Raw genomic sequence first — 115343 nt, forward strand, 5'->3', positions numbered from 1 at the left:
GAAGCAAGCTGGGGCTACTGGCATAGTTTCGGCTTTGCATCATATCCCACATGGTGAAGTATGGCCGTTGGAGGACATACAGGAAAGGAAAAAGATAATTGAAGAAGCAGGATTGTCATGGTCGGTTGTAGAATCCGTTCCTGTACACGAAGCTATCAAAACAAGATCTGCCGAGGCTGACCAATATATTGAGCGTTATAAGCAATCGTTGCAGAATTTAGCAGCTTGTGGTATCAAGACGATCTGCTATAATTTTATGCCAGTTCTGGATTGGACTAGGACCCAGTTGGACCTGATCATGAAGGATGGTTCCAAAGCGCTCTATTTTGATTGGATCGACCTTGCTATCTTTGATATTTATATCCTAAAGAGAGAAGCAGCTGCGCAGGACTATTCCCAAGAAATTCAACAGCTAGCTGAGGAGAAGTACAACAAGATGTCTGCGGAAGAGAAAACAGATCTTCAATTCAATATCCTGATGGGCATTCCAGGTGAAGGTGATATTACCTTGGAATCTCTACAAAATAGCATCAATATCTATAAAAGTATTGGAAGGGAAGGATTAAAACAGAACTTGCTTTATTTCTTGGGGGCCATTGCTGACACCTGTGAGGTCAATGGAATCAAGATGACTATTCACCCTGACGACCCTCCGTATGCAATCTTAGGGCTTCCTAGGGTGGTTAGCAACGAAGAAGATTTAGTGTACATTATTTCAGAACAGCCTAGGGAATTCAACGGAATCTGTTTCTGTACCGGTTCTTTAGGCGCTGGTCCAAAAAACAACCTTCCTCAGATCTTGGACAAAGTGAAACATCGTGTTCATTTTGCGCATCTGCGAAATGTAAAACGTGATGCCATTGGAAGCTTCTATGAGGCAGACCATTTGGATGGGGATGTGGATATGTATGCCATCGTAAAGGGCTTGAGTGAAGAAAACCAACGCAGAGCATTGGCCATTCCATTTAGACCTGACCATGGGCATCAAATGCTCGATGATATCAATAAAGTGACCAATCCTGGTTATTCTGCCATTGGAAGACTTCGTGGTCTGGCTGAATTGAGGGGTTTGGAATTAGGAATTTTGAGATCTTAACCAAGGATCTACCAACATAAACAACAAATTATGGATACGAGTAAACCTACGAAATATAGGTGGACGGTTTGTGCACTGATATTTTTCGCAACGACCATCAATTACCTGGATCGGCAAGTCCTTTCCTTAACCTGGAAAGATTTTATTGCCCCAGAATTCCATTGGACCAACAATGACTATGGTAATGTTGCGGCCATATTCTCTATTGTCTATGCCATTTCCATGTTGTTATCTGGTCGTTTTATCGACAAGCTAGGAACAAAAAAAGGCTATTTATGGGCAATTGCGATCTGGTCGGTAGGCGCTATCCTGCATGCTTTCTGTGGCATGATCACATCAGGTGTTCTCGCGGGCGAATGGTTGGTCAGTTTTGGTCAGGCCAAGGAAATTATTGCCGGTATTGAAGATGTAACCAAGGTGGTTAATATTTCTGTCACCGTCTTTATTTTTGCACGTATCATCTTGGCGTTGGGAGAGGGTGGAAACTTTCCGGCAGCCATGAAAGCCTGTGTAGAATACTTTCCAAAGAAGGACAGGGCATTTTCTACTTCAATCTTTAACTCAGGAACGACCATTGGAGCACTTTTAGCGCCATTGATTATTCCCGTGATTGCAGCCAAATACGGTTGGGAAATGTCGTTCATTATTATTGGGGCCTTAGGTTTCATCTGGATGGGATTTTGGCAGTTTATGTACAAGAAGCCAGAAGAAAACCCGCATGTGAATGCAGCTGAACTCGCCTATATCAAGCAGGATGTGGATCATGGAGAGGTTGCTGAGGCCGATAAAACGGTGAAAGCAAAAGTCTCCATCCGTGAATGCTTAAAATTCAAACAGACCTGGGCCTTGATCTTCGGGAAGTTCCTGACCGATGGGGTATGGTGGTTTCTCTTGTTTTGGTTCCCAGCCTATTTAAGTTCAGTATATGATATTAAATCCTCGGATATAGAGGGGCAGGTTGCTATATTTGTTCTTTATGCCATTACTATGTTATCCATCATCGGTGGCTGGTTACCGACCTATTTTGTAGAAAAGAAAGGTATGGAGGTTTATGCAGGTCGAATGAGAGCCATGCTGATCTTTGCGTTCTTCCCTTTGTTGATCCTCTTTGCACAGCCTTTGGGTGAATATTCGTATTGGTTTCCGGTTATCCTGATCGGTATAAGTGCAGCGGCGCACCAATCATGGTCTGCCAATATATTCTCGGCCGTAGGTGATATGTTTCCAAAGAAGGCGATTGCGACAGTGACCGGTATAAGTGGTCTTGCTGGTGGGGTTGGCTCTTTCTTGATCAATAAAGTTTCGGGTGTCCTGTTTGACTACGCCGAACAAACCAATATGAAAGTGTTTGGATTTGAAGGAATTGAATCTGGATACTTTATCATCTTTGCCGTGTGTTCGATAGCCTACCTTTTGGCTTGGACCATCATGAGAATATTGGTTCCAAAAATGAAACTAATTCATCTATCATAATTGCCTTTTTCGATTGACCTTATTCAAATGAAACTGCTATAATTATCTGCGAAATTCAATGGTTCAGTGCCGTTGTTTTAGAAGTATTTCAACAGGTCCATAACTATGATCTTGGTCCATTCTCTCATCCATTTAATCCTGGTTCATACGGAGGAATGGAAAGGGGGTGCATCTTAAAATAGTTTAGAATGCCATGATCAATATGATAAGATACCACTAATTCTTTTTGAACAAACCTGGCAAGGCTGGTTTTTTACCTGCTTTGATGGCTTTGATAAAAGGTAAAAATTCATTCTTATACCAAGGGATATTTTCCCGAAAACGATCTGTCAATCGACCTTCCATGGTATCATAGATTTTCAGGGCTTCTTTTTCTTTACCTTGATGAATGAGGTTATGGATGAATATCTGACTAATGGAATACAGATCATTGAACAATAAAAAATCGTTTATCGGATCCATGGATTCAAATATTTTGATATACGAAGAAAAGGACTTAGCGAAGAAAGGTTTAGGAAACTCTTTATTGATTCTGTCCAAATAACTTGTTCCCAGACCATCGAGGTATTGCAAGAAATGCTCGGTTGATGTAGCGATTCTTTTTCCAGAAGATTTTAACGGAAGAACCCATAATCCTAAAAAGTTGAGATTCTTTTCGACTTCATCATTGTCAATAAGTTCGAAAGGATTGGTTTTAAACTGAGCGTCTTCCAAGTTCTTGCTCAGCGACTTCTCCTGCCATTCCAAAAGCAATCCATGCTGTACATATTGGATGGCGAAAATAGAACTTAAATCTACATCTAAGCTTATTTCCGTGAAGAGACGATTTGTTCTATTACCATCTGATACATCTTTGTACCATACCCAATTGCATTTATCCGATGGTTGTTCAACCTTTTCCTCCAAGAATGTCCATGAACTTTTTTCCATCTTCTCCTTGACCATGCTTGAAATCATCTCGATATGCTGAGGTAATTCCAGGGCAGCCTTTTTTTCCTTGAGGTAGCTAGCGTATATTTTTTCGATAGATTTTTTGGGGTCCATCAAAAAGCTGAGCTTGGCTCTTTCATCAGGATCTGTCAGCCCGGACAATTCATCTGAAAGTCTAGGGACTTCAAAATCTGTCTCCTTCTTCTTGATCTTTAGTAAATCATGTTGGCTGAGGAGTTCATGTAGCTTGATCAAATCAGGATTATTGATCCACTGCTCAAAATCTTTTGTAAAACCTTCCTCTGCACCAATATCTGCTTCTAGATAGGCATTGACGAAAGCAAGATAAAAATTATGCATCAGCTGCTTGTTGCCTTGTTTTTCCGATAGTTCAATCATTTCAGTGATCAAATGTGGAATGGGAATATGGGCCACTTCTTCGGGAGCTTCTTTCCATTGTCCATTGTCCAGCAATCTTTTCCAGGCATCAGAACCATACTCAGGGAAAAAATTGCCGTCTTCCTGATAGACAACATCAGCCTCCTCATTGTTGACATCACCGAGGAGCCAGTCGGAATCTTCTAGGTTTTTGAAATAATCGGGGTTCTTTTTATAGTCAGGATGTTGATCAATGGGAAGCTTCTTGATAAATCCAATTTTTTCCAAATACGGGAAACAACGTAAAACAGTATAGCTCGTATCAAATCGATTTTGGAATTGATAGAGATTGAAAATGATTTTACGTTGTTCCGCGACAGGAAGAGCAGATCTTTCCAGAAGGTGAACTGCATCTTCAACCAAATTTTCTATAGCATGATATGACATAATAGCGCAGTATTTGTATGAATTAAAGATGCAAAAGATTATCCTCTTGATCTTTAACAAAACATATGCAGACTATTTACATATTATCTACATTTATTGAGAAACAACAGTTTCCTGCACTTTTTTATCTACAAAAATCTTGTTTAGGAGTATTTGCTTGATGGATGTCGGTTCTACATTTTCATCCAATCCATCAAAATCACCAATTAAAATAGGGTAGTATTCAGGGTCTACATCTACAATGCCATGTGAACCTTTCACCAATGATGCATCTAATGGAGTAATATCCAGAACAGCTGCAAAACCTATTTTCTTTAAGATGAGTTTGCCGATTGCCCTAGACTTCGAGGTCATAAACATTTCCACCGGATCGTAACCCGGTTTCTTGTGTATATCTACCATTCTGGCATAGTCCGGTGCAACAGCATCATCTTCCCAGAAGTAATAGGTAAACCAAGCATTAGGATTTGCTAGCAGCACCAAATCTCCAGAACGCTCATGGTCGATTTTATAGGCCTTCTGTTCCTCCTTGTCCAACACCTTGGCTACACCAGCGACCTTGGACAACAAGGTTTTAAGTTTATCTCGGGTTTCCGGAGTTTTGGTATATACATGTGCAATCTGGTGATCAGAAACCGCAAATGCCTCTGAAGCTCCAGCATCCAATAGTTCCAAACCTCTTTCAATCCGGATATCGATCAGGCCTTCTTTACGTAGGATCCTGTTGATATGGATAGGTTGATCGACTGGTCCAATGCCGTATTCCGATAAAAGGACAACTTCCACATTTCTTTTTTGGAAGAAGGTCGTAAGTTTTTCAACCAGTTGATCGATTTGTTTCAATTCCGCTGCGACACTTTCTCCTTTTGGACCGTATTTCTGTAAGCAATAATCCAAATGTGGAAGATATATCAGATTTAGGGTCGGTTGATGTTTCTCCTCCACATACATGGCCGAATCGGCTATCCAATTGGAAGAGGTGATATTGGCATTGGGCCCCCAGAAGTTAAATAGAGGAAATTTTCCGAATTTTTCTGTCAATTCATCGCGAAGGCTGCTGGGGTAAGCATAGCAATCCGGCATCTTTCTGCCATCGGCCAAGTAATTTGGTCTCGGTGTGGCCGAGAAATCTGCATCATTGTACATGTTGTACCACCAGAACATCTGTGCACAGGTAAAGGCAGGATTCTGTTTCTTTCCGGTCACCCAGATGTTTTCGCCTTGGACCAATTTGTTGGATTGTTTCCAGAATTTAATTTCAGAATCGGTATGGTCATACCATCCGTTGCCAACGATTCCATGTTCATTCGGAGCGACCCCAGTTAAATAGGTAGTCTGTGCAGAGGTGGTCAATGCTGGCAAAACCGGTTTGATCTTACGCAATTTATTCTCTTTTATGAATTTCTCAATGAACGGGGTATGTTCTCCAATTACGGAACTTGAAAGCCCAACAATATCTATTACAGCAATTCTCTTCATATTTAATTCCTTAATTTATTCAATAACCAATTCAATTCCCTTGCGATCGACTCTTCAATAGGAGCCTGCAAGGATTTTGGCAATACGCCCCAGGTATATGTCTCTACCTCGATATGATTTGTTCTTTGCTTTTCCTTATGCAGGTCAATGACCTTTAAGATATCGCCTTGGGTAGAATCCAGCTCACCATAACTTTCCAAAAAGATAGGGACATGAAAATGGCTTCTCCATTCCACATGATTTGCATCATTGCTGTCATTTAATGCATCAGGAAGGTCCTTATATTTGATCAGGTTTCCCTCGCTATCTTTTGCAATGACCTGATGCAAATAGATCGGTTCATTAAATTCTTTCAGCTTGTTTTTTTGGATTGCCCTTTTATCTGGATCCTCAGCAAGCGCTACTTTTAAGGCCGAACTGACTTGGAATTTGCCAATTTTGATGTTCAGTTTTTCCAATTCATCCATGCTCTGTTGATGATCTTCATATTCCAGTGCAAAATGGCAGACATCATAGCATAGGCAGATATATCTGTTGATGATTGCCTTGGCTTGATCATCATCCAGTTTATATTTTTCCTTAAAATACTCGGTAGCCATTGGGATCAACTCTTGGCTGTACCAAGCGATAAATTCCCTTGAGTCTTCCAACATACCATCCGGTTCAGGTTCAATATCAAGGTGCATATAAACAGAGCTGTTCACCTCTTTTTGGTACAGGTGCTCAGCAACCAAGAGAATATGTTTTGTACAGATATCCCGCTTTTGTTGCCATTCCGCGGTGTGCTGCTCATGCCAAAAACGGTAGGATAGAGGAGAAGTGGAGATTCCACCTTCCTGGCCCTCCGGTAATAATTGCGCTAAGATGTCGAAAAGGTTCTTGGTATATTCATAGCGTTCTGTGCTTGTCCAATCCGGTGCATGCACTTTGTCCTTGACCTCTTTGATATGGAAATCACCATAAGGGAAACCATTCATAGTGAAGACGTAGATATGGTTCTGTTTCAACCAATCCTGAAAATCTTTTAAAGCTTGCGGCTGACTTAGTTCTTTGGCTGCTTGAGCGGAAAGTCGCAATCCCAATCCAAAGTCCTGTTCGGCTGAAACGGCCGCTTTTATCTTCGGTAGATTGTTTTTTAGCTCTTGAAAATGGTCTTTCCAGGCTTCGCCAGGATGGATATTGCTACAATAAGAAAGATGTGAATTAGCTAGCTTCATAGAAAGGGTTTTGATTTTTGCTAAAGTTCTTTAGGAAATCGATAGCTTGGATAATCAGGTCATAATCTAATTGGTGGTAATCTTTTCCTTTTCCCATTTTTTCCAAAAGGACCACGGTCAATTTTCCGCCAAGATGCTCTTGAAAATCAAGCAAACCTGATAGTAAAATAAACCTCGCCTCTTCGGAATCTAGGATGGAGTGATAAATCGGAAGTCCAAGATTGCGGATCAAGCTGACCACTCGAGTAGCCTCTTCTTCTGAAATATTGCCGATTAAATAAGAATATAAAACGTCCATGGCGATTCCAATGGCAACAGCTTCGCCATGCAACACTTGGAAGTCGGTCATCTGTTCCAATTTATGGGCACTCCAATGGCCAAAATCCAATGGTCTTGAAGAACCTAATTCGAATGGATCTCCATTACGGATATGTTCTAGGTGCTTATCGGCACAACGATAGATCAGATCTTCCATTTCTTCGGAATTCCTTTCCTTGATCTTGCTGGCATTTTTTTCTATCCATTCATAGAAAGATAAATCCTTGATCAGGGCCACTTTTATAGCCTCGGATACCCCCGCAACCCAAGATCTTTCGTCTAGAGTTTGCAAGAATTCATAATCATTGAAAACAGCCTTTGCTGGTGTAAAAGTTCCTAAAAAGTTCTTTTTCCCTTTATAGTTTACGGAGTTTTTAACACCAACTCCGGAGTCATTTTGAGATAGGACCGTAGTTGGAATACGGATATGTTTGATCCCACGGTGTGAGATCGCAGCGGCATAGCCAACAAGGTCCAAAATAGCTCCACCGCCAATGCCGATCACATAGGAATGTCTATCTATACCGTATTGGTCCACTGCCTGGATAATGGCGTCTAAGCAGCTTGTGTCATTCTTGCAGATTTCACCACCGGGAATGACCAAAGGTTCACTCGCCAGGAAAAAATCTTCCATTTCCATAAAATAGATAAAGATCTGTTCTGTCAGACCGGGATGTTTATCCATAAATCCAGCATCAATGACAAACAGGATCTTCTGTTTGAAACCGGGATTGCTGTTCTTGGCTAGAAAGTCCTTTAATAGGTTATTTCCTAAAGTGAAAAGACCTTTGGTGAAAAAGATGTTATATTGATATTCAATAGTGAATTTTTGTTCTAATACACGTTCCATTCTTAATAGGGTTTAGGTTACGGCAAATTTCTTGGCTAAGAAGATCGAAACCGGTAATATGGCACATACGGCCAATGCTAACAACCAATGGCCAGAAATGGCAATCCAGCTGGCATTCATTAATATCAGTGCGAGCACTCCAAATTTCACGGCTTTCCTGACATCCTGTGGCTGTAAGGTTTTCAAGGCCTTGGAAACCGGCGAACCGATCATAAGACTGAAAAGCAAGATAAAGACCAATGCCAGGTAATTTTTGCTGCTATAGGTGAAATAAAGGAGTGTTAAGATAACAATAGAATATAGACCAATGGATACCAGTAAGGCAGTTTTATTGCTGCCATATACTTCTCCACGGCTTATGTTTGTTACTGAAGCGATATAGATAATCGGAATGATGGCAATGTACCAGTAGCTCAATGAATCTGGTAAAACGGCCATTCCCAATAATAGGTTCAATCCTCTACAGCCTCCCATGACGATTGGGCCAGCTAAAAAATGATGTTTTGCTTGGCCATTGTACAGTAGGCACATCAGGACGATGGCCAATGAAATATAGAATGCCGCCATATTCACCTGAAAGGCTAAAAAGCATCCAATTGCAAAGGCTAATGTACCCAAGATACTGGCAGCGGATTTTTTGATCCTGCCCGAAGGAATAGGTCGTTCCGGACGCTCCACTTTATCCAGTGCAGCATCAAACACATCATTGAAGACTATGCCCCCAGTATATAAACACATACTGGAAATGGTAATCCAGATCAATGGATTGACCTGTGGCAAATCTTGTTGCAGAAACAAGCAGGCTAAAGCGACACCAGCTAAAACATCAGATATGGCTGTTAAAACATTGGACGGCCTGATGATTTGGATCCATGGTTTCAACATACGCAATGGTATTAAGAAATAATAATAGAATCCTTATTTAACCTAGGTTGTTGACCACCACGAAGGATTGTATTACCTTCAAATTTTTCATTCGGATCTGCAAATAATGTCTTGTCCAAAGTGCTAAGGTCAAGATGCTTGCTGACTTGGAAGGCATCCAATGCATTCTGATAGGTCACCTTTTCCACATCTTCTTTGGAAACACCATATTGGAGCATCAGGGCAGCAGTTTTGGGCACAGCCAAGGGGTCTGAAATTCCCCAATCTGCTGCTGAATTGACCATGATCCTTTCCGAGCCGTATTCCTTTACGATTTCCACCATGCGTTCATTTCCCATCTTGGTAAATGGATAAATGGTAAAGCCGGCGTAAAAACCACGGTCCAATACTTCTTTTACCGTTTCTTCGGAGTTATGGTCAATGATTACCGTTTGAGGATCGAGGCCATGTTCAATGGCAATATCCATACTTCGTGTCGTACCACGAGTTTTATCGCGGTGTGGGGTATGAACCTGAACGGGAAGTCCAGCTTCTTTAGCAAGCTCAAGTTGAGCTCTATAATATTTATCTTCAGCAGGAGTCTGGTCATCGAAACCAATTTCTCCAATGCCGAGAACTCCTTCCTTGTAAATGAAATGAGGAAGTAATTCCATGACTTGTTCTGCTAAAGCTTCATTGTTAGCTTCTCTAGAATTAAGCCCAATGGTACAGAAGTGTCTTATACCAAATTGGGAAGCTCTAAATCTTTCCCAACCAATCAGGCTACTATAATAATCTTTAAAGGTATCTATTCCAGTTCTAGGCTGTCCAACCCAAAAAGCGGGTTCGATCAGTAATAGGACGCCCGCATCAAACAGCGCTTGGTAATCATCCGTCGTTCGTGAAACCATATGAATATGTGGGTCCACAAATTTCATCCCTTTAATTAATTCAAAGTCTAGCGGCATTGGTTTCCCCATGCTTGCTAGGTCTCTATTTAATTCTGTGCACATTCCTGTCTGTTTTTAATTTTTCTCTAATAATTCTGGGCTATTGTTTTGCTGCTTCAAGATTTCTTTAGCGCGAGGAGGTAAGTGATCCTTCGCCAAAACCCATAACATGGGATGTATCTCTCGATTGGCAGAATCGCGTTCATAAATATAGTCGACAATGGAGTTTGCAAGATGGATATTGTTGCGGTCGTACAGACCGTAGATCTTCTTGATGTCCTTGCCGGTAAAAAAGCTTTTTAAAATCATTTGGTTCCAGGCCTCTTCATTTAAATAGGTAGCAGGAAACTTATTCTGCTCCATGATAGCGCCTTGCACCAGCCCAATATTATTCCGAATACCCTCTTGGCAACGGTCGATCCAGATTCTTGGGAACTGGAAGATGTTCAAAGCCGAATACAGGGCTTCTAGCTCCTGCATGTCTGCATAGTTGAACAACTTCTCGATAAAGGTAAAATAGGGTTCTTGTTGATCTTCGATCAAACCCAATAGGTAAACTCTCGCAAGTCTAAGTACGGTCCAATGGTCAACAATCAGCGGATTGCTATCCTCTTGGACCATACTTACTGTTTTATCCTTGCTGGTATTTAATTTCCTGCTCAATGAGGAAAATATCCTTACAAAACTTGTAGAATAATTATCTGCAATATTTCTTTCACACTCCTCTAAATAGCTTTTCTCCTCTGCGGTCAGCAGTTCGAATAAGGTATTTCTCACTTGTTCTTTCCATTCCATATTGCGGTTTATATTATAATTACTTTAAAATTTTTATCTGCATGTCTTTGTACTCTACTTTCATTGGTGGACCAACATGCACTTGAACACCAATCAATCCTTTTTCCTTGCGGTTTTCAGGATCATTGTCAATCACCTCGGCGATTACCTTTCCATTGATAAAATGTGTTAATTTATTGCCTTCAGCAACGATTTCCAGATCATTCCAATCATTGGGTTTTACTATGGTCTTTAATTCTTCATCGGTAGCTACTGAATCGATTACCTTCATATTTGTCCAGGCATTGCCTTTCGACTCGCCTTTATTTCCATCTGCAGGGTTCAATATTTCAGTTCGCTGACCACGGTATGCTAAGGTTGTTCGCTTTCGTTCCTCATAGTTTTGACCAGTGTAATTATTCTTTCCATCAATGTCTGCCTGATAACCTCGTAGGGCATTGGGCACCTCTGTGAAACGATCGCTTCTGTAATTTACACCACTATTTCCATTTTCGGAAATTTTAAATTTAGTTTTCAGCGAAAAGTCAGCAACATCACCACCGTTCCAGATCAAAAATGTATTGTTTTTCAATGGTTCTTGATCCTCACGGATCTCGCCTGAAAGGATCCCGTTTTCCATTTTCCAATAGGTCGTGTCACCTTCCCAACCGGATAGGGAATTGGGCTCAAACATCGCGATATAACCGTCTTCTAATCCTATGGTATCCGTAACTGCACTGTCCTGTTTATTGTTTTGTTCTGCATTGCTTCCGTTGCAAGAACCTAGTAAAATAGTAGCACTGAGGCAGATACAGCTATATTTGAATATTTTTTTCATAATGGATTTCTCTAATGCTTATTTGTTCTTCCACTCTACATGGGTATCTTCCCATTTTCTGTTTTTTGCAGAGTTGATAACCGCTTCGCAGACCTTCTGTGTTTCCAGGGCATCCCTAAAAGTTGGGTGGCATTCTTCGCCTGTTTCCAAGGTTTGTAAAAAATCTGCTACTTGGTGTACGAAGGAATGCTCGTATCCCAAAGATAGACCCGGAACCCACCATTTATCCATGTAAGGTTGGTCACCATCTGTAACATGGATTGAGCGCCATCCTTTGACGATGGAATCATCAGCATTGTTGAAATATTCCAGTCGGTTCATATCATGTAGATCCCATTTCAAGGAACCCTTTTCACCATTGATCTCAAAGGTAAATAAGGCTTTGTGACCACGGGCATAGCGCGTCGATTCAAACAGACCTAAAGACTCATTATCAAAATGACAATGGAATATACAGGCATCATCGATCTTGACATCTTCCATTTTACCGGTCTCTTCATGCATACGCTGTTTCACGAAGATTTCAGTCATGGCCGATACATCCTTGATACCTCCATTGATCCACATCGCTAAATCAATACAGTGTGCCAATAGGTCACCGGTAACTCCAGAACCTGCAGCATCTGCATCCATTCTCCAAAATGCGGCACCTCCCTGTGGAAGGTTCTCGTTGATGGTCCAATCCTGAAGGAAGTTACTGCGATAGTGGAAGATCTTGCCCAGTTTGCCGCTGTCGACGATCTGTTTAGCCAATGTAACGGCAGGTAAACGGCGGTAATTGTACCAAATGGTGTTTTTCACCTTATTAGATTCAACGGCTTCTACCATTTTCTCGCCTTCTTCCAAAGTTCTGGAAAGCGGTTTTTCGCAGAGCACCATTTTACCGGCTGCCGCTGCAGCAACAGCGATTTCCATATGCATGTTGTTTGGGGTACAGATGTCTACCGCATCGATATCATCCCTAGCGATCAGTTTCTTCCAGTCGGTCTCGTAGGACTCATAGCCCCACTGCTCCGCAAAGGCTTTCACTTTGTCTTCACTGCGTGAACATACAGCCTTTAGGACAGGTGTATATTCCAGATCAGGAAAGAAATTAGGTACGCGTTTATATCCATTAGAATGGGTTCTTCCCATGAATCCACATCCTATTAATCCAATTCTTAATTCTTTTTTGCTCATGATTTTTTCTTTTGAAGATTACTCGGACCATCCATTTACCTCGCGAACCTCGATCAAGGTTTTCAAGATCGAATCCCAGGTTTCTTGTTTGTGCATGACCTCATTTGGGAACATACATCCATCCCAACAGATATGGTTGAAGGCTTTGGTCGGATTGCCATTTTCATCCTTCATCCAGAAGCCAGCATCCTTAGCGATATCCAAACGACCGTTAGGGTCTGTCGGTAAACAGTGTCTTCCGGTTTTATCGTGTGATCCTGATCCAAATACGGTTCCATCATTTTGGGCAACGTGGAAGTCTATGGTCCAAGGGCGTAGTTTTGAAGTCAGGAACTTAAGTCCTCGTTCCAATTCTTCACGGTCATCCCATTGGAAATCAGGTTTTAAGATGCGGTCTTCAGGTGCGTTATAGCCCAATAGATAAAGGAAAGTGTGGGACATATCTGCCTGGAAGCCCATATTATCACGATCTACCATCTCTAGGGTTTCCAGCATGGTTTTCCAGCTTTGCATACCACCCCAGCAGATTTCACCTTCAGCCGCTAAACGCTCGCCATATTCTGCCGCAGCATCGCAAGCCCTACGGAAAGTGTCTGCAATTAATTTGGTGTTTTCCGTAGGGTTCTTCGCCCATTCCTCTACACTGCTCGCTGAGTCCACACGGATTACATTATTGGTTCGGATTCCTTCTTTTCTTAGTTTATATCCAAACTCAGCAGCTTTTCTTACCACTTCTACAAAGCGGTCTCTGTCTGCTTGTGAGCCCATTGCTGAACCACCATCGGGAGGCCAGATAGGGGCAACTAGCGTACCTATAGCTAGGCCATAGGTTCCTCCAATCTTGTCTACCACTGATTTTATATGGTCGTCCGAAGTGTCCAACTTAACATGTGGATCAAATAATCCTAAGTCAACACCATCGAATTTTACGCCGTTTACTTCTGCTTTTGCTGTTTTTTCCAATAACTCATCCAAAGAAATGATGGGTTCATGGTCTCCTTTTCCAACAATGCCTGGCCATGTAGCATTGTGTAATTTTGGGAAATTGTTCTTGCTCATAACTACGTTTATTTATTCATTAATTAACCTTTTACTACCAAATCCGGATTGTCTGGACCGAAATGCTTTAACATCACGATCGGATCTGTTGTAGAATGGTTCTGAATGGTTACTCCTCTTTTTGCCGCTTCTTCAGATACAAAGTATTCATCAAAAGTCAGTTGTCCATAACGGATCAAGGCTGGTGTTTCGATGGTCCAATCATTCATCTTGCCATATCCCTGCATCATGATCAATCCATAGGCTGCTCCATCTGTAATGGTTACGGTTTGTCCAGGGAATACCGTTAATTCTTTGGCACTGAAAGCGGTTGATTTATAGCATACCCATTTCTCTGAATAGCCTAGGCTTTCCATTTCTTTTTCATCCTTCACTGGAAGTGGAGCCATAAATCTATTTTTCATCATGTCCGGGTCAACGTTCAGATCCCAGTCAATGATATCCATCAAGGCGTCATAATCGCCTTTCATGTTTTCAGGTACACCTTTCCATAATAACTCTTCAGGGATGATCGCTTCATTCACCAAGGATTGGTACATCGCAAAAACATCTGAAGCCTTTTGCGGTTCATAGGTACATAAGCTACCTGGAGCATGCAATAAGCCAGGAGGAACATCCCATCCGGTACCCGGTTCCAAGCGGTATGCTTGAGAATAATTGGTGATCTTATTGTCACCTTTGGCAAAGTTCTCCAGACATTCTTTGATAGTCTCTTTCGGAGTTCCAGGAGCAATTCCCATAAAGGTATATGGGAAATCACCGCCATGGTTGTTCAACTGTGGTGGGAAATAATACGCCTCTGGTTTTCCTTGTTGTTCGATCAGCGCCGCTTTTTCATCATTGTGGTGGATGTGGTGGGGTAGTGGTCCCATGTTGTCAAAGAACTTGGAATACATAGGCCAGCTTTGATATTCATCCCAAAGACGGTCACCAATTAATTTTCCTTTTAAATGGTCAACGCAGTCAGCTAATAATACCTGTTCTGTTTTACCATTTTCTTCATATACTACAAAACTCAATCCTTCAAATTCACCCGTCAAAGGACCGTTCTTAGCAGGAGTAGTCGATGAAAACCAACGTTCATCAATACCACCACGTTCACCGCCTAATACATAGTAATCATCGGGGTGAAGTTTTATCCTTCTGCCTGGTACACAAAAAGATCTCGGCACCCAGTTAGGTGCTAATCTCAATATTCCTTTGCCTTGTTCGAATGCCTTTTCAATGATTTCCATTCTAATTATTTTTATAGGTTTATATACTTGTTTACAAATTCCGTAATGGAGTCGGGGTTATTCAATATACTGATTTCTAAGTTATATTTCCGCTTTTCTCCAGGTTTCAATTGGATTAATTCCCCTCGTTCGCGCATCAGTTTCTGTCCGAGTGGAGGGTTGGTGCCAGGTTCCAGACCTGTTACATATTCACCTCTGCCCCAATGTTGCCAATTGGTCAACCAAGGCAGCTGCTTCTTATTGAAGCTTAATTTTAAGGCAAAGCCTAATTTTTCATTGAAGATTCCACAGTCTACTTGGCCTTGCTCATTACTATCCACATCTATCAATGCTGCTTCTTCCCCTGAACCACTGTGGTCCTCCCTTGGTTCTTGACAGGTTCGGAAGTCTTGTCCTTCTTTAAAAATCTTGTTGTCTGCGCCGGTTTCGCGAGATTGCCAAGCTCCTTTCCAGAGCAGTTTGGTTCCCGCATCAATGAAAGGCCACCCAAAGTTGAAATGGTATAAAATCATATGGGAAGAATAGATATTACCGATATTCTGTATCTCATCATCCAAATAAATGGTTGGATGACCTAGATTGCATCGTATTGTGCGCGTAATCTCGATGTTATCTCCTAGGGGATGGCCTTGAAATATTTTTCCAGTAATGGACATTTCGTAATCGCCGTTGGCTAGATCGGGCTGCTTGATGGATATGAGTTCTGCAGGGCTGTTGCTGAATTGATCATGCAAGCCGCGTTGTCCATGTTCATCTTGTTCCGGTCCTCCAACATGGGTGACTCCACAGGTCGTCAGTAATCCACCTCCAAAGGTTCTTAACCAATCGATTCCCTGGTCTGAGAAGGGTTGCGGAGCAGTGACCCCCAAGCGACTTAGCCAACTCAAGTTAAACTGATTGAACGAAGCGTCCGCTATATCCATACCGCGGTCGATGACTACCTTGAATCGTAGTCCTGCCCCTGTATTGATCCAAGCTATACGTGTTCCTTTCCCCCTTCCATTATCCAAAATGGAAGTTTCTATGCCTCCAACTTGGGCCACATGGGAGACTTTGTTCAACCAGTCTTGCTTTGAGTTTTCCAATGCCTTACTTATTTTTTGTTATAAACTTCACTTTTTTCATTACCACCGGACATCAGGTAGGCCATGATATCTTTAACTTCATCAGGACTCATTACATTCAATGTTCCTGGAGGCATGATCGAGACCTCGGAACGGTTCATGGATTTAACTGTGTTTTTCGCAATGGTCTTGGTCACTTGAGGAGCGTATGGATTCTGTGAAATCACATAATTGTGTTCATCCTCACTCATCAAACGGCCTAATACATTCGTTCCATCTTTCAGATTGAATACTTTGGATTCATACTGATCAGAAATCACCTTACTAGGTTCGATGATCGCCTCTAACATATCGCGTTTAGAAAAACGGGTGCCTAATTGGGTTAAATCAGGACCTACGGAACCCCCTTCACCTTTGATGGTATGGCAGGAACCACACTTAACAGCAAGGAACAGTTCTCTTCCGCGGTTGAAATTGCGGACACCGGTGTTTTCATCCACAACTTTCAGTGCCGAATCAATTTCCCATGCTCTACCTGGACCCTTCGGACCCTCTACTTTCTCAGCCAATCTATTTCCTTGAGCATTGATCAAAGAGTCTCCTGACATCTTACCGTACATGGCAAGTTGGTCTTGCGGTACGTTTTTCAATGCCATTTTACGTGCATTGTCAATAAAACCGATGTAACTGTTACCGCCTTTATAGCCGAATGCTTTGTAGAACCAATTGAAATATTGCTCACGTAGCTCCGGGGTCCAACCCACACTGGTATTGCTCAATGCAGTAACCATGAAGATCTGTTGTGCAGGTGGAATATTGGCCAACATATCAGCAATGTCCAATCCATACTGTGGATTTCTCAGGATTAAATCCGAAGAGTTCATAAAGCTGGTTTGGGTGGTGTCATCTTTTGCATTGGCTAGAATGTCAAGTGTCTTCTTAACTGCCGGTTCACTGTTTAGGGCAAGTAAGATTTTGGACAGTTCCCTATTGGTATAGTTGGATTTGGCAGGGTAGAAAGGTTCTAACCTTTGGGCCAAAGCAGCTGCATCAGCATCATTGACCTTACCCATGCGGGCAATGACAATCTCGTAAACCCTTAGCAGGTTTTCCAACATCTTAGGTGTAATCTTTTCTACTGGAATAGTAGCCAGTTTTTTCATGATCTGAGGCTGAAGGGAAGGATCAGCAACATGAGCCATCGCTACCATCGCTTCAGTCAATCGAACCACGTTGCGTTCTGCAAAAACTTTGTCTTTCCAGGTCTCAAACGGTTGGTGTTCTACTGCTAAACGTGCAGCATAACGGATGAATCTATCCTCATGACCTAAATATTCCCAAACTTTATCAACAGTTCCTGCCGCAGATGGTCTGTGGTATTGCTCAATCTCTCTACGCAATTTCACCAATTCATTAGGCTCAGCTTTTTTGACCTCATTATTGATCTTATCACGATCTTTATGGTATACACGGTATAAGTCAGATTCCAAACGTCTACCACCCGTAAGGAAGTAAAGACTTCCATCTGGACCAATGGTTCCATCGGTCAAAGGTAGTGGAGATCCTGAGATAAATTCTTCCGCTTTCGCTGTATAGCTAGCTCCATTTGGTTGTAATTGGATGGCATAGATGATACCGAAACTCCAATCAAATGCGAACAGGCTGTTTCTATATTTATCAGGAAACTTAGCTTGGCTAGGGTTGATGAAGTTAGTAGGAGATCCTTGACCAATATTTAAAGTCGCAGGAAGGTTGTCTAAGAATCTTTCATCCCATTTCGCATCACCTTTTCTCCAACCATATTCACCACCACTAGGAACATGTAAAATCCTTGTCGGACGGTACCAAGGCATACCGAAATCCCATTCCATATCAGAGTCGTAGGTAAATAACTCACCTTCATTATTGAAGGCTAAGTCAAATCCATTACGCATTCCAGATGCAATTAGATCCCAAGATTTACCTTCTGAATCTGTTTTTGCAATCCATCCACCATTCAGGTGAGAATCCGCATCGTGTCCATGGGTATCTAAGATATAAGGAATCAAATTATCCACTTTATCATTAGGTAAAGAACGATAATTGTCCATTTTAGGGATTTTAGTAAAGTTACCGGCAATAACATAGATCATAGAATCTGGTCCTAACACAATGCTGTGCGGTCCATGTTCACCCTCTCCCTCTAATTCCATCAACTGTGTGATTTTATCTAATTTATCATCATTGTTGGTGTCTTGAAGTCTGTATAGACCAGAGCCTTTAGAAAGGTTCTCATTAGGACGGTGGTTGATCATAACATATAAGCTGTTATATGCCCATAGCAAACCTTGCGCAAAGCCCATCCCTACTTTATTGCTAGTCGTATCTTTAGGGTCACGGCCTTCGATAGGGAAGTCTAATGCTTCAATTTTCGGCTTAACAGTCGAATCTGAACCAAGAGGAGGCAATTCAACGCGGAATAGACCACCAAATTGATCCGATGTTATCATGCGACCTTTGTCATCAAAAGTCATGGAAACCCAAGATCCTTTTTTGTCATCAGAAGGACTATAGATATGCTCGATTTCAAAGCCATCGGGCAATGTTATTTTATCCGTTTTTGGATTAGGTTCTTTTACCTCCTCCTTTTCCTTCTCTTGTTTACAAGCCCCTGCGAATATGAACAGGAACAAGGCAAACAAATACAATTGTGCTCTTTTCGTTTTTATCATTTGGTTTTTATGTTGATATAGTTTATAACAGCTTAAAAATACCTACCAGCCCTCATTCTGCTTAATACCATTGATCTGAACCTCACGCTGAGGGATCGGATATAATAGTTTGAACGGTTGGATATTATATGAAGCACTGCTTAGTCGAGTCAATCTTTTCTTTTCCTCGGCACCATGAGCAGTCATCACTTCAATGGCTTTTCCAGTTCTTAGAAGTTGATACCACCTATGGTTTTCAAAGGCAACTTCAACTCTTATTTCATTTGCAATGGCCGTTCTCAAAGCATCTTTGGCCAGTCCTGACAAAGGTTTCAATCCGGCTCTTTTTCTCACGATATTCAGGTTTGCCAAAGGATCTCCTGATCCAACCTCGTTCTGCGCCTCTGCCAACATCAATAGAACATGGGCATAGCGATAGATTGGCCAGTTTTCATTCGATCTTCCATCCTCGATATAAGGCGCATGATAGTATTTCTTGATAAATGGCATACTACCTCCAAAAGCCTTCGACTCTTGAAATGCTGCATTTGAAGGGTCGTTGAACATTTGAATAGACTTGTCTCTACGCGCATCTCCTTGTTCATAGGCATTGTATATGCTCGGTGTAGGAATGTTGCTTCCGCCTAAGTTTCCGGAGAAACCGACCAATTGCATCTTTGCATTCCTTGGGCCGAACATGAAAATGAAGTTACTGTTTTCACCTTCTACTGATTGATCAAACTGTACTTCAAAAACTGACTCTGCATTATTCTTTGAATTAGGACTAAAACAGGATGCGTAATCTGGCATCAATGAATAGCCTAATTTGGTTACTTCTTGAAAATTGGTTACTGCCTCAGCATATTGCTTTCTTGTTAGGTAGACCTCACCCAATAGCGTATAGGCTGCTCCTTTGGTCGCTCTTCCTACGCTTCCTTTGTCATAGCTTGGAAGTAAGTTTGCAATGGCATCCTTAGCATCTTGGATAATGACTGCATAAATTTCGTCTACTGTACCTTTTTTGCCATCCGAGAATGCATCCGAAGGATTTGCAACCTCTTTCGTCAGCAAAGGAACTTCACCAAAAAGTCTTACTAAATGAAAGTACGAAAATGCTCTCAAAAACTTGGCCTCTCCCAGGTATTGTAACTTTAATTTTTCATCCGAGAACTGTACTTGATCAATCCTGCTGATGATGGCGTTGGATTGTTGAATCGCAACATACAGGTTTACCCAAGTGGTATTCACGTAGTTATTGGAAGAGGTGATCAAGAATTCATCAATTTCTTCCCGCTGCTGCACGCCACGGTCCGTTTCATCATATTGATAATTGGTATTGTCCGATCTCATCTCTGTCATTGCATTGAAATCACTCGTATAGAGTACCTGCAATCTGCTGTATGCACCATTTACTGCCCGAAGGATCTGTCCTTCGTTTTCATAATAGTTCTCTCCACTGGAAAAGGTATAGGGCTTTACATCCAATAATTTATTGCAGGAGCTCATGCTCAATAACCCTAGACCTAATAGAATATATCTTAGTTTCATAATCCTTGTCTTAAAAATTGAAATTCAACCCTAATGTGTAAATCTTTGGAACAGGGTAAGCCGAATAGTCGATCCCTGGTACCAATGGACTTATATCCCCTCTGTTTATGTTAGTTCCTTCTGGGTTTCCATCATAATTGGTAAATAAGAATGGATTCTGAAGGTTAGCATAAATCCTAAGGTTGTTTAACACTCCACCAATGCTCTTAGGGAGGGAGTAGCCTATTGTAATGTTCTTGATCCATAGGTAATCTGTCTTTTGGACAAATAGGGAATGGGTATCACGATACATTACACGGCCTCTACCAGTACCGTTGGTTGTTGGTACCAGACCACTACCTGGATTAGATTCTGATCTCCAACGATCAGCAACCTCCTTACGCACATTAAATACCCCGTCGATGTTGTCCGTATAGAACCTGGTTGCATGCAACATTTCTTGTCCCATGGAACCCACCATCATCACTCGGAAATCAAATGCTTTATAAGTCAAGGTATTGGTCATACCAAAGTTGAAGTCAGGATAAGGATTACCGATTACCGCAAAGTCATCGTTCGGTGTAATCTGGCCATCTCCGTTCACATCCTTCATTTTTAAGTTCCCTGGGATAGCTCCTGGGAATGCTGGATTATTGTCTACATCTGCTTGATTTTGATAAATTCCTTCCACTACATAACCGATGATCATACCTACCGGTTGACCAATCTCGGTGATATTGGTAAAGTTTCCTTCCGAACTCTGTCCTGAGAAGATAGGGTCTGTACTACGGCCAAGGGCAATGACTTTGTTGCGGTTGAATGAAATATTGAAGTCGGTATTCCAGGTAAAGTTTTCACGGGCAATATTTGCTGAACTGATTGAGAACTCGAAACCTTTATTTTCGACATCACCACGATTTTCTACGACGGAGCCGAATCCTGATGAGTTAGGAATTGGGGTATTCAATAATAGATCTAAGGTGTTACGTTTATAATAGTTGGCGGTTAAAGTCAAACGGTTATTCCATGTAGTGAAATCCAAACCAATGTTCAACTCCTTCATCCTTTCCCAACCTAGGAAGCTGTTTCCAAGACTGTTCATAACACGACCTGGTGCCAATCCGCCTCCAAAAATATAGTTGGAAGCACCGATGCTGCTTAATGAAGCATAATTGGCAATATTGAAGTTACCTGAACGTCCATAAGAAGCCCTCAGTTTTAACTCATCAATCCACTCTTTATCTTTCAGGAAAGCTTCTTCGGATAATCGCCAACCGACTGCAACCGATGGGAAAGAACCCCAGCGATTGTCCTTACCAAATCTTGAGGAGCCATCCGCACGGAAAGACCCTGTCAAGATATATCGATCTAGGTAGGAGTAGTTAACCCTAGCTAAATAGGATATCAATCCCCAGTCTTCAATTCCTGTGCCTCCGGTTATTCTTGCTGCAGCATTCAAGGTCTGAATGTCGTCATCTGGGAATTGGGCACCGTTGAAGTTGGCATTCTTGTTCTTTTGCATTTGGATGGAATAACCTGCCAATGCAGAAATCGAATGTCCGTTATCTGAAGAGTAATCGTAGTTTAAGGTGTTTTCATTTGCCCAGTTGATGTATTGGCCTCTTCCATAACTTCCGCTAGGAATAGATGCACCAGGGGCATTTTGATTAGGTAGAGTGGAAGGTCTAAAGGTCTCGCCACTTTCATCTTGATAGTCTACGTTGAAGGTAGTCTTGAACTTTAGGTTGTCCAAAAAGCTATATTCTGCATAGGTACTCATCAATAGCTTTAACTTGGAGCTCTTGTTGGTCCGCTCATTTAAGAACATCACAGGATTGGGGTTCCCAAAAGTTCCAGCAGATTGAATATACGGAACATAGGAGCCATCATCGTTATATATTTTGGCGACAGGAGTCGTGATCTCAAAGAATTCATCCCGTCCTTGTCCATTGATTCCACCTTCAATGTAGGATAGGGTAGGGTTGATGTTCATCCCTAATTTTAATTTCTTTGCAAAATTCCCTTCCACATTCGCACGGATGGAGAAACGGTCAAAGCCCGAGTTCAACATCACGCCCTTCTGGTTCAAATATCCTGCAGACACAAAAGAACGAATGCTTTCATTACCACCAGAGAAATTCACGTTGATATCCGACATCGGAGCGATTCGGGTAACTGCATCATACCAATCCACACCTTCACCCAATGCAGCAGGGTTTCTATATTCTTCAGGGATATCATTTATTGTGGGTTCCCTTCCTTCTTCAAACCTGATTTTATCTTCGATGGCCTCTTTCCTGAATTGTGCAAATTCTTCAGCATTCATCAGGTTAGGTCTACCTTTCTGAGGGACTTGTTGTAAGCCGGAACTTGCCGCTACATCGATTCTCATCTTACCATCCGTACCACGTTTGGTATTGATCAAGATTACCCCATTAGAGCCTCTAGAACCATAAATTGCCGTGGCAGAAGCATCCTTCAATACGGTCATCGACTCAATATCGTTGGGGTTGATGGTTGCCAAAGGATTTCCCCTTTCACTGGATGATCCAGGAACTGGAAATCCATCAATAACATAGAGTGGCTGGCTACCAGCACCAATTGCCCCAATTCCCCTGATCTGAATCCTTGGTCCACCACCTGGAGTACCATTGGAATTACTGACCTGTACTCCCGAAAGTTGTCCGGTTAATGCTTGGTCAGGACTAGCGATAGCCTGTCCTTTTACATTTTTCATAGACACAGCGGCAATCGATCCAGTAACGTCTTTTTTCTGCTGACTACCATAACCAACGACTACCACTTCGGTAATGTCCTCACTGCTACTGTCCAATGCAATGTTTTGTGTACCAGCAGCATTGACAACGATTTCCTTCGAAGTGAAACCAATATTGTCAAAGGTCAGGGTTTGGCCTTTGTTCAATTCGATTTCATAATTTCCGTTTTCATCGGTTGCAGTCGCCGAGTTCGTGCCTTTTACGCGAACAGAAACACCAGCAATAGGAACCCCATTGGCATCACTAACCGTTCCTGTGACCTTGATTTTCTCTTGGCCAAACAAGTTTAAGTTGCTGATGCCCGTGTTATGTTCCACGGAGATGTTGTGTGTTTCTTTATTCATAGTAGAATAATTGTTGACCTCGGAATAGCCGGCCTGCGATAGAATCAAAGCAGGAAAGATCAACGATAATTGCAGGAATCTTTTCTTGGGTTCATTTCCGAATGTGAACCCTAAAACCCTCCTAAATGTTACGATAGGCGCAATTGATCGATGGTTTTTAGTTTTGTTTAATTGGTCATATTGCATACCTTTGCAAAGTTAAATGGTTAAACAATAAAGAGTTTCGACCCTCTTGGTTAGTTTAAAAAGACCATTGATATTGAACCGATAGTGCGGGAACACTGTCGGTTTTTTTATTGGTCTTTTTCAATGTTATTGTTCAATAACAGATCATCCTTTTTCTAAGTAATACATGTTTTCGTTTTTCATTTGGTTTATTGGCAGTCTAGGTTGAAGAGCTACCGGAATTAGTTATTAGTTATAGGTTGCCAATACTTTGGCTGTAATCCAAATATAGCTATCCACTTTAGGTTGAGCATCCTGCACCGTCCTGTAGAATGGTTTTGAATGAGGATTGGAGGGGAGAAAAGGAGGGGAGATTTGAGAGGTGTTTTAGTCGTGTCACCCTGATGCAAGAAGGGTCTCGGAGTACGATTTTGACTTGAGTTCCATAAAGTTCCGAGATGTTTCGTGCCTCAACATGACACACCGATGGGTTGTATTTTAGTCGTGTCACCCTGATGCAAGAAGGGTCTCGGAGTACGGTTTTGACTTGAGTTCCATAAAGTTCCGAGATCTTTCGTGCCTCAACATGACAAAATAAAAGAAACTCACAAAAACACTTTTTCACTCACTAATCAGGAATTGGTTTAGGATCTAGTGTAATTCTTCTGCTTCATCGTTAAGAAACTTCCATTCTGGATTAAAATCATTTATTAATGCTTCCTTTTTCGCTCTGGTCCATCCCTTAATTTCTTTTTCTTTATTAATAGCCGCACGTATATTCACGAAAATCTCATAAAACAAGAGGTGTTTTATCTTATATTTTTTTGTAAAACTATTCATTCCATAATTTTGAAACTCATGTTGATATAATCGATATCTCAAATTATTGGTAACTCCAGTGTAAAGGACAGTCCTTGATAGATTTGGAATTATATAGACAAAATATAATTTTTTGATTGGCTTCATGTCAATAAGGTAGGGGTTCTGTATTACTTAGAACTTTACTTTTTATTAATTAATCCCCCCACCTGATAGGACAGGATAGTCTTTCCCTGACCCATTCCTATCTTTAATCAATCCCGCTTTTCTTCCAAAACTTATCCACTTAATAAAACTATTGCATAAAAAGGATGAAAATGGAAAGGTAATTTCCGAAATTGAAGTACCTAAAATATTATACCTGATTAAATCATAACGAATGGGGACCCTAAGGATAGTATGCTGTATTTGTCTAGGCTTGTTGTTAAACCTTGCAGCTTCGTATGCAAGCATACAGCCTAAATATCTGCGTACAGAATATAAGATCAATCCCTATGTAGAAGAAAGTAAACCGCGATTGAGTTGGGAGCTTGAAGGCAAGGGATTCAACCAATCTCAATTAGCTTATCAGGTTATGGTAGCCAGTTCGGAAGCCTTGCTTAGAAAGAACCAAGCAGACCTTTGGGACAGCAAAAAGGTAAATGGCAACCAAACCAATCAGATTGAATATGCTGGAAAGTTACTTCAGTCGGGACAACGGGTTTATTGGAAGGTCCGCTCCTGGGATGAAAAGGATAGAGTTGGCAAATGGTCGGAAATCCAATATTGGGAATTGGCGAAACCTAACCCACAGGATTGGAAAGCAAAGTGGATCGGGGTTGATTTAAACCACTTAGCTCCTAAAGGAGAATATCATTTACCACCTTCGCCATATTTACGAAAAGAGGTCTCTCTAAAGAAGAAAATTAAATCCGCGCGATTATACATTAGCTCCCTTGGACTCCATAATTTTTATGTCAATGGAGAAAAGATAGGGCGCGATTATTTTGCATCAGGTTGGACTGACTATAATAAGCGTGTATATTACAATGTATATGATGTCACAGATCAATTGAGCGATGGGAACAATGTGTTTGGCGCCATATTATCCAGTGGCTGGTATGCCGGTTATTTAGGCTATGCCTTGTTGGTCGGTTCCCCGCAGGTAAACCAGTTCTATGGAAAATTCCCTCTTTTGAAGGCACAGATCGATGTAACCTACGAGGATGGGAGCAAAGAGCATATTGCCTCCGATTCAAGTTGGAAATACAGTACTGGTGCCATACTGGAATCAGATTTCTTGGAAGGTGAAAAGCATGATGCCAGAAAGGAACCACAGGGATGGAATAGGGTTGGTTTCGATGCAAGTGCGTGGACCGATATCCAAGAGTTTCCAGACCAAGAAGGGCAGGAACTTGAAATCTATCCAAGTAATCCAGTTCGGGTATTGCAGGAGTTATCCGCCAAGTCCATTAAGAAAATTGCTGATGGTCAATATATCGTGGATTTTGGCCAAAACTTCGCTGGTAATATCCGGTTAAAGATCAATGGCAGCAAAGGAGATTCCCTGGTCTTTCGATATGGAGAAATGCTGTTTCCTGATGGTAAGCTGATGACGGATAACCTGCGAAAAGCAAGAGCTACGGATACATACATCCTAAACGGGTCAAAGAATGAGGAGTGGAGTCCTAGCTTCACCTTTCATGGCTTCCAGTTCGTGGAAGTTACCGGATTGGAAGTGGAACCTAGCCTTGATTTCTTGACAGGCTTGGTGATGAGTTCGGATCTCGACCAGGTAGGAAGTTTTGAATCCGACAATCCCATGCTAAATCAGCTTTACAGTAATATCCTTTGGACCCAGAAAGCTAATTATCTAGATATACCGACCGACTGTCCGCAAAGGGATGAAAGGTTGGGCTGGACGGGCGATGCCCAAGTATATATGCGTTCGGCGATCTTCAATGCCGATGTTGCGCCATTCCACAAGAAATGGATCAAAGACCTGAATGATTCCCAATGGCCGAATGGTGCCTATCCCATCTATGCCCCTATGCCAGTTAATGCAGAAGGGGTAGCTGCAATCAGAGCATCCGATTCTTTCTCACCGGGCTGGTCTGAGGCGGGGATTATCTGCACGTATGAATATTTTAAAGCCTATAATGACCTTCGCATTGTTCGGGAGTCACTTCCATTTATGAGGAAATTTATGGCTTTCCTAAAGTCCAGGACGAAAGGCAATGTGTTGCAGGAAGGAGCTTTTGAAGATGTAAACCCAAAAGGTGGATTTGGAGATTGGTTGTCGGTAGGAGAAAAGACAAGTCCTAATCTATTGGCCACAACCTACTATTTCTACTGCAATAAATTGATGGCTGAGATGTGTCGTGCAATTGGAGATATGCAACTAGCTACGGATTATGAAAAAGAGTCTTTTGCCGTTAAGATGGGGTTCAAACAACATTATATGGACGAACATGGAAAACTGAAAACCAATTCCGCGTTCTATGGAAAGGGTGAAGGCTATGTGGAAGGTCAAAACGGCTTTTCTGGCCATACCCAAACCGCCTATGCCAATGCATTGTATTCAGGAATATTGGATGAGCAGGATGAAGCCTTGGCAGGTAAATATCTCCGAGAGCTTTTGGAAGCCAATGGCAATAAGTTGAGTACCGGTTTCTTGGGTTTCAAACCGCTTTTGCCAGCATTGACTGCTTCTGGTTCAACTGATAAGGCTTACATGCTCTTACAAAGTACTGAATACCCATCCTTAGGCTACGAGGTGGTAAATGGAGCGACTTCCATTTGGGAACGTTGGGATAGCTATAGCAAGGAAAAGGGATTTATCCATAATGCAGCCATGAATTCCTTCTCGCATTATGCTTTCGGTTCGGTAAATGAATGGATGTTTGAGCATATACTGGGCATAAAGTTGAAAGAAAATGGTTTCCAGGAGGTCTATATACAGCCTGAAATTGGTGATTTTGGAATCAATGAGGTAGCGGGATCCTATCGTTCCATAGCTGGCAACATCAAAAGTGCATGGAGCAGATCGGAAAAGGAAGTCATACAGGAAATCCAGATTCCAGTCAATGTGGTCGCTTATTGCAGTATAAATACGGAGGATCTAAAGGATGTAAAAATAAATGGAGAACCCATTGATCGAAACAACCTCGTACGTTCCTTAAAGAAACTAGATGGGAAAATCTTGGTCGAACTTGGCTCGGGTAAGTATACAATCAGAACAGCTCTTTAATCAAAATAGATTTATGAAACAGGTAGCTTTTAAAATGAAACTTCTGCCGGGCAATGAAGCGGAATATCTTCGTCGGCATCAGGAGATATGGCCGAAATTGGCAAAACTCTTAAAAGAGAATGGAATCTCTGATTATTCCATTTTTTTAGATCCGGAGACCTTGGATCTCTTTGCGGTGCAGACCTTGGCTGAGGGATTTGTAGAACAAAAATTAAAGGCAGATCCCATTATGAAGGAATGGTGGGCCTATATGAAGGATCTGATGGAAACCAATGCAGATTATTCACCAAAAACTTTTCCCTTAAAACAAGTATTTTACTTACCTTAGGATGTATACAAAGTAAACCTATATTGTAATACATATCTTATGACTTCCAAGGTAACTGATTTCTTAAAGACCATCCAGATTAGTGACTTTTCTGCTACCCCAAAATACAAGCAGCTAGCCAGTGCTATTATCGATGCGGTCAAGAACGGTGCATTGGAAAAAGAGGATATGCTACCCTCCATCAATGAACTTTCGGTGTATGTGGATATTTCCCGGGATACCGTGGAAAAAGCATATAAGTTCCTTAAAAATGCGGAAGTCATCGCCTCCATTCCGGGTAAAGGATATTACATTGCGACCACAGATGTCAAACAGAGACAGAAGATCGCGATCCTCCTTAATAAGCTCAGTGCCCATAAAAAGTTGGTTTATGATTCCTTTGCAAGAGAATTGGAAGATGATGCCGCCCTCGATCTTTTTGTATATAACTCAGATATCACCTATCTGCGGACCCTTTTAGGTGGATTGACGAAGACCTATGATTATTATGTGCTCTTCCCTCACTTTAAGGAAGGAAGGGATCAAGCTCCTGATATTATCAATAAATTGATTCCACCTGAAAAGTTGATCCTATTGGGTAAGTATATAGATGATATACAAGGGGATTTTGCAGCGGTATATGAGAATTATGAGAAGGATATCTATGGGGCATTGGAAGAGGCCCTTCCTTCCCTGAGTAAGTACCATACCCTGAACCTGATCTTTCCGGACAATAGTGACTATCCCAAAGCGATTATCAAGGGATTCTATAAATTTGCCCAGCAATATGCGTTCAACCATTCTCTAGTCAGTGAATTGGAGAAGGAAAAAATAGAATTGGGTAGCTGTTATATCAATATCGCAGAAGATGACCTGGTTAAGCTATTGGACAAGATCATTAAAAAGAACCTCAAGATAGGGCAGGATGTAGGCGTAATCTCCTACAATGAAACCCCTTTAAAGAAATTTATCCTCAATGGGATCACCACGATTTCCACTGATTTTGAAATGATGGGTAAGATGGCGGCAGAGCTTATCAAGAACAAATCGAAAGATCATGTAGAAGTTCCTTTTTACCTGAAGCAAAGGTCATCAATTTAATGAGTTAATAAATTTAGTAAGTAAGGATCATCAAAAATCGTTTCCGTTCATAAACAATTTGTTCTGTAATCTGTTCAATATCAGGTTACAAAAGCAATAACCTTATGAAAATCGTAAAGACTGTTATTTTTACCCTATTCGGCTTGGCCTTTATCTTCTTTGGAACAGCCAAGTTCATCAATATCATTCCGACACCTGAATTGACAGAGGCACAATTATCCATTACAGCAGCATTAGTGAAATTGAAATGGCTTATCCCCTTGGTCGGTACGATGGAGATTATCGGAGGTCTTTTGGTCGCTATCCCCAAAACTCGGGCATTAGGGGCTATAATCCTGTTGCCTATCTTGATAGGAGTATTCCTTCATCATGCTACCTTAGATCCTTCAGGAGCGCCGATGGCTGCCGTATTGGGATTGATTGATATTTGGATCATAGTCGACAACTGGAAGAGATACCTGCCTATGATAAAATAGCACCTTCCGGATCCCTTTTCCATTCCTTCGTTTGAACCAGGATTAAAGGGATGGGAGGATAGACCAAGATTTAAACTGCATCAAACAAATAATTGACCGATGGTTCTTTAGCACATTTCCAATTCTGAACGAGGAGTGAAGAATCTGTACGGTTCTTATAAAAATGGCCTGTCATCTTCAATCGAAGATTGAAGAACTGTACACCAATGCTATCATTTTTGATTATCAGTATTTATAATTCCGAGATGTTTCGTTCCTCAACATGACAGGCTGAGGGAATTAAAGGGTATAGCTCTGAGATGTTTCGTTCCTCAACATGACAAAAAAAGCTAAAAAGATAGCCGCTTTCCACTCTCTCACATCTCATATCTCACATCTCAAATCCAAAAACAAAAAAAGCGAGCATCGCTCGCTTTTTTTGTTTTTCCTATTTCACTGGATATTCCTTAAAAATTCCTTCTACCACTTTCGGTAAATTGTTGATTGATTTTTCAGGGGTTTGAATTTCACCTGATCCTCTCGCTTGCCATAACACCGAATTTGATTTTCGGTCCAAGGCTTCGATGATCAAGTGGGAGTAGCGGACTTTTTCTTTTCCTACCGGATAAGATCTTCCGCCCCAGCCGTAGCCCCACCAAGGACTGAAGCCCCAAGGACCACCCCAGCCCCAGCCTGTATTCCCGTACACCATTCTGCTTTTGTTGTTCACAATCGTGATATATCGGAACAGGATGTCTGGATTTTCTTTGCTGTAGCGCATTCCTCTAGCCTCTAATTCACGGTTTGCAGTCGACAGAATATTATTTCTGGCGATATCGTTCGTAAAGTAGTTCTTGGAAAGGGAATCTACAGGAGGTAACCAACCATATGTTTTATATTGTGCGAAGTCCAAAGTCTGGACTCTCGTGGTATTATATTTATAGGAGCTACAGGAGCCTAAAATGAAGACTACCCCAAGTAGCATGATTGACCAAAACTTTTTCATAAATCTCAATTTATTTTATTAGACGTGTTTTACCTTAAAAAGTTTAACCCCCAAACGAATATTTTGCAACCAATGGCATGGACCTGCCTGGGCCAAATGCTTTAGGGCTAACGCGCAGAATAGGAGGGGCTTGGAATCTTTTGAATTCTGCATTGCAAAGCAGTTTATAGATCCTGTTTACCAAGCTTTCCTCGAAGCCTAAATTGATCACATCTTCCTTGGATTTTTCCATTTCGATCAATTGGAAAAGGACAGCATCCAAAAGATCATAATCAGGTAGGGAATCCGAATCCTTTTGATCAGGTCTTAACTCTGCCGATGGCGGTTTAACGATTGTATTGATAGGGATAATTTCCCGTTCACGGTTTATGTATTTTGCCAGCTCGTATGCCTGTGTTTTATAAACATCGCCAATGACACTGATTGAACCAGCCATGTCGCCATATAAGGTGCCATACCCAACAGCAGCTTCACTTTTGTTGGAGGTGTTCAAAAGGATGTTTCCAAATTTATTGGAAATCGCCATCAGCAAGGTGCCACGGGTTCTCGCCTGAATGTTTTCTTCGGTGGTGTCTTTCTCACGGCCAGTAAAGGTTTCTTCAAGAGTAGACTCAAAGGCAGCTGCAATATCTTTAATCGGAATAATCTGATGTTGGCATCCGGTATTCTCCACCAGGTCCAAGGCATCTTTTAGCGAGTGGTCCGTAGAATAAACCGAAGGCATCAGGATCGAAAGAACATTTTCAGGACCTAAGGCTTCGCAGGCTAATGCAGCAACCAATGCCGAATCCAGACCTCCTGAAAGCCCAAGTATCGCAGACTTAAACCCTGATTTTTGAAAATAATCTCTTAGTCCCAAGATCAAGGCATCATGGATCAAAGATATTTCCGAGGTTTTGCGTGGATTATACTCCACAGTCGATTTCAGTTCATTGTTGATCAATTCCACAAACTGTAGGTCTTCCTCAAAAGCCTTTAATTCCAAAATTACCTCAGCTTTTTTGTTCAATGCCAAGGAACGACCATCAAAAATGATATCCGTCTGGGCACCGATTTGATTCACATAGATTAAAGGAGCGCTTGCTTTAATCACATTGCGTTTCAATACATTTTTTCGGCTTTCAAAATGGGTATATGAAAACGGTGAGGCAGCAATATTGATGATCAGGTCGGGGTTCTCTTTGGACAACTCCAACATGATGTCGCCAACATAAGAATTCGGTCCATCATCATCCCATAGATCTTCACAGATAGTCAACGCAATGGTTTTCTCTTTGAATTTGATGCAGCTTACCTGTGCATTAGGTTCAAAATAGCGGTACTCATCAAAAACATCGTAATCTGGGAGCAAGCTCTTTTTGGTAATTTGCTTAACTTGTCCTTGTTCGATCAAAACAGCGGCATTGTAAAGGGATTTTCCTTCTCCGTCTTGATTCGGAACTGGAGCGCCAATGATACAGGCGATGTCCTGACAGTGTTCAGCAATGTTCTCTATGCTATGATAGCATTGCTGTAAAAAGGCAGTGTTTCGCAAAAGGTCCTTAGCAGGATAGCCTCCATTAGCCAATTCTGCAAATACGATCAGTTCAGCGCCTTCATTCTTTGCTTTCAGGATGCTGTCGATAATTTTTTGATTGTTCTTTTCGAAATTTCCTATATGGTAGTTGAGCTGTGATAAAGCAATCTTCATGTGTTGACTTTTATTGTAAAAATAGTAATTTAATTTAGTTATCGCCTAAAGCCTTTACGCCATAAAATAACAAATACCAGAAAATTTCAGGACGAATTTAGAAGTCACTCTTTTCTTTTGACCTTATTCGAGACACATTCGGAATTTTTGCAAAATGAATTGAAAACTTTGAAAGGATTTCCCGAATGTGTCTCGAATGAGTCTCGAATGAAACCCAAATTTCTATCTAGGTTTTTAGGTGGAGATCCAACAGAAAAAGGCAACCTTTCGATTGCCTTTTTGTAAATATTATTTGATTTTTTGCGCTTAGTTTGCGTTTCTGATATCCGTTACTTCAATAGTAAAGATCAGTGGTGAATCCGCAGGGATATTTTCTTGTGCTTGGTTATCATAACACAAAGGAGAAGGAGCGATAAATCTCACTTTATTTCCTTTTAATAATCCATGAGGTAAAACACCAGAATAACCTGATGAAGCTTTAGGGTAGAACATCACCATCCAAGAAGTGATTAATCTGTTGATGGTCATTTGAGTAGCGGTTGTTTTTTCTTCAAAAACTTTTCCATCCATTAATTCACCTTTATATTTTACGTTTGCAATTACTGGTACCCAACCATTTCCTGCAGAAACATATTCGAATGCAGCACTATCAACTGTTGTAGGCAATACTTCGTACCAAATACCATAAGCTGAATCTATGTTATCACCGAAATGCTCTCTTGCATAAGCTTCAATAAGTGGAGCCTGTTTTTTCAAAGTTGAATCGATTCTTCTTTGATTTGCTTCATAATCAAAATCATTAGTTTCCGTCTTCATACAAGAAGAAACACTTACCACAGCCAAAAGAGCAACTAAGAATAATTTTAAGTTTTTCATATTTGTTTTTAGTATCATTAATAATGCTTCTGATAACGCATGAATTTTTTAATACGCTACAGTTGCGGGTATAAATTTATAAAATATTTAATAGTTGCTTAATACTTAAGTAATTAAATTTTTTGAATTTCATGGAAAAATCGGTGTCTAAGATAATGGTAGTAGGGAAAACAGCCCTGTTTTTGCTGCCCATTAAAATACTTGCCAAGGGGTGATATTTTCCAGTCCTTTTGGATTTTAATTCGCTCGCGTAGACCTCTCCGTCGAATCTCACGGTATCTACGGATTCTGCGTCAAACTCTACGGCATAATATCCTGAATTGAGCTTTTCGATCACTTGTGGGTCTTTAAAGGTCTCTCCTAGCATCTTTTTGCAATAGGAACACCAATCAGTATGAAAGAAAATCAATACGGGTTTGGGCCTAACCGTCAAAGAATCACTCAATTGCTCAAAGGAAAGCCAGTTGACGGCAGGTTCGTTCCGCTCTTGAGCTTGGAGCGAACCTGCCGTCAATAGGATGGCTATGGATATGAATTGTAACAACTTCATTAGTGAAAATGTCCTACCTTGATACCGAAGGTAACTGTCCTTGGTCTTGATGGTCCATAGATATAATTGGAGTCACGCAAAGCGCCTTTGTCAAAATCTTTTTGGAAAGCATTGAAGACGTTTTGCATTCCACCGAACACTTCAATGCTGAAGTCTTTCTTCAGGGAGAAAGTGTAACCTAAACGGAAGTTTGCTTCCACAAAATTTGGAGAGTTTTTCAAGATCATCTCTTCGCCTTCCAAGACATGCGGCACGATCATACTACCGGTGTAAACACCAGTAATGTCAACGTTAAATGGTTCCAATGGTTTCCAGTTGGCATTAAAGTAACCGTAAACGTTTGGTGTACGAACAAACTTTTTGCTGCTTATATTCTCTGCAGGAGTTTTACCTTCATACAAGAGCTGCTCATCGGTATATTCAGAGCGTTGAACCGTTCCGCCCATCTGGAAACTATATTTTGAAGATGGAGCAATATTCAATTCCACGTTGGAACCATATACCTTTGCTCCAGATCCATTGCGCATTTCCTGGATGATCAAGTTTTCATCTTGGGAGGTCATGATATTGGTGAATGGATTTTGGAGATCGGTATAGAAACCTTCCAATAGTAAACTGGTCTGTACAGAACCAAAGTTTTTGGTAATGTTAAATGAACCTGTATAGGCATTGGAATATTCGGTCTTTAGGTTTTCGCCGATCAATACGAACACTTGTTGCCCTCCGATGGAAGTGACGTGCATATCCTCGTTGAAAGCTTGTGGAGCACGGAATCCTCGGGCATATCCACCCCTGAATTGCAGGTAATCTGTAATGTCATATAGTAAGGTAAACCTAGGGCTGAATGTGCCAAAGTTTTGGGCAGAATTTCTATTGTATCCGGCCAATTTATAGTTTCCATCCACATAAGTGTAATCATAACGGGCACCAATCAAGGTTTTAAGGTTCTCGAGGATATTCCACTCGTACTGCGCATAAGAACCCACTCCATGGGTCTTTTGATCGATCAGTCGGTCGTATCCAGGGATATTGTCCTTAGTTCTATTGTTGTTGTATTCCACCCCAGCTGTTATGACATCGCGTTCGAAGGTATAGGTATATTGCGCTCCTACAACCATGGCAAAATCATCGGTATCACCGTATGCATTGGAAGCCAATACGCTGTCTTGAGCAGTTCTGCCACCTCCTAGACCACCATAGAAGCTTTCTCTATCGGTGATCTGGCCGGAGCCATAGATGGACAGTTTATGTTTGTAATCTTTAGAATACTGATCATAGGTCAAACCTCCGATGAAGGTGTTAGTCCTTAACTGTTCAGTTACATCGGTAAAGTGTGGAGCTTTGTCCAGATTGTCACCACCTCTTCGGAATTCATTCAAGGCACTTAAGTCTAAAGTAATCTTATTGAATTCAGAAGGCTTATAGAAGGCTTTTGTACCAAAAGTGATGTTCTTCAATTTGGTCATTTCCGAAAAACCGTCGCCATTTGCGTCATAGGCTTGACGGTTACGGTGCATTCCGTAGAAAGTAGCACCTGCTTTAAGATCATTGTCTACATAGGAGGTGTTGAAATCAATGGTGTTGTCCCAAGCTTGTCCATCGATGATGGAGTTGGTCGATTTAATCTGCCAATCGTTTTCAACAGGGTCTTTGGTAATGATATTGATCGTTCCGGCAATGGCATTTGCACCAAATAGGGCAGAACCACCTGAACGTACCACCTCGATGCGGTCTATCATGGATGTTGGAATCTGGTCCAAGCCATACACACTGTTTAAGGCTGAGAAAACAGAGCGCGAGTTGATCAAGATCTGTGAATATGCCCCTTCCATTCCATTTAATCGCACTTGGGTAAAGCCACAGTTTTGGCAATTGTTTTCCACCCGAACCCCAGGTTGGTAGTTCAAGGTTTCAGACATGGCCACAGACTGTGTTGCGGTAAATAGTTTAGGACTCAATACATTCACGATTACCGGCGCCTTTTTTCTTTCCATACCGTAACGGGAAGCACTGACCACCACTTCGTTCAGGTTTAAGTTGTCTTCATGCAGGACGATGTTCAATCCTGATTCGTTTGCACTGAACTGTTTTTTAGCATTTTGGTAGCCTACCGCCCTTACGGAAAGGCTTTTGCTGTTTTGGCCTTTGGTATCCAGTTCGAAATATCCTAGGCTATCGGTTGAAGTTCCCACTTTGGTGCCATCCAATAGAATGGTTGCATTTGGGACAGCTTGTTGTTTGTCATTGATTACGCGACCTGAAATTTGGGCATAGACTGCCTGATTGCCTAGGCCAAGGCATATAATGATCAGGAAATTCCTGAGTAGAAATAATTTCATATATAATTTTAACTGTTCAATTACACTTGAATCCCTGAAAGAACAGGTATCCAAATAGGGTAGGGCATCATTCGCGCCACTACGTAAATTAATGAATTGCGAACCTGATTGAGCAGTATAATCCCATAGCATATAGGATTGGAGCCAATAGGTTCAAAAAGAAAAATATTGATTAAGCTAAAATTGAAGGGGGGCCACGTCCAGCACGGATATCGTGGATTTGGAAAACAATATTAAAGGTCTTGAATCCGAATTTATAGACATTGAATTCAGGTAAGATCGGTGCTTCAAATACAAATGGGGACCAATGTAAGTAAGAACCTTGGTAGACAATATCCAAGAATCGGATTTCAGCATCGGAATGGTGATGGTGGTGATTCTTTTCGCCAAGGTTATAGGGGTGGATGTGCGTGACGATCTCCCCGGTTGAGGTGACCTCTTTGTGCATGAAGACCACGCCAGAGACGATGATGCCACACATCCATACAAGAAGGAAATGGGCAACGAATTGGCGGTATGAGGTTAGTCTATGCATACACTGGTCAAATATCTGCTAAAATTAGCAATTAAATTGCTAAGATCAGTGTTTAAACGATTTTATTGTGTTCATCTGGGAACACAAGCAATGGTTTGTGGTTTCTTGCTTCCTCACGTTCCATTAAGGCGTAAGAAATAATGATTACGATATCGCCAACCTGTACCAGGCGGGCAGCAGCTCCGTTCAAGCAGATTGTTCCAGTACCGCGTTCACCTGGAATGACGTAGGTTTCAAGCCTTGCGCCATTATTATTGTTGACAATCTGTACTTTTTCATTGGCAATAATATCCGCAGCATCCATTAGGTCTTGATCAATGGTTATGCTTCCCACATAATTCAATTCAGCTTGCGTAACGCGAGCTCTATGAATTTTTGATTTCATTACTTCTATCATCATGATGCAAAGTTACTCTTTTAATATAAAACAGCTTAAAAATTATTCTAACGGGAAAGTAATATGTTGTCGATCAAACGTACCTTTTCTACCCATGCAGCGATCAGTGCAACGTAGTCTTTGCCTGATTCGATATTGTCGACAGGGGCCAAGGTGCTGGTTTCACATATACTTAGGTATTCCAATTCCACAGCAGGGTTGGAGGCAATAATTGTTTTTGCTCCATCCAATAGTTCAGCAATGGACTTCTGCTCCAGGTTGTCCTGGATAAAGCGAAGGGCAGTAATTATAGTTAGGGCATTTTCTTTACCTTCTTCAGAAAGGCGTGCATTTCTAGAACTCAATGCCAAACCTGCCTCACTTCTGATAATAGGGCAGATCAGGAGTTTGATGTCCAGGTTTTTGATGTCAATCATGCGTTGGATGACCATGACCTGTTGGAAGTCTTTTTGGCCGAAGCAAGCTTGGTTCGGTTTTACCAGATCAAATAGCTTAAAAACGATCTGTGTAACACCTTGGAAGTGCCCAGGGCGGTGTTCACCTTCCCAGATTTGATCTAGGTTTCCTAGGTCGATATGCCATTCTGGGTCGTTTTCAGGGTACATCTCCTCAACGGTCGGCATAAAGAGGATATCACAGCCTACCGCCTCCAATAGGGCGATATCATTTTCAATAGGGCGTGGGTATTTCTCCAGGTCCTTAGGGTCATTAAATTGAGTTGGATTGACAAAAATGCTACATACCGTGATGTCGGTAAGGGGTTTGGCATAGTTGATCAAGGAGAGGTGACCTTCATGCAGCGCACCCATGGTTGGTACCAGGGTGATGACTTGATTTTGTTGGCGGATTCCAGCAAGTTCATGTTGGAGTTCCTGTTTAGTGCGAAAAATTTTCACGGTCAAAAATTAGAAATAAGGTGCAAAAATGGGGAATAAAGTTTAAATTATAAAATGATGATTTTTAATCAATTGTAAAATTGATAAATTAATTGTATCTTTGTAGACCGATTTTACTATTCAATAATATAAAAAACAGTTGGAGATGGCAAAAACGAAAATCTTGTTTATAACCCATGAAATGTCGCCTTTCCTTGAACTAAGTAAAATTTCTGAAATAACACGCCAGTTACCACATGCTATGCAAGAAAAAGGGTTCGAAATCCGAATTCTGATGCCGCGTTTTGGTAATATTAATGAGCGCAGAAATCGTCTTCATGAAGTGATAAGGTTGTCGGGAATGAACATAGTGGTGGACAATAATGATAATCCGCTAATTATTAAGGTAGCATCATTGCCAGCGGCAAGGATGCAGGTGTACTTCTTGGACAATGAAGAGTACTTTCAGCGGAAAAAAGTTTTTCGTGATGAGCATGGTAAGGGCTTTGCAGACAATAATGAGCGTTCATTATTCTTCTGTAAAGGCGCTTTGGAAACCGTTAAGAAACTAGGATGGTCGCCAGATGTGGTTCACTGTCATGGATGGTTTACCGCGATGGTACCTGCTTACTTGAAAACAGTTTATCAGGATGATCCTACATTCAAAGATTCCAAAGTGTTCTTCTCCTTGTACAATGAAGAATTCGGAAACGATTCTTTAGGAAGCAAGTATGCTGAGATGGCTGCGCAGTCAGACATTGATGCGAGCAAATTGAAGGATTATGGGTCTGGCAGTTATGTTGATATCTATAAAGGTGCTCTATCCTTTACAGACGTTGTCGTGAAAGCCGACGCAGACATCAATCCGGAAATTCTTTCTTACATCCAAGAAAATAACATCCGTACCTTCGAACCATCGTCAGATGAGGACTATGAAGCCTTTTCTGAACTATATGATGAGTTCGTAAACGAAGAAGTTTCAGCCTAAGCTGAGGATAAAAAGAGACCAAAAAAGGGCAGAGATCAATTCTCTGCCCTTTTTTGGTTTTTGATTTTGAACCATGATATGGCGAGCGAAGCCGAGCCATATCATGGTTCAATAATATTCCTTATCTTCGTTACATGAAAATTAAAGTAGGATTTGGCTTTGATGTCCATCAGATGAAGGCGGGACATCCATTTGTTGTTGGCGGTGTTACCTTAGATCATCATACGGGGGCTTTTGGGCATTCGGATGCGGATGTTTTGGCGCATGCGATCTGCGATGCGATTTTGGGTGCTGCGAATCTGGAAGATATCGGATACCATTTTCCGAATACGGATGATCGCTGGAAGGGAGCCAATAGTTTGGACCTGTTGAGACATTGTATCAAGTTGATCAAGGATAAGGGCTTTGAGTTGGGAAATATTGATGGGATGCTTTGTTTAGAGGCACCAAAGATCAAACCTTATATTCCGCAGATGAAAGCGAATATTGCGGAGGCTGCCGGAATTTCTGTTGAAGATGTTTCCATTAAAGCGACGACAAATGAGCAGATGGGCTTTATAGGTAGGGAAGAAGGTGTGGTAGCATATGCAGTCTGTTTGTTGGAGAAAACAAATTATTGATTAAATCGTCTAAAGTAATTGATGGCAATAACAGTTGCCGTCAAAGCTAAAAGACTTCCAAGATAAAATGGTGCGCTCGGTAGATATATCGGGCCATTTTTTTTGGTGAAATAGGAGAATAAGGTTGTCATGAGTAAAGGTCCGATGATGGCCGTCAGACTGATAATACTGGCCAAACCGCCTTGAATCTGTCCTTGTTCGTTGGCTGGGGTATGATTGGAGATGGAACTCTGCATGGCAGGTCCAGCGATTCCGGCAAATACATAAAAAATACTGGAGACAAATAGGGCTAAGGTTCCTCCCGCCAATCCAAAACCAAGTAAGGAAATACAATTCAGCAATAGCCCAAAAATTATACTCTTTGGTATGCCAATCTTAGGGATGATGACTCGGATCAGTCCAGCTTGCACAATGGTAAGTAGGACGCCAATGATCCCTAAGGAATAGCCCACCATCCGTTCATCCCAGTGGAACTTTTCCATGGTAAAGTAGGACCATGTACTCTGCACGGCATGTGCGGCAATATTGATCAAGAAAATACAGATGACCAAGGGCATGATCACGGGGTATTTTCTGATATGGCGGAAGCTTCCTACCGGATTAGCATTGATCCAGCGGAAATTCCTGCGGTGTTCTTTAGGCAATGATTCGGGAACCACAAAATAACCATATAGGAAATTGAGAAAGGTAAGCCCTGCAGCGGCAAAGAATGGGTATCGAGGGCCATAATGCCCTAAAACTCCACCGATTACTGGTCCGATTATAAATCCAAGACCAAAGGCGGCACCGAGCAGGCCAAAATTCTGAGCTTTATTTTCCTTGGTTGAGACATCGGCAATATAGGCTGCTGCCACGGTATGGCTTGCTCCGGTGATTCCAGCGACCAATCTTCCGACGAAGAGCCAGAAAATACTGGGTGCAAAGCCTATCAGGAGGTAGTTGATGGTAAATCCAAAAAGGGAGCAGAGCAGGACAGGTCTTCGCCCATAATGGTCACTTAAATTCCCAAGGATGGCTGCGAAGAAGAACTGGGTAAAAGCATAGCAGAAAGTCAACCAGCCCCCATAAGCAGAAGCTTGGCTGAGGTTGCCGTGGATCAGTTCCTTGATCAGGGCAGGCATTACAGGGATAATAATTCCTAAACCAATGGAGTCTAAAACTACAGTAATAAATATAAAAAGTAACCCGGCTTGAGATTTTATTTTCGGCATATGCTACTCTAAATATACTGTTTTTTTTGCCCCTGAAAATGGAATCAGGAAAGAAATTTGGAGCTTAGACCACATTTTTTGGAACTATAAGGGTCAAGATTTATTTACATCGGGAAAAATATGGTATTTTTGTTGTTGCCAAATGAGATTTGGCACACTTACTGTTTATAGGGAAATGGACTTAAAGTAGTAAGGATAAGTTCGTTGTTTCATTAATTTATCAAATGAAGAGAGAATCAAAAAGTAGTAAACTTACAGAAGAGGATGTAAAACGATATACAGGGGTCTTTTGGAAGGTATTGTTGGGTTTGGTGGCTTTTGCGTGTTTATTCCTCCTGAGTGTTAGAATTGGTATTTTTGGTAAGTTGCCTACCTTCAAGGATCTTGAAAATCCAAAAAGTAATTTAGCTTCAGAAATTTTGACCGATGACAATAGGGTCTTAGGAACCTATTTCGTTCACAACCGTTCAAACGTAAAATATACCGAATTGGCTCCATCCTTGGTTCAAGCCTTGATCTCGACAGAGGACAAGCGTTTTTATGAACACTCTGGAATCGACTATTCACGTACCATGTCAACTGTACTGTTGACCTTGGCTGGGAACAAGCAAGGTGGTAGTACCATTACACAGCAGTTGGCCCTGAATCTTTTCGCTGAGAAAAGGGAAAAGAACTCCTTAAAACGGATCATGCAGAAATTCCAGGAATGGATTACCTCCGTTCGTTTGGAAAGAAACTATACCAAGGAAGAGATTGTGATGATGTATTTCAACACGGTTGATTTCGGAGCGTACAATACTTTTGGGATAAAATCAGCAGCAAGGACTTTCTTTAATTCCACCCCGGACAAATTAACACCGGATCAATCAGCGCTATTGGTCGGAATGTTGAAGGGACCTGGTTATTATTCTCCGGTTCGTTACCCAGAAAGAGCGATTGCGAGAAGAAATTTGGTGCTTCAGAACATGAGGGACCAGAACTATATCACCAATGAAGAATTCGATAAGTATAAAGCGCAGCCTTTGGGCTTGAAATTGACGATATCGAATTATGGTGAAGGATTGGCGCCTTATTTCCGTGCGGTATTAAAAGAAGAGATCAAGAAAGAATTCCAGCGTTTGGCGATTACCAAACCTGATGGAACCCCATACGACCTAGATCGTGATGGATTAAAAGTATATACGCCAATCAACTACAAGATGCAACAATATGCAGAAGAAGCTCAAAAAGAGTGGATGCGTCGTTTGCAGAATGAATTTGACAAGCAATGGAGAAGAAGGAATGCCTTTACTGGAAAGAATGCCAATCTATTGGTAACGGGAATGAAACGTTCAGACCGTTATAGAGTCTTGAAAGCGGAGGGGCTATCGGAGGATCAGATCAAGAAAGATTTTGAGAAGAAAGTTCCGATGAACCTGTTTACCTGGAAGGGTGCTGTGGATACGGTAATGTCTCCGATGGACTCCATCAAGTACACCAAGTTGTTCTTGCGTAATGCGATGATATCCATGGAACCTCAAACGGGATATATCCGTGCATGGGTTGGTGGTGTTGATTTTGAGCATTTCAAATATGACCAAGTAAAATTAGGTACCCGTCAGGTAGGTTCGACTGCGAAACCATTTGTCTATGCATACGCCATCGATAATGGATATGGACCATGTGTTTCGGTTCCGAACCATATGCGTACCTATGGCGATTGGACTCCAAGAGGAACAACCCAGGGTGGTGATCCTATTACCTTGAAAAATGCGATCAAATATTCCCAAAACTTTGCATCAGCTTATCTGATCAGTGAAGTTGGGGCAGCCAATGTTGCAGACCTGACCAAACGTATGGGTGTGAACTCGAATATTCCGAGCAACCTATCCATAGCATTGGGATCCTATGATGCATCATTATTTGATATGGTTGGAGCGTATTCTGCATTTGTAAACCAAGGAACTTGGGTAGAGCCGACGATGATCTTGAGAATTGAAGATAAAAACGGTTCTCCTATCTATGAAAAGGCACCTAAAGTATTGAAAGCCTTGAACAGTGAGACAGCTTATGCGATGGTAGATATGCTGAAAGGTGTTGTGGACGGGGGTACTGGTTCCCGATTGAGATGGGACCCTAACTTTGGTGGATTGAAAAATCCAATTGGAGGAAAAACAGGTACAACCAACGATAACTCTGATGCCTGGTTTATCGGTATTACACCGGAACTGGTTACTGGGGTTTGGACGGGTGCGGAGGATCGCGGAATCAGCTTTAGTAGTATGCAATATGGACAAGGTGCCGCTGCAGCGATGCCAGTGTTTGGTCTGTATATGAATAAGGTGTACAAGGATAAGGACCTGAATTATACGCAGGAGGATTTTCCTCAGCCGCCTGGAGGAATCACGAGGTTCGAGATGAACTGTTCCAACTTCTCGCAATTCTATGGAAATGATCCTTCGAAGAGCGATTCACAAATATTGGAAGACGATAGGTTAGGATTTTAACCGTTTCTTTAATAAATTAGACCAGACCTTTATTCTTCAGAAATAAAGGTCTGTTTTTTTTGCTACGATGGAATTTGACTATAAGAAAGAATTGACCAAGATTCCCCATAAACCTGGGGTTTATCAGTATTTTGATAAGGATGATACGCTGATCTATGTAGGGAAGGCGAAGAACCTGCGGAATAGGGTTGGCTCTTATTTTGTCAACGAAAACCAACTCAACAGCAAAACTAGGGTATTGGTCCGGAAGATCAGACGGATTGCCTTTACCATTGTCGATACCGAAATTGATGCCTGGTTATTGGAAAATAACCTGATCAAAAAGCATCAGCCTCGATATAACGTCATGCTCAAGGATGACAAGACCTATCCTTGGATCGTCATCAAGAACGAACCCTTTCCGAGAATATTCTGGACCCGTAAGTACATCAAGGACGGTTCCAAATATTACGGCCCCTATGCTTCTGTAGGGATGATGCATATCATCCTGGACATGATCAGGGAGTTATTCCCATTGCGAACCTGTAACCTGAGCCTGACCCAGGAGAATATTTCGAAAGGGAAGTTTAAGGTCTGTTTGGAATATCAGTTAGGCAACTGTTTAGGTCCTTGTGAAGGGTATCAATCGGAGGCTAGCTATGATGAGAACCTTTCTGACATCAAGGATATCCTGAATGGTAAGATCGCGGTAGTGACCAATCGGATCAAGGAACAGATGAACGAAGCCGTTCAGCAAATGGATTTTGAGGGGGCGCATAAACTGAAGGTCAAGTTGGATAAGCTATCCAACTATCAAAGTAAGTCCACCGTAGTTAGTTCTTCCATTACGAATGTTGACGTATTCAGTATAGCATCTGAAGATAATTATGCCTTTGTAAACTTCCTGAAGGTAGTAAACGGCGTCGTGATCCAGACCCAGACCGTCGAATTGAAAAAACGGTTGGATGAAACCAATGAGGAATTACTGGCCATTGCCATTCCGCAGTTGAGATCGCGATTCAGAAGCCATTCCAGGGAGATCATCGTTCCTTTTGAATTGGATATTGAAGGCAATGAGGATATCAAGTTCCATGTGCCTAAGCTAGGTGATAAAAAGAAATTATTGGAGCTTTCGCAAAAGAACGTGGCCTACTTTAAGAAGGAGCGCCTATTGCAATATGAGAAGCTCAACCCCGAGGTGAAGACGGACAGGATCTTGAAGCAAATGCAAAAGGACCTTCGCTTGCCGCAATTGCCAAAACATATAGAATGTTTTGATAACTCGAATATACAGGGAAACTATCCTGTTTCAGCGGTCGTGGTTTTCAAGGATTCCAAACCTTCGAAAAAAGACTATAGGCATTTCAATGTAAAGACAGTTGAAGGACCGAATGATTTTGCGACGATGGAGGAGGCTGTTTTTAGGCGGTATAGAAGGCTATTGGATGAAGACCAGACGTTGCCTCAACTGATCATCATTGATGGTGGTAAAGGGCAATTAGGGGCTGCTTTGAAGAGTTTGAAGTTGTTGGGGATAGAAAAGCAGGTCACTGTAATCGGTATTGCCAAACGATTGGAAGAACTCTATTATCCGGGAGATCAGTATCCATTATATCTAGATAAAAAATCGGAAACCTTAAAGATCATTCAGCACCTGCGGGATGAAGCGCATCGATTCGGTATCACCTTCCACAGAAACCAGCGGAGTCGGAAAACCTTTGTTTCGGAGCTGGACAATATTCCAGGTATTGGTAAGGTGACGGTCGAGAAGCTATTGAAGACTTTTAAATCGGTGAAGAAGGTTCGGGAAGCTTCAGAAGAAGAATTAAAAAAAGTGCTTAATCTAAAACAGATGCAAGCACTTAAAACGTATTTTGCTGAAAAGAGCTAGATTTTTACATAAATCCTAATTCCAGTTTAGCTTCTTCAGACATCATGTCTTTCGTCCAAGGCGGATCGAAGGTAAGTTCAACGACAGCCTCTTCGATACCCTCGATTGCAGCAACTTTTTGTTGCACCTCATCCATGATCTGTCCGGCCACAGGACATGCAGGAGCAGTCAATGTCATGACGATTTTCGCTTTTTTATTTTCCTTGGTAATGATTTCATAGATCAATCCTAGGTCCAATATGTTAGCGGGTTTTAATTCGGGGTCGTAAATTGTAGCAAGGGCTTCTTGAATTTGAGGAGCAAGGCCCAACCTATCCATGATGATTATATTCATATCTTAATTTTTTGAATCAGCCAGAACCTCTGCATAGATTCTTTCAAGTTCATCCATTACAATGGGTTGGCTGTATTTATCTAAATATTCTTTTTGGCAGTTTGCTTTGATTTCCAGGATCTTCTCTTTGGGGAGTGCTATCCATTCTGCCAATGTCTGAACCATATTGATATGGTTGTGGGGGTCAAACAATAACCCGGTATACAAAGGTACAACCATTTCATTTAAAATGCCAATACTACTGGCAATGACTGGGGTACCGAGCGCATAAGCTTCCAGAACGGCTAAGGGCATGGATTCGTAGCATACCGATGGTACGATGACAGCGGAGGCAGATGCGATTTGATTGCTCAAGGTCTGTTTGTCCTGGAAACCCATGTACTGCATGTTTGAGCTATGGCTACAGATCAATTCCACCTCTTTCTGTAAAGGCCCAGTTCCATAGATCTTAATCTGATGATCGGTTGCTTTCCAAGCGTGTAATAAAGGAATTATGCCCTTTTCTTCCGATAATCGACCAACATAGATAAAATAATCAGATGGGTACTCCTTGTTCACGTTTGCCACTTTTACGAAGTTTGGTCTGACGGTGAATTTATCCATTGGAACATTGAACTTGGACTTTGCAAAGATGGATTTGGAAAATTCAGAGAGTACGATGTAGCGGTCTATTGCCTTAAAGGCGCCTCTTTTTCTATGGATCCAATAGGTGAAAGCTGTCCAGAAGGTTTTGATAAGGGAGTTTTCCAATACTTTCTTCTTAACGGCATCCCATGGGAAGTCTGCATTGATGGACTTTAAGTAAATGTTTCCATCATAAAACAAGGTTGCCGAAGGGCAGATCAACCTGAAATTATGCAGGGTCATGACCATCGGAATTTTCATTTTTTTGATATGAAGGATAAACAGAGGACCTAAAGCATAATGCATATTGTGGATATGAACAATATCCGGTTTGAAGGTTTCGATGCGTTCCTTGATTTTTTTTACCTCGGGCCAATTTATGGGGTAAAGCAGGTATTGTAGGTATCCTTTTGCCCCTTTGACATTGCGTACGGTATAAAGATCTACTTCATGGTTCTTTCTTAAAGCTTCCATTTCTTGACCCATGACAAAATCCTCGCCGCCTATATGTTGGTATTGATTGTGAATGATGAGTATGCGCATGAGTAGATCCTTAAAAGTTCCCTGCAATTTACATGTTAAAAGGCTAAAATCAAATCCTAAGGCTTCAGCTATTCCGTCTCAAATTGTTATCTTCGTCCTAATTTTACAAGATTATGTTCGAACAGCATCCCTATGGCAAGTTGATTGCTGGATATATTCAAAATGCTGAGTTTCCAAAACAACCTGCCGACTTATATGATCCAATAGCTTATATCCTTTCCTTGGCTGGCAAGCGCATCCGACCGATGTTGGTCCTGATGGGAGCAAAGTTGTTTGGTAAGGAAAATTTGGAGGAGGTCCTTCCTGCAAGTATCGCCATTGAATATTTCCATAATTTCTCGTTGATACATGATGATATTATGGATCGGGCACCTTTGAGAAGGGGCAAGGAGACGGTTCATCAGAAATGGAACGATAATGTTGCGATCCTATCTGGAGATGCCTTATTGGTGAAAGCCTACCAAGAATTGGGAAAAAGTCCTGCTGACCGTATCCCAAGCTTATTGCATGTGTTCAGTAAGATCGCTTTGGAAGTATGCGAAGGGCAGCAGTTGGATATGGATTTCGAGAAAATGGCAGATGTTTCCGAGGATGATTATCTGAATATGATCCGTTTGAAAACATCGGTTTTACTTGGTGGAGCACTGCAAATGGGAGCGATATTGGCGCATGCTGATAAGCAACAGCAACAATTGATCTATGATTTTGGAGTGAACCTAGGGATAGCCTTTCAGCTTCAAGATGATTACCTAGATGTTTACGGAGATCCAAAGACTTTTGGAAAGCAGGTAGGCGGTGATATCCTATGCAACAAGAAGACGTATTTACGGATAAAGACAGAGCATTTGATTGATGATTCCGCTAGGGCTGAGTTTGTGGAACTGATCAATTCGGAGGATATAAAAGATACAGAGAAAGTAAGCCGAATGAAAAATCTATATGCGAGATTTAATATCGACAGGCATGCTGAGGAAATTAAGTTGCGATTTATGGATCTGGCTTACAATAAATTGGAAGAAATTGCCGTTCCTGAATCGCAGAAGGTGGAATTGAAGAATTTAGCAGATACTTTGATGCACCGTACACGCTAATTATGAAAATTGCCAAGATTTTTATAATTTGGTGAAAACAGAAAACGAATTAATAGAGCTAAGGACATTAATGGAGCCACTAAAAATCACCATATTTCAAGCATACCTTTTTTGGGAGAATGTAGATAAGAACCTTCAGAATTTAGGTTTAAGGTTGTCTTCATTGCGTGAGAAAACGGATCTGATTATATTGCCAGAGATGTTCAATACAGGCTTTACCACGAATGTGGAAAAATGTGCAGAGACCATGAATGGCAAGACCATGCATTGGTTGTATGAGACAGCGAAGAAGTTTGAATGTGTAGTTGCAGGTACCTTAATCATTGAGGAAGACAGTAAGTATTTCAATCGATTTGTGTGGATGTCGCCAGATGGCAGCTTTGTACATTATGATAAGAGGCATTTATTTTCAATGGCAGGCGAGGATAAAGTCTTCACTGCGGGACAATCGCGTATTATCTTCCAGTTGAAAGGTTGGAGGATCTGTCCGATGATCTGTTATGACCTTCGGTTTCCGACTTGGTCGAGGAATCAGAATGGGGCATATGATCTGATGGTCTATACGGCGAGTTGGCCAGACAAGCGATCATCGCATTGGCGAGCCTTGATACCGGCACGTGCAATTGAAAATCAGGCATTTGTAATCGGTGTGAACCGAGTAGGCCATGATGGGAAAGAAGTATATTATTCAGGTGGATCGATGTGTATCTCGCCGAATGGGGATGTAGTTTACTATAAGCCAGAGGATGAAGACCTGTATACCTTTACCCTGAACCCTAAAGATCTGGAGGAAAGTAGAGAGCAATTTCCTTTCCTGAAGGACCAAGACCAATTTAAATTCTTATAGTTCTTAGGAACGGATAAGAGTTAGGCCAATTTGAAATTCAATTTATTTCTGATTCAGTGGATCAAGAGGGTTTATCAATCCTTATACGGTCTTTCTAAGACTGCTTGTTGGATGATGGCTTGACGTAGGTTAAAGTGCTGAGGCTCTAAGTCTATGACTTCCATTGGTTTTCTTTCGGATTTCAATTTCTCTTCTTTGAGTCTTTTTTCAGCAGCCAATCTTTTCTGTTCTATTTTTCTTTGCCTTGCTATTTCCACTTCATCGTAAGATGGAATCTCGCTATAGGTTTCTACCTGTTTGGGTTTTTGGAACACGACAGGTTTTGGGGCCGGTTTAGTGGTCTGTACGGGGGCAGGGGCTGGTTTAGTTTGTTGAAATGGATTTTGGTTTGGAAGCTTCTTTTTGAGCTCTTCCAATCTTTTTTTAGCTTTTTCTTGCTCTTCTTGGTAGCCTTGGTAAATCTTGTAGATTACACTTCCGATAACGATAAGAATGATTAAAATAGGATTATCCATATCTATAAAAATAGCTAAATTTTTCATTGAAATTATTTAACATAGATAAATAATTTGCATTTACAGCAATTAATCATTTAATTGCATCAACAACTTTATTACCAAATTAACCTGATATGATCACAAATGAGACTTATTATGCCAATGAATTCTATTCATTCTTAACGGGGAGAGTTTCGACAGCAATCGGCAGACGGTTGCAAAGGAACTTTAAGGATAGTGGACTTCATATTACAGCGGAGCAATGGAGCGTCCTTTATTTCCTATGGGAATCGGAGGGATTGAGCCAACAGGAGATTGCCAAGCTGACCTTTCGCGACAAGCCCAGTGTATCGCGTTTGATTTCCAATCTAGAAAAACAGAAGTTATTGGTGCGGGTGAGCAGTTCTGGGGACAAACGGGCAAACCAGATCTATCTAACGGCACAGGGCCATAAAATCAAGGATAAGTGTATGCAACAAGCAGAAAAAACTATCTCTGAAGCTATGGCGGGTGTTGATAGAAACTCTATGAAACAGGCCCAACAGCTTTTAGAGATAGTTTTTAATAACTTGAAGTAAGATTGGCTTAATCAAATACTTCCGGAGCGAAGTCGCTGCGGTTGTTTACCAATTTACCTGTATTCTTAAAGTATATATCTTGGAAGCTTAGGGTATTCTGACTATCGACCTTGCGGAAGAATTTGTCGGCATTGACCTCATCGAGGCTATTGAAACCACAGGCTTCCATGATTTCTACGGTAGCACGTAATGTGTTACGGTGGAACTGTGCTACACGCACATATTTATCTTCTACGTCCAATCCTTTGTAAAGGTGTGGCTGTTGAGTTGCAACACCTACCGGACATACGTCTTCATTACATTTCAGGGCTTGGATACAGCCTAATGCGAACATCATTCCACGTGCGCTATAGCATGCATCTGCACCTAAAGCGATCACTTTCAGGATATCAAACCCCGTAACGATTCTACTTGAAACGATGATCTTGATATGTTTCTTTAATCCGAAGTTGATCAAGGTCGTAGTTACGAAAGCCAAGGCATCGTAAAGCGGCATACCCAAGTTGTCCGTGAATTCCAAAGGAGCAGCACCGGTACCACCTTCTGATCCATCGATAGAGATGAAGTCAGGCATGATCTGGGTTTCTTGCATCGCCTGGCAGATTTCGATGAACTCTTGTTTATCACCGATACAAAGTTTGAACCCTACAGGTTTGTAATCAGAAAGTTCACGCAGCTTTTGGACGAAGTTCATCATCTCTACTGGAGTTTTGAATGAACTGTGTGCCGGAGGAGACATAACATCGGTACCCGGAACAACGTGACGGATTGCAGCAACCTCAGGGGTGTTTTTTGCAGCCGGAAGGATACCTCCATGACCAGGCTTAGCACCTTGAGATAGTTTCAATTCGATCATTTTCACATAAGGGCGTGTCGATTTTTCACGGAACAGGTTTGGTTCAAAGTAACCATTTTCATCCCTACAGCCGAAGTAACCGGTACCCACTTGCCAAATCAGGTCACCACCATTGATATGGTATTGTGAAATACCACCTTCACCGGTATTGTGGGCAAAGTTTTGCAAAGCAGCACCTTTATTTAACGCAGTAATCGCAGTGCGGCTCAATGCACCGTAACTCATTGCGGAGATGTTGAACACACTTAAGCTATAAGGTTGCTTACAGGCAGCATTACCTACTGTAGTACGCAAATTATGATCCTCGATATGAACAGGGAAGATACTGTGGGCAGCCCATTCGTTTCCTACAGCCTGCGGGTCGCTTTGCATACCGAAGGCAACCGTTTCACGTTGGTTTTTCGCACGTTGATAAACGATTGAACGCTGACGTCTGTTGAAAGGTCTACCATCTGTATCAGACTCCCAGAAGTACTGTCTTAATTCTGGGCGGATGGACTCCAAGAAATAACGGAAGTATCCAACCACGGGATAGTTTCTTAAGATCGCATGTTTCGTTTGGAAACTGTGATATAGGGCGATGATTAAGAGCGGGAATGGAATCAGTAACAACCAAAACCATTTTGGAGTAAAGATGACACCAAAAGAGATAATTATTAGGTTTACTAAAATAATGATCCCTAGGATGAGTTTTCTTACCTGCATGATGAAATTATTATGCTAAACTTATTATAATTTATTACCACAGTCTAGGTTCCGCCATAAATGTGCCATAAACGGAACGAGAACCCTATAACCGGTTATTTGCATGCAAAATTAGCAAGTTCAGAGGGTATTATGAAAAAATTAGTAAGAAGTTTAAAGATTTATTGAATTGTTAATTTTCTGAATTATTCTCTCTTGTTTTAATAATAAGGTCCGATATTTTTTGGTAAATAAGTTGCCAATCAGGATGGGGGCTAAGAAAGTTGAAATGCGTAACCATGGTTGTTTTGTCATTTCTTGCTGCAGGTCCTGTCTGAACCTGTCTAGGTTCGTGATTTTGCACTTTTTCTGCCGTTGCCTGGATGATCGGGCGGATGAGATCGAAGGGTAAATTATGCTCTTTGAGCAGATCAAAGGAAAGCTGGAAAAGAGCGTTGCTGAAGTTATTGGCAAAAACAGCGGAGACATGCAGGGCAAGTCTCTGTTGTGAATTGCAAGCGAATGTATTATCTGAAATCTCTCTGGCTAGTTGCAAGAGTACTTGATCGGATTTTTCATTGTTTCCTTCAATGCCGATGGGGGTATGGTTCAGGGCTAATTCCTTGTGCTTAGAAAAACTTTGAACAGGGTAGATCACTCCGTGGTTTTTAAAGTCCTTGAGGACTTCAACATCAGTGGCACCAGAGCAATGGGCAATGATGCCTTCCAGATCATTCGGAAGGTTTTGAGCAAGCTCAGCGATTGCTGAATCAGAAACGGCCAAAAGATAGAGGTCGGCCTTTGGATCCAGTTGAGCTAAGTTATCGATGGCTTGAGCGGATAAAACATTAGCCAATGCATTGGCATTGGCTAATGTTCTAGAATATACTTGAGCAACATGATGTCCAGCATCAGTGAATGCTTTCCCTAGGTGGGTCGCAATATTTCCACTGCCGATGAGGACGATATTCATTATGCTGCTTGTTTAGCTTCTTTAATTTTATTGTCTTTTAACCTACGATAAATGGCCATCCCAAAACCAATGGTCATGACGATAGTACCACACCAGAAGAAGTTGATATAAGGGAATTTGATGGCTTTGAATACCACCCATTTCTTTTCAGGAAGAGGTTTTTGGTAAGCCATTAATTCCAGTTTGTTCTTCTCCGGCATAATCTTCGTAAATCTGAATCTTAGGCCTTGTTCTGGGACATCTTTATAGAAATCGAAGGTATTGCCACCTTTGATCAAAAAGATTGGTTCTACTGGGAATTCTTTGCCATCTGAAGCAATGACCTTGATCTTTAATCCAACCAAAATGTCATCATCAGCTTTTGGCATGTTTTCCAATTTAGCATCCTTGTTGATACCTTGGATTACATAGAATCCATTTCTATAACGAAGGGTATCACCAACATTGACCTCATAGGTTGCAGGTTCTTCATACTCTTCAAAACCAGCGCTTCCTTCCTGAGCATCCTGTTCAGCTGGTTTCTGGGAATCAGAAGCTGCTGCGGTGATAACCGTATAGATGTCATGGGTAAGGAAATGTTTAGTTCCTGGAGTTCCGATCAATCCACCCATTTGCGGGTTGTTCTGCGCAAAAGGCTTTAAGACAAAGGAGTTTTTGATGTTTCCAGTCTCTTCGTCTATTTCATCGTATTTGATTTTGTAAAAAACGTTCGGTTTGGCAACAGAGTCACCGATGTAAGTGATCTTGTATTTTCCCATATCTACAGGTTCACCTTCTGTTAAGAAAAGGTTGTCTCCTGGTTTTTCAACTTGGTCAAATCCTGCTACGGCGATATAGTTACTGCTGTTTACAGAAACCACTTCGTTGGTAGCTGCAGCGATCAAAGCTCCAATCAGCAAAAGACCAAAACCAATATGGGATACAGCTGATCCTGCCAGTCGCCATTTACCTTTGAACGAATCACCCAATACCCTTAAGTTCACCAAGATTGCGAACACCGAAGTAAAGGTGATCAGGATGAACATGATGTTGGTGTAAATGTTTGTGAAGTAAACGATAGCTGCTGAAATGACCAAAGCGAAGATAAAGGATGCCAAAGTAGCTGCCCAGAACTTCTTGCTATCGGTACGTTTGTATTTTAGGAATTGTGTAAATGCAGTTAATAGCATAACGACAACTGCAAATGCACCTTGCCATTTGTTATAGTGAGGAATTGGGTCTACCGGAGGGGCTACCTTTGTTCCAAACAAAGCATTGAATACGGGAATGGAGGTCGTTGCGATCATCTGAACACAGGCAACGGTTAGGACCAATGCACCAATGAATAACCAAAATTCGCGTGAATATATTTCTTCTTCTTTCTTGGTGCTTGGCATTTCTTTTCTTCTTGCAACCAATAACACGATCATAATGATCAGGAAAATCAGGTTGAAGATGATAAGCTGCCCGGACATCCCTAAACTGGTGAAGGAGTGTACCGATGTTTCGCCCAAGATGCCGCTACGTGTCAGATACGAAGCATAGATTACAAGGACAAAGCTGATCATTGCCAAGAATACGGCAGTGAAGTAAGCATGTCCGGTATTTTTATAAGCTACCATGACGTGAACGGCAGCAATCAAGGTCAACCAAGGAATGATCGATACGTTTTCAACAGGGTCCCAAGCCCAGAAGCCACCAAAGTTCAGTGCTTCATATGCCCAGAAAGATCCCATGATGATACCTGCGCCCAGGATCATTACTGCGAATAATGCCCAAGGCAATCCTGGATTGATCCATTCTTTATAGCGTTTTTGCCAAAGTCCAGCAGCTGCGTAAGCAAAAGGAACGATCATAGATGCAAAGCCTAAGAATAAGGTAGGAGGGTGGATAACCATCCAATAGTTCTGTAACAATGGGTTTAATCCACGGCCATCCTTGATCATGCTTAGGTAATTCGGATCCTTTAAGATAGGCCAGTTCATGGCATCCCTAAGCAAAATAAATGGTGAACTACCAATGCGGGAACCGAAGACCTCTACACCTAAAAGCATGGACGCCAAGAAAAGTTGACATAGCATAACGAAGGTCATTACCGGGCTTTCCCAGCTTTTCGCCTTGAATACTAGGATTGATCCCATGACCACTTGCCAGAACATCCATAACCAGAAACTTCCCTCTTGTCCTTCCCAGAATGATGAAATGATATAATGGGTAGGCAGGGTCATCGACGAATGCGCGTAGGCATAGTGATATACGAAAAGGTGATTGTAAATGATATAAAAAAGGGTGGCACCAATGACAACGATTGACAGGGCATTTAGCCAAAAGCCAATACGCCCTAATTGTTTCCAAGATTTTTCTTCAGGGTATTTGGTTGCAAAGAAATAGGAAATGAAGGATAATAATGCTGCTCCAAAAGAAAGGACTACGAAAAACTGTCCAATTTGACCTGGAAGTAGATTTTCTCCAACGTAATTTACGTCCATAGAATATTGAGGTATTGAATTGTTAATTGACTGATGCTGTTGCTGGGGTAGATGATGTTTCAATCACCTCCATTTGATCCTGATTGTATTTCGAAGGACATTTCATCAAAATCTTGCTGGCATGGAAAACATTACCTTCCATTTTACCGGTCAAAACAATTTGTTCAGATCGCTCGATATCCTGAGGTTTAGAACCATTGAATACTACCTGACACTCTGTACTGTCATTGTCAAACATGTAAAAAGAGAAATGGTTTGCATCCTTCACAGGATCATAATGCAGATCTTTTTGTTTATTCAAAACACCTACTACATAGATCTCTGTCTTCTTTTCCCTCGCCTCAGTAAATGTTGAATATGTACTAGAATCGGTATAGATCACAAGTATCATCGCAATAGCTATAGCTATAATTACAATTAAAATGATCGAACTTTTCTTCATCTCTATATGAATATAATATTAACCAACTGCAAAATTACGAAATAGTAGTGCAAGGAATGAATTTAGCAATGAAATTGGGTTATTTAGAATGTTTCTATTTAAGTTACATTATTTTTTGTAAGTATCTTAAATGTAAGTACTTGCGGATGTGTTGGGAGTATTAGATTCTTGATTTCCAGTAAAATCTAATTTCAGGCTTTTGTAATAAAAGTGATTCAAATAAGAAAGCTCAGTCAAATTAATGTTTTTGAATGAGCTTTCTTATATTCTTTTATCCTTATTTATTAAGCTTCAGCTTGTTCTGGGTTAAATTTTTCTCCTGAGAATCTGGTGACTAACATCGCGGCGACGGTGTCACCTGTTGCATTCAGGACGGTAGCTAATGGGTCCACCAAAGCGCCGATGATCAAAATAGATGGTACTGCTTCATTTGGTATTCCATAGATGGAGATCATTAGCATTTCTCCGATAAATCCTCCATTGGGAATCCCACCAGCAACCATAGATACCAAGACGGTGATGCCTACTGCGGTAATCAAAGTGGTTGGCTCAAAGAAATTCCATCCTAAGATGGAGAAAGCAACATAGATCTTTAGGATAGATGAAATGGCGGATCCGTTTTTGTAAAGGGTGTTTCCCAAAGGTACCACGATACTAGATATTTCTTTTGGAATCCCAATCCTGTTGGAAGCAATCAAGTTTGCAGGCAAAGTTGCCAAGCTACTACAGGTACTGATGGCTGTTAATGATGGTGAAATATTATGTTTCCAATAAGACTTTACGCCCGATGTACCTTTTGCAACAAAGGCATAAAGGCTGAAAAATACGATAAAAAATACGACTCCAAATCCATAGTAGAACCCTAATGGCTTGGCATAGAATCCAAAGAGCTCAGGGCCTAAAGTCTTTACCTGATAGGCGAAATATGCGCCTAAACCAACAGGTCCAGCTTTCATGACCAAGATCAAAAGGTTTTCCATGACCTTGTTTCCGGCATTCAGAAAGGCAGTGAACTGTTTTCCCATCTCACCAGATTTGCGGGTTGCCGTCCCGACCAAAAGGGCAAAGATGACAAAGGCCAAAATGTTTTTTCGGGAAAGCAGGTTGGCAAACTCATCAACACTCAAAAAACGTACAATTCGGTCGCCCCATGTTTCATCGGCATTGGTGGAAAGGGCTTCATTGACTGCCGAACCATCAGAAATGGCAGTGACAGGAAATGCCCAAAGACCTGCGATGGTCGCTATGGCTGCGATGATAATCGTTCCGATAAATACCGCTGTCATAACCCCAATGGTCTTTCCAAGTTTGTTACTGTCCTCAATATTGGCAATGGAAGATGAGATGGCAAAGAATAGGAGTGGGATTACGGAAACAAAGAGTAAGTTTAAGAAAATATCACCTATGGGTTTAAGGATATCAACTGCCTGAGGGAAGAATATTCCGATTAGACTACCAATAGTAATACCTATTAGAAGTAAGATGATACTTCCGTAATTTTTTAGGATTTCTTTCATTTAAGTAATTTGCTCAAGCTAAAATAGTTGTTTTTATTTTAGATTTGCCAAAAATATATAATGGAATTCGTTAAAACAGCAGATGGCTCAAAAACTTTGTACCATGAGGAGGTGGGAGAGCATTACCATTCTAAACACGGCGCACATCAAGAAAGTGTCCATGTATTTTTGAATACAGGGTTACGCTATTGGTTGGAGAAGGAATCAAGTGGTTCGGCTTCTGTCTTGGAAATTGGATTCGGGACGGGTTTAAATTTCTTGATGACTGCAGATTATTGCCATCAGCATCAGATTTCCCTTGATTATGTTGGCATTGAGGCTTTCCCTTTGAGCCAAGAATTGATTCAGCAGTCTGATTATGGGCAATATATTGCTGACATCGTTTGGGAGAATTTTATTGAAAAATATCCAAATGCGATCAATTCAAAAACCAACCTTTTAGATGCTGTGCAGGTTCAAGTTGCTCATCAGAAAGTAATGGATTTTGATAGTAATGAACTTTTTGATGTTGTCTATTTTGATGCATTTGCAGAAATCCATCAGCCAGAAATGTGGACGCCTGAAACTTTAGCTCATGTTTGTCAGTTTCTAAAACCGGGAGGTGTCTTTGTGACTTATGCCATTACGGGCAACTTAAAACGAGCGATGAAAGCGTTGGGTTTTAGTATTGAAAAAGCGCCTGGTGCTCCCGGAAAACGTGAAATGTTGAGAGCAACCAAGCTATAAGATTTCTTATTTTTTAGGGATTCTGCCCAGAGGCCTTCGGTTTTGTCCTTCAGCCTTGGTCAGGTTGTCTCCAAGATCTCTACGGGCTTCATCAGCAATTTCGAGTAATTTCTCTAATACCTCTGGATTCTGTTCGATGACATTGTACCTTTCTCCAGGATCGCGACGGAGGTCGTATAATTCCATGGTTTTTATTTCTAGTTCTTTGTAATTGCCACCAAAGCCATCATTTCCGGGAAGAATGCCTTCGTAAGATCTGGATTTATGAGGTAAGACCAGCTTCCAATTCTCAAAACGGACAGCCTCCAGGTCATTCTGGTTGTAATAATAGTACATGGATTTCCGTGAAGCTTCTGCCTTAGGATCTTTGATCTGCGCTAAGAAGCTAATTCCATCAATCTGATTGGGATTGTCTTTATAATTTACGATCTCAGCAACCGTAGCAAAAATATCCATGCTACAGGTTAGGTTGTTGTTGATCTGACCTTCCTTAATCATGTTTGGCCAATAGATGATGCAAGGAACACGCTGCCCGCCTTCCCAACTGGCTCCTTTGCCTTCTCTAAACCCTCCTGATGAACCATTATGGTTCCCGAAGTTAAGCCAAGGACCATTATCACTCGTGAAGATAACAATCGTATTGTCGCTCAGTCCATTTGATTTTAAGGTTTGGAAAATCTGACCCATGGAATCATCTATTTCGTGCATGACATCACCAAATAACCCTTGGTCCGAAGTTCCTCGGAATTTTTTCGAAGCAGCAATGGGCACATGGGTCATGCTATGGGCTAAATACAAAAAGAACGGATTGTCTTTATTGGCCTTGATAAAGTCTAGAGCCTGTTTAGTGTAATTTTCTGTCAATACTGCTTGATCTTCGAGGTTGTTGATTTTCAACACCGTATCTGGAATACTTTGTCCAGTTTTTATCTTCAATAAAGGTAATACAGGGTATTTTGAAACATAGGTATCAGGTTTTGCTGGCTTACCATCAAAGCCTACTGGCCACATATCGTTGGAGTAGGGGATTCCATAGTAGGCATCAAAGCCTTGTTTGGTAGGAAGAAATTCAGGTTCACTTCCAAGGTGCCATTTGCCGATGATCTGTGTGCTGTAGCCTTTGCTCTTGAGCATTTCCGCCATCGTGATCTCATCTGGGTTCAAGCCTACTCCAGTAGAAGGCATAAATGCTCCACTGATCCCCATTCGATTAGGATAGTTGCCCGTCAATAATGCTGACCTAGAAGCTGAACAGACCGCTTGAGGAACAAGGAAATTGGTGAAACGGATCCCATTGTTTGCCATCCTGTCCAATACTGTTGTATGATATCCCAATGCTCCGGTAACTCCAAGGTCACCATATCCAAGGTCATCCATAAAGACGAGGATAATATTGGGCTTAGTCTGATTTTTTTGTGCAAAGGCAGTGTTAAAGAGGATGCTTATTACGAGCATCAATGGAATTCGACAAATCATAGGGCTTAGGTCTTTTAACTAATATAAGCAAAAAAAGGTCGCTGAGATAAATCCCAGCGACCTTTTTTTGTGTTAAATTTTCTTAGTGTCCTTCGTTACCATCAGCACCGTGAGCATGTCCATGAGATAATTCTTCAGGAGTAGCTTCGCGAGTGTCTAAGATTTCGATATCGAAGTTTAATTTTTTACCAGCCATTGGGTGGTTCAAGTCAGCAACAACTGCATCTGGAGTTACTTCTACAACAACAGCACGGAATTGGTTTCCTTGGTTGTCTTGCAATGGAAGAACTTCACCAACTGGAGGAAGTCCAGTTTCTTTGAACATATCAGCAGGTAATTGTGCAATTGCACGATCATCGCGTTCGCCATAAGCATCAACAGCTTCTAACTCGAATGATTTTTTGTCACCAGCAGCTAAACCAGCGATGTTTTCTTCGAATTTAGGAAGCATCATGCCTACACCATATAAAAATGTTAAAGGATTCTCAGTCGTTGTTTGCTCTACAAATGTTTTTTCACCGTTATCTTCAATTGTGTGAAGAACGTAATTCAATGTTACTACATTGTTGTTTTCTACTGCCATTCTGATTAGATTGTGGGAATCTATCCCTGTTTATTATTTATTAATTCTATAATATCCTTAATTGACGATTGTGGAAGGCTGCAGGTTTTCTTCTGACAAAGGTATGCTTTGTCTTCCACTGTGTTTTTATGCTCTAACAAAGGAAGACTGCTTTTTGTTCCCCCTAAAGTGATTTTATTGGGGATGTAATATTGATCTAATTCCTTTCGCCAAGCCTGTCCTTGATCTCCCGTGATTGCGATCTCCCAAACTCCCAAGTGGAGTTCTAAGAGTTGGATTGCCCAATTTGAATAGGCCGAACCATAGGATTTAATATGAGGAAAAACGTTAGCAAAAACTCGATCTGCAATTTCCGTGTACCTACTATTATCAAATAATACGCCGAGTTTGAACAATGAACGCACTATTGTTGAAGAGGATGCCGGAATTACATTGTCCATAATCTCACTTTTTCTTGCGATCAGAACTTCAGCGTCCTTACTGCTGTAATAAAATACAGTTTCATTCTCGTCAAAAAACTGGGATATCGCTATTTCTAGGTAAGATTTTGCACGCTCAAGCCACATTTCCTTAAAGGTTGCCTCGTATAAAGCTATATAAGCTTCAATGGTAAATGCATAATCATCTAGAAATCCTAAAATTGTTCTGTTGTGGTCTGACGGCTGATGAAGAAGTCTGCCATTTTGGCAACAATGCTCTTCGATAAAGTTTGCAATCCCTTCTGCTAATTCTAAAAAATGTGAATTACCAAAGGTCCTATAGGAGTCAATTAACCCTTTCATGAACAAGGCATTCCAGGTAGTTAACTGTTTATGGTCCAATCCTGGTCTAATCCTCTTGCTTCTATATTGAAGGAGTTTTGCTTTTATTTCTTTTAGGTGTTCCTGCCATTCATCCTCACTGTAACCCGCTTCCTCGATGAGTTGATTATCCTCGGGGTTCACAAAAGGAATGTTGATTTGTTCTTCAGTCCAATTTCCACTCTTTTTGATGTTGAAGTAGTTTCTTGCGAGGTCAGCATCTTCACCCAAAATATTAAATTCTGCATAGTCGAAAGTATAGAATTTACCTTCTACACCTTCTGAATCAGCATCCAGTGCAGAATAGAAACCTCCATTTGGGTCCAACATTTCGCGTTCAGCCCAAGCTATGGTTTCTTCAACAATGTTTTTATATAATATTTGGGGTCTGTTTTGATAAGCTTCACTATAGAGACTCAATAACTGACCATTATCATAGAGCATTTTTTCAAAATGGGGAACATGCCATTTCCCATCCACAGAATAGCGGGCAAAACCACCCCCAACCTGATCATATATGCCCCCATTTGCCATTTTTTCTAATGTAAAATGAACATGGTCTACAACCCCTTGATCATGGTTCAAGAAGCCATAACGTAAGAAAAAGACCCAGTTATTGGGGAGAGGAAATTTAGGAGCACGATTATAACCACCGTTTTTACCATCAAATTGCTCCTTCCACGGTTCTACGACTTGGAGGATATCACTTAGGGTGTATTGTTCAGGAATGTTCTGTATGGGTAGCTTTTCAGCTTGTTGGATGCCTTGGGTTAGTTTTTCAGCATAATCTATGGCGACTTCCGGTTTTTCCTCCCACATTTGCGCAATCTGAAGCAGAATCTGTTGCCAATCATTAGGCTTAAAATAAGTTCCGCCATAAATTGGTCTACCGTCTGGGAGACAGATACAGTTCAGGGGCCAACCACCAGAATTAGTCATTAATTGAACCGCTATCATATAGATCTGATCAATGTCGGGACGTTCTTCTCGATCCACCTTAATGCAAACAAAAAACTTATTCATGGTTTGCGCGACGGCCTCATTTTCGAAGCTCTCGCGTTCCATTACATGGCACCAGTGACAAGCCGAATAGCCAATGCTAACGATGATTAACTTGTTCTCTTCTTTTGCCTTATTTAATGCTTCTTCACCCCATGGAAACCAATGAACAGGATTATGTTCATGTTGCTTTAAATATGGGGAACTTTCACCTTGTAGTTTGTTTGCCATAACATACGAAGGTAAAAACTATTATTTTAATAATCCTATTAGGTTGGCAGTTCCTCCTCCTAACATTTCAAAGGTCAGATCACCCTCAAGCTGTAAAATTGATACATTGGACGTAGCCAGCTCAATCTCAGAATGGCTCAAATAATTGGTCAGGTTAGAAAGCCCTGGGTTATGACCAAATATCAACAAGGTATCATATTCTTCCGGAACGCTATTGATCACTTTTAGGATATCCATAAAATGGGCCTCATAAATATCTCTCGTCTGATGGATGGATTCTTGAGGGTAACCAAGCACTTCACAGAATAATTCTGCTGTTTGGATGGCACGATTTGCAGAGGATGAGATGACAAGGGTCTTTTCATCTATTTTAAGAGAGTCTTTTAGCTTTTGAGCAATCCTTTCCGCTCTTTCTCTGCCCTTTTTTTGTAGGTCTCTATAAAAATCATCTTTTGAAAAAGAGTGTTCTTCAGCTTTGGCGTGCCTGATAAGATATAATGTTTTCATGTTTTGAATACCTAGTTAAAACACCAAGATAAAGAAATAATAATTAACAAATCGTTCTGAAATTGTTAAGTATTACTTCTAAACTCTGTAATTCTCAATGAATTGTATGCTGCCTTTAAGCTTTTCAACAGAAAATGGCCTTAAGCTTTTCTCAGAATTATCTTGCAGTTTTTTCCAAAGCACTTCATCATTGTCCAAACGCAAAATTTGCTCAGCGAATTTATCTGTCGTATTGGCGTCGAGGATATTGATACCATCCTGAAGATTCATTCCCTCAGCCCCAATCTTGTTGGTGATTACTGGTAAATAATATTCAAAGGCTTGGCCTATTTTTCCTTTTACACCTGCGCCATAACGAAGTGGAGCGATCATGTACTTCGTGTTGAGGTAAAAAGGTTCTATATCTTCAACGAAACCATGGAAAACAACATTTTTTAAGGTTTTCTTTTCTTCATCAATATGTTCATCTAAGTCTCCTACTACATGTAATTTTATTGCGGGATTGACTTTCCAAACCTCAGGCATGATTTCATCAATCAGGTAATTTACAGCATCGATATTTGGGGTATGTTTAGAGCCAACAAAAAGGATTCCTGAACGGTCTTGAAAGCGCGGTATTTCTTCCTTCTTGATCCTTGGGTAATGGATATTTGAAATTACATGAAGTTTTTTGTTATCACAGAGTTTACCCATATAAACCTTTTCCTGTTCAGATATAGGAATGACTATATCAGCCTTTTCTGCAGCTTCCAATTCGTACTGATAGAATTTTTTATATAATTTTTGGAGTTCTTTATTGTTTTCCTCAAACTCTAATGCCCTTTTAAACCTCAAATGATGGATGTCTACCATATCAAAGATTACTTTTGAATCTGGAATGAACTTTTGGGCAGTTTTGTAATATTTATTAAAACTGATTGCGGTATGAAACCATACGATCGGCTGATGGAAAACACTTCTTTTTAAAAATTGGACCACATCATTTTTAGCATGATGCTCATAAACCACGCAAATCCCTAACTTTTGGTAAAACTCATTTGAATCATTCTCATATTTGTTCTGTGTTGTAATCAAGTTGACTTGATAGCCCAGTTCACAAAATTCCTTCATGATCTCTGTAAACCGTATCTCTCCTGAATTATTGTCAACTTTAGGCATTTGGTCGTGAAAGAAAATTATCTGTTTGTTGTTATTGATTTCCAACTTTCTTTCTTCGACGGTATTAGACTTTATTTTATCAAGATATTTTCCCCAGCGAGAATAAAATATTTCCTTGTTTTTCTTAAAGATCATTTCTTTTTGAAGCGCTTTCTCTTGACTTTTATTCTTATAGGTCAGTCCGTCAAAATGAATCACTTTTGAAAAAGGGCTGAAGTATATTTTCTTCCCTTGGTCATATCTTATTCGAAAACAAAGGTCCGTTTCTTCAAAATATGCAGGTTTATAAACAGGGTCTAATAGATTGAGATTTCCTAGATCATCCGTTTTCCTGAAGAGTAGACTGCATCCTGAGGCATAATCCACCTCATACACATAATTTACTTCTGGGAAATAGGCAGGAACATTATTGACTTGATGGATTCTGTCCGCACTTAAAAAAAGCGAACCAGCTTCCTGAAGGGAACCATCGGTATTCAAGATCATAGATCCCACTGCTCCAGCATCCTCCTTCGTGTTGAATACATTGACCAATTCATCTAAAAAACCTTTATGCACGAGGGTATCATTGTTTAATAAATAGATGAAATCGCCTTTTGCTGTCCTAATACCTTTATTTACACTCTCCAAAAAACCTAAATTGGTATCATTGGTTATTTGAACTGTGTTTTCAATATCCGAAAAATCGATGGCATCCTTGCTGCAATCATTGATTAAAAGGAGTTCGAAGCTATTCTCGGGTAAATTTGAATGTATGGATTTTATGCAGGCTCTAGTGGTCGCTTCCATGTTATAATATGGAATGATTATAGAAACTAAGGGCTGTTTTGTTTCAGGAAAAACAAGGGTTTCTTTAACTAAATCAGGCTCTTGAACATTTATTGTAAAGTCATTGATTGTATTCTTTAGTCGTTTCTTTTTTTCGAAATATAATCTGATCTGCTTAGATAAACCCATTTAAGTATTGTAAAGTATTTTATAATAGCTATCAAAAATCTAACCGTAAGTAAATTTTAGACGAAATTTATAATAAAAATGCTACAGAACTAGTCGATTTTAAATGCTAAACCATCAAATTCCTGTGAATATTTTTTATGTTTGATGATGATCCCAGAACAACCTGCAAATGTTTGTTTCGACGTCGAACGTTTAAAATATAGAAACGTTGGACTTTTTCACTTTTGCCTTCAATTGGGAAATGCCTTAATTGATATCGCTGATTCCGACCCTACCCTAAAACTGTATTTTTATGCTCCCCAAAACAGCCAAATCTTGAAGGGAGCCCCTAACTACATAAACAGCAAGCCGATCCATAAGTATATCCAGTCTTTCCAGGTTGATCTAAATGTTTGGCATGGCAGCAACCAAATGACCGACTATCTACCAAGGAACAAAAAGATAGCCAAGGTCCTGACAATCCATGATCTGAATTTTTTACGAGAAAAACCTAAGGATAAGCAAAGGAAATACCTTGCCAAGGTTCAATCCAATGTCGATCAATCCGATGAAATTGTCTGCATTTCAGAATATGTGAAACAGGAAGTTATGGAGTATATAAATATGCGGAATAAACCTTGTTCCGTAATTTACAATGGCAATAATATTAACCCAGCAGTTAGCCCAACAGCAGTCAACTTTCCACTTTTGGACTTATCGGTTCCATATTTGTTTTTCATAGGGGCAATTTTGCCGAAAAAAAACATCGAAAGCTTAGTCTATCTGTTGGTGAAGAATGATTTTAACTTAGTCATAGCGGGAGAGATCTTCGACAAAACCTATCAAAAGAAAATCCTTGAATTGGGTAAGGAACTGGGAGTGATGGATAGGATTTATTTTATTGGAGCAATAAGTGAGGGAGAAAAAGTTTACCTTTTAAAGAATTGTAGATATTTTTGCTTCCCTTCAAAAACGGAAGGCTTTGGATTGCCTGTCGTGGAGGCGATGAGTTTTGGCAAGGACATCATTTTATCAAACTCCACCAGTCTTCCAGAGATTGGAGGAAATGTAGTACGATATCTTGATTCCTTTGAAAAGGATTATTTAATTGAATACGGAAAGGAATTATGTTCTTTCCAGTTTTCAAAGGAAATGGAACTTGCAGTAGTGGAAAGAAGTAAAATGTTTAGCTGGAAAAAAGCAGCTGAAGCCTATTGGGAAATTTATAAAGAATTAGCTTAAATGAGTCAAGTAAATTTTGGAGAAGGAAAAACTATTTTATTGGCAATGCCAGATTGGTTCCTATACCACTCCGTGAAACAGCAATTGGAATTATTTGGGTTTCGCGTCATTGGTATTCCTTTTACTGGAAAATTTAAGTATAAAAACCTTACTGATAGAACCATTAACTTCTTGAGGAAGGTCTTTTTCAATGACAGGAAATACAAGCCCTATTTAAAATACCGTGATACTGGCCAAGGGATAACCAAAGCCGTAGAAGAATTGAACGAGGTCGTTGATTACTGCCTGATGTTTCGAGCAGATTATTACCCTTTGGATATCGTTAAGAAGATCAAGGAAAAAAGTAAGGTCTTGGTTGGTTACCAATGGGATGGATTAGATCGCTTTCCAGGGATAAAAGATTTAATTCCCGAGTTCGACCGATTTTTCGTCTTTGACCCTTCAGATCTGGATTTTCCATCCGTGCAATCTGCCAGCAATTTTTACCTCAATAGCAATAATCCCCATGTTGAAAAGGATATCGATGTTTATTATTTAGGGAATTATGTGCGGTCTAGGATTAATAAACTTGAAAAATTAAGTGACTATCTGAAAAACATCCATTCTAATTCCGTGATCAAGGTCCATTCTGATAAAGAGAAGATTCAAAAGAAATATGGCGATAGATCTTTTGAATTGACAAAGAATTATGTCTCTTATGAGGAAAACCTAGATTTAGTGAACAGGTCTAGGATTATGGTTGATCTATTGCACGATGTACACAAAGGTTTGTCCTTTAGGGTTTTCGAGGCAATCGGGAATGATAAAAAACTAATACTAGACAATCCAGAAATAAAAAAATATGAATTCTATAATCCTTCAAACTTTTTCCTTCTACAGGGGGACAATTTTGACGGTTTAAAAGAATTTATCAATTCTCCATACGAGCCATTACCAGAAGACATCAAACACAAATACTCCTTTGAAAACTGGATCAGATATGTCCTGGATATTGCGCCCTACCAAAAAATCGATCTTCCGAAAAGCTAAACTAATTGATGATACAGCCCCATGATTTGCTGGGCAATGATTTCATCATTAAACCGCTGGGCATATTCTCGCCCTTTTACGGCCATGTTGCTTGCTAATTCGGGATCAGATAGGATCAATTGAATGCTTTTTCGTATTTCTGCAACATTTTCAGGATCAATATAGTTCGAGAAAGGTCCTGCTGCTTCTGGAAATACGCCTGAATTGGTCGTTATAACTGGAGTGCCTGAGTAGAGCGCCTCAATGATTGGAATGCCGAATCCTTCAAATTTGGAAGGATAGATGAAAATATTAGCCATGGCGTAAATCGTGGCCAATTCATCCATACTCAAGCCTTTCATAAAAACAACTTGCTTCTCCATCCCTTTTGAAGCGATATATTCCTTTATGCTCTGCGTGTAAGGGGTTTCTTTCCCAATTATTACCAATGGAATATCCAATACTTCAATGGCCTTTACAATTTGAAATGCATTTTTTCTGGGTTCAATAGAACCAACATTCAATACAAAATCTCTTGGGAGGTTATATTTTAATCGAATTCTTTCTTTTTCCTCCTCAGTCTTTTCAGTTTTAAATGCAGGATGGCTCACCTGGTAGATCACCGATATTTTATCTTCGGGAACCTGGTAGTATGACATCAGGTCCTGTTTAGTCTGTTCACTGATGGCTATGATTCGATCGGCATTTTCAACGGCATATTTCGCCTTTTTATCATAAATCCATCTATCCACTGCGCGGTATAATTCCGGATATCGTAAAAAGATTAAATCATGAATGGTTACGACTGATTTAATTCCTGCCTTTTGCAGTCCAATGGGGATTTCACCAGATAATCCATGGTAGATTTCAACCTTATCCCGCTTTAGATCAGAAATAATGTTCCAATTTCTCCATACCATGGGAAGCATTTTCGAAATCTTGGAAGTAGGTAATTGAATTTTTTTATCAGCCAATTGGTTGGACGTTAGGTTATCCCCAAGTTTTGGCGTGTATTTAATATAATTATTCTCAGGATAGTGTTTTTCAAGTATCCTGATTAAATCCCTGCTGTAATTACCAAGGCCAGTATAGTTTAGGAAATATCTTTTGGCGTCAAATCCTATTGTCAACATTCAGAATTTCTTTTTCAGGTAATTAATTTCGTGAATTTAATTAAAATAAGTGTTTTTTTATCCTCTCGACAAGCATTTCGCTACTTACTAAATCAATTGCCTCTACGCTATCACAAAGACAGGATTTATTGCCATAAACAGAATTCGGTCTATTGGGATGTTCCACCTGAACACAATCTTCCATCGACTGACCATATCCCAAAAATCCAGCATAAGGATGAGTTGCTCCCCAAACTGATACACAAGGAATACCCATTAGGGAAGCCATGTGCATGCCTGAGCTGTCCATGCTGACCATCAGATCAAGATGGGCAATGATATCCAACTCCTGACTTAAATTATATTTTCCTACAACAGAATGCACATTGGGGAACTGTTTTTCCCAGTTCTCCGTAATCTCTTTCTCTTTTGCTCCACCTCCAAAAAGCACAACCTGAACCCCTAGATCTGATAAGGTATGGATTACCTCCGTCATTTTTTCTGTTGGAAGAACTTTATAGGGATGTTGAGCAAAAGCCGATATGCCAACTTTTTTTGCATTTGAAGCCAGAATTGGCATCATTCCCTGAGGAATCAGTCGATGTTGCTTTTCCAATTGATGGTTCAATTGTAGGGTATATCCCAATTTCCTGAAAACATCGGCGTATCGCTCTGTAGTCAGTTTCAAAGGCTTAAAAACCTTGTCCTTGGTACGTGTTAAAGCTTTCTTTTCTGGCCTGCCTTTATCTAGGATTTGAACCTGATGCCCTGCAGTCCGAAAAAGGACGTCCAAAAACCTTGACCTGATGTTATTATGCAGGTCAGCAATCTGTTTTGCCTTGTACTTTTTCAGTTCCTTGAATAGCTTTATTAAACCAGATATTCCATTATGATTTCTCTTGGGTTCGATAGGGTGAAAGATCAAGCGCGGTATTCCATCGAAAAAAGCAGAAAAAAACGGACGTGAAACCATAATGATTTCAGTGTCCGTATGTTGTTCTTGGAATTCCCTTAATACCGAAGCAACCATGGCGACATCACCCATTGCAGAAAATCTAGTGACCAAGATTCGCTTCATCTCAGGAAATTATTTTTGAGCCCCGTAAAGTACAGGATTTAAGTTCGGGTCGTTGTACATCTTCATTTGCTTGTACACCTTCATGAATTTTTTTCCAGCTTCAATGTCTGCAAGCAATTCATCAATACTCTGGGAAAGATCCTTGCGTTGCTCCAACAGCACTGTTAACTTTTGCTGACAAGCATCTTGATGTGCCTTAGAAACATCGGTACGTAAGGTTTCCTGTTCCATATGGTAGATCTTCAGTGCTAAGATCGATAATCTGTCAATTGCCCATGCTGGACTTTCCGAATTGATCTTCGCATCAGCTAGCGCAACCACATCCGCAAATTTCTGAAGATAATAACTGTCGATAAATTCAACGGTATCCGTGCGCTCCTGATTTTGCCTGTCGATTCTTCTCTTCCAATACAGACCTTCACGCGGATCAATATTAGGATTACGGATTACATCCTCCATATGCCATTGCGCCGTATCAATCCAACATTTCAAATACAATAAATGCTCTAAAGTCTCGCGACCATAGGGATTCTCGATCGGCTGATCAATCTTATCATAAACATGGTAATCTTCAATTACCTTCTGAAAAATTTTGTTTGCTGCTGAAGATATCATGTACAAATATAGTAGTTAGTATTTAGTATTTAGTATTTAGAACCGGTTTATCGACCTTTAATTTGTAGTAGTTAGTAATTAGTATTTAGTATTTAGAACTGGTATAACGGACTTTAATTCGTAGTATTTAGTAATTAGTATTTTGTGGACCCCCTAAATAGGATTGACCGTTTTTATACTTATCACATTTTCATCAAATGTCTATTATTTGAGCCGAAAAGCTAATATAATAGGAAAGGAAATTTCCCTTTTTGAAAAAAACAACTTCAGCATTTCAAGACCATTAAGGTCTAAATACTAAATACTAAATACTCTATCTCAAGATTACCCCTGGGAACAGCCCAAATATCACTACAAGGATGGTCAAAACAACCCCAATAACCAACATAACGGAGATGTTGTTGTCTTTAGCTATGATTACTTCCTCTTTATTGGTTTTAAGGAAGGAATACAAAGGGATTTTGAAGTAATAAAACAGGGAGATTACGGAAGTCAGGGCGCCGATAATCAAGAGCCACAAGAAGATAAGGTCACCCCCAGATTGGTAGATTTCAAAAATACTGGTGAAGACCAATAGTTTTCCAACAAAGCCTGCCGTTGGAGGTATTCCGATCAACGATATACCTACTATGGAGAAACAGGTAAATATTAATGGTAGTTTCTTTCCTTGACCGATATAAGCCTGTAGATTGCTGCTGCCCAGCTTCTGTTCCAGGACGTCGATGAATGCAAAACTTGCCAAATTCATCAGCACATATATGAAAATATAGAAGAAAAGAATATCCTGTTGGCCATTTACATAGCCGATAATGGCCATCAAAAGGAAACCGGTATGCCCGATGGAGGAATAAGCCATCAATCGTTTCATATCGGTCTGCCTTAAGGCGATCAAGTTACCAAAGAGCATCGTGATGATTGCCACAATGGAAACAAACATAAAGGTCAGTTCACTAAAATAAAATGGGGTACTGATCCAGGCCGCTGCCAATCTGCTCATCAAGACAATGGCTGCGATCTTGGGTACTGTAGACAGAAATGCCGTTACTGGGGTAGGAGCGCCCTCATAAACATCCGGTGCCCATAAGTGAAAAGGAACAAAACTCAATTTGAAACCAATCCCTGTAAATACAAAGAGGATGGCAATGCTACTCATCACCTCAGGCGCAGCAATCAAACCTTGAATATGCCTAGGACTGGCAAAATTCAAATCCCCTGTAAAGCCATAAATCAATGAAAGCCCATATAACATCACTGCAGAACAAGCCGATCCAAATAAAGCATATTTCATTGCAGCCTCAGATTGTTTCTTGTTTTCCGAGAAATATCCAACCATGATATAGGAACTGATGGATACCATCTCAATGGCAATAAAAGCCATCAACCAATGGGTCGTCATGGAAAACAGGTTCATGCCTATCCCTGCCGCCAAAAGAATGCTGTAGATATCGCCCTTTCTTTTTTTGAATTCCTTATGTGCAAAATGCTGTTGAAGGAAAACGGCTGAGACCAATAAACCTAAGGCAATAAATGCCCTGGCATAAAAAGAAGTCTTATCGAGGGTCAACATACCATAGAACCCAAAATTCGCATAATCATATTGGGTCAAAAGAATGGCAAAAGAGGAAATGATCGTTAAGATGCTGATAAAAAACGAAGACTGCTTCCAGTATTTATCAAATACTAGCGTACAGGCTATACTGAGCAGAAATCCAATGGACATACTCAGTTCTACTTTGAACAAAGGTATCGATCGAATGATCTGATCTATATGGTCTGAAACCTGCAATGCAAACTCGTTCATCTATCTTAACCCTACAAATAAGCTGTTACCAAATCCAATAAACTCAATACAGAGTTGTTCAATACTCCAAATACTAGGGAAGGCATGACTCCCAAGATTAAAGCCAATGCCAAGGTTGGGAATAGAATGATCTGCTCCCTGTTGTTTAAATCTTTTAATTCTGCTGCCCATTCTTCACCGCCTTTCAAACGGGTCTGTCCGAAAAACATGCGCTGCAAGGTCCATAAAAAATAGACCGCACTCATGAGGATACCTAAGGACCCAAATATCGCCATCCAACGTGGAATACCTGTTTGCATGCTTTCCGCGTTGAATGTTCCGATGATCACAAAAGCCTCTCCAATAAATGCGGAAAACCCGGGAAGGCCTAATGAAGCAAAGAAAGCAATGGCAACATAGGCCGTATATTTTGGCATGATGCTCGCCAATCCTCTAAAATTATAGATATATCGATCGTGAACCCGGTCATATAGAACACCAACCAAAAAGAATAATGCTGCTGACAAGAAACCGTGGCTCAACATCTGGAACATTGCCCCTGAAACACCTTCTGCTGTCAAGGATGAAATACCCAATAGTACAAAACCCATGTGGGATACTGAAGAATAAGCAATCAATCGCTTTAGATCGGTTTGAGCCAAAGCATTCAATGCACCATAAATAATGGATACCACAGCTATCAACCCTAACCACCAGTTCGCATCGGCCATCGCATCAGGGAAGATTCCCATACAGATACGGATGATCCCATAGCCACCAATCTTTAGTAGGATACCCGCTAGAATAATAGAAACAGGGGTAGGGGCCTCTACGTGCGCATCTGGTAGCCAGGTATGTAATGGAACAATTGGAATCTTGATCGCAAATGCAATGAAAAGTACGATAAACCCTATCATTCTGGCCGGAATACCTAATATCTCATTGGCATTTCCTAAAAAGTCAAAGAATGAGCCTGGAATATAATTCTCCGGGTTCATCATATACAACATATTGAAAGTATGTGCTCCGGTTTGTGGATTTTGAACTGAAAAATAAAGTCCAACAATCACCAAAAGCATAAATACCGACCCAAATAGGGTGTATATAAAGAATTTAATAGCAGCATATTCCCTTCGTGCTCCTCCCCAAATACCGATCAAAAAGTATAAGGGTAGCAACATGACTTCATAAAATACATAGAACAGGAAGAAATCCAAAGCACAGAATATGCCCATTACTGCTGTATTCAATAGCATTAACAGCGCAAAATAACCCTTTTTACTCTTTTCCATATTCCAAGAGGCACCTACCGCCATTAACATGACAAAGGCACTCAAAAGCAATAATGGTAAGGAGAAGCCATCGACTCCAAGAAAATAATCGATCTCTAATTTACCTATGGAGCCCAGGTCCAACCTGATCCAAGGAAGCTGCTCCACATATTGATAGGAAGCAACATCATTAAATCCACCTGTCGAACCTTGAAAGTTAGCATATAAATATCCTGCCAATCCAAATTGGATCAATGTAACCACTAAGGATAGATATTTGTAGCTCTGTCCCATCCGGTTTGGAAGTAACAGAATGCCTACAACAGCAATCAAAGGCAGAAATATAAGTAAGGATAATGCACCCATCTTATTTTATTATCAAATAAATTATTCCAATTAATAATACCGTAAAGGCAAAACCCAAATAGTTTTGAAGCCTCCCGTTTTGCACCCATCTCAATAGATGGCCAATATAATAGGTCGTTCCCCCAATGCTATTCACCAGACCATCGACCAGATATTTGTCTAACCAGGCACTGAAATTTGCCAATCCTCTTGTAACTGTGGCAAGGCTATTCACCAAACCATCCACAATATACTTGTCAAACCAATATAATCCGTTGCTCAAACGCAAGGTGCTGTTTACAAAAAGCTTTTGGTAAACCTCATTGAGATAGCCTTGGTTTAAGGAGAATGCAATCCAAGGATTGCCTGCTTGCAAAGGATATTTATTCATTACATACCAATTCCAACCTATTGCCCAAGAAATTGCAGAACCAAGGGTCAGGACAATGGGTAATATCAAATGCAAGGAATGTATTTCAGTAAATGGATATTGCACATTAAAACCGCCTAAAATAAAGGAATGGTGATAGGCGAGCGGATTCCATGAAAAAACCACAAACAAGGAACAGATTCCTAAAAAGATCATCGGTCCGAGCATGCTATTGCTGGCTTCATGAATGTGAGTATGCTCAAGTTTGATCCTGAATTCGCCAAAAAAGACCTTAAAGATCAATCTTCCTATATAAAAAGCCGTTAAGATACTGACCAAGGTCAAACTTATGGGTATCAATAAACATAAAGCGCCATGATGTATTGCCCATTCATAGGTGGAGATCAGGATGGCATCCTTAGATAAAAATCCAGATGTCAATGGAAAGCCTGCCAATGCCAACGAGGCTATGCTCATCAGGATAAATGTTTTCGGCATCCATTTCCTCAATCCGCCCATGTTATTTATGTCCTGAGGGTCAATATCAAGATTGTTCTTTTCTTTTAGATGCGCCATTTCATGGATTACGGCTCCAGCGGAAAGGAATAGTAAACATTTGAAAAAGGCATGGGTCGCTAAATGGAACATGGCTGCATCCCATGCGCCAACTCCAACCGCCACCACCATAAAACCTAATTGAGAGATCGTGGAGAATGCCAAAATCCTCTTGATATCGCGCTGGCCTAGGGCAAAGATAGCGGCAATAAATGCCGTAATAGAGCCAATAATGGCGATAAACAGTAAGGCTGTTTCATTGAATAATGGAAATACGGTACAGATCAGGAATACCCCAGCAGCTACCATGGTCGCAGCATGGATCAGCGAAGATACTGCTGTTGGTCCTTCCATCGCATCCGGCAGCCATACATGCAAAGGGAATTGTGCAGATTTAGCCATCGCCCCTACAAAGAAACAGATCCCTGTAAAGGTCATCCAGCCTTCCGAAGCTTGTGCCGTTTCATAGAATAGCCCTTCTTTTCCAAAAAGCTCTACCAAGTTCAGGCTTCCATACATACTATAAACGGATGCTATCCCTAATAAAAAGCCCAAATCTCCAATCCGGTTGATGATAAACGCCTTTTTGTTGGCTTGAACCGCGGACTCCTTGGTAAACCAAAATCCAATCAAGAGATAGGACGCAAATCCAACCAGCTCCCAGAAGATATACATCATAAACAGGTTGTTGGAAATGCTCAGGCCTAACATCGCAAAGCAGAAAAGGCTTAGGTACATCCAATACCGATGGATTCCCGGATCGCCTTTCATATAGGCTCTCGAATAGATATGAACAGGTAATGCAATCACACAAACGATCAATTGCATCAAAACACTGAGGTTATTTAGCAATACCCCAATTTGGAAGCTGTTCTTACCGATGGTAAACCAAGCGTAATTAGCGGCTATAGGTTCGCTATACCAGACTTCAGAAAACACGAATATGAAGTTCAAAAGGGTACTTAATATGATAGCGACCAAAGAGATGTTGCCAGATTGGTCTCTTTTGCCAAGTATTGCTTGGATCAAGAATGCAACAAAGGGGAGAAGTACAACCAGTATACTTCCTAAGACAGGTGATATGTTCAGTAAATCGCCCATCAGTCTCTTAAATCAGTTATGTTATCAGGGTTAATGCTCTTATAATTCCTATACAGGTTTAAGATAATGGCTAGTCCAACCGCCACCGCTGCTGCGGCCAGTACAATAGCAAACAGCGCAAAGATCTGTCCGCCATAGTTCACCTTATCATATCGGCCAAATGCCACCAGATTTAAGATGGCGGCGTTTATGATAAATTCAATCCCAACAAGGATCATGATGGCATTTCTCTTTGCGACAACGGCATAAAGACCTATGCAGAAAAGGCAGGCAGATACGACCAAAAAATGGGTTAATGTAATCATTTCGTATCCTCCTTTCTGGAAAGGTGTGCTGCACCGATCAAGGCTGCCAATAAGAATATGGAAATGACCTCAAATGGTAAAAGATATTGGGTCATAAATTTTAATCCCAATTGATTGATATTATTGTCGGTGGATTTGATAACATTCCCACTTCTAATGTTTTCGGTTATCCATTTCGGTGTGTTTTCTTGCCATTCTATGATCCCATAAATCATTACAGCAAGAAATCCAATGCTTAACAGCAGGGTTTGCCAGTTCGGAAGGGAAAGGAATTTACTGGAGGTATTCTGTAAATCAGCCAATAGCTCTTTATTGGAAAGCATAAAGGCAAAGATCATCAGGATCAGGACACCACCTACATAGACCATGATTTGGGTAATGGCTACAAAGTCTGCCAATGCGAAAATAAATAATCCCGCCATCCCGAATAGCACTACAAAGAACAGGAACAATGCTCGTGCAGTATTTTTTAAACTGACTACCAACAAGGCTGAACCAATGGTCAATGCGGCAAATGCATAAAATATGGCTAACTCCATTATTTATTCTTCGCTGCCTCCTTCTCAGCTTGAAACTTGGTCCATTCCTCTTTACGTTTCTTGATTTCCTCATCCGTCATGTCCGCAAAGGAATAAGTCAAATCCGCAAGATTGGTCGTTACTCGATCGTAATTATCGGTCATGGTAATACATTCCGTCGGGCAGACTACTGTACAGAGTCCACAGTACATGCATTTTGCCATGTCAATATCAAACTCGGCAGCATAAAGCCTCTTTACAGAACCATCAGAGGTTTTCCCTATGGCTTCAGGTGATTTAATGGCTTCAATCGTAATGCAATCTACTGGGCATGCTTTTGCGCAAAGATCGCAGACGATACAATCGTCAATCACTACATCCAATTGGTACCTGGCTACTTCAGGAATAGGCATTTTTACCTTTGGATATTGAACGGTCGTTACACCGGACTGCTCTTCAAAGTAATTATCCTGTTTGATATCTAGGGAACGACGTGATTTCCGGGCACTGAACAGGTGTCTCACCGTTAGGGTAAGTCCTTTGATTGCTGTTGCCAGCCCTTGTATGGTCGTTTTTAAGATCAACTATAGCATGATTAATATTCTCCAAAGCCCTGAAATGGCCATGCATACAAAAGCTAGGGGAATAAGGATTTTCCAACATAAAGTCATCAACTGGTCAGCACGGAAACGAGGTAAGGTCCAACGGATCCAAATCTGAACAGCCACAATAAATAGCGATTTGGCTAATGTCCAAAACACACCCCAAACTGGGCCTGTAGTCCAATCAGCCAATCTGGCCGCACCAATATTCGGTAGGGGACTGTTCCAGCCTCCTAAGAATATCACAACACCCAACATGGCTACCAAAAACATCATGGCGTATTCCGCCAAGAATAAAAAAGCAAACCTGATACCACCGTATTCGGTATGGAATCCACCAATCAACTCACTCTCAGCTTCGGGAATATCAAATGGCGCCCGGTTACATTCTGCCAAGGATGCGATAAAGAATATGGCATAACTGACTATGAGATGGGGAGCCTGAAAAATATTCCAGGACAAGATTCCACCAATATCATTCACCTTCCAAAATCCAAGAAAATAAAGGTCTTGATCTGCCCAGACTCCTTGATTAAGTGCGATTTCATTTAAATTTAAGGTCTGCGTAATCATCACCGCAGAGATTAAGGAAAGACCAACCGGTAATTCGTACGAAATCATCTGCGCAATCGCTCGGATAGAACCTAATAAAGAGTATTTGTTATTAGATCCCCAACCAGCCATCAAGATGCCAATGGCATCAATGGATACGACAGCCATAATAAAGAATAAACCCGTGTGGGTATTGGATGGTAATAGGTCAGGTCCCCAAGGAACAACACTATAACCAATGAAAACCGCAACAAAAATAATGATCGGAGCTACAGCAAACAAAATCTTATCAGAGGCACTCGGGGAGATAAATTCCTTTTGAAGTAATTTTAGGATATCTGCAATGGTCTGCAATAAACCAAATTTACCTGTTTCCATCGGACCTAATCGATCCTGAACAAATCCTGCAATCTTACGCTCCGCATAAACTGCAAAAAGCGTAAATAAAGCAATAAACAAAAATATTGCAACAGGTGTTAGGATATTCAAGATTAAGCTGTCCAATCTTCTTTTTAGATTAATTCTTAATTAGCTACAAACATAAGGAAATAGGAGCAAATAAGCCATAACTAAAATCATTTAGAACAGCGATTTGCCTTATTTTGTAAGCTATTTTTTAAAGTTTTGACAATATTAAAAATCTTGCATGGTATTTGCCTTATGCTTTTGGAATTTGTTGTGGTACTAAATCTGTTTCCCTGATCTATCCATTTTATAAAATGGCCAAAAAACAGAATATGATATGGAAAACAGGTAATTTTAAAAAATATTTTAAACCTTTTGACAAATTTTGCGTATTTATATTAGAGTTTAAACAATGATATCTATGAAAAAATCAATTTTTAGTGTGTTAGCTGTAGTAACAATTTTATTTTCAAGTTGTGCTGGCGCTAAGAAAACGACTGAAAACCAATCCCCAGACTTTGCTGAAATCACTGGCAACAAATGGCGCTTGATCGAATTAAATGGAAAAGAAGTGCCTGAAAAACTGAATGGCAAAGAGCCTTTCTTAGTTTTTATGAGTGAAGAGTCTCGTTATTCGGCCTCAGGTGGCTGTAATACCATGTCTGGTGAATATGTATTTGCTGGAACCAATAGGATATCTTTCAAACCTGGTATTTCTACCATGATGGCATGTGAAGATATGGAAACAGATAAATTGTTGGCTGAAGTATTCAAAACGACCAATAACTATACATTAGCTGATGGTATCTTATCCTTAAATGTAGGCCGCAGGATGCCATTAGCAAAATTTGCTAAGGTAGATGCAGAAAATAGCTTGGTAGGTACTTGGGAATTGGACTATATCGCAAATTCTTCAAAACCTTTCAATGAATTGTATCCGGATAAAAAACCGACTCTTGTTTTTGATTCCTCATCAAACAAAGTGTCTGGTAATGCTGGCTGTAACACATTCAACAGTTCTGTAACAATTAATGGAAAGAACATTAAGTTCGGTCCGATGGCGACAACTAGAATGGCCTGTCCAGGCGAAGGTGAACCTCTGTTCCTTCAATCAATTGAAAAGGTAAATGTTCAAAGTGTCAATGGAGACCAACTTACCTTAATCGTTGGTGATATTGCAACCATGAGATTCAAGAAAATCAAATAAGATCATTCAATTATCTAGATAAAAAGGGAGATGTTTATAGCAAACATCTCCCTTTTGTATTTTAAAGCAAGTTCTTATTCTTATTCGTTCAGGATTATCCCTCTTCCACCCATAGCCCATCTGACTTGATAATGTCTATCAATTCATCCAAAGCTTTTGCAGAAGATACATTACGTTTTACAACTTCTTTCCCACGGTACAAGGTAATCTTATCTGGTCCTGCACCGACATAACCATAGTCAGCATCGGCCATTTCACCCGGACCATTCACAATACATCCCATGATACCGATTTTCAAACCTTTTAAATGATTGGTTCTACTGCGGATCATTTGGGTAGTTTCTTGAAGGTCAAATAGGGTTCTTCCGCAGCTAGGGCAGGAGATATATTCAGTTTTGGATATTCTGGAGCGCGTAGCCTGAAGGATACCAAATGAGATGGAGGCTATTTTATCTGTTGCGGTAGCTTCTGAGTCCAACCAGATCCCAGAACCTAAACCATCTATCAATAAGGCGCCAAAATCAGTTGCCGCATAGAGTTGGATTTTTGAAATTGGCTCTTCCGGATTCATGATGTCTCCAATGGGGCCCGAAAATTCAGCAGCAGCATAGCTTCTTTTGATGATGACCGGACAATCAATCCCGATTTCCTGCAGGTTTGCAAAGAATTGCCTTTGGTCTGCCATCCCATGCAAGTGGTCTGTTTCCAGTATAAAGACAATTGTCTTGTCCATCTGCAGATTGGCAAAGGCTTCTGTTTCCAAAAGATCATTGCTGACATAGATTAAATTCATGGCAGGATCTTTCAATTCCGCTCGGTTGAATTCCTCTAAGGTATAAATGGGATGGATATTCGTTTTATTCTTAAGCTCTTTCCAAGTTTTGTAATTGTAGAGTTGCTTTAGGTTTCCCGGCATCGTAAATGATGGTAAGGAATCCCCAAAATATACAAAATCGACCGACTGATCACCCATGTGGTATTTATCCAGCAAGGCATCATACTTGTACCCTACATCAGATAGAATAAATGGATCTTTTAGGTTCTTTTGAGAAAGATCCACGACAATCCTTGGTACTAATGATCCGCCAATAAAAGCATTGATTTCCTGTGAAATATAAGGCTTAGTTTCTTGCACAGGAGTGATTTGGATGATCTCTCGCTCTTGAGTTTCAGCAAGGTCCGTTACGCGTTTACTATATCTATTTACTAGAGCAATGGCCACTGGAGCTTCCTTTTCTGGTTCCTCTGTCAAGGATACACGGACGGTATCTCCCAAGCCATCTTCCAATAAAGTACCGATGCCTACTGCCGACTTGATACGACCATCTTCTCCGTCACCTGCTTCAGTCACACCCAAATGCAATGGATAGTTCATGTTTTCGGCTACCATCTTTTCAACCAATAAACGGTAGGCCTGGACCATCACCATAGGATTGGATGATTTCATCGAAACACAAAGGTTATAGTAATTAAGATCCTCACAGATTCGGATGAATTCCAATGCTGACTCCACCATTCCTTCCGGCGTATCGCCATATCGGCTCATGATGCGGTCAGAAAGTGAACCATGGTTGGTGCCGATACGCATGGCGGTACCATATTCCTTACAGATCTTTACCAAAGGCGAAAATTTCTTGTGGATTCGATCTAATTCTGCCTGATAGGCAGCATCGGTATAATCGATCTGGTCAAACTTCTTTTTGTCAGCGTAATTTCCTGGATTTACCCTTACTTTTTCTACGATCCTTGCAGCAACTTCAGCCGCATTGGGCGTAAAATGGATATCGGCAACCAAGGGAACATGGTACCCTCTTGCCCGTAATTCCTTCTTGATGTTTGCTAGGTTTTCTGCCTCTTTGATACTCGGTGCAGTAATACGAACATACTCACAACCCGCATCCACCATCTTAATGGTCTGTTCTACTGAGCCCATCGTGTCCATCGTATCGACCGTCGTCATACTTTGTATCCGAATTGGGTTATTGCCTCCCATTGGGATATCGCCAATCTGCACCTCTCGGGTATAGAATCTTGAATAGGCTGTTTTGCTGTTGCAATAACCGCCGGCTAGCGTTGTCAAAGGCTTACTTTCCATATCAAGGCAAAGTTAGCTAATTTCGGGTTTAATAGCGTAAGATAGACAATGAATTTGCAGCACCCGCAATCTTGATGTCGTACTTGTTGGATTCTTGGTCATAGTTTTTGCTCTTGCGAACATCATCCAAAACCACATCCACATCTTCGTATTTGTTGTTGGAGAATAAAGCATCCGTTTCAACACGACAGGCAGCTCCTTTTGGTAGATACAAGATCACTTTGGAAGCAGCGGTATTGATCTCAATATCACAAGTACCAGAAGCTGGTTTTGGTAAGTATAAGTTCAGTGAACTTGCACCAGAATTTACTTCCAATTTGCCAAGTTTCATTTGTTTGAAATCTCCTGTGATTGCAGCTGCTCCCACATTGAATTCCAAATCCCATACAGGCTTACTGCTAAGGCCAACCTCAATCAAGCTATTGTTGTACTTGTTGTTCTTCATTTTGCTGGTCAACTCCATTTTCACCTCTTTATCGCCCTTGGTCTGCAAGTTCAATGAGGCAGTTGGTTGTGCCGTCTTCGCACTGAGGACTAGACTTGAGTCTGTTCCCGGAGCGAAATTATACTTTGCTGCACCGCCATTGATGGTCAGTTTAGCAGATTCTGTTTCTGAGCCGATAGGATGGGAGACAACTTGGGTAAATGGTCCCTTCACGTCATCGCCGGTGGATACATCAATATTGCCGATATGGTCATACATGCTTTCCTTGCTGGTTACCCCTTTGAAGAAAATAAAACCACATAATAGGATGTTGGTTGCAATAACGATGTATTTTCCATAAGTCCTTCCCTGCAAGAGTAAACTGACACCAATAGACACAAGGATCAATGGCCATAAACTGATTATGGAGAAGAAATTAAAATCTATTACTTTCAAGTTGTGTAGCAAGAATACCAATCCTGCGAATACCAACCATATACCTGTTGCAATTTTATTGTTCATTGTTTCTTAGCTTTGTTGACCAAAACTACTACGATATTACAAATTTAATAACGGAAAATAGGCTTGACGCTTCATTTTTTCGGTAAATCAATTAGTTTTGTCGGTGAAAAGATTCATCGAGAATTTGTATCTTGAACTTATCCAAAACATTTTTGCCGAGGATTCGTTAGAATTAGTGATTTAAAACAAAATATATAATAAAACCAACGTATGATATTTTATTATTTTGGTGAATATCTCTTGTTACTGAAGAAGGTTTTTCGAAAACCTGAGAAAATGAAGATTTACCTAAAGGAGGTCTTCCATGAAATGACAGAGATAGGAGTGGGGTCGTTGGGCTTAATTGTGATCATTTCTACCTTTATTGGTGCGGTAATGACGATGCAGATCGCCTTCCAGTTGGTTTCTGACTTGATTCCAACCTCGGTAATCGGACAGATCAACCGTGACTCCAATATCCTGGAACTTGGACCTACCATTTCTGCCCTCGTATTGATGGGTAAAGTAGGGTCTTCCATCTCCTCCCAAATTGGTTCTATGCGTGTGACCGAACAGATTGATGCCCTGGAGATCATGGGTATCAATGCCGCAGGCTATCTGATCCTCCCGAAGATTATTGCCGGAGTGATCATGGTACCGGCTCTAGTTATTGTCGCTATCGCTTGTGCCTTGGTCGGCGGTCTTCTAGGTGGTGCCCTTTCTGGTGCTGTAACGCCCGATGATTATATCGAAGGTATCCGCGGGGGATTCAATGGATTTACCATGGTTGTCGCGATGGTGAAGGCCACAGTGTTTGGATTTATAATTACCTCTGTACCGGCCTATAAAGGTTTTTATGTGCGTGGTGGTGCTCTAGAAGTTGGACAGGCTGGAACAAGGGCCGTAGTGATTGGTTGTATTTCCATCTTGGCATGTGACTATTTGATCACTGCATTAATGTTGTAATTCTCTATGATTGAAATAACAAATATTCATAAGTCTTTTGGGGATAATGTGGTATTGGATGGAATCGATGCCATCTTCGAACCTGGAAAAGTAAGCCAGATTATCGGTGGCTCTGGATCAGGAAAAAGTACCCTGTTAAAATGTATTGTCGGATTGCACCAACCTAATCAAGGAAAGGTATTCTTTGACAAACAGGAATTTACCAAAATGGATTTCGAAGAAAAAGTACCCATCCGTAAGGAAATTGGAATGCTATTTCAGAATTCCGCCCTATTTGACTCCATGACCGTGGAACAGAATATCGTCTTCACTTTGGATATGTTTACCGAAATGAGCAAATCTGAAAAGATTGATAAGGCCAACTTCTGTCTGGAACGTGTAAATCTAGCTGGAAAAAACGGCCTATACCCATCGGAACTTTCCGGTGGTATGAAAAAAAGGGTCGGTATTGCCCGTGCAATCAGCATGAATCCCAAATATCTTTTCTGTGATGAACCGAATTCCGGACTTGACCCTGCTACATCCATCCTAATCGATGAATTGGTGCAGGACCTGACCGAAGAATATCAATGTACTACCGTCGTGGTGACACATGATATGAACTCGGTAATGGGGATTGGTGATTACATCCTGTTCCTCTATAAAGGGAAGAAATATTGGGAAGGTTCCAACCAGGATATGTTGAAATCTGACAACAAGGAATTGAATGACTTTGTGTTCGCCAGCCCTTTGATGAAAGCTGCTCGCAATACTTTGAAAAAGGAACAGTAATTCTTTTCCTTCGATTTTTCTATCTTTGCAGAAAAAACCTGCATAAAACAATGCTAACATCATGTTTTATGATGGCTTTTATGGTCCTTTAAATATTGCATCTTGAACAACGATACCCAAATTCAACTCCTTACGCCGCAACACTGGAAAGATTATGAACTGATCGACTGTGGTGATTTTGAAAAACTTGAACGTTTTGGTGAACTGATCCTCATTCGTCCTGAACCACAGGCAGTATGGCCTAAAGCATTGGGCGATGCAGAATGGAATAAACGTTATCATATCAAATTCAAAGGCCGTTCGGCAACCTCAGGAGACTGGATGAAAAAGAACCCGAAGACTCCAGACCGTTGGCATATACAATATAAAAATGAAGATGTAGCCATTAAGTTCAGACTTGGTCTTACTTCATTTAAGCATGTCGGGATATTCCCTGAACAAGCTGTCAATTGGGATTATATCTCCGATTCTGTGAAATCCTTCAAGACTCCTAAACCCAAAGTATTAAACCTTTTTGCTTATACAGGTGGAGCATCTTTGATCGCCAAAGCTGCCGGTGCTGATACCACTCACGTGGATTCCATTAAGCAGGTCGTGACTTGGGCCAATGAAAATCAGGAACTTTCTGGAATCAGCGATATCCGTTGGGTTGTTGAAGACGCTTTGAAATTCGTAAAACGTGAACTGAAACGCGGGAATACCTATAATGGAATTATCCTTGATCCACCAGCCTATGGACACGGTCCTAAAGGTGAAAAATGGAAATTGGAAGACCATATCATGGAAATGATGCGCGATGTCGTTCAACTATTGGACCCTAAAGAGCACTTCCTGATCCTCAATACATATTCCCTAGGTTTCTCTTCCGTAATCGTCGAAAACCTTATCAAAACCTCCTTCCCGAAAGTCCAAAACCTAGAGATTGGAGAGCTATACCTACAAGCAACTGCAGGTCCAAAATTACCATTAGGTGTTTTTGGGAAGTTCAGGAAAATAGCTGATTAGACAGTAGAAATAAGACAGTAGAAATAAGAGGGGTATTTGAACCAGGATGGAATGGATTCGAGGATAGACCAAGATCCTAATTCCTGTAAATACAGATAAAATTCGTAGGGGGTGTATCGCATGCGCCCGCTCCATACAAACATTAAAAAAGAGGTTGCCATGATCGGCAACCTCTTTCGTTTTTCATAGGTAGGTTTCTTATTATTACACATTTAAGGGGCTAAGTTGGGACTCAAGTCTGTTCAACTGTTCATAAAATGCAGTTTTGGATTCTCCAAAGGCTGAGTTTACTTTCGATTGAAGGGAACGGTAATAGCTAATACCATCCAAGAGCTGAGTGTGGAATTTCTGGATGTACTTTTTCTTCTTCACATCCAGGTTTGACAGGTTTTCATTGATATATCCTGCCAAGTGTTTAACATATAGATCGAGTTCGTTTATAAAGAAAGATGGTCTATTCACGCCATTTAATACATTGACGCGTCCATAAATATGGTCAACCATTTCCTTTAGGCTATAAACTTTATTGAAATATGCGGTGTTCGGCCCAGGGCAGATGGCAACAGCATCCCTTTCCCTAGGTTTGAGGATACCATATTTCAAATATGCCGGCGTTGCCAAGCCTTCACATAGGCATTGTTTTTCAACGATCTTATTGTAAGCCAATTGATAACTCGCTTCATCGAGTTCCTGTTGCTTTAACTCATTGATCTTGTTCAATTGATATACCCGGGAAGCGGTACAAACTGGCTCGGTACTATTGCTCGTATCTGAAACCAAGTATTTCTTGGTGCAGGGGAATCCGGGTTTGCCCTGTTCAATCCTTTTCAGACGGCTCTGCTCTGCAGTGCTCTTCCTGAAGTTGTTGAATGGAACCCCTAATGGAGAAGCTTGGGAAATGTAGAAATCATCCGCTGTAGCTGTTGCTAGGTTATTGAGGGTTTCCTCATCTACCGTCGTAGCTTCCGGAACCAACAGGAAGGGTGACCCCCAACCTACGGCATCCATGTTATAATAATACAATAAGAAAGAATGCTCCTGCGAAGTTCCCACACCTCCTTGGACGGAAAACTTGATTGCAGGAGCGTTTTCACTATTTAGACCTAATTCTTGAAGGGCACTTTGGTAGAGCGGGAATATTTCCGCAATCAGTGCTTCCTTATTGTTCTTAAATTCTTCGAGAATCGGGCCTAAAAGAAATCCGTCGGTGGCAAACGCATGACCGCCACAGTTTAAGCCCGATTCAATCCGGTATTCGGAAATCCAAATACCTCTTTTTGCCAAATACTTGGCTTGGATAAGTGCCGACCTATAGTCTGACACCTTCAGAGTAATCTTCTTCTTGAAATTTCCATCGGCATCTGGAAAGAAGGTACCCAACTCTGATAGGTACGCATATAACCTTGGATTCATCCCTGCGGAAAGTACCAATGAGGACTGCAATTTGCTCATCGCAAAACCTCGTACCGCTGCTGATGCATCCGAAAATACCTCCGGCAGCTCATTGCCATCGGCATCTCTATTGATCTTGTCCACTTTAGACATGATGTTCACGTCGATTTCCCCTGGAACCATGGCCTCGCGGATATCATTGGCAACCAAATGCTTTTCATAGCCATGCTTCAATGATTTCCAGAGCGCATATTTTTCCTTGCTCGGATGTGCCTCCGGAAGCAGCTCAAAATAACGCTGAGCATCCTTATCTTCTTTCCAGTCCACACGTTTCAAGCGCTCCACCTGTTCAGAAACCAAATCCTGAACTAAATCCAAATATTTACAGATACGTGTTGCACGGTAATCAGCATGTTTCTTGCTGATCGCTTCGTAAGCTAGCTCATACTTCTTCGAATAATACTCGCGCATCCGCTCAATCAACTCATCATCCACGATCGAAATAACCGAAGAAATACCAAATTGAGCAACTTTAATCGGCGTATCTATCGAAAATGCAAGGCCTAAAACAGGAATATGAAATGAATGCGTCATGTATATCTTTTACTGTCCGCAAATAACAAAACAATCCCCATACAAAAAGTAACAGCTGATAAAAGGAAAATGTGATGTTGGTCACTTTGGGGGAAGTATTTAGTATTAAGTATTTAGTATTAAGATTAAAAATACAGGTTCATAATAGCCATAGAGGGTGTCTAAATACTAAATACTAAATTCTAAATACTACTTAAACACAATCGTCCTATTTCCGTGCAGCATTACGCGGTCTTCGGAGAGGAGCTGGATGGCGCGGCTCAGGACGGCTTTTTCGATTTCGGACCCTGCGGTGCGCATACCGCTGACGTCGTAGCTGTGGTCAACGGATTTGGTGTTCTGGACGATGATCGGTCCTTCGTCGAGGTCGTCGGTAACGAAGTGGGCCGTAGCGCCAATGATCTTCACGCCGCGATCATGCGCCTGCTTATAGGGATTCGCTCCGATAAAGGCTGGCAAGAAGGAATGGTGAATGTTGATGAGTTTGCCCTTAAACTTGGCAACAAAAATAGGGGAAAGGATACGCATGAATTTCGCCAAGACAATATAGTCCGCTTGATAGCTTGAAACTACCTCGGCCAGTTCATCTTCAAACTGTTCCTTGCTCTTGTTCTCATGGCTGATATAATGGAAAGGGAGGTCAAACTTCTCCGTGAATTTCTGCAGGTTGTCATAGTTCCCAACCACGGCAAGGACTTCAGCTTGGAAAGTGCCGAAATAATTGCGAACCAAGATGTCTGCCAAACAGTGATGCTCCTTGGTGACCAGGATCACCAAACGCTTCCTTTGGTCAGGATTGATCATGACCTGGCTGTTGGAAGGCAGTCTATTTGTTAAAGCTTGCTGTAGGACTTCCTTGTGGTATAGTTCGCCGGCGCATACTACCCGAACAAAGAACTTCTTGTTGGCTTCATCAACAAACTCGCGCATGCTCACGATGTTAAGCTCCTGTTCAGCCAAAACATTGGAAATGATGGCGACAAGGCCAACTGCATCCGTACACTGGATGAGAATTAAGGTTTGCGTATTCATGTTGGTTAGGTTGAAAAAGGGGGAGAAGTAAGACCTCTCCCCACAAATATTTTATTAAACGGCTTCCTGAACAGACTCTATTGCAGCCTCTTCAACGCCATCTTTTGTGGTCACCAAGTCGTCCTCAGTATCCAACTCAACGCGTAAGTTGTTGACGATATGAACTTGACGGTCCGGGGTATTTTTACCCATATAATATTCCAGCAACTGTGGAAGCTTATTGTCCTTTGATAAGATTACCGGCTCTAAACGGATGTTTTCTCCGATAAACATGCCAAATTCCGAAGGTGAGATCTCTCCCAAACCTTTGAATCGGGTGATCTCCGGTTTTGAACCCAATTTTTTGATGGCATTCACCCGCTCTTCGTCGGAGTAGCAGTAGATCGTTTCCTTTTTATTACGGACCCTAAATAATGGGGTTTGAAGGATGGATACATGTCCTGCTTTTACCAATTCAGGGAAGAACTGCAGGAAGAAGGTCATCAATAGAAGGCGGATGTGCATACCATCCACATCGGCATCCGTTGCGATCACGATATTGTTATAGCGAAGGCCTTCGATCCCATCCTCAATGTTCAGGGCATGTTGCAATAAGTTGAATTCTTCGTTTTCATAAACGATCTTTTTGGTCAGGCCATAAGAGTTTAACGGCTTTCCTTTAAGACTGAATACCGCTTGGGTATATACATCCCTGGATTTGGTGATCGATCCAGATGCAGAATCTCCCTCTGTAATAAATAAGGTAGTTTCAAGGTTGCGCTCATGCTTGTCACTAAAGTGAACTTTGCAGTCCCTCAATTTTCTGTTGTGCAGGGAAGCTTTTTTCGCGCGTTCATTGGCCAATTTCTTGATTCCAGCAATATCCTTACGCTCGCGCTCCGATTGCATAATTCGCTTTTGCAGAGCATCTGCAGTTGCCGGATTCTTATGCAGATAATCATCTAATGCCTTCTTGACAAAGTCATTGATGAAGGTACGCACGGTCGGACCTTCAGGACCAACGCTTTGGGAACCTAGCTTGGTTTTGGTCTGCGATTCGAATACAGGTTCTTGTACCTTGATGGCAATCGCTCCAATGATGGATGCACGTACATCAGAAGCATCGAATTCCTTTTTGTAGAACTCGCGGATCGTCTTCACGACCGCCTCACGATAGGCTGCTTGATGCGTACCGCCCTGTGTGGTATGTTGTCCGTTGACAAAAGAATAATATTCTTCCCCATATTGCTGACCGTGGGTCATGGCGATCTCTATATCATCCCCTTTAAGGTGAATGATCGGATATCGCATCCCTTCGGTATCTACATTGCGCTCCAATAAGTCTTTTAGTCCATTTTCAGAGATGAAACGCTGCCCATTGAAGTTAATGGTCAGTCCAGAATTTAAGAAAACATAATTCCAGATCATGTTCTCCACAAATTCCAATCTATATTTATAGTTCCGGAAAATGCTGTCATCAGGATAGAAGGTCACTGATGTACCGTTGCGCTGGGTGGTATCCTTTTGCTCATCAGAAATCAATTCCCCTTTGCTGAATTGCGCAATACGCGTTACGTTCTGTCTATATGATTGTACGGAAAACTGATTGGAAAGGGCATTCACCGCTTTGGTACCTACTCCGTTCAATCCTACCGATTTTTGAAAGGCTTTACTGTCGTACTTACCGCCCGTATTGATTTTGGAAACAACATCTACTACAGAACCAATTGGGATACCACGGCCATAATCACGTACCGTCACTCTGTTCTCATTTACGGTGATATCGATGATCTTACCAGCACCCATGACAAACTCGTCGATGGAGTTGTCAACCACCTCTTTCAATAATACATAAATACCATCATCATAGGCCGATCCATCCCCCAGCTTACCAATATACATCCCAGGTCTCAGTCGGATATGTTCCTTCCAATCTAGGGACCGTATGCTATCTTCGTTATATGTACTCATAATGTTTTTCGATATTCTTGAACCATCGCAAAAATATAAAAAAGTTAATCGACTTTTGCACAACACTTTTGCACATTTAATTCGTCAATAGAATTGCACATCACAAAACCAGGAATATTCTTGTCAATTGATAGGCCTGAAATGGAATTTTGATTGCTTTGTCAATTGGAGTTATCCACATCTAATGGCCAAATAATTGTTATTTCACGTGAAAAAGTGGTTTTAAGTTCTTGATTCGTAGGTTATTGTAGTGATAAAACTGTCCTGTTTAGATTTTTATCAGCATCATCTTGCAGTCTTCTGGATGTTATATTTCCTAGGTTTGCCCTAGTTTTTTTAGAAAAGAAAGGAGGTCTTATTCGAGACATATTCGAGAATGATTCGGACATAGACTTAATGCTGTTGCACACACGTTGCAAAAATTCGGAATGTGTCTCGAATGAGGTCAGTAAGAAACTCAAGTAAGAATAGAGGACAGATTAATATCCTCATGAATGCTTGTAAACGAAAAGGGAGATTTTCATGAAAATCTCCCTTTTGTATATGTTATGGATTCCTTAGACCCCTCTTCCGAAGTCATCTTGAACTCTTACGATATCATCTTCATCAGATGGATTGGCAGAGTCGGTATGTTGCCAGATTTCAGCAACGACTCCGTAGGAACCCAATCCTACAAGACGATGTCTTTCACCTTGGGAAAGGCGGATGGAATCCCCTTCTTTTAAGATCTTTAGTTCATGTTCCTCATCAGTAGGGCTGGTTACTACACCAACTTCTCCACGGATCACACGCCAAATTTCAGCTCTACGGTGGTGATATTGCCATGATAAACGTTTGTTAGGGCCTACAATCAAAACTTTTGGGCTTAATTTGCCAGATATTCTCAGGTCTTGAACGTTTAGGCCTTCAAAATAAGCGTCGGCAAATTCCTGTGCCTGATCTTCGTTGATCACAAAAAATCCACCCCAAGGTCTATTCTGATCTTCGCTTTCAATCTTGAATCCCTTATTGGTCAATTTACTTGAAATCTCTTGAAATAATTCGCTTTTATCTATATATGTCATGGTTACGATGTTTACTTATGTGAAGATAATATAACTTTTGTATTAATACAAGCCATAAATCAGTCTATCGATTGATTTACCTTATATTTGCAAAATAAGAAATTTCCTCATGTCACAAGCATTCGATACACAAAATGATATTTTTTCCAAGGCCGTCGCGTTCGTTAACCAGACTCAGCAACCCATATTTCTAACAGGGAAAGCAGGGACTGGAAAGACTACTTTTTTGAAGTTTATCCGAGAGAACAGCTACAAGAAAATGGCCATCACTGCGCCGACAGGTGTGGCTGCGATGAATGCCGGCGGGACAACACTTCATGCCCTGTTCTGGCTGCCATTCGGTGTGTTTATCGAAGATTATCCCTTGCAATGGGGAGATTCAGACCAATTTATTTACAACAAGCACAGGTTGTTTAGTACGATTAAATTAACCAAGAACCGTCGCGCCATCCTGCAAGAATTGGAACTGTTGGTAATTGATGAAGTTTCCATGGTCCGTGCGGATACCTTGGATGCTATTGATGTCATCCTGAAAAGTGTACGTCGAGATATGCGCCCATTTGGAGGCGTTCAGGTTCTTTTTATTGGGGATCTGTACCAATTGCCGCCCGTGGTCCAAGATCGCGAATGGCAGGTCCTTCGGGATTATTATTCCAGTGTGTTTTTCTTTGATGCCAAAGTTTTCAAGCAGCAGCCACCGGTACTGATTGAACTTCAGAAAATCTATAGGCAACAGGATGATGCTTTCATCAATATCTTGAATAAAATCAGGAATAATGAGACTACAAATGACGATCTCGATGACTTGAATACCCATTACAAACCGGATTTTATCGCCCCAGAAGGGGAACAATATATTACCTTGACCTCACATAATAGACTTGCGGACCAGATCAACCAAGAGAAGCTGGAAAGCTTGGACAGCAAGCTGCATCAGATTAAGTCCATTATCAAGGATGAATTTCAGAATGGACTGTTTCCAGCAGAGGAGACCTTGAGCCTGAGGGTCGGTGCACAGGTGATGTTTATCAAGAATGATGTAGGTGAGGAACGCCGTTATTTCAATGGAAAGATCGGTACGGTGAAGGATATTCAAGTTGAAAAGCATAAGATCATAGTTTCCTTTCCGAATGGGGAAGAGGATGTGGAAGTCAAACGAGAAACTTGGGAGAATATCCGCTATTCCTATAACAAAGGGGATGACAAGATCGAAGAGGAGGTATTGGGTACATTCTCTCAATTTCCTTTGCGATTGGCATGGGCCATTACCATCCATAAGAGCCAAGGTTTGACCTTTGAAAAGGCAATCATTGATGCAGGGACTTCCTTTGCAGCTGGACAGGTCTATGTAGCCCTGAGCAGGTTGACTGGATTGGAAGGTTTGGTGTTGCGTTCCAGGGTTCCTTCCTATGCCATCCGTACGGATTATCAGGTGGTCAGCTTTATGAAACAGATGGAGGCCATCACCGATTTAGAACCGATCCTACAGGAATCCCAAAAACGATATCTCGGTCAGATCTTATTGCAGAGTTTCCGCTGGAACAGTATGTGTGAAGAAATGGAATCCTTGATCGTGGAGCAAGAAGGGAAGAAAATTGAGGGTAAAGATGAGGCCGTTGAATTCCTGAAGGACATGCTGTCAAAATTAAAGGCACAGGAAGTGGTGGCCAACAAATTTATCACCCAACTGTACAAAATGCTGGGTCAGGTAGACCTTGACTATGAAAAGATCTGCGAGCGATCAAAAGCGGCGGTCAGCTGGTTTATTCCCACATTTGATAAGGAATGTTTAGCGCCAATGGAGAAGCATATTGAGCAATGGCAGGTTAAGAAAAGGACCAAGAAATATATTTCTACCCTAAAGAGTATTTTGTTGGATTTCAAGAGAAAGCATGAGCAGCTCAAACATAGCCTAACTATTGCGGAAGCCCTAAATAAGTCCTCGGATGAACTGACAGAGGAGTTGCTGCAATGGAACAAGCCTAAGGAGGATCTGGCGAAGGAAGTAGAAGAAAAGGAGAAGGATACCAAACAGATTTCCCTGGATATGTTTATGGATGGGATGGATATTGAAGAGATTGCTACGAAACGCGATATGGTGGTAGGAACCATCTATGGTCATCTGATCAATTTTATAGGTTCCGATATTGAAGCATCAGATTTGATTCCGGATGCCGAGCTGCAAAACATTGTCAAGGTCATCAAGTCACATCCAGATGCTTCAGCGACCGAGCTAAGAACCTTGATGGACATGAAAGTAGATTACCCACAGATCAGGATTGCCCAAAAGTATATGGAAGTAGCTGAGAAGTAAGATCGAAGCAGTTGGTTAAACTAAATTTGTTAAGAATTCTTAAAGTTTAAGCTGTTTTCGTTTTGTTTATTGCTAATTGATTAAATTCAATAATAATTAGCTTTACTAGAAACGATTGTTAATCTAAATGAAATGAATATGAGAGTTTTTACGGGTTTGTTTTTCCTTTTGCTATTCCTGACTTCCTGTAGAGCCATGGTTTACAAAGCGGCTGGAATAAAGGATATAAAGGAGTTTGATCAACAGGAATATGAAAAGTTTGCTGCTGAATTGACAGGACCATACCAAGGAACGAAATATTCCTTTGCAGTGCCTGATTCCGGTATGCAGAACTATGTGCTACTGTACACGGATACTTTTAAGAACAATGCTGCCCAGCCGATTCAATTACTCTATTTTAAGGATCAAAAACTAGTTTCATTTCATGCCAATTGTTATGCTCCTGGTAAAAATATAAGGACGCTGAATTGGCGTTGTGATGGTCGGTTTGATAAATATATCCCGAAGACAGCTGTTGATATATCAAGCGAGCATATTTCCTTAGCCGCTTTATTGAAGAATTTCAACCTTGATGAAAAGTTGGTTAATGAACCAGAGATTATTGTAGTTTTATGGTCCAGGATGTTGGATAAGCGAGTAACCGATCTTAATGAAGTAGTCATTGAAAACCTTTTGGCCCATAATAAGGGAGAATTTCCTCCTATAATTTATCTGAATACCGACCAGTTTTTTATTTCCCAGAACTAGTGTTTATGATTTGAAATCCGGTGTCACGCAGAGGGTTAAAAAATTGGATAAAATTTTTCGGAAACTGATAACAGGATGTTGACCATATCATTTTGTTAATAGTTTTTGTGTCATTCTGACGGAGGAAGAATCTCGGAGAAATGCAAACATCCTAAATTAAAAAATCATTTTTTGCAGGGCTGTACAGTTCCTTAACCGAAGGTTAAGGATGACAATATCTTCAGTAGAAGATCCGTACAGATTCCTCACTTATCGTTCAGAATCAAAATGCACTAAAAAGGGATTCAGAAGCGAAGCGAAGAATCTATTTTATTTTATTTTTCGATCTGGTTGTCGTTGTGAATCGTAAGATGAACAAACTGTTTTTTATCTTTTTTAACCCATAAAGAGGAATTATTGAAAAATATTTCACCCACGCTGTGGGTTCGCCATTTCAAACATCCAGATTGTACAAATATTTCACCCCTCAAGGGGTTTGGGTTCTGGAAATTGTACGGACGAGAATATGAAAATCATGGAGTTTCTTTATTCAGAAAATGATAATAATTTAGGTTTATATGGGGCGGGCGTATTCGATACGCCTCTACAGTATCGGGGAATTTCCTGCGACATATGATCATAATCTTGGTCCATCCTCCCATCCTTTTAATCCTGGTTCAAACCAAGACATCCTTGGCAACCACCCACAAATAACCTGAAATGCCCGTTAATCGATCATTTTGAAGTCAAATAACAGCTTTTTTACAAAAAATCGACACAAAAGGTTTAGCCTAATGAGATTTAATTATCTTTGTTAGCTAACCCATCTACTAGAGTTTGAAGGAAAGCAAGTCAAATAAGAAGGTCAACAAATGGTTGGTATTTACCTCCATGCCCTTTCAAATGGGGGTGACCATCTATGTGTTCTACTGGTTAGGGACTTGGCTGGACGAAAAATATGCGGTAGAAGGGGAGTGGTGGATGAAGGGATTGACGATGTTTGGCGTCGGACTTTCCCTATATCAATTTATTAAACAAGTAAATTATATCAATAGAAATGAATAGATACCTGCTCTTATTATTAGTTCTGCTTGGCGTCACAGGTGTGTGTTTTGGGATACATTATGCCGTTTTGAAGATGAACCATCATGATCATTGGTGGATAGGATCGGGCTATAGTTTAGAGGGGATGTATACCTTCGGGGCGATTGCTTCCGTTGTCATGGTCATTATTTTGTTGCTCATCGATTATACGATGCCGGTGCAGGTCGGCTTTGCGTTTTTGGTCGGCATGACCCTGAAAGCGGTGGGCAGTTATGTGTTCATTCATGAGGGTATCAATCTACTCGAGAATGATTTTATTGAGCTTAATTTTCTAGTGGTGTTTTTTGTTTATTTGATGTATGATGCCTTTGCGGCCTATTATATTGTAAATCAACAAGAAACGGTTAATAAAAACTAATTTTTTAAAAAGTTTAAACAATTCTGAATTTATGCCAAATAAAATTGTAATTTTGCGCAAAATTTGTCATAATTCAACATTATTTTAAAATGGTGAGTCTTAAGAAAGTACTTTTATTATTTGCAGTAATTTTGTTTACTGTTAATCCATTCCGCTCAGTTGCTGAAGAAGGGCATACACATGGTGAAACTTCTAGTTCTGAGGAAATTAACGCTCATATTCAACACCACTTAAAGGATGATTACTATTTCAATTTCTTTACTGATTCTAAAACAGGAAAGAATTATGGCTTCCCTTTACCAGTTATCTTGATTGATGGTGGTCTGAAGGTTTTTTCTTCCGGTGAGTTCGAGCATGGCGATAAAGTAGTAGAAAAAGACGGTCAATTTTACAAATTGTACCATGGCAAAATCTACAAGACAGATGCTGCAGGTACGATTACATACGATGACAAACATCACCCAACAAATGCAAAACCTTGGGACTTCTCGATTACCAAGAATGTTTTAGGTTTGATGTTGGCTGCTTTGTTGTTGTTCATTGGATTTACAAGTTTAGCTAAAACATATAAAAACGGTTCAAACGTGGTTCCTAAAGGAATTGGACGTGCATTGGAGCCATTGGTTCTATACGTGAGAGATGAGATGGCGATCCCTAACATCGGGCATCGTTACAAAGAATTCATGCCATATTTGTTGTCTGTATTCTTCTTGATCTTTTTATTGAACTTATTAGGGCTAACTCCACTAGGAGTAAACGTAACTGGAAATATCTCTGTTACATTGTGTTTAGCCCTGTTTACATTTTTCATTACGAATTTTAAAGCAAACAAAGATTACTGGAAACATATTTTCTGGATGCCAGGAGTACCGGTTCCTTTCAAATTTGTTCTAGCGCCAATCGAAGTATTAGGTTTGTTTACTAAGCCTTTCTCCTTGATGGTTCGTTTGTTTGCAAACATTACAGCTGGTCACACCGTTGTAATGGGTCTGATTGCTGTTGTGTATTTGTTGCAACATCAGTTGACTGTTGTAGGTTCAGTGAGTGTTTCCTTAATTCTAACGTTGTTATTATTCTTCTTGGAATTATTGGTAGCATTCTTACAAGCGTTTATCTTTACGATGTTGTCATCCTTATTTATCGGTATGGCAGTGGAAGAGCATTCGCATCATTAATTCGAATTTTTTGTTAAATTTTTAAATATAAAATTGTTATGATTCCAAATTTAGTAGGAGCAGGTTTGATCGTTATCGGAGCTGGTTTAGGTTTAGGTAAAATCGGTGGTTCAGCAATGGAAGCTATCGCTCGTCAACCAGAAGCAGCATCTAAAATTCAAACAGCGATGATCATCATCGGTGCCTTATTGGAAGGTTTAGCATTCGGTGCTCTTCTATTAGGTAAATAAGCTAAGCTTATTACAAAAGACAATGGACACATCTTGCAACGGTTGGTTGCAAGTTGTGTTTATCAAAAAGACAAAAAATTTAAATTCAAAAATATAATAACGTAAATAAATGGACGCTTTAATTCATGATTTTTCATTCGGGTTATTTTTCTGGCAATTGATCATCCTTTTGATCGTCATCTTTTTGTTAGGGAAATATGCTTGGAAACCGATTGTAAATGCTTTAGAGGAACGCGAAAAAGGCATTACCGATGCTTTAGCTTCCGCAGAAAAGGCGAAATTGGAAATGGCACGTTTGACCAATGAGAACGAGAATTTGTTAAAAAAGGCTCGTGAAGAGCGTGATGTTATCTTGAAAGAAGCAAAAGTATTGAAGGATAAGATCGTGGCAGAGGCAAAAGATGCAGCTCAAGTTGAAGGTGGTAAATTGATCGAGCAAGCTAAACGCGAGATTGAAGACCAAAAATTAAAAGCTTTAGCTGAGGTTAAGAACCAAGTTTCTACCTTATCTTTAGAGATTGCGCGCAAAGTATTAACGAAAGAATTCGAGGACCAAGGAAAGCAAGAAGCTTTAGTAGCTGACTTGATGAAAGATGTTAAATTAAACTAATTGGTTAACGAATTTAAAAATTAGCGTATGTCAGTTTTCAAAGTAGCTTCAAGATATGCCAAGTCATTAATCGACTTGTCGGTAGAGCAGGAGAGTCTGGATGCGGTTAAGGCGGATATCGAAGGAGTTATTGCCATAATCAAATCTAACACGGAATTGCAAGCAGTTTTAAACAATCCGATCATTAAGACGGACAAGAAACTTGCGATCTTGAAGGCTTTATTTCAAGGTAAAATCAGACCGGAGATATTGGAGTTCTTCAATATCATGGTTAGAAAAGGCCGTGCAGAATTAGTTTATGCGACAGCCTTAGAGTTTGTTCGTGAATACAACGAGGTTAAAGGTATCGTTCATGCAGAAGTTGTTTCGGCCAGTCCTTTATCGGAGGCCAACCTACAGGCATTAAAAGAGCAGATTGCTGCTCAGATCAACGCCGAGGTCATCTTAGCTAACAAAGTAGACAAATCATTGATCGGTGGCTTTGTGGTGAAGGTTGGAGACAAGCAGATTGATGCAAGTATTCAAGGCAAGCTAAATAAATTAGAGAGACATTTCGAGAACCAAGGAGTTTAATCCGGCGTTCGAGAACAAGATATAATAGAATCAAAAACCCCTTATACGAATTACAACAATGATAGAGGTAAGACCAGATGAAGTTTCGGCAATTCTAAGAGAGCAATTGTCAGGCTTTAAGTCAGCAGCCGATTTAGAAGAAGTGGGTACCGTATTGCAAGTAGGTGACGGTATTGCGCGTATTTACGGCTTAACAAAAGTTCAATCAGGAGAGTTGGTTGAGTTTGCGAATGGACTACAAGGTATTGTGATGAACTTAGAAGAAGACAACGTAGGTGTTGTACTTTTAGGTCCATCGGATGAAATTAAAGAAGGTGATACTATCAAACGTACTAACCGTATCGCATCTATTAAAGTAGGTGAAGGTATGTTAGGCCGTGTGGTAAATACATTAGGTCAGCCTATCGATGGCAAAGGCCCAATTACTGGAGAGACTTTCGAAATGCCAATCGAGCGTAAAGCTCCTGGGGTTATTTACCGTCAACCAGTAACTGAACCATTACAGACTGGTCTGAAAGCGATCGATGCCATGATCCCAATCGGACGTGGACAGCGTGAGCTTGTGATTGGTGACCGTCAAACTGGTAAGACTGCCGTTTGTATCGACACCATTTTGAATCAAAAAGAATTTTACGAAGCTGGTCAACCAGTATTCTGTATATATGTTGCAGTAGGACAAAAGAACTCTACAGTAGCGAACATCGTTCGTACATTAGAGGAAAAAGGTGCTATGCCATACACAGTGATCGTATCTGCATCAGCTGCGGATCCTGCTCCAATGCAGTTCTACGCGCCAATGGCGGGTGCTGCTATCGGTGAGTACTTCCGTGATACAGGTCGTCCGGCATTGATCGTTTATGATGACTTGTCTAAACAAGCGGTTGCTTACCGTGAAGTGTCATTATTATTGAAACGTCCTCCAGGCCGTGAGGCATATCCAGGAGACGTATTCTACCTTCACTCTCGTCTATTAGAGCGTGCTGCGAAGATCAATAGTTCTGATGAGATCGCTCGTAACATGAACGACCTTCCTGCATCATTGAAAGACAAAGTGAAAGGTGGTGGTTCATTAACTGCACTTCCGATCATTGAAACTCAAGCGGGTGACGTATCTGCATATATCCCTACCAACGTAATTTCCATCACAGATGGTCAGATCTTCTTGGAGTCGAACTTGTTCAACGCAGGTATCCGCCCAGCGATCAACGTAGGTATCTCGGTATCACGTGTAGGTGGTAATGCGCAGATCAAATCAATGAAGAAAGTTGCTGGTACCTTGAAATTAGATCAAGCGCAGTACCGTGAATTGGAAGCTTTCGCGAAATTCGGTTCTGACTTAGATGCGGCTACCAAAGCGGTATTGGACAAAGGTATCCGTAACGTGGAAATCTTGAAACAAGGTCAGTATTCACCAGTTTCAGTAGAGAAACAAGTTGCTATTATCTACGCAGGTACAAAAGGTTTACTACGTAACGTTCCTGTAAACAAAGTGAGAGAATTCGAAGAAGAATTCTTGACTCAACTAGAGCAACGTCATCCAGAAGTATTGTCAGCACTTAAAGCTGGTAAGTTCTCTGATGAATTAACTGATGTATTAGAAAAAGTAGCTAAGGAATTAGCTTCAAAATATTAATTAGACATTAGATGTTAGACATTAGACAATAGACCTTGATGGCGCCTCAAAACGCATGAAAGATCTTATGTCTTGTGTCTAATGTCTCTTATCTATAATGAAATTATGGCAAACTTAAAAGAAGTTAGAAATCGTATTACCTCCGTATCTTCTACGCAACAAATTACCAAAGCGATGAAAATGGTATCTGCAGCGAAGTTGAAACGTGCAACCAATGCTATCATCCAATTGCGTCCATATGCGACAAAATTGAGGGAGATCTTGGCTCAGGTTTCAGCCTCCGTAGAAGGTAATAATTCGCCATTCACGCAAGATCGTATCCCTACGAAGGTATTGATCATCGTGGTGACCTCAAACAGAGGTTTAGCGGGAGCTTTCAATGCTAATGCCATTAAAACTGCCAATAATTTGATTGCAACGAAATATGCAGATCAATTCGCAAGAGGAGATGTCAGTATTATCGCAATCGGAAAAAGAGGTCAGGATTTCTTCAGCAAACGTGATTTCAAGGTAATCGGTAATAACAACGAATTGTTCAACAATTTGGATTTCGAAAATGTTTCGAAAATTACGGAGTACGTGATGGAACAGTTTAAAGAAGGAAACATCGACCGCGTAGAGGTGGTATATAACCAGTTCCGTAATGCAGCCGTTCAAATCTTGACATCAGAGCAGATTTTACCTCTTTTGCCTGAGAATAAAGAAGAGGACAATGTTGCTGAATTGGATTATATCATCGAGCCTTCAAAAGAAAAAATCATTGAAGAGCTTATTCCTAAAGCAATCAAGATTCAGTTATACAAAGCAGTACTGGATTCACATGCGTCTGAGCATGGTGCCCGTATGACTGCGATGGATAAAGCAACAGAAAACGCAGGAGACTTGTTACGCCAATTGAAACTGTCGTACAACCAAGCGCGTCAAGCAGCAATTACAACAGAGTTGACAGAGATCGTTTCTGGTGCTGCAGCCCTTTCAAATGGCTAATAAATAAAAATATTAATTTGTATAAGGAAAGCCGTTATCATTTGATAACGGCTTTTTTGTTGGCTATGGTTGAATTGTTTGAAAAATATTTCAGTCCTGCTGGGTAATGTCATTAAGTTAAGGAAAAACAAAATTTAGATTCTTCGTTACTTTTGAAGCGCAAAAGTAACCAAACCGACGAAGGAGCTCACGGATACCAAAAACAACTCGAATCCGTAAACGCTTCGGCCCATTTTAGGTGGCTTTTCGCACGGGCTCCCGCACATGGATAGAATGCCTTGTTGTCGGGAATATCTTTCAATAGATCATCCCTTTTAAGGGGATGATCTTCTGACAGCATTCCAAGGCCAATCCCATCGCACAGGTCAACGGCATTCTTTCCATCTCTCCGCCACTGGAAATGAGCCAGAGGCTAAAGGACTTCCTGAGGAAGGATAAATGTTTGTTAATTTTCCAAACATCCAGCAGGGGTGGAATATTTATCAATTAGCATATTATCTTGGTCCATCCTCGAATCCTTAATCCTGGTTCAAAACCCACTCAAATCTCCTATCTCCCATCTCATATCGATCCCAAGCAAACCATTCCATTTCCACGATGTTCTATTTATTAACAGCAGAAAGATTAATATTATGACAACATTACCTTAATATTACGCATTTGACTTCTGTATTTCTGACTATTATCGTAATTTTGTCAAAATTTTAGTTTTCAATTTGCTCTGAAGAGCAATTTTATAAATTTGTGTAGGGTTTTTATAACTCAGTGAGCTTTGATAGAGTTAATTCGATTAACCTTGGGTGTAAATGAAATTATTTAGGGTATGGCAAAGAAATTATATGTTTCCAATTCGACAGAGTCTTCGAGAATGTTCAAGAATGATTTTCTTGAATCGTTGACCAAGGTACATTATTCTGTTCCATTGATATTTTGGATTCCTGTTAAGATCTTTTTTATTTGGAGGGCATTGGTCCCTGGGGGATTGTCAGTTGGTACTGTCGTGATGTACTATATCTTTGGTCTGTTGTTTTGGACTTTGGCGGAATATGTATTGCATAGATGGGTTTTCCATTATGAACCGAGTTCAAAATTCGGTAAAAGAGTGCATTTTATTTTCCATGGGGTACACCATGACTATCCTAAGGATCGCTTGCGATTGGTTATGCCACTTTCTGCAAGTATCCCAATGGCAGCAATCATCTATTTTATCTTTAGCTTTTTCTTTTCGCCCTATACCTTAGCGGCATTCTTCTCGGGGTTCTTATTGGGTTACCTGATCTATGATGAATGCCATTATGCGATGCATCATGCTAATTTTAAATCAGGCTTGTTTAAAAGGATTAAGGATCACCACATGTTGCACCATTACTCGGAACCTGAAAAAGGTTTTGGGGTTAGTTCAGCGATCTGGGATGTAATATTCGGTTCTGGATTTAGCAAAAAGAAAGCTGCCCAAACAGATAAGAAAAAAGCTAATGAACTCAAGGAAGTCCAGCAACAACAATTAAATTAAATATATAAAGAAGGGGTTCAGATGAACCCCTTCTTTTTTATGGCTGATTTTGTATTACCAGCGAATCAAAGCTGATCCCCAGGTGAATCCGGCGCCAAAAGCAGCCAGACATACCAAATCACCATCTTTTATTTTACCTTCCTCCCAAGCTTCGCAAAGTGCAATGGGCACCGAAGCAGCAGTGGTATTGCCATATTTCTGGATGTTATTGAAAACCTGGTCGTCTGACAAGCCCAAAGTCTTTTGGACGAACTGAGAAATACGAAGGTTTGCCTGATGAGGAATCAACATGTCAATATCCGCAGTTTTCAGGTTGTTTTTTGCTAAAGCTTCCCCAATTACTTCAGGGAATTTTACGACAGCTTTTTTGAATACGGCTTGGCCATCCATATATGGGAATGCTGAACCGTCTTCCAGCATTTCTTTGGTCATTAACATACCGCCCAATTCTACGTCTGGCCATTGTGGCATCTGTTCGCCCAAATAATAACCAGCAGAAGCACCAGGGTAGTACATCGCCAGTTTCTCTGCTTCGGCACCATCAGAATGAAGGTGTGTGCTCAAAATGCCTTTCCCTTCTTCTTTGGTTGGTTGCAATACCACAGCACCTGCACCATCGCCAAAAATTACGGAAACTGCGCGACCACGGGTTGAGAAATCCAATGCGAAGGAGTGTTTTTCAGAACCGACTACCAGGATATTTTTGTACATACCTGTTTTGATGAACTGGTCGGCAATGGACAAGGCGTAGATAAACCCCGAACATTGGTTTCTAACATCTAATGCACCCACTTCTTTCATGCCCATTTCGCGCTGTAATAAAACGCCACAGCCCGGGAAATAGTAGTCAGGGGAAAGGGTAGCAAAAATAACAAAGTCGATTTCTTCTGCAGTGGTATTTGCTCTTTCAATAGCAATTTTGGAAGCTTCTACCGCCATACTGGTTGTTGTTTCACCCACTCTATCGGCGAAACGACGTTCTTTAATCCCCGTACGCTCTTGAATCCATTCATCACTCGTGTCCATAAAACGGGTCAGGTCATTATTGGTATATACGTTCTTTGGGACATAGTATCCCAAGCCGGCTATTCTTGATTGAAACATAGGTCTAACTTTAATAAACAATTCAGCTAAATTACTGATTTATTTGAAAAATAAGCTATTTTTGCAGTATGAGCACTGAAGTTGAACAAGAAACATTTACCCTTGAAGAAATCCTTGCAGTTACCAAAGATTCCAACAAGTTGATTTTGTGGAATGATGATTTCAATACCTTTGACCATGTCATTCACTGTCTCATGCATTACCTCCAATATTCCGAAGCTGAAGCATCACGTATCGCCTGGACCGTACATACCAAAGGAAAGTGTACTATCCTGGAAGGTACCTATACCGAAGTCGAGGTCTACCGAAAGATCCTAAAAACTGAAGGATTAACCGTTTCGGTGGAATAAATACCCTCGTAATAATACAGTTACGAGCATTTAACTTTCTTAATTATTGCGCAACTTTGTGGCTGAAAACACTAAGAAAGATCCAAAATGCTATTGAAAAGATGCCTAAGCAGTTTATTTTTATTATTCCCTATTATTTTATTTGCCCAGAAAGTCGATATTCAAGGTCGAATTTTAGAACAAGATAGTATCAGGCCGGCAATCGGAGCCAGTGTAAGCTTGCTGTCGAATGTGAACAATGCCTATATCCGTGGCCAACAAACTAGCGCCAATGGTTCTTTTTCCATCCCAGATGTTGACCCTGGAACCTATAACCTTCAAGTGACCTATATTGGTTTTGCTACCTATACTCGTAATAATTTTGTTGTTACAGCGGGTAAAGATATAGACTTGGGTGCTATTGTATTGGCTGAAGAAGGGGAGAAGATCTCTGAAGTGGTTGTTCAAGGTAGGGTTCCTGACCTTCAGATTGGCATTGACAAGAAGGTTTTTGATGTTTCCCAAAGTATGGTCAGTGTTGGCGGATCTGCGCAGGACCTGTTGGGCAATGTCCCTACGCTGCAGGTAGAGTCTGATGGGAGCATCAGTCTTCGTGGATCGAGTAGTGTACGATTCTTGGTCGATGGAAAAGAATCGGCTATGGCAGGATCGGATATCAATGCTTTTCTACAATCCTTGCCAGCAGATGCTATTGCCAAGGTTGAAATCATTACCAACCCCTCTGCAAAATATGATGCAGAAGGACAATCAGGTATCATCAATATTATCCTTAAGAAAAATGCCCGCTTAGGCCTGAATGGATCGGTAACAGCTTCGGGTGGTTCCTATGAAAATGCAAATGCTGGAGTGACCCTTAATTATAGAGATGGCAAGGTGAATTATTTTGGAAACTATAATTTCAGTCGCCGTAATAATTTAGGGAGTGGCTTTTCAGATAACATCGATTATATCAATGGGGGAATAACCAATGAAAGCCCTAGGACCCAAAGTATCGAAGAAAGCAATCGACTAGGGTACAACCATACGATCCGATTCGGTACAGATTATTATATGAACGATAAGACAACCTTGAGCTTGACCACCAACTTGAGCTTAAGGGATAATGAACGTGGGAATGATATCAACTATAATTATTGGAATGTTCCAGGATTGGGGACCACCAGTTTCCGTAATTCCTTGCAGAATGAAGATGATTTGGGAATTGATGCCCAAGTAGATTTTAAGCGTACATTAAAGCGTGAAGGGGAAGAGTTGACGGCCAATGTTTCCTTTGGTTATGATACAGAGGATGGTGTAAATGATTTCCATCAAACATTTGCAAACGGGAATGCGGATCTGAAGCGTGTGAACAATACCTCAGAGTCCGGTAAGAACTGGAACATGCAATTGGATTATGTTCTGCCATTAGGTGAGAACCATAAATTCGAGGCTGGATATCGCAGTATCTTAAGGTATTCCGATGAAAGTCAATATTCAGAAGAGCTTGATTCATTAACCCAGCAATTTCTTCCTGATTATCGGATTACGAACGATTTTGACATGACGAGCACCGTTCATGCGCTATATGCCAATTACCAAAAACAGATTACAGAGAAATTAGGAGCACAAGTTGGCTTAAGGGCTGAGCAAGCAAACCTGAATACCAATATCTATTCGCATGATTTAGATAACCCAAGCATTATTAAGAGTGACCAAGGTAAATTGGATTATTTCCGCCTATATCCAAGTGTTTTCTTAAGTTATGCTGTAGGAAAAGGACAGGGAGACAAAGTGCAGTTAAGTTATTCACGCCGTGTGCAGCGCCCAAGGGGATGGCAAGTGAACCCATTTATCGATGTTTCAGATGTTCAGAATTACCGTCAGGGTAATCCTAACTTGCTACCAGAAGATATTCATTCCACTGAATTGAGCTTTTCAAAGTTTTATGAGAAATGGAACTTTATTTCATCGGTGTTTTATCGTCGTGTGAACGATCAAACCCAGCCGGTGATCTATGATGAAAGCTTGATTGCTGATATTGTAGGAGATAGGACGAATGTAACCTATATGAAATGGGAAAATGCATCGGATCTGGATGCTTTTGGATTTGAGTTGATATCCAAGGTTAATTTAACCAAGTGGTGGGATGTTACAGCAAATGCCAATCTTTCACAAATTACTTTCCATCCAAAAGCCGGTCTGGGACTTGAAGGCAGAGAGTCGTTCAACTGGAACGGAAACCTGACGACAAACCTAAAAATCACACCTACTTTTTCTGCTCAGGTCAGAGGAGATTATAGAAGTGGAATGAAGACCATGCAAGGTGAAATGAAGCCTATGCGTGGAGTTGATGTGGCCTTGAAAAAGGATGTGTTGAAGAACAAGGGTAGTTTAATGCTGAATGTACGAGATGCATTCAATACGCGCAAATTCCAAATGCACAATTACTTGCCGAACCGTGAAATGCAGTTTTCGCATAGATGGATGAAGAGGATGATTACCTTTTCATTTACCTACCGATTTGGTCTTCAAAATTTTGGAAGAAAAGACCGTGAGCAACAAGGTCCTGACATGGACGATATGGGCGGTCAACAATTTTAATACTTGATTTTACGATAAGATTATTTAAATTAGATTTTCACTTAATCAACTTTATACTATGAAAAGAAACTTTATGTATGTATTAGTAGGCGCAATCGGATTGACAGTTGCCTCATGTGCAACCAAGAACGCTTCCACGCAAAAAGGAGCAGATGTTCCTGCCTATGAAGTACTGGACCTGCCTAAAGTATCCCTTAAAGATTTTAAAAAGAACTCCGCTGGAGCATACGTTCTATTTGATGGAACATCATTGAATGGATGGAGAGGCTACGGCAAAGACCATGTGCCAAGTAAATGGGGCATTGATAACGGAACCTTGAAGTTTTCAAAAGCACCTGCTGGTGTACAAAATCCTGAAGGTGGAGATTTGATCTTCGCTCATGATTTCAAAAACTTTGAACTGGAATTTGAGTGGAAGATTTCAAAAGGAGGAAACTCTGGAACCTTCTTCTTGGCTAAAGAAATCAAAGGACAGCCAATTTACATTTCAAGTCCTGAGTTCCAGTTATTGGATAATGAAAACCACCCTGATGCAAAACAAGGTGTTGATGGAAACCGTAAATCATCTTCATTGTATGATATGATCCCTGCGAAACCTCAAAATGCATTCCCTGCAGGCGAGTGGAACAGAGCTAAGATTGTTGTTAGCAAAGGAAAAGTAACGCATTACCAGAACGACGAGAAAGTTGTTGAATATGAATTGTGGACTCCTGAGTGGACTCAATTATTGGAAGCTAGTAAATTCAGCAAGGAAAAATGGCCTTTGGCATTTGAGTTATTGAATAACGTAGGTGGTAAATCGAAATCAGGTGTGATCGGATTCCAAGATCACGGTGATGATGTATGGTTGAGAAATATCACTGTAAAAGAATTATAATGTTTAAATTATTAAAACATTGGAAAGAGAGCTTTTTGAGCTCTCTTTTTTGTATGCTGCTATTGATAGCTTCCGCACAAGAGATCAAATGGCATGATGTGCTGAAAGAAAGTGCGTTGAAGGGCAGGGTTAAGCCAATAGGAGCTCATGACGGCTATGCCAGATTACCATTGGCATTGAAAGGGGAGGTTCGGGATGCAGTCTGGAATTTGGGCCAGGATGCAGCAGGTGTTTATGTTGAGTTCAAGACTTCAGCAGCTTCCTTTTCCATTCGCTATCAAGTTGCGGGAGGGCTGAATATGCCGCATATGCCAACTACGGGGGTAAGTGGTTTGGACCTTTATACCAAAGCACCTAACGAGAAAGAATGGAATTGGATACATGGGAAATATAGTTTCAAAGATACCATTGGCTATACCTATGAAGATTTTGGATCCCTTTCGGGAAATATATTTAGGTTATACCTCCCGCTATATAATTCCGTAAAATGGATGGAAATTGGGGTAGCTGGTGATCTGAACTTTATCCATCAGAAGAGCAAGCCTATCATTGTATATGGAACTTCCATTGCTCAAGGTGCCTGTGCATCTAGGCCAGGTTTAGGCTGGACCAATTGGATGGGTAGGAACTTTGACCACGATGTTGTTAATTTGGCATTCAGTGGAAATGGCAGGTTGGAGCAACCTATTTTAGACTTGATCAAGCAGGAAGATGCTGCTGTATTTATTCTGGATTGTATCCCCAACCTATCGGTAGCGGGAGAGGATGGGAAAGATAAATTGACTGGCTTGATCAACAATGCTGTCAAGACCATCAGGGTAAAGCATCCTAAGACGCCAATCGTCATTGCTGCACACAGTTCTAGTGAGGTTCCAGGGGTTTTCAACATGAAGACCAATGCAGACTACCAAAGTCGTTCAAGAGTTGCTGAAAAGGCCGTGAAAGCTTTGCAAGGACAGGGAGATAAAAATCTTTATTGGCTATCAGAAAAGGAAATCGGATTGGATAGGAATTCAACGGTGGACTATGCCCATCCAAATGACTATGGAATGGAGAAAATCGCTGCCGCCTATACCAAATTATTGAAGAGTATCTTGAAATAAAATATGGGTTACAACAGCTATCAGGATTAAAATAGCTGTTGTAACTCTTTTAAATCCTTGATCATGTGATTGACATCTTCAGGTTTCTCAACCTCGAGTGGATTGAAGAAAATGGCTTCCAAGCCTGCATTCTGTGCTCCACGAACATCAGCATCTAAGTTATCCCCAATCATGACCGCTTCGGTTTTATTCGCGCCACCATTATTTAAGGCATGTTCAAAGATTCGGATATCGGGTTTATTGATACCGATGATCTCTGAAATGACAATGGTTTCGAAGTAGGGAGCAAGGTTGCTATGCTGTAATTTTTTCTCACAGGCCTCTTTAAAGCCATTTGAAATCAAGTGCAGGGTATATCTGTCCTTTAAGTAAGCCAAGGTCTCATGTGCATTAGGAAACAGATTGGTCTTGGTGGGACAGATTTCTAGGTATTCTTCTTCAAAAGCCAATGGGAACAATTCTGGATTGACCCCTAATTGGGTGAAAGTATCGGCAAACCTCAATTTTCTCAAGGTTGGTTTATCTATCTTACCATGGTGATACAGGTTCCATAGACGATGATTGTTTTCAGTATAGGTGGCAATGAACCTTTCCGAAGTGGGTAAATTGAAGATATCGTTGAAGGAATATCTGAAATAAAGTTCATGCAGGGTTTCTTCGGCATTTCTATCAAAATCCCAAATGGTATGGTCTAAATCGAAAAATAAGTGTTTTTTATCGTTGAACATGTGCAAATATAAGGTCAATAGCTGGCTGAATCAACCAGGAATCTAAGTTTACTGTCATAAAGTATGGCTTGCTTCCTAATGAAGCCGTATTTGAGTACATTTGCGCAGGAAACATCAAGTATGAGAAAAGCTTTATTTCTATTTTATTTTCTTGTCTTTTATGCGATTACCCAATTATTGTGGTGGGGATTTATCTTAGTAAAGTTTGAACCCGACCGCAAGGGAATGATCATAGGAGAAGGTCTGATTTTCTTGTTGATCTTTATATGGGGAGCTTTGAAGCTGAAGAAACATGTAAAAAGAGAACATGAGATCAGCCAGCAACAGCAGAACTTCCTATTGGCCATCACTCATGAGCTTAAATCCCCCTTAGCATCTGTAAAACTCTATATTCAAACGATATTGAAACGTGATCTGGATAGAGAGCAGCAGAAGGTCTTTTTAGGGAATTCCCTAAAGGATATCGAACGCTTGGATGATCTGGTTGAAAACATCCTGTTGACGACTAAATTAGAGAATAGAGCCTATCAATTGCCTAAAGAGGCTTTTAATGTCACTGAATTGGTGGAGCAGATCGTGGATAGATTGCAGAAGAATGCCTGTAAATCCCAAGTCATCAAGCCTGATTTAGACGGAGATATTGAGTTGAAGGCAGATAAATTTGCGATCAGCAATGTGATTACAAACTTGATTGAAAACGCGGTAAAATATTCACCTCCTTGTGCAACTGTTTATGTCAAGTTGAAGAAACAAGGCAATAACCTGTTATTTTCGGTTACAGATCATGGCGAAGGAATACCTGATGATGAAAAAAAACTTATATTTAATAAGTTTTATAGAGTAGGTAGTGAAGCGACCCGAAAAACCAAAGGCACTGGTTTAGGGTTATATATTGTTAAGACAGTATTACAAAAACACAATGCAACCATTAGGGTAAAGGATAATACCCCTACTGGGAGTATCTTTGAAGTAATTTTTGAAAATTATGCAAACTAAACAACGTATACTATTAGTTGAAGATGAGGAACATCTGTTAGAAGCGATCAAGTTGAATCTAGAGCTTGAAGGCTACCGTGTGACGACGGCAACAGATGGTAAAAAAGCATTAAAAATATTTAAGGAAGAACGTTTTAACCTGATTATCCTGGATGTAATGATTCCGGAAATCGATGGCTTCCAAGTTGCAGAAACCATAAGGCTTCAGAATTCGGAAGTTCCTATTATGTTCTTAACGGCCAAAAACAGTTCAGAAGACCGTATTACAGGCCTTAAAAAGGGAGCTGACGATTATTTAGTGAAACCATTTAACTTGGAAGAGCTGATTTTGCGCGTGAGCAACCTGATCCGCCGTGGTATGAAAGGAGATGACCTAAAAGAGTTGAATTCATACAGTATTGGTGACAAGACCATCTATTTCAATTCCTTTGAGCTACATCATGCTGATGGTAGCATTACTTCTTTGACAAAGAAAGAAACGATGTTGCTTAAATTATTGATAGAGCGCAGAAATGAGGCAGTTTCCCGTGAGCAGATCTTGGAGACAGTTTGGAATTATGATGTGTACCCATCAACACGTACGATCGATAATTTTATCTTGACCTTTAGGAAGTATTTTGAACCTGATCAAAAGCATCCGATTTATTTCCATTCCATCCGTGGAGTCGGTTATAAGTTTACAGACAACTCGAACTAAACGAATAGATGACTAATCAAGCTCGAAAAATAGTAATCGCAATTGCGATTGCTTTTCTATTGTATGCCATTTATGCCAAGCATTATAATATTGCGGTCTATATCTTTGGAGGTATTACCTATTTGGTATGGAGCTACCTGAAAGAGGGCACCGTTTACTTGGCGACCCAAGCTTTTCATAAGCAAGATTACGAGAAAACAAAGAGATTGCTGGCTGAGATCAAGAATCCGGATAAACTACGTAAAGGAAGGAGAAACTTTTATGAGTTTATGATGGGCAATATAGCCTTGAAGGAGGATAGGATCGAGGAGGCCGAATATCATTTTCAGCTAGCCTCAAGGTTGCCTTGGCGTAAGGACAATGAAAAGGGAATGGTCCTGATCAATCTAGCGAACATCAACTTGAGGAAGCATGATTATGAAAGAGTGCAGGCCTATTTGGATGTGGCGAGTAAATTGAGGCTGACGGCCAGACAACAGTCAATTATTGAGAAAATACAAAACGAAGTAAATAAGAATAAGTAGTGGACAAAAATTTGAAAAACGATCTATTGATTCGCGCTGCGTTGTCGCAGCCTACGGAACGACCTCCAGTATGGATGATGCGTCAAGCAGGAAGGTTTATGAAAGAATATTGGGAAATCAAGAACAAGTATTCTTTCTTGGAAATGTGCAAAACCCCTGAGATTGCCGCAGATGTTACCATGCTGCCAATAGACCTATTAGGTGTTGATGCAGCTATTTTATTTTCGGATATCTTGGTTACGGCCGAGGCAATGGGGGGAGACCTATCCTTTGAACAAGGTGTAGGCCCGAGATTCTCCAATCCGATTAGGACAGTGCAAGATGCCGAGAATCTATCGGTAGATTGTTTGGATAAACTACAGTATGTTGCTGATGCCATCAAAGTAATCCAAGGCCGATTAGACGGTAAAGTGCCTTTGATCGGTTTTGCAGGTGCGCCATTTACAATTTTGAGCTATTTGGTTGAAGGTGGTTCTTCCAAGGATTTCAAATTGACTAAAACCTTGTTGAACAATCAACCTGAATTGGCACATTCCATTTTGCAGAAGATTGCCGATGTAACGATCAATTACATGAATATGCAAATCGATGCAGGTGTTAATGCGTTGCAGTTATTCGATAGCTGGGCATTGGCATTATCATGGAATGATTACCATGAGTTTTCGCATAAATACAATAAATACATTATTTCTAAATTGAACAGAAAAGACGTACCGGTTATTTCTTTCTGTAAAGGAAGTTCTGTATTTGCACCGATTATGGCAGAAGCACAACCAGATGTGGTTTCTGTAGATTGGAATGCTGATTTATTGAACATCAAAAAATCCTTGCCTAACAATATGGCTGTTCAGGGTAACCTGGATCCATTTGTGCTTTATGCAGATAAGCCAGTGATCAAGAAAAAGATCTTAGATCTATTTGAACGTATGCGTGGAGAGGATGGATTCATCTTTAACCTTGGACACGGTATCATGCCTGATATTCCTTTTGACAACGTGAAATACGCTGTAGAAACCATTAAGGAATTCAGATACTAAGAAAATATCAAATTTAGATATGGGAGCTGTCACGATGTGGCAGCTCCTTTCTTTTTAGCTATTAATTCATTACCCTATCATGTCAATATTTGCTGATTTAATTTATATTTTTGAGGATTAATACAAATTATGGTCTATCTATACGCGAAAGCAATCCATATTATTTTTGTTATCTGCTGGATGGCTGGGCTTTTTTATATGCCGAGGTTGTTTGTATATCATACGGAAGCCAAACAGAAATCTGACATCGAATATCAAGTTCTTCATAAGCAGTTTGTTATTATGGAGAATAGGCTGTGGTGGGTGATCACAACGCCTTCAATGTATTTAGTCATTATTTCTGCCTTGGTCATGCTCTATATCAATCCAGCGCTGTTGTCTACAGGATGGATGCAGATCAAGTTGGGTTTTGTTGCGGCCTTGATAGCCTATCACTTTATCTCCCAAAAGATCATGTACAGGTTAAGGGATGAAAAGTCCAATTGGACCTCAACGCATCTACGGATGTGGAATGAGGTTTCTACGATTATCTTGTTTGCTATTGTCTTCCTGGTGATCCTTAAATCTGCAATAGGATGGGTATTTGGTGTTCTGGGAATCTTTGGGTTGGGAATTTTACTGATGATACTTGTTAAGCTTTATAAGAAATACCGAAAGAGTAAAGGGGAGCAGGTTGACTAATTTATATGCTATGAAGAAATTACTTTGGATATTATGTGCTTTTATTTTTCCTATTTCCCTACATGCGCAGGAACATGATTGGGCCTTTGGGATTTACAGTGATCTAAAATTAGACGATGCAGCTTATGATGCCAGTTTCGGGGTTCAGGGTAAGTATGATTTTACGAATCGATCTGCGGTCCAAGCCCAGATTCATGGAAGAGGTGATCTACTGGCTGTTGGTGCCGACTATCTTGTGAGTATTTTTAATAAGGAGAAATCCAATTTCAATATCTTCTTGGGTGCAGGTTTGGGACAAGAGTTCTTTACCTATGAAAATGCAGTTGGCGCTGAAGGGGATGAGCCCATGCCTAGAAAGGAAAACTTTACCAAAGCTAATGGGCAAGTAGGGATCAGTTATTATTTCCCTAGTGTAGATTTATCTCTTTATACAGGGTATAAAGTGAAATATCAATTTAAAGATGAAGTTACTGAGCCCAATTATGTGATGTTGGGACTGAGATATCATATTTGGTAATTGTTTTGGAGGTTAATTGCCTCCAAAACAGATATATTTTACCTCGATATACTCATCGAGACCATATTTTGACCCCTCTCTACCTAAACCAGATTGTTTAACGCCTCCAAAAGGTGCTGAAGCATTCGAAATCAATCCTGTATTTACTCCGACCATGCCCGTTTCCAATTGCTCCGCAACGCGGAAACATTGATGTACATCTTGGCTAAAGAAATAGGATGCTAGGCCAAATGGAGTGTCGTTGGCCAATTTGATTGCCTCTTCTTCAGTCTTGAATTTGAATAAAGCACATATAGGGCCGAAAGTCTCTTCCGTTGCAATGATACTATGGGCAGGCATATTGGAAAGGACCGTTGGTTCATAGAATAAACCTTTCATTGCTTTTCCACCGGTCTCAATTTTTGCTCCTTTGTCAATAGCATCTTGCACATGTTCTTCAACTTTTTTAAGTCCTTCTTCATTGATTAATGGACCGACCTGAGATGTTTTCTTTAATCCATCCCCAACTTCCAATGCTTTTACTGCTTTGCTTAGTTTTTTGGTGAATTCATCGTAAATATCCTCTTGAACATAGAATCTATTGATGGAAACACAGGTTTGTCCGGTATTCCTAAACTTACCTGCCACTGCACCTTCAACAGCTTTGTCAATATCTGCATTGTTGAATACCAGGAATGGGGCATTTCCACCAAGTTCAAGGGAGATCCTTTTGATCGTTGAAGCTGCCTGTTCCATAAGGGTCCGACCAACCGAGGTAGATCCTGTAAAGGAAATCTTCCTGATTTTCTCATTAGTGGCTAATTCTTTTCCTATTCCTTTGCTGTCTTTGGAGGTAATGACATTCAATACTCCCTTCGGAACTCCGGCTTCATCGGCTAATTTTGCCAATGCAATAGCGGAGAAGGGTGTTTGGGAGGCGGGTTTCAGTACGACGGTACAACCGGCTGCCAAGGCAGGGCCAACTTTACGTGTGATCATCGCCAAAGGGAAATTCCAAGGGGTAATCGCCGCAACGACACCAACACCTTGTTTGATGGTTTGCATCCTAGCGTTTCCAGCAAGTGAGGGAATGGTTTCCCCATAAGCACGTTTTCCTTCTTCCGCAAACCAGTCAATAAATGAATTGGCATAATCGACCTCAGTTAGGGATTCCTTAATAGGTTTGCCACTCTCTAGGGTCATGATCTCTGCGAGTTCCTGTTTATGCTCATTGATCAGGTTGTAAAGATTCCTTAAGATTTTAGATCTTTCGCCTACAGGTGTATTCTTCCAAGGGTCCCAAGATTTGTAGGCGGTGTCAACAAATTTCTGACAATCTTTTACCGTTAAGTTTGGTAAAGATCCTACAGGTTTTAAAGTAGAGGGATTGATGACTTCAAATGTGTCTTTGGAACTGATAAAAGATCCATTTAAATATGCTTTTTCTATTAATAGCGAATTCTTCATAGTCAATTTTTTATTCGAACAAATGGGAATGGTAAATGTTTAAGCCAAGAATATAGACCTTAGATAAAAACAAAATGGAGGTTTTTAGGCCTCCATTGTTATTTTTTAAAGATTACTTAGGGTGTGACCCATTTTGTCTCTTTTTGTTTTCAAATATGCTTCGTTGTATTTGTTGGGAATGATTTCGATTGGTACATTATCGACCACTTCAAGACCATAACCGATCAATCCTGCACGTTTAGTTGGATTGTTGGACATTAGGCGCATTTTGGTGACACCCATGTATCTCAAGATCTGAGCTCCAACACCATAATCACGTAAATCTGGTTTGAAACCTAATTCTAGGTTTGCATCAACGGTGTCAACGCCAGTTTCTTGAAGTTTATAGGCATGTAATTTATTGACAAGGCCGATTCCTCTACCTTCTTGGTTCATATAAACGATAATACCTTTTCCTTCTTTCTGGATCATCTCCATAGCTTTATGGAGCTGAGGACCACAATCGCAACGGCATGAGCCGAAGATATCGCCGGTGACGCATGAGCTGTGCACACGTACCAAGATAGGTTCATCTTCTTTCCATTCACCTTTGTATAGGGCCAAATGCTGTTCGCCTGTATTCTTTTGGGTAAATGCTTTCATTTTGAAATCACCCCATTCTGTTGGCATTTCAACACTTACTTCCTCTTGGATCAGCGTATCATGCTTCAAGCGATATTCAATAAGGTCTTCAATAGAGATGATCTTAAGGTCGAATTTCTCTGCAACCTTTATTAAATCTGGAAGGCGAGCCATTTCACCATCATCCTTCAAGATCTCGACTAGCACACCTGCAGGTTCAAAGCCCGCAAGACGAGCTAAATCTACTGAAGCTTCTGTATGACCGGTCCTGCGCAATACCCCACCATCTTTTGCGATCAATGGGAAAATGTGACCAGGACGACCTAATTCCTCAGGCTTTATATTGGGATCAATTAATGCTTTGATTGTTTTTGAACGGTCAGAAGCTGAAATACCAGTGGTACAGCCATACCCTTGAAGGTCTACAGATACAGTGAAGTTGGTTTCATATACAGCTGTATTGTTGTTGACCATTAAACCTAAGTTTAATTCCTTACAACGTTCTTCGGTCAATGGAGCACATACCAAGCCTCTACCATGTGTGGCCATAAAATTAATGACCTCTGGAGTGGCATTTCTAGCTGCGGTTACAAAGTCTCCTTCATTCTCACGGTCTTCATCGTCTACAACAATGATAACCTTTCCAGCTTTAATGTCTTCGATTGCTTCTTCAATCGTATTTAATTGAATTTTCATTTGTTTTAAATATTAATGCAAAGGTAGGGGTATTTAGCCATTATTTTATAAGTAAGTTGTCATAAAAACGCGATTGGGTAAGCAAACCAACTGAATCTAATCGACCTCAACGGGCATATGCTTGTTTCTGTACTCACTTGGCCGAATCTGATAATGGTCAAAGTACACTTTAGAGAAGTGATGTGCATATTTAAAACCAGTTAGATACGCGATTTCCTTGATCTCTAATTCTGGGTTTCTCAAGAGTTCCTGTGCTTTTTTCATCTTTTGCCTCCGGATGTACACAAAGACGGTTTCGCCAAAGAGCTCTTTAAAGCAGTTTTTAAGTTTAAATTCATTGATTCCAAATTGCCTACATAAAGTCTTGATACGTAGGTCCTGATGATAGTTTTGGTCTAAAAACTCCTTCAATGACATCATGTTAT

Annotated in this window: 100 protein-coding genes (2 of these 100 running past the window's edge); 41 read left to right on the forward strand and 59 right to left on the reverse strand. The window is 40.7% G+C overall.

What is annotated here, in order from left to right; genetic code table 11:
* Both uxuA and ACWIB3_RS02405 read left to right on the forward strand, forming a co-directional pair.
* Nucleotides 1-1096: the 3' portion of a mannonate dehydratase gene (uxuA, locus tag ACWIB3_RS02400; protein WP_454290770.1), read on the forward strand. 74 nt of this gene lie to the left of the window's left edge; the window shows 1096 of its 1170 coding nt (coding positions 75-1170); its start codon lies off the left edge, out of view; the stop codon is at nucleotides 1094-1096.
* Between the two features lie 30 nt (nucleotides 1097-1126).
* Nucleotides 1127-2569: an MFS transporter gene (locus tag ACWIB3_RS02405; RefSeq protein WP_185216006.1), complete on the forward strand. Its 1443-nt coding sequence runs from the start codon at nucleotides 1127-1129 to the stop codon at nucleotides 2567-2569.
* A gap of 216 nt (nucleotides 2570-2785) precedes the next feature.
* Here ACWIB3_RS02405 and ACWIB3_RS02410 read toward each other — a convergent pair whose 3' ends face one another.
* The 16 genes from ACWIB3_RS02410 to ACWIB3_RS02485 form a co-directional block, all read right to left on the reverse strand.
* Nucleotides 2786-4324, reverse strand: a complete 1539-nt coding sequence (locus ACWIB3_RS02410; protein ID WP_454290771.1) for a hypothetical protein — start codon at nucleotides 4322-4324, stop codon at nucleotides 2786-2788.
* Between the two features lie 93 nt (nucleotides 4325-4417).
* A complete protein-coding gene (locus ACWIB3_RS02415; RefSeq protein ID WP_313260296.1) occupies nucleotides 4418-5803 on the reverse strand; it encodes an alkaline phosphatase family protein in 1386 nt (461 codons plus the stop codon).
* 2 nt (nucleotides 5804-5805) lie between these two features.
* Nucleotides 5806-7020, reverse strand: coding sequence for a metabolite traffic protein EboE (gene eboE / locus ACWIB3_RS02420; protein ID WP_454290772.1), 1215 nt, complete (start codon nucleotides 7018-7020; stop codon nucleotides 5806-5808).
* Complete coding sequence (locus ACWIB3_RS02425) at nucleotides 7007-8188, reverse strand: 3-dehydroquinate synthase (RefSeq protein ID WP_454290773.1); 1182 nt, start codon at nucleotides 8186-8188, stop codon at nucleotides 7007-7009. Before ACWIB3_RS02425 ends, eboE begins: the two co-directional genes overlap by 14 nt.
* 12 nt (nucleotides 8189-8200) lie before the next feature.
* Entirely contained in the window at nucleotides 8201-9073 is an 873-nt protein-coding gene (eboC, locus tag ACWIB3_RS02430) for a UbiA-like protein EboC (protein ID WP_454290774.1), read from the reverse strand.
* An 11-nt stretch (nucleotides 9074-9084) separates the two neighbouring features.
* Nucleotides 9085-10065, reverse strand: a complete 981-nt coding sequence (locus ACWIB3_RS02435) for a TatD family hydrolase (RefSeq protein ID WP_214649433.1) — start codon at nucleotides 10063-10065, stop codon at nucleotides 9085-9087.
* A 12-nt stretch (nucleotides 10066-10077) separates the two neighbouring features.
* Complete coding sequence (locus ACWIB3_RS02440; RefSeq protein ID WP_454290775.1) at nucleotides 10078-10797, reverse strand: EboA domain-containing protein; 720 nt, start codon at nucleotides 10795-10797, stop codon at nucleotides 10078-10080.
* 19 nt (nucleotides 10798-10816) lie between these two features.
* Nucleotides 10817-11614 (reverse strand): 3-keto-disaccharide hydrolase, encoded by a 798-nt coding sequence (locus ACWIB3_RS02445; RefSeq protein WP_454290776.1) that lies wholly within the window; start codon nucleotides 11612-11614, stop codon nucleotides 10817-10819.
* An 18-nt stretch (nucleotides 11615-11632) separates the two neighbouring features.
* Nucleotides 11633-12793 (reverse strand): Gfo/Idh/MocA family protein, encoded by a 1161-nt coding sequence (locus ACWIB3_RS02450; RefSeq protein WP_454290777.1) that lies wholly within the window; start codon nucleotides 12791-12793, stop codon nucleotides 11633-11635.
* A gap of 18 nt (nucleotides 12794-12811) precedes the next feature.
* Nucleotides 12812-13852, reverse strand: a complete 1041-nt coding sequence (locus ACWIB3_RS02455; RefSeq protein ID WP_185210995.1) for a sugar phosphate isomerase/epimerase family protein — start codon at nucleotides 13850-13852, stop codon at nucleotides 12812-12814.
* Between the two features lie 23 nt (nucleotides 13853-13875).
* On the reverse strand, nucleotides 13876-15087 hold the full coding sequence (locus ACWIB3_RS02460) for a cupin domain-containing protein (protein WP_185216012.1): 1212 nt from the start codon (nucleotides 15085-15087) through the stop codon (nucleotides 13876-13878).
* Between the two features lie 11 nt (nucleotides 15088-15098).
* Nucleotides 15099-16172, reverse strand: a complete 1074-nt coding sequence (locus ACWIB3_RS02465) for an aldose 1-epimerase family protein (protein WP_454290778.1) — start codon at nucleotides 16170-16172, stop codon at nucleotides 15099-15101.
* Between the two features lie 8 nt (nucleotides 16173-16180).
* On the reverse strand, nucleotides 16181-18862 hold the full coding sequence (locus tag ACWIB3_RS02470; RefSeq protein ID WP_454290779.1) for a c-type cytochrome: 2682 nt from the start codon (nucleotides 18860-18862) through the stop codon (nucleotides 16181-16183).
* Between the two features lie 42 nt (nucleotides 18863-18904).
* On the reverse strand, nucleotides 18905-20389 hold the full coding sequence (locus ACWIB3_RS02475; RefSeq protein ID WP_454290780.1) for a RagB/SusD family nutrient uptake outer membrane protein: 1485 nt from the start codon (nucleotides 20387-20389) through the stop codon (nucleotides 18905-18907).
* Between the two features lie 10 nt (nucleotides 20390-20399).
* Nucleotides 20400-23489 carry a SusC/RagA family TonB-linked outer membrane protein gene (locus ACWIB3_RS02480; RefSeq protein WP_185216014.1) on the reverse strand — a complete coding sequence of 1030 codons (3090 nt, stop codon included), beginning with the start codon at nucleotides 23487-23489 and terminating at the stop codon, nucleotides 20400-20402.
* 816 nt (nucleotides 23490-24305) lie between these two features.
* A complete protein-coding gene (locus tag ACWIB3_RS02485; protein ID WP_454290781.1) occupies nucleotides 24306-24620 on the reverse strand; it encodes a GIY-YIG nuclease family protein in 315 nt (104 codons plus the stop codon).
* Between the two features lie 232 nt (nucleotides 24621-24852).
* Here ACWIB3_RS02485 and ACWIB3_RS02490 point away from each other — a divergent pair, with 232 nt between their 5' ends.
* The 4 genes from ACWIB3_RS02490 to ACWIB3_RS02505 all read left to right on the forward strand — a co-directional run bounded on the left by ACWIB3_RS02490 (nucleotide 24853) and on the right by ACWIB3_RS02505 (nucleotide 29586).
* Nucleotides 24853-27702, forward strand: coding sequence for a family 78 glycoside hydrolase catalytic domain (locus ACWIB3_RS02490; protein WP_454290782.1), 2850 nt, complete (start codon nucleotides 24853-24855; stop codon nucleotides 27700-27702).
* A gap of 13 nt (nucleotides 27703-27715) precedes the next feature.
* A complete protein-coding gene (locus ACWIB3_RS02495; protein WP_185210979.1) occupies nucleotides 27716-28030 on the forward strand; it encodes an L-rhamnose mutarotase in 315 nt (104 codons plus the stop codon).
* Between the two features lie 39 nt (nucleotides 28031-28069).
* Entirely contained in the window at nucleotides 28070-29110 is a 1041-nt protein-coding gene (locus ACWIB3_RS02500; RefSeq protein ID WP_185210977.1) for a GntR family transcriptional regulator, read from the forward strand.
* A 104-nt stretch (nucleotides 29111-29214) separates the two neighbouring features.
* A complete protein-coding gene (locus tag ACWIB3_RS02505) occupies nucleotides 29215-29586 on the forward strand; it encodes a DoxX family protein (RefSeq protein ID WP_454290783.1) in 372 nt (123 codons plus the stop codon).
* 427 nt (nucleotides 29587-30013) lie between these two features.
* On the opposite strand, the gene ACWIB3_RS02510 is transcribed toward ACWIB3_RS02505, so the two are convergent.
* From ACWIB3_RS02510 to panC, 8 genes are all read right to left on the reverse strand, one after another.
* Complete coding sequence (locus ACWIB3_RS02510; RefSeq protein ID WP_454290784.1) at nucleotides 30014-30571, reverse strand: DUF4136 domain-containing protein; 558 nt, start codon at nucleotides 30569-30571, stop codon at nucleotides 30014-30016.
* A 43-nt stretch (nucleotides 30572-30614) separates the two neighbouring features.
* Nucleotides 30615-32261 carry an NAD+ synthase gene (locus ACWIB3_RS02515; protein WP_454290785.1) on the reverse strand — a complete coding sequence of 549 codons (1647 nt, stop codon included), beginning with the start codon at nucleotides 32259-32261 and terminating at the stop codon, nucleotides 30615-30617.
* Nucleotides 32262-32567: 306 nt separating this feature from the next.
* Complete coding sequence (locus tag ACWIB3_RS02520; protein ID WP_185216018.1) at nucleotides 32568-33137, reverse strand: FKBP-type peptidyl-prolyl cis-trans isomerase; 570 nt, start codon at nucleotides 33135-33137, stop codon at nucleotides 32568-32570.
* Between the two features lie 76 nt (nucleotides 33138-33213).
* Nucleotides 33214-33687 carry a thioredoxin family protein gene (locus ACWIB3_RS02525; RefSeq protein ID WP_185210965.1) on the reverse strand — a complete coding sequence of 158 codons (474 nt, stop codon included), beginning with the start codon at nucleotides 33685-33687 and terminating at the stop codon, nucleotides 33214-33216.
* Nucleotides 33687-36026, reverse strand: a complete 2340-nt coding sequence (locus tag ACWIB3_RS02530; protein ID WP_454290786.1) for a TonB-dependent receptor — start codon at nucleotides 36024-36026, stop codon at nucleotides 33687-33689. The genes ACWIB3_RS02525 and ACWIB3_RS02530 overlap by 1 nt, the downstream gene beginning before the upstream one ends.
* 172 nt (nucleotides 36027-36198) lie before the next feature.
* The gene (locus ACWIB3_RS02535; protein WP_185216020.1) at nucleotides 36199-36561 is read right to left on the reverse strand and encodes a hypothetical protein; all 363 of its coding nucleotides are present in this window, start codon (nucleotides 36559-36561) and stop codon (nucleotides 36199-36201) included.
* Between the two features lie 52 nt (nucleotides 36562-36613).
* Nucleotides 36614-36961, reverse strand: a complete 348-nt coding sequence (gene panD / locus ACWIB3_RS02540; RefSeq protein ID WP_094255370.1) for an aspartate 1-decarboxylase — start codon at nucleotides 36959-36961, stop codon at nucleotides 36614-36616.
* Between the two features lie 44 nt (nucleotides 36962-37005).
* The gene (gene panC, locus ACWIB3_RS02545; RefSeq protein ID WP_454290787.1) at nucleotides 37006-37854 is read right to left on the reverse strand and encodes a pantoate--beta-alanine ligase; all 849 of its coding nucleotides are present in this window, start codon (nucleotides 37852-37854) and stop codon (nucleotides 37006-37008) included.
* Between the two features lie 145 nt (nucleotides 37855-37999).
* On the opposite strand from panC, the gene ACWIB3_RS02550 reads away from it, so the two are divergent.
* Entirely contained in the window at nucleotides 38000-38821 is an 822-nt protein-coding gene (locus ACWIB3_RS02550; RefSeq protein WP_093098612.1) for a glycogen/starch synthase, read from the forward strand.
* A gap of 134 nt (nucleotides 38822-38955) precedes the next feature.
* Nucleotides 38956-39441 carry a 2-C-methyl-D-erythritol 2,4-cyclodiphosphate synthase gene (gene ispF / locus ACWIB3_RS02555; RefSeq protein WP_454290788.1) on the forward strand — a complete coding sequence of 162 codons (486 nt, stop codon included), beginning with the start codon at nucleotides 38956-38958 and terminating at the stop codon, nucleotides 39439-39441.
* Here ispF and ACWIB3_RS02560 read toward each other — a convergent pair.
* A complete protein-coding gene (locus tag ACWIB3_RS02560; protein WP_254526356.1) occupies nucleotides 39435-40652 on the reverse strand; it encodes a TCR/Tet family MFS transporter in 1218 nt (405 codons plus the stop codon). The two genes, ispF and ACWIB3_RS02560, sit on opposite strands and share 7 nt — an antisense overlap.
* Before the next feature lie 224 nt (nucleotides 40653-40876).
* On the opposite strand from ACWIB3_RS02560, the gene ACWIB3_RS02565 reads away from it, so the two are divergent.
* Both ACWIB3_RS02565 and uvrC read left to right on the forward strand, forming a co-directional pair.
* Nucleotides 40877-43138 (forward strand): penicillin-binding protein 1A, encoded by a 2262-nt coding sequence (locus ACWIB3_RS02565; RefSeq protein WP_313190403.1) that lies wholly within the window; start codon nucleotides 40877-40879, stop codon nucleotides 43136-43138.
* A gap of 67 nt (nucleotides 43139-43205) precedes the next feature.
* Nucleotides 43206-45008 (forward strand): excinuclease ABC subunit UvrC, encoded by a 1803-nt coding sequence (gene uvrC / locus ACWIB3_RS02570; protein ID WP_185216024.1) that lies wholly within the window; start codon nucleotides 43206-43208, stop codon nucleotides 45006-45008.
* Nucleotides 45009-45012: 4 nt separating this feature from the next.
* On the opposite strand, the gene ACWIB3_RS02575 is transcribed toward uvrC, so the two are convergent.
* Both ACWIB3_RS02575 and ACWIB3_RS02580 read right to left on the reverse strand, forming a co-directional pair.
* Nucleotides 45013-45342, reverse strand: coding sequence for an iron-sulfur cluster assembly protein (locus ACWIB3_RS02575; protein WP_185210951.1), 330 nt, complete (start codon nucleotides 45340-45342; stop codon nucleotides 45013-45015).
* 3 nt (nucleotides 45343-45345) lie between these two features.
* Complete coding sequence (locus ACWIB3_RS02580) at nucleotides 45346-46509, reverse strand: glycosyltransferase family 4 protein (RefSeq protein ID WP_454290789.1); 1164 nt, start codon at nucleotides 46507-46509, stop codon at nucleotides 45346-45348.
* Nucleotides 46510-46622: 113 nt separating this feature from the next.
* Here ACWIB3_RS02580 and ACWIB3_RS02585 point away from each other — a divergent pair, with 113 nt between their 5' ends.
* The gene (locus tag ACWIB3_RS02585) at nucleotides 46623-47600 is read left to right on the forward strand and encodes a polyprenyl synthetase family protein (RefSeq protein ID WP_185216026.1); all 978 of its coding nucleotides are present in this window, start codon (nucleotides 46623-46625) and stop codon (nucleotides 47598-47600) included.
* A gap of 70 nt (nucleotides 47601-47670) precedes the next feature.
* Complete coding sequence (locus ACWIB3_RS02590; protein WP_185210940.1) at nucleotides 47671-48447, forward strand: amidohydrolase; 777 nt, start codon at nucleotides 47671-47673, stop codon at nucleotides 48445-48447.
* A 74-nt stretch (nucleotides 48448-48521) separates the two neighbouring features.
* On the opposite strand, the gene ACWIB3_RS02595 is transcribed toward ACWIB3_RS02590, so the two are convergent.
* Nucleotides 48522-48989 (reverse strand): hypothetical protein, encoded by a 468-nt coding sequence (locus ACWIB3_RS02595; protein WP_185216027.1) that lies wholly within the window; start codon nucleotides 48987-48989, stop codon nucleotides 48522-48524.
* Nucleotides 48990-49078: 89 nt separating this feature from the next.
* On the opposite strand from ACWIB3_RS02595, the gene ACWIB3_RS02600 reads away from it, so the two are divergent.
* Nucleotides 49079-49522, forward strand: coding sequence for a MarR family winged helix-turn-helix transcriptional regulator (locus ACWIB3_RS02600; protein WP_185210937.1), 444 nt, complete (start codon nucleotides 49079-49081; stop codon nucleotides 49520-49522).
* A 7-nt stretch (nucleotides 49523-49529) separates the two neighbouring features.
* Here ACWIB3_RS02600 and ACWIB3_RS02605 read toward each other — a convergent pair whose 3' ends face one another.
* The 5 genes from ACWIB3_RS02605 to ACWIB3_RS02625 all read right to left on the reverse strand — a co-directional run bounded on the left by ACWIB3_RS02605 (nucleotide 49530) and on the right by ACWIB3_RS02625 (nucleotide 56462).
* On the reverse strand, nucleotides 49530-51083 hold the full coding sequence (locus ACWIB3_RS02605) for an FMN-binding glutamate synthase family protein (protein WP_185210935.1): 1554 nt from the start codon (nucleotides 51081-51083) through the stop codon (nucleotides 49530-49532).
* 172 nt (nucleotides 51084-51255) lie between these two features.
* Nucleotides 51256-52035, reverse strand: coding sequence for a Rossmann-like and DUF2520 domain-containing protein (locus tag ACWIB3_RS02610; RefSeq protein WP_454290790.1), 780 nt, complete (start codon nucleotides 52033-52035; stop codon nucleotides 51256-51258).
* Nucleotides 52035-54503 (reverse strand): cytochrome c biogenesis protein CcsA, encoded by a 2469-nt coding sequence (gene ccsA / locus ACWIB3_RS02615; RefSeq protein WP_313260256.1) that lies wholly within the window; start codon nucleotides 54501-54503, stop codon nucleotides 52035-52037. The genes ACWIB3_RS02610 and ccsA overlap by 1 nt, the downstream gene beginning before the upstream one ends.
* Nucleotides 54504-54525: 22 nt before the next feature.
* Complete coding sequence (locus ACWIB3_RS02620; protein WP_185210929.1) at nucleotides 54526-54945, reverse strand: cytochrome c maturation protein CcmE domain-containing protein; 420 nt, start codon at nucleotides 54943-54945, stop codon at nucleotides 54526-54528.
* Nucleotides 54946-55229: 284 nt separating this feature from the next.
* Nucleotides 55230-56462, reverse strand: a complete 1233-nt coding sequence (locus ACWIB3_RS02625; RefSeq protein WP_313260254.1) for a dicarboxylate/amino acid:cation symporter — start codon at nucleotides 56460-56462, stop codon at nucleotides 55230-55232.
* 60 nt (nucleotides 56463-56522) lie between these two features.
* Between ACWIB3_RS02625 and mnmD the strand changes: the two genes are divergently transcribed.
* Nucleotides 56523-57188: a tRNA (5-methylaminomethyl-2-thiouridine)(34)-methyltransferase MnmD gene (gene mnmD / locus ACWIB3_RS02630; RefSeq protein WP_313260252.1), complete on the forward strand. Its 666-nt coding sequence runs from the start codon at nucleotides 56523-56525 to the stop codon at nucleotides 57186-57188.
* Between the two features lie 6 nt (nucleotides 57189-57194).
* Here mnmD and ACWIB3_RS02635 read toward each other — a convergent pair whose 3' ends face one another.
* From ACWIB3_RS02635 to ACWIB3_RS02655, 5 genes are all read right to left on the reverse strand, one after another.
* Nucleotides 57195-58664, reverse strand: coding sequence for a sulfatase family protein (locus ACWIB3_RS02635; protein ID WP_454290791.1), 1470 nt, complete (start codon nucleotides 58662-58664; stop codon nucleotides 57195-57197).
* 82 nt (nucleotides 58665-58746) lie between these two features.
* Entirely contained in the window at nucleotides 58747-59247 is a 501-nt protein-coding gene (locus ACWIB3_RS02640; RefSeq protein WP_185210923.1) for an FKBP-type peptidyl-prolyl cis-trans isomerase, read from the reverse strand.
* A 20-nt stretch (nucleotides 59248-59267) separates the two neighbouring features.
* On the reverse strand, nucleotides 59268-61277 hold the full coding sequence (locus tag ACWIB3_RS02645; RefSeq protein WP_454290792.1) for a thioredoxin domain-containing protein: 2010 nt from the start codon (nucleotides 61275-61277) through the stop codon (nucleotides 59268-59270).
* Nucleotides 61278-61298: 21 nt separating this feature from the next.
* Nucleotides 61299-61784: a SixA phosphatase family protein gene (locus tag ACWIB3_RS02650; protein WP_185210920.1), complete on the reverse strand. Its 486-nt coding sequence runs from the start codon at nucleotides 61782-61784 to the stop codon at nucleotides 61299-61301.
* A 78-nt stretch (nucleotides 61785-61862) separates the two neighbouring features.
* Complete coding sequence (locus tag ACWIB3_RS02655) at nucleotides 61863-63899, reverse strand: glycosyltransferase (protein ID WP_454290793.1); 2037 nt, start codon at nucleotides 63897-63899, stop codon at nucleotides 61863-61865.
* Nucleotides 63900-64043: 144 nt separating this feature from the next.
* On the opposite strand from ACWIB3_RS02655, the gene ACWIB3_RS02660 reads away from it, so the two are divergent.
* Both ACWIB3_RS02660 and ACWIB3_RS02665 read left to right on the forward strand, forming a co-directional pair.
* Nucleotides 64044-65120 carry a glycosyltransferase family 4 protein gene (locus ACWIB3_RS02660; RefSeq protein WP_454290794.1) on the forward strand — a complete coding sequence of 359 codons (1077 nt, stop codon included), beginning with the start codon at nucleotides 64044-64046 and terminating at the stop codon, nucleotides 65118-65120.
* Nucleotides 65121-66149 carry a hypothetical protein gene (locus ACWIB3_RS02665; RefSeq protein ID WP_454290795.1) on the forward strand — a complete coding sequence of 343 codons (1029 nt, stop codon included), beginning with the start codon at nucleotides 65121-65123 and terminating at the stop codon, nucleotides 66147-66149.
* Here ACWIB3_RS02665 and ACWIB3_RS02670 read toward each other — a convergent pair.
* The 10 genes from ACWIB3_RS02670 to nuoH form a co-directional block, all read right to left on the reverse strand.
* Entirely contained in the window at nucleotides 66146-67261 is a 1116-nt protein-coding gene (locus ACWIB3_RS02670) for a glycosyltransferase family 4 protein (protein WP_454290796.1), read from the reverse strand. The two genes, ACWIB3_RS02665 and ACWIB3_RS02670, sit on opposite strands and share 4 nt — an antisense overlap.
* 40 nt (nucleotides 67262-67301) lie before the next feature.
* Nucleotides 67302-68318 carry a glycosyltransferase family 9 protein gene (locus tag ACWIB3_RS02675; RefSeq protein WP_454290797.1) on the reverse strand — a complete coding sequence of 339 codons (1017 nt, stop codon included), beginning with the start codon at nucleotides 68316-68318 and terminating at the stop codon, nucleotides 67302-67304.
* 9 nt (nucleotides 68319-68327) lie between these two features.
* A complete protein-coding gene (locus ACWIB3_RS02680; RefSeq protein ID WP_185210913.1) occupies nucleotides 68328-68933 on the reverse strand; it encodes a DUF4254 domain-containing protein in 606 nt (201 codons plus the stop codon).
* 313 nt (nucleotides 68934-69246) lie between these two features.
* Nucleotides 69247-70734 carry an NADH-quinone oxidoreductase subunit N gene (locus ACWIB3_RS02685; protein WP_454290798.1) on the reverse strand — a complete coding sequence of 496 codons (1488 nt, stop codon included), beginning with the start codon at nucleotides 70732-70734 and terminating at the stop codon, nucleotides 69247-69249.
* An 11-nt stretch (nucleotides 70735-70745) separates the two neighbouring features.
* Nucleotides 70746-72350: a complex I subunit 4 family protein gene (locus ACWIB3_RS02690; RefSeq protein WP_454290799.1), complete on the reverse strand. Its 1605-nt coding sequence runs from the start codon at nucleotides 72348-72350 to the stop codon at nucleotides 70746-70748.
* A gap of 1 nt (nucleotide 72351) precedes the next feature.
* A complete protein-coding gene (gene nuoL, locus ACWIB3_RS02695; RefSeq protein ID WP_454290800.1) occupies nucleotides 72352-74355 on the reverse strand; it encodes an NADH-quinone oxidoreductase subunit L in 2004 nt (667 codons plus the stop codon).
* Nucleotides 74355-74660 (reverse strand): NADH-quinone oxidoreductase subunit NuoK, encoded by a 306-nt coding sequence (gene nuoK, locus ACWIB3_RS02700; RefSeq protein ID WP_185210909.1) that lies wholly within the window; start codon nucleotides 74658-74660, stop codon nucleotides 74355-74357. Before nuoK ends, nuoL begins: the two co-directional genes overlap by 1 nt.
* Complete coding sequence (locus ACWIB3_RS02705; RefSeq protein WP_454290801.1) at nucleotides 74657-75199, reverse strand: NADH-quinone oxidoreductase subunit J family protein; 543 nt, start codon at nucleotides 75197-75199, stop codon at nucleotides 74657-74659. Before ACWIB3_RS02705 ends, nuoK begins: the two co-directional genes overlap by 4 nt.
* Complete coding sequence (locus ACWIB3_RS02710) at nucleotides 75199-75762, reverse strand: 4Fe-4S binding protein (protein ID WP_214649432.1); 564 nt, start codon at nucleotides 75760-75762, stop codon at nucleotides 75199-75201. Before ACWIB3_RS02710 ends, ACWIB3_RS02705 begins: the two co-directional genes overlap by 1 nt.
* A complete protein-coding gene (gene nuoH / locus ACWIB3_RS02715) occupies nucleotides 75763-76836 on the reverse strand; it encodes an NADH-quinone oxidoreductase subunit NuoH (RefSeq protein ID WP_185210907.1) in 1074 nt (357 codons plus the stop codon). It lies immediately after the preceding gene.
* A 322-nt stretch (nucleotides 76837-77158) separates the two neighbouring features.
* Here nuoH and ACWIB3_RS02720 point away from each other — a divergent pair, with 322 nt between their 5' ends.
* Nucleotides 77159-77944, forward strand: a complete 786-nt coding sequence (locus ACWIB3_RS02720) for an META domain-containing protein (RefSeq protein ID WP_185210906.1) — start codon at nucleotides 77159-77161, stop codon at nucleotides 77942-77944.
* Between the two features lie 94 nt (nucleotides 77945-78038).
* Here the strand turns inward: ACWIB3_RS02720 and ispG are convergent, their stop codons facing one another.
* On the reverse strand, nucleotides 78039-80039 hold the full coding sequence (gene ispG, locus ACWIB3_RS02725; protein WP_185210904.1) for a (E)-4-hydroxy-3-methylbut-2-enyl-diphosphate synthase: 2001 nt from the start codon (nucleotides 80037-80039) through the stop codon (nucleotides 78039-78041).
* A 28-nt stretch (nucleotides 80040-80067) separates the two neighbouring features.
* A complete protein-coding gene (locus ACWIB3_RS02730; RefSeq protein WP_185216044.1) occupies nucleotides 80068-80985 on the reverse strand; it encodes a LiaI-LiaF-like domain-containing protein in 918 nt (305 codons plus the stop codon).
* 210 nt (nucleotides 80986-81195) lie between these two features.
* Here ACWIB3_RS02730 and ACWIB3_RS02735 point away from each other — a divergent pair, with 210 nt between their 5' ends.
* The 3 genes from ACWIB3_RS02735 (at nucleotide 81196) to ACWIB3_RS02745 (ending at nucleotide 83706) form a co-directional block, all read left to right on the forward strand.
* Nucleotides 81196-81930: an MlaE family ABC transporter permease gene (locus ACWIB3_RS02735; protein ID WP_185210901.1), complete on the forward strand. Its 735-nt coding sequence runs from the start codon at nucleotides 81196-81198 to the stop codon at nucleotides 81928-81930.
* Nucleotides 81931-81936: 6 nt separating this feature from the next.
* Nucleotides 81937-82701, forward strand: a complete 765-nt coding sequence (locus tag ACWIB3_RS02740; RefSeq protein ID WP_185210899.1) for an ABC transporter ATP-binding protein — start codon at nucleotides 81937-81939, stop codon at nucleotides 82699-82701.
* A gap of 99 nt (nucleotides 82702-82800) precedes the next feature.
* Nucleotides 82801-83706: a class I SAM-dependent methyltransferase gene (locus ACWIB3_RS02745; protein WP_185216128.1), complete on the forward strand. Its 906-nt coding sequence runs from the start codon at nucleotides 82801-82803 to the stop codon at nucleotides 83704-83706.
* A gap of 204 nt (nucleotides 83707-83910) precedes the next feature.
* On the opposite strand, the gene ACWIB3_RS02750 is transcribed toward ACWIB3_RS02745, so the two are convergent.
* From ACWIB3_RS02750 to ACWIB3_RS02765, 4 genes are all read right to left on the reverse strand, one after another.
* On the reverse strand, nucleotides 83911-85692 hold the full coding sequence (locus ACWIB3_RS02750; protein WP_454290802.1) for a hypothetical protein: 1782 nt from the start codon (nucleotides 85690-85692) through the stop codon (nucleotides 83911-83913).
* Between the two features lie 189 nt (nucleotides 85693-85881).
* Entirely contained in the window at nucleotides 85882-86724 is an 843-nt protein-coding gene (gene purU, locus ACWIB3_RS02755) for a formyltetrahydrofolate deformylase (RefSeq protein WP_454290803.1), read from the reverse strand.
* 54 nt (nucleotides 86725-86778) lie between these two features.
* Entirely contained in the window at nucleotides 86779-88674 is a 1896-nt protein-coding gene (locus ACWIB3_RS02760; RefSeq protein ID WP_313190368.1) for a DNA topoisomerase IV subunit B, read from the reverse strand.
* Nucleotides 88675-89231: 557 nt separating this feature from the next.
* Nucleotides 89232-89738 carry a cupin domain-containing protein gene (locus tag ACWIB3_RS02765; RefSeq protein ID WP_185210893.1) on the reverse strand — a complete coding sequence of 169 codons (507 nt, stop codon included), beginning with the start codon at nucleotides 89736-89738 and terminating at the stop codon, nucleotides 89232-89234.
* Between the two features lie 109 nt (nucleotides 89739-89847).
* Between ACWIB3_RS02765 and ACWIB3_RS02770 the strand changes: the two genes are divergently transcribed.
* From ACWIB3_RS02770 to ACWIB3_RS02820, 11 genes are all read left to right on the forward strand, one after another.
* A complete protein-coding gene (locus tag ACWIB3_RS02770) occupies nucleotides 89848-92052 on the forward strand; it encodes a helix-turn-helix domain-containing protein (RefSeq protein WP_454290804.1) in 2205 nt (734 codons plus the stop codon).
* 132 nt (nucleotides 92053-92184) lie between these two features.
* A complete protein-coding gene (locus ACWIB3_RS02775; protein WP_454290805.1) occupies nucleotides 92185-92799 on the forward strand; it encodes a hypothetical protein in 615 nt (204 codons plus the stop codon).
* A gap of 816 nt (nucleotides 92800-93615) precedes the next feature.
* Entirely contained in the window at nucleotides 93616-93843 is a 228-nt protein-coding gene (locus tag ACWIB3_RS02780) for an AtpZ/AtpI family protein (RefSeq protein WP_237219428.1), read from the forward strand.
* 73 nt (nucleotides 93844-93916) lie between these two features.
* Nucleotides 93917-94240 carry a hypothetical protein gene (locus ACWIB3_RS02785; RefSeq protein ID WP_313260222.1) on the forward strand — a complete coding sequence of 108 codons (324 nt, stop codon included), beginning with the start codon at nucleotides 93917-93919 and terminating at the stop codon, nucleotides 94238-94240.
* Nucleotides 94241-94329: 89 nt separating this feature from the next.
* Nucleotides 94330-95415 carry a F0F1 ATP synthase subunit A gene (atpB, locus tag ACWIB3_RS02790; RefSeq protein ID WP_185210887.1) on the forward strand — a complete coding sequence of 362 codons (1086 nt, stop codon included), beginning with the start codon at nucleotides 94330-94332 and terminating at the stop codon, nucleotides 95413-95415.
* A gap of 38 nt (nucleotides 95416-95453) precedes the next feature.
* On the forward strand, nucleotides 95454-95645 hold the full coding sequence (gene atpE / locus ACWIB3_RS02795) for an ATP synthase F0 subunit C (protein WP_093098685.1): 192 nt from the start codon (nucleotides 95454-95456) through the stop codon (nucleotides 95643-95645).
* Nucleotides 95646-95754: 109 nt separating this feature from the next.
* Nucleotides 95755-96255 (forward strand): F0F1 ATP synthase subunit B, encoded by a 501-nt coding sequence (locus ACWIB3_RS02800; RefSeq protein WP_185210885.1) that lies wholly within the window; start codon nucleotides 95755-95757, stop codon nucleotides 96253-96255.
* Between the two features lie 27 nt (nucleotides 96256-96282).
* Nucleotides 96283-96828, forward strand: coding sequence for an ATP synthase F1 subunit delta (gene atpH, locus ACWIB3_RS02805; protein WP_185210883.1), 546 nt, complete (start codon nucleotides 96283-96285; stop codon nucleotides 96826-96828).
* Between the two features lie 58 nt (nucleotides 96829-96886).
* Complete coding sequence (gene atpA, locus ACWIB3_RS02810) at nucleotides 96887-98461, forward strand: F0F1 ATP synthase subunit alpha (protein WP_254526333.1); 1575 nt, start codon at nucleotides 96887-96889, stop codon at nucleotides 98459-98461.
* Between the two features lie 105 nt (nucleotides 98462-98566).
* The gene (atpG, locus tag ACWIB3_RS02815) at nucleotides 98567-99448 is read left to right on the forward strand and encodes an ATP synthase F1 subunit gamma (RefSeq protein ID WP_185210879.1); all 882 of its coding nucleotides are present in this window, start codon (nucleotides 98567-98569) and stop codon (nucleotides 99446-99448) included.
* Between the two features lie 823 nt (nucleotides 99449-100271).
* Nucleotides 100272-100961, forward strand: coding sequence for a sterol desaturase family protein (locus ACWIB3_RS02820; protein WP_237219437.1), 690 nt, complete (start codon nucleotides 100272-100274; stop codon nucleotides 100959-100961).
* Between the two features lie 54 nt (nucleotides 100962-101015).
* On the opposite strand, the gene ACWIB3_RS02825 is transcribed toward ACWIB3_RS02820, so the two are convergent.
* Entirely contained in the window at nucleotides 101016-102065 is a 1050-nt protein-coding gene (locus ACWIB3_RS02825) for a 3-oxoacyl-ACP synthase III family protein (protein WP_254526332.1), read from the reverse strand.
* 68 nt (nucleotides 102066-102133) lie between these two features.
* Between ACWIB3_RS02825 and ACWIB3_RS02830 the strand changes: the two genes are divergently transcribed.
* The 4 genes from ACWIB3_RS02830 (at nucleotide 102134) to ACWIB3_RS02845 (ending at nucleotide 106975) form a co-directional block, all read left to right on the forward strand.
* Complete coding sequence (locus ACWIB3_RS02830) at nucleotides 102134-102415, forward strand: ATP-dependent Clp protease adaptor ClpS (RefSeq protein WP_093098694.1); 282 nt, start codon at nucleotides 102134-102136, stop codon at nucleotides 102413-102415.
* Between the two features lie 87 nt (nucleotides 102416-102502).
* Nucleotides 102503-104995, forward strand: coding sequence for a TonB-dependent receptor domain-containing protein (locus ACWIB3_RS02835; protein ID WP_454290806.1), 2493 nt, complete (start codon nucleotides 102503-102505; stop codon nucleotides 104993-104995).
* 58 nt (nucleotides 104996-105053) lie between these two features.
* A complete protein-coding gene (locus ACWIB3_RS02840; RefSeq protein WP_185210874.1) occupies nucleotides 105054-105872 on the forward strand; it encodes a 3-keto-disaccharide hydrolase in 819 nt (272 codons plus the stop codon).
* Complete coding sequence (locus ACWIB3_RS02845) at nucleotides 105872-106975, forward strand: SGNH/GDSL hydrolase family protein (RefSeq protein ID WP_454290807.1); 1104 nt, start codon at nucleotides 105872-105874, stop codon at nucleotides 106973-106975. Before ACWIB3_RS02840 ends, ACWIB3_RS02845 begins: the two co-directional genes overlap by 1 nt.
* Nucleotides 106976-107001: 26 nt before the next feature.
* On the opposite strand, the gene ACWIB3_RS02850 is transcribed toward ACWIB3_RS02845, so the two are convergent.
* Nucleotides 107002-107703, reverse strand: coding sequence for a YjjG family noncanonical pyrimidine nucleotidase (locus tag ACWIB3_RS02850; protein WP_185210871.1), 702 nt, complete (start codon nucleotides 107701-107703; stop codon nucleotides 107002-107004).
* 120 nt (nucleotides 107704-107823) lie between these two features.
* Between ACWIB3_RS02850 and ACWIB3_RS02855 the strand changes: the two genes are divergently transcribed.
* From ACWIB3_RS02855 to ACWIB3_RS02880, 6 genes are all read left to right on the forward strand, one after another.
* A complete protein-coding gene (locus ACWIB3_RS02855) occupies nucleotides 107824-108699 on the forward strand; it encodes a sensor histidine kinase (RefSeq protein WP_185210870.1) in 876 nt (291 codons plus the stop codon).
* On the forward strand, nucleotides 108689-109396 hold the full coding sequence (locus ACWIB3_RS02860) for a response regulator transcription factor (protein WP_185210868.1): 708 nt from the start codon (nucleotides 108689-108691) through the stop codon (nucleotides 109394-109396). Before ACWIB3_RS02855 ends, ACWIB3_RS02860 begins: the two co-directional genes overlap by 11 nt.
* 8 nt (nucleotides 109397-109404) lie before the next feature.
* Complete coding sequence (locus ACWIB3_RS02865; protein WP_185210867.1) at nucleotides 109405-109920, forward strand: hypothetical protein; 516 nt, start codon at nucleotides 109405-109407, stop codon at nucleotides 109918-109920.
* 11 nt (nucleotides 109921-109931) lie between these two features.
* Nucleotides 109932-110957, forward strand: a complete 1026-nt coding sequence (hemE, locus tag ACWIB3_RS02870; protein WP_185210865.1) for a uroporphyrinogen decarboxylase — start codon at nucleotides 109932-109934, stop codon at nucleotides 110955-110957.
* A 129-nt stretch (nucleotides 110958-111086) separates the two neighbouring features.
* Nucleotides 111087-111638, forward strand: coding sequence for a protoporphyrinogen oxidase HemJ (gene hemJ, locus ACWIB3_RS02875; RefSeq protein WP_454290808.1), 552 nt, complete (start codon nucleotides 111087-111089; stop codon nucleotides 111636-111638).
* Nucleotides 111639-111648: 10 nt separating this feature from the next.
* Nucleotides 111649-112155 (forward strand): outer membrane beta-barrel protein, encoded by a 507-nt coding sequence (locus ACWIB3_RS02880; protein ID WP_313260210.1) that lies wholly within the window; start codon nucleotides 111649-111651, stop codon nucleotides 112153-112155.
* 12 nt (nucleotides 112156-112167) lie between these two features.
* Here ACWIB3_RS02880 and ACWIB3_RS02885 read toward each other — a convergent pair whose 3' ends face one another.
* From ACWIB3_RS02885 to ACWIB3_RS02895, 3 genes are all read right to left on the reverse strand, one after another.
* The gene (locus ACWIB3_RS02885; protein ID WP_454290809.1) at nucleotides 112168-113601 is read right to left on the reverse strand and encodes an NAD-dependent succinate-semialdehyde dehydrogenase; all 1434 of its coding nucleotides are present in this window, start codon (nucleotides 113599-113601) and stop codon (nucleotides 112168-112170) included.
* Nucleotides 113602-113706: 105 nt separating this feature from the next.
* Entirely contained in the window at nucleotides 113707-114918 is a 1212-nt protein-coding gene (locus tag ACWIB3_RS02890) for a bifunctional 3,4-dihydroxy-2-butanone-4-phosphate synthase/GTP cyclohydrolase II (RefSeq protein WP_185210858.1), read from the reverse strand.
* Nucleotides 114919-115014: 96 nt separating this feature from the next.
* On the reverse strand, nucleotides 115015-115343 hold the 3' portion of the coding sequence (locus ACWIB3_RS02895) for a helix-turn-helix domain-containing protein (RefSeq protein WP_454290810.1). The gene runs 277 nt beyond the window's last position; the window shows 329 of its 606 coding nt (coding positions 278-606); its start codon lies off the right edge, out of view — the gene reads right to left on this strand; its stop codon occupies nucleotides 115015-115017.

The sequence above is a fragment of the Sphingobacterium sp. NPDC055431 genome, from assembly GCF_053644255.1.

Coding starts and splice junctions, on each gene's coding strand:
- ACWIB3_RS02405 (WP_185216006.1), top strand. CDS start 1,127: ATGGATACGAGTAAACCTACGAAATATAGGTGGACGGTTTGTGCACTG.
- ACWIB3_RS02410 (WP_454290771.1), bottom strand. CDS start 4,324: ATGTCATATCATGCTATAGAAAATTTGGTTGAAGATGCAGTTCACCTT.
- ACWIB3_RS02415 (WP_313260296.1), bottom strand. CDS start 5,803: ATGAAGAGAATTGCTGTAATAGATATTGTTGGGCTTTCAAGTTCCGTA.
- eboE (WP_454290772.1), bottom strand. CDS start 7,020: ATGAAGCTAGCTAATTCACATCTTTCTTATTGTAGCAATATCCATCCT.
- ACWIB3_RS02425 (WP_454290773.1), bottom strand. CDS start 8,188: ATGGAACGTGTATTAGAACAAAAATTCACTATTGAATATCAATATAAC.
- eboC (WP_454290774.1), bottom strand. CDS start 9,073: ATGTTGAAACCATGGATCCAAATCATCAGGCCGTCCAATGTTTTAACA.
- ACWIB3_RS02435 (WP_214649433.1), bottom strand. CDS start 10,065: ATGTGCACAGAATTAAATAGAGACCTAGCAAGCATGGGGAAACCAATG.
- ACWIB3_RS02440 (WP_454290775.1), bottom strand. CDS start 10,797: ATGGAATGGAAAGAACAAGTGAGAAATACCTTATTCGAACTGCTGACC.
- ACWIB3_RS02445 (WP_454290776.1), bottom strand. CDS start 11,614: ATGAAAAAAATATTCAAATATAGCTGTATCTGCCTCAGTGCTACTATT.
- ACWIB3_RS02450 (WP_454290777.1), bottom strand. CDS start 12,793: ATGAGCAAAAAAGAATTAAGAATTGGATTAATAGGATGTGGATTCATG.
- ACWIB3_RS02455 (WP_185210995.1), bottom strand. CDS start 13,852: ATGAGCAAGAACAATTTCCCAAAATTACACAATGCTACATGGCCAGGC.
- ACWIB3_RS02460 (WP_185216012.1), bottom strand. CDS start 15,087: ATGGAAATCATTGAAAAGGCATTCGAACAAGGCAAAGGAATATTGAGA.
- ACWIB3_RS02470 (WP_454290779.1), bottom strand. CDS start 18,862: ATGATAAAAACGAAAAGAGCACAATTGTATTTGTTTGCCTTGTTCCTG.
- ACWIB3_RS02475 (WP_454290780.1), bottom strand. CDS start 20,389: ATGAAACTAAGATATATTCTATTAGGTCTAGGGTTATTGAGCATGAGC.
- ACWIB3_RS02480 (WP_185216014.1), bottom strand. CDS start 23,489: ATGAATAAAGAAACACACAACATCTCCGTGGAACATAACACGGGCATC.
- ACWIB3_RS02485 (WP_454290781.1), bottom strand. CDS start 24,620: ATGAAGCCAATCAAAAAATTATATTTTGTCTATATAATTCCAAATCTA.
- ACWIB3_RS02490 (WP_454290782.1), top strand. CDS start 24,853: ATGGGGACCCTAAGGATAGTATGCTGTATTTGTCTAGGCTTGTTGTTA.
- ACWIB3_RS02495 (WP_185210979.1), top strand. CDS start 27,716: ATGAAACAGGTAGCTTTTAAAATGAAACTTCTGCCGGGCAATGAAGCG.
- ACWIB3_RS02500 (WP_185210977.1), top strand. CDS start 28,070: ATGACTTCCAAGGTAACTGATTTCTTAAAGACCATCCAGATTAGTGAC.
- ACWIB3_RS02505 (WP_454290783.1), top strand. CDS start 29,215: ATGAAAATCGTAAAGACTGTTATTTTTACCCTATTCGGCTTGGCCTTT.
- ACWIB3_RS02510 (WP_454290784.1), bottom strand. CDS start 30,571: ATGAAAAAGTTTTGGTCAATCATGCTACTTGGGGTAGTCTTCATTTTA.
- ACWIB3_RS02515 (WP_454290785.1), bottom strand. CDS start 32,261: ATGAAGATTGCTTTATCACAGCTCAACTACCATATAGGAAATTTCGAA.
- ACWIB3_RS02520 (WP_185216018.1), bottom strand. CDS start 33,137: ATGAAAAACTTAAAATTATTCTTAGTTGCTCTTTTGGCTGTGGTAAGT.
- ACWIB3_RS02525 (WP_185210965.1), bottom strand. CDS start 33,687: ATGAAGTTGTTACAATTCATATCCATAGCCATCCTATTGACGGCAGGT.
- ACWIB3_RS02530 (WP_454290786.1), bottom strand. CDS start 36,026: ATGAAATTATTTCTACTCAGGAATTTCCTGATCATTATATGCCTTGGC.
- ACWIB3_RS02535 (WP_185216020.1), bottom strand. CDS start 36,561: ATGCATAGACTAACCTCATACCGCCAATTCGTTGCCCATTTCCTTCTT.
- panD (WP_094255370.1), bottom strand. CDS start 36,961: ATGATGATAGAAGTAATGAAATCAAAAATTCATAGAGCTCGCGTTACG.
- ACWIB3_RS02550 (WP_093098612.1), top strand. CDS start 38,000: ATGGCAAAAACGAAAATCTTGTTTATAACCCATGAAATGTCGCCTTTC.
- ispF (WP_454290788.1), top strand. CDS start 38,956: ATGAAAATTAAAGTAGGATTTGGCTTTGATGTCCATCAGATGAAGGCG.
- ACWIB3_RS02560 (WP_254526356.1), bottom strand. CDS start 40,652: ATGCCGAAAATAAAATCTCAAGCCGGGTTACTTTTTATATTTATTACT.
- ACWIB3_RS02565 (WP_313190403.1), top strand. CDS start 40,877: ATGAAGAGAGAATCAAAAAGTAGTAAACTTACAGAAGAGGATGTAAAA.
- uvrC (WP_185216024.1), top strand. CDS start 43,206: ATGGAATTTGACTATAAGAAAGAATTGACCAAGATTCCCCATAAACCT.
- ACWIB3_RS02575 (WP_185210951.1), bottom strand. CDS start 45,342: ATGAATATAATCATCATGGATAGGTTGGGCCTTGCTCCTCAAATTCAA.
- ACWIB3_RS02580 (WP_454290789.1), bottom strand. CDS start 46,509: ATGCGCATACTCATCATTCACAATCAATACCAACATATAGGCGGCGAG.
- ACWIB3_RS02585 (WP_185216026.1), top strand. CDS start 46,623: ATGTTCGAACAGCATCCCTATGGCAAGTTGATTGCTGGATATATTCAA.
- ACWIB3_RS02590 (WP_185210940.1), top strand. CDS start 47,671: ATGGAGCCACTAAAAATCACCATATTTCAAGCATACCTTTTTTGGGAG.
- ACWIB3_RS02595 (WP_185216027.1), bottom strand. CDS start 48,989: ATGAAAAATTTAGCTATTTTTATAGATATGGATAATCCTATTTTAATC.
- ACWIB3_RS02600 (WP_185210937.1), top strand. CDS start 49,079: ATGATCACAAATGAGACTTATTATGCCAATGAATTCTATTCATTCTTA.
- ACWIB3_RS02605 (WP_185210935.1), bottom strand. CDS start 51,083: ATGCAGGTAAGAAAACTCATCCTAGGGATCATTATTTTAGTAAACCTA.
- ACWIB3_RS02610 (WP_454290790.1), bottom strand. CDS start 52,035: ATGAATATCGTCCTCATCGGCAGTGGAAATATTGCGACCCACCTAGGG.
- ccsA (WP_313260256.1), bottom strand. CDS start 54,503: ATGGACGTAAATTACGTTGGAGAAAATCTACTTCCAGGTCAAATTGGA.
- ACWIB3_RS02620 (WP_185210929.1), bottom strand. CDS start 54,945: ATGAAGAAAAGTTCGATCATTTTAATTGTAATTATAGCTATAGCTATT.
- ACWIB3_RS02625 (WP_313260254.1), bottom strand. CDS start 56,462: ATGAAAGAAATCCTAAAAAATTACGGAAGTATCATCTTACTTCTAATA.
- mnmD (WP_313260252.1), top strand. CDS start 56,523: ATGGAATTCGTTAAAACAGCAGATGGCTCAAAAACTTTGTACCATGAG.
- ACWIB3_RS02635 (WP_454290791.1), bottom strand. CDS start 58,664: ATGATTTGTCGAATTCCATTGATGCTCGTAATAAGCATCCTCTTTAAC.
- ACWIB3_RS02640 (WP_185210923.1), bottom strand. CDS start 59,247: ATGGCAGTAGAAAACAACAATGTAGTAACATTGAATTACGTTCTTCAC.
- ACWIB3_RS02645 (WP_454290792.1), bottom strand. CDS start 61,277: ATGGCAAACAAACTACAAGGTGAAAGTTCCCCATATTTAAAGCAACAT.
- ACWIB3_RS02650 (WP_185210920.1), bottom strand. CDS start 61,784: ATGAAAACATTATATCTTATCAGGCACGCCAAAGCTGAAGAACACTCT.
- ACWIB3_RS02655 (WP_454290793.1), bottom strand. CDS start 63,899: ATGGGTTTATCTAAGCAGATCAGATTATATTTCGAAAAAAAGAAACGA.
- ACWIB3_RS02660 (WP_454290794.1), top strand. CDS start 64,044: ATGATGATCCCAGAACAACCTGCAAATGTTTGTTTCGACGTCGAACGT.
- ACWIB3_RS02665 (WP_454290795.1), top strand. CDS start 65,121: ATGAGTCAAGTAAATTTTGGAGAAGGAAAAACTATTTTATTGGCAATG.
- ACWIB3_RS02670 (WP_454290796.1), bottom strand. CDS start 67,261: ATGTTGACAATAGGATTTGACGCCAAAAGATATTTCCTAAACTATACT.
- ACWIB3_RS02675 (WP_454290797.1), bottom strand. CDS start 68,318: ATGAAGCGAATCTTGGTCACTAGATTTTCTGCAATGGGTGATGTCGCC.
- ACWIB3_RS02680 (WP_185210913.1), bottom strand. CDS start 68,933: ATGATATCTTCAGCAGCAAACAAAATTTTTCAGAAGGTAATTGAAGAT.
- ACWIB3_RS02685 (WP_454290798.1), bottom strand. CDS start 70,734: ATGAACGAGTTTGCATTGCAGGTTTCAGACCATATAGATCAGATCATT.
- ACWIB3_RS02690 (WP_454290799.1), bottom strand. CDS start 72,350: ATGGGTGCATTATCCTTACTTATATTTCTGCCTTTGATTGCTGTTGTA.
- nuoL (WP_454290800.1), bottom strand. CDS start 74,355: ATGGGCGATTTACTGAACATATCACCTGTCTTAGGAAGTATACTGGTT.
- nuoK (WP_185210909.1), bottom strand. CDS start 74,660: ATGATTACATTAACCCATTTTTTGGTCGTATCTGCCTGCCTTTTCTGC.
- ACWIB3_RS02705 (WP_454290801.1), bottom strand. CDS start 75,199: ATGGAGTTAGCCATATTTTATGCATTTGCCGCATTGACCATTGGTTCA.
- ACWIB3_RS02720 (WP_185210906.1), top strand. CDS start 77,159: ATGAAAAAATCAATTTTTAGTGTGTTAGCTGTAGTAACAATTTTATTT.
- ispG (WP_185210904.1), bottom strand. CDS start 80,039: ATGGAAAGTAAGCCTTTGACAACGCTAGCCGGCGGTTATTGCAACAGC.
- ACWIB3_RS02730 (WP_185216044.1), bottom strand. CDS start 80,985: ATGAACAATAAAATTGCAACAGGTATATGGTTGGTATTCGCAGGATTG.
- ACWIB3_RS02735 (WP_185210901.1), top strand. CDS start 81,196: ATGATATTTTATTATTTTGGTGAATATCTCTTGTTACTGAAGAAGGTT.
- ACWIB3_RS02740 (WP_185210899.1), top strand. CDS start 81,937: ATGATTGAAATAACAAATATTCATAAGTCTTTTGGGGATAATGTGGTA.
- ACWIB3_RS02750 (WP_454290802.1), bottom strand. CDS start 85,692: ATGACGCATTCATTTCATATTCCTGTTTTAGGCCTTGCATTTTCGATA.
- purU (WP_454290803.1), bottom strand. CDS start 86,724: ATGAATACGCAAACCTTAATTCTCATCCAGTGTACGGATGCAGTTGGC.
- ACWIB3_RS02760 (WP_313190368.1), bottom strand. CDS start 88,674: ATGAGTACATATAACGAAGATAGCATACGGTCCCTAGATTGGAAGGAA.
- ACWIB3_RS02765 (WP_185210893.1), bottom strand. CDS start 89,738: ATGACATATATAGATAAAAGCGAATTATTTCAAGAGATTTCAAGTAAA.
- ACWIB3_RS02770 (WP_454290804.1), top strand. CDS start 89,848: ATGTCACAAGCATTCGATACACAAAATGATATTTTTTCCAAGGCCGTC.
- ACWIB3_RS02775 (WP_454290805.1), top strand. CDS start 92,185: ATGAATATGAGAGTTTTTACGGGTTTGTTTTTCCTTTTGCTATTCCTG.
- ACWIB3_RS02785 (WP_313260222.1), top strand. CDS start 93,917: ATGAACCATCATGATCATTGGTGGATAGGATCGGGCTATAGTTTAGAG.
- atpB (WP_185210887.1), top strand. CDS start 94,330: ATGGTGAGTCTTAAGAAAGTACTTTTATTATTTGCAGTAATTTTGTTT.
- atpE (WP_093098685.1), top strand. CDS start 95,454: ATGATTCCAAATTTAGTAGGAGCAGGTTTGATCGTTATCGGAGCTGGT.
- ACWIB3_RS02800 (WP_185210885.1), top strand. CDS start 95,755: ATGGACGCTTTAATTCATGATTTTTCATTCGGGTTATTTTTCTGGCAA.
- atpH (WP_185210883.1), top strand. CDS start 96,283: ATGTCAGTTTTCAAAGTAGCTTCAAGATATGCCAAGTCATTAATCGAC.
- atpA (WP_254526333.1), top strand. CDS start 96,887: ATGATAGAGGTAAGACCAGATGAAGTTTCGGCAATTCTAAGAGAGCAA.
- atpG (WP_185210879.1), top strand. CDS start 98,567: ATGGCAAACTTAAAAGAAGTTAGAAATCGTATTACCTCCGTATCTTCT.
- ACWIB3_RS02820 (WP_237219437.1), top strand. CDS start 100,272: ATGGCAAAGAAATTATATGTTTCCAATTCGACAGAGTCTTCGAGAATG.
- ACWIB3_RS02825 (WP_254526332.1), bottom strand. CDS start 102,065: ATGTTTCAATCAAGAATAGCCGGCTTGGGATACTATGTCCCAAAGAAC.
- ACWIB3_RS02830 (WP_093098694.1), top strand. CDS start 102,134: ATGAGCACTGAAGTTGAACAAGAAACATTTACCCTTGAAGAAATCCTT.
- ACWIB3_RS02835 (WP_454290806.1), top strand. CDS start 102,503: ATGCTATTGAAAAGATGCCTAAGCAGTTTATTTTTATTATTCCCTATT.
- ACWIB3_RS02840 (WP_185210874.1), top strand. CDS start 105,054: ATGAAAAGAAACTTTATGTATGTATTAGTAGGCGCAATCGGATTGACA.
- ACWIB3_RS02845 (WP_454290807.1), top strand. CDS start 105,872: ATGTTTAAATTATTAAAACATTGGAAAGAGAGCTTTTTGAGCTCTCTT.
- ACWIB3_RS02850 (WP_185210871.1), bottom strand. CDS start 107,703: ATGTTCAACGATAAAAAACACTTATTTTTCGATTTAGACCATACCATT.
- ACWIB3_RS02855 (WP_185210870.1), top strand. CDS start 107,824: ATGAGAAAAGCTTTATTTCTATTTTATTTTCTTGTCTTTTATGCGATT.
- ACWIB3_RS02860 (WP_185210868.1), top strand. CDS start 108,689: ATGCAAACTAAACAACGTATACTATTAGTTGAAGATGAGGAACATCTG.
- ACWIB3_RS02865 (WP_185210867.1), top strand. CDS start 109,405: ATGACTAATCAAGCTCGAAAAATAGTAATCGCAATTGCGATTGCTTTT.
- hemJ (WP_454290808.1), top strand. CDS start 111,087: ATGGTCTATCTATACGCGAAAGCAATCCATATTATTTTTGTTATCTGC.
- ACWIB3_RS02880 (WP_313260210.1), top strand. CDS start 111,649: ATGAAGAAATTACTTTGGATATTATGTGCTTTTATTTTTCCTATTTCC.
- ACWIB3_RS02885 (WP_454290809.1), bottom strand. CDS start 113,601: ATGAAGAATTCGCTATTAATAGAAAAAGCATATTTAAATGGATCTTTT.
- ACWIB3_RS02890 (WP_185210858.1), bottom strand. CDS start 114,918: ATGAAAATTCAATTAAATACGATTGAAGAAGCAATCGAAGACATTAAA.